The following is a 115343-nucleotide window of genomic DNA, read 5'->3' on the forward strand; positions in this document are numbered from 1 at the left end:
ACCGTTGAATTCCCGGAACCGGTCATTGTAACGGGTGATTTCTATATCGTGTATGTACAGAGCTTAGCTGGAACTAGCGCTCCGGGACTCGCTACCGATGAGGATGGTCCAAATGCAGGTCGAAGCTGGCAGCGAGTAGGTGGGGCGTGGAGCACTTCACCTGCAGAAGAAGGTAACTACATGATTCGTGCAGTTGTGAGATATCCGGTAAATGCACCTGTGCTCACAGCACCTGCGAACACATATACGAATCAATCAACTTTCACCGTGTCGGGAACCTCTCCGGCATCCGGCGCTCAGATTAAGATCTACAACGGCAAAGATCTGGCTGGTACAACAACTGTCGCAAATGGGAAGTTCTCATACGGTGTGAAACTCCGTTCTGGGATTAATGCGATTACGGCCGAGGCTGTGGTGGACGGAAAAACAACCGACCGTTCACTGCCCGTTGTCATCATTTTGGATCAAACCAAACCACAGTTGACCATCACGAGCCCGACGGAAGGAAGCCGGATCAACACGGAAGTTGTTCATGTAACAGGTAATGTCGTGGAACAATTCCTCGATAAGTTGACTGTTAACGGACAAACCGTACAAGTGGGCAAAGACAGAAGCTTCAGTCATCGTGTATTGGTTAACGAAGGCGAGAACACGATAACCATTACAGCAACCGATCTTGCTGGCAACAAAACAACGGTAACCCGCACTGTATACGTGGAAACGGCGTTGCCAGAACTTACGAATATTACGCCAGCTGAAGATGTTCGAATCACATCAGGGGAGAGTGTCACCGTATCGTTTGACAGTAAACCTGGACTGCAAGCATCTTTCCGGATTCAGTTACCGCTGAATCTAAATGCCCCAGGGGCAGGAGAGATTCCATTGGTGGAGACTGAGCCAGGTCGTTACACGGGTACGTACACAACACCTTCAACCCTTGTTCTTGAGGGTGGAGTCATTGTAATTCGTGCTCAGGATGCAGCTGGCAACAAAGTAGAAGCCGAAGCAGCTGGACGATTGTTCGTCAGCGCAGCACAGGAACAATCCAATCCAGAACCAGATTCGAGTCCTGAAGTGGACGAATCCAATGAACCTGCTCCATCGTCTGCTGAGGGTCTTCAACCTTAATTATTTCAAAGTATGTCATGGAAGATAACTGTATTTAGCACATTGAAGCAAGAAGCCGATAAGCCGAGGTATCCTGGCTTGTCGGCTTTTTGTTATATCCTCTTTTCATAGCTGACGCCTAAGATTAGTTCGAGCAAAATGCATATACTGCATGGTTTGCAGCATTAGGATTAACAAATACGATGACAGGAGGAGTGAACTGTGGGAGTTGATGCAGTACAACGATCCCAACCGTTACGAAGTAAATGGCTCAAAACCAAAATGTTGCTGAATAACTCGGCGATCAAACCATTTATCCCTGATACACAACGATATAGCCAATCCAACTTGAAGACCATGCTGGAGAAATATAGGATGGTATATGTCAAACCCGAGATAGGCACCTTTGGAATGGGAGTCATTAAAGCTGAAATGCACAATCAGCACCACTTCGCCTACCAGATTGGTCAAAAGCGTCTGACGTTCAACAGCTTTGAGTCATTCTATCGAAGCCTGACCCATCGAATTAAGCAAAAAAGCTATCTCATTCAACGAGGTATCCATCTGCTGCAACATAATAACAGGCGCTTTGACATTCGGGTAATGGTTCAATTAAATCTCGGGCAGGCGTGGGAAGCGACAGGGGTCATAGGCCGACTGGGTCATCCAAAGAAAATTGTGACCAACTACCATAGCGGTGCGAAGCCAATGAGCATTCATACGTTGTTGAGATCCCATGCCTCTGACAATCGGATTAACGAATTGATCCAGGAGATGAATCACCTGGGCATCCATATCGCTCGGCACATGCGGAAGAAATACACGCGTTTGAGAAGCATTGGGGTGGATATCGGGCTTGATCGAAGTCTGACTCCATGGATTATTGAGGTAAACGCGAAGCCAGATCCCTATATATTCAATCAGTTAAAGGACAAGACAATGTATCGCAAGGTGATTCGATATTATCGTCAGAACGCACTATAATGAATGACGATGTCAAAGCGAATTCAGAAAATCATGTGAAAATAAATATGTGAAAATGAAGCATCCATCGGGATGCTTTTTCTTTTGCTTGCATATGACAGCAGGGAAGTCGTCTCCTTTCTTCACATTAATGATATAACATGATATATTAGGATGTAGAACATGAGAAGTATGGGTATTTATGGAGGTGCTTGTATTGGGGAAAGACTCGGCATCCAAGCCGATGTATGAACAGATCTTTGAATCCTTGCGCGAACGGATACAGCTTCATCAATATCAAGTGGGTGAGCGTGTTCCTTCGGAGAAGGAATTATGTGATGAATTTGGAGTTAGCCGGATTACGACGAAAAAAGCGCTTGAGATGTTGGCGAGTGAACAATTGATTGTACGTCAGCCGGGACGGGGTTCTTTTGTAGCCGACACGGCAGAGGGTATGCAGGAAAGACCTAACAGACCTGCTCCGCATGGTGCGGTTAAAGATCCAGAGAAGAAGCTGCTCATTGGTCTGGTCATTACCAACTTCAGTGATATGTATGGTACAGAACTGTTATATGGCATGGAAGAAGCTTCACGAGAGCATGATTGTTTTCTCGTACTTAGACGATCCTTCGGGATTCCCGAGCAGGAGGAACGCAGCATTCAGGAACTGCTGGAACTGGGTGTGGACGGATTGATCATTTTCCCTGCACAGGGTGAATATTTCAGCGATGAGATTCTTAAACTGGTCGTGAACAAATTCCCGTTTGTTCTGATTGACCGGTATCTGAAAGGCATTCCAGCTTCTTCGGTCAGTACGGATAACGTAGGGGCGGCGAGAGAAGGGATGAATTATCTGTTCCACCTGGGTCATCGACACATTGCTTTTCTTACACAGCCTCCGGCCAACACCACACCGATTGAAGAACGAATTGAAGGGATCATTGAGGCACATCATGATCAAGGTGTGCTGGTGAACAAAGAATTGTGGTTGGAATCTTTTCTTTCGACATTGCCTAGTGTGTTCGATCCTCAGGTCGAGGTCCACGATGTGGAGACACTGGTAGAACATTTGCAGAAATATCCGGAGATTACTGCACTCTTTGCTGCGGAATACCATATTGCTTTGCTAGCGGAACAGGCAGCCGATCGACTTGGTCTGAAGATTCCGGAAGATTTGTCCATCATTTGTTTTGACAGTCCAAACGCTGCCGAAGGAAGCCGTGTAACACATATGCGACAGAGTCAGTTTGATATGGGGAAACAAGCATTCGAGATGGTGCTCCAAAATATGCAGAACAACGAAATGGCAGTGAACAGGGTTGTTTTGCCTGCCCGATTGGTGAAGGGGAAATCAACGAGTATAGTGAAACAAAAGGGTTAATTTTAGCGGCCTATATTCATTGAGTGTAATCAGAGACTTCGTGAAAACGAGGTCTCTTTTTGGTATGGATAAAAAGGGAAACATCACCTTGATTGGTATATTATTTAGATTAAAAAATGATAATAACATGCTAATATACAAATAAATATATTGACATAACATTATATTCGTTTTAGGATGATGAAAGCGGTTAATAAACTGGATTACATAAGGAGGACAACATGCTGACACCCAGAGAAGATCAAGACATTTCCCCCTCGATATACGACATGATTGATCGAGTTAACAAACGTATGCCGGATTATCCGGAACTTAACCAAATGTTTAAAAACTGTTTTACCAATACGATGGCGACTACTATTCAGCGCAAAGAAGATGGAACAACTTTTGTGATTACGGGAGATATCCCTGCCATGTGGTTACGTGATTCTGCTGCACAGGTCAGACCGTATCTGGTTCTCGCTTCAGAGGATGAAGATATCGCCGACATGATCGCTGGACTGGTTGAACGGCAACTGAATTATATTCTCCTAGACCCTTATGCAAACGCTTTTAATGAGACAGAGAGTGGGAAAGGACATCAGGAAGATCTAACGCAGATGAATGATTGGATCTGGGAACGGAAGTATGAGATTGACTCTCTGGCTTATCCAATTCAGCTCAGTTATCTCCTGTGGAAGAACACGGGAAGAACAACTCAATTCAATGATACGTTCCGCAAAGCAACCCAGATTATCATGCAGTTATGGCAAGTGGAGCAGCATCATGAGACGAAATCACCCTATACGTTCCAACGTCTGGATGCGCCCGAAACCGATACGCTCAGCCGAGAGGGGCGAGGTACTGAAACAGCCTATACAGGCATGACCTGGTCGGGATTCCGTCCCAGCGATGATCGCTGTGAATATGGTTATCTGATTCCATCCAATATGTTCGCTGTTGTGGCGCTGAGATATCTACAGGAAATTGCCGAAGTCGTGTTCGAGGATAAAGGGCTGTTAGCAACTGCTCAGCAGTTGGAGGAACAGATCAACCAAGGTATTCAGGATTATGGTACTGTCGAACATCCGGAATATGGCACCATATATGCGTACGAAACCGACGGGAAAGGCAATCACAATCTGATGGATGATGCCAATGTACCAAGCCTGCTGTCTTTACCTTATCTCGGATATGTTGATGAGAACGACGAGGTGTATCAGAATACACGCCGATTCATTCTATCCTCACACAACCCGTATTTCTATGAGGGAACAGCAGCAGCTGGAATCGGTAGTCCACATACACCGGATGGGTACATCTGGCATATCGCTTTATCGATGCAGGGGCTGACTACAACGGATCGCAACGAAAAACTGCGATTGCTCCAGCTTATCCAACAGACGGATGCGGGCACCGGACTTACCCATGAAGGCTTTTCGGCTAACGATCCACATGAGTATACCCGCCCATGGTTTTCATGGTCTAACATGCTCTTTAGTGAACTGATGATGGATTATTGCGGATTCCGCGTAGAGAAATAGGATTACGCACAGAAATAGATAGGAAAGCAAGAGAGAACCTGCGAGTACATCATAACGTTCGGAGTTCGTTGAATTCCGACAAGAGGAGAGCGAACCATGAGAAAAATATCTTTGAAAATGCCGGTAGCAGCAGTTATGACATCCTTGCTCATTCTAACGACAGCCTGTTCAGGCGGAAGTTCAAGTACAGGCACAACCAGTGATGGCAAGAAGGAAGTAACCGTATCGTTCCGTTCTTCAGGATCTGAAGATACACTTACGAAGTTTTTCCAATCCGGATTGGTGGATCAATTCGAGAAAGAAAATCCGGATATCAAAATCAACATTGCTCCTGTATTGGCAAGTGAAGGTGATTATACGTCCAAAATGGTTTTGCAGATGAAATCGCCTGACACGGCGCCTGATGTTATTGCCGAAGATACATCCATTATCAAATCCGATGCTGCTGCGGGATATCTGGAGCCGCTGGATACACAGGTTCAGGGCTGGTCCGATTGGGAAGAACACATCATCGACAACCTGAAGGCAGGGGTTACGGGTGAAGATGGCAAGGTATACGGTGTTCCGGCTACCTCGGATACACGCGGAATCTGGTACAACAAGGAATTGTTTCAACAGGCAGGTCTGGAAGTTCCGTTCAAACCTGCAAGCTGGGCAGAAGTACTCGAAGCAGCACGTACCATCAAGCAAAAACTGCCAGGTGTGACACCGCTTAATATGATCGTGGGCAAAGCAAACGGTGAAGGGGTTACCATGCAGACGCTGGAAATGCTGCTCTATGGTACGGCGGATACGCTGTATGACGATACCAGCAAGAAATGGGTCGTGAACAGCCCGGGCCTTCTGGATTCTTTCAAATTCATAGATCAAGTGTTCAACACGGATAAAACAGGTCCGACTATGCAGGTCGCCTTGAATGGACAAGCTGGCAGTATTGCATTCCAGCAACAGTTCCCGCAAGACAAACTGGCGATGGCTGTAGATGGTAGCTGGGCAGGTTCGACATGGGCCGAGAACGGTGCTGCTCCAATTGCCAACGCCGAAGAGAAAATAGGTTTTGCGCCATTCCCGACACAAAATGGGGAAGCACCTGGAGCAACGACGATGTCTGGAGGATGGGCTTGGTCCGTTCCTGCACAAGCGAAGAACAAGGAAGAAGCTTGGAAATTTATCGAGTTTCTGATGAATAAGGAAAATGCGACTGCACGCGTAATAGCGGAAGGCAGCCTCAGTCCACGTAATGATTCCACAGAAGTTGAAGGGTATACGGATCGTCCATATACCAAAGAAGCACAGGAACTCTTGAATGTGGCTCACTTCCGTCCGGCGAACGATCAGTATGCAACGGTATCCGCACAATTGCAAAGTATCGTAGAGAGTATTGCCTCTGGCAAGCTGACGCCGGAAGACGGAATTACGCAATTGAAGGACAACGTATCCCGCTCCCTTGGCGCGGACAGCATCGAAGAGAAATAAGGATATCGATATATTCGGAGGGGGAGGAACAATCTCCCCTTTTTCCGGTTCGAATGGAGAGTGACTTATGAAAAGGAAAGCACCAGGCTCATTTCTGTTTCTCATGCCTTCCGTACTGTTATTACTCGTGTTTTTCATTGTTCCCATCATTCTGACGATCTGCTTTGCCTTTACGAATATGGCTCTGACCGGGGCGGCAGCCAAGAGTCTGGAGTTCGTCGGATTTCAGAATTTCATTAATATGTTCCATGATCCGGACTTCCGCATTAGTGTCTGGCGTACGCTGGTCTTTCTCATCTTCTCCGCAGTGATTGGTCAGGTATTGCTTGGGTTCATTCTGGCTCTTCTAATGAAGGAAAAAAATGTGACGTTCCGCCGGGTCATTGGCATCATCGTCATTGCTGGCTGGGTGACACCCGAGATTGTGGTGGCATTCTGTATGGTTGCCTTTTTCAGTGACAATGGTTCATTGAATCAGATTCTTGGCTGGTTTGGGGCGAATCCGATCTCCTGGTTGTTCAGTTTCCCAATGGTGAGTGTCATTATCGCGAATATTTGGCACGGCACAGCCTTTTCAATGATGGTCTACCAATCGGCTTTGGATGATATTCCGAAGGAAGTCGAAGAAGCTGCCATTATTGACAGTGCTACAGGGTTCCAGATCGTCAGACACATTACAATTCCAATGGTAAAAGGGTCGATCGTGACCAACATGATGTTGGTTACACTACAGACACTGGGTGTGTTCACGCTGATCTATACGATGACCGGTGGTGGCCCGGGTACTTCGACACAAACCTTGCCAATCTTCATGTACAACCAGGCCTTTGTGAATTATCAGTTTGGATATGGTACAGCCATATCGCTGGTTCTGCTATTCATCGGTATCATCGCCAGCCTGTTCTACATGCGATCCATGAAAGTGAAAGTGTAACCATGAAGGAGGTTCGATCCCTATGGTCAAACATGGGCTTCAACGTAAAATCCAGTACGGGATTCTAGTCTTTCTAGGGCTCTGTTTTTTATTGCCGCTGCTCTGGATCATCTTGGCTTCATTTGATCCGAACGCACAGCAGGGCATCAAAATGCCCAGTACCTGGACCATTCAAAATTTCAAGGATGTACTCGGGGATGCGAGTAATCTTCGTTCATTCGGTGTCGGCCTGATTCTGTCGGGAGGGCAAGCGATATTGGTTGTGTTGGTATCGGTTCTTGCTGCCTATCCATTATCCCGATACGAGATGAGATTTAAAAAGAGCTTCCTGTTATCCATTCTGTTCATGACAGCTCTTCCGATTACGGCCGTGATGGTTCCGGTATTTCAAATGTTTCTGTTCTTCAAAATGCAAAATAGCATCATTGCCACCATGCTGTTCCTGACCGCCTCTTCACTTCCTTACGGTATCTGGATGATGAAAAACTTCATGGATTCGGTGCCCATTGATCTGGAAGAATCGGCATGGATTGACGGAGCATCCGTCTGGAATGGCTTGAGACGAATCGTAGCACCATTGATGTTGCCGGGAATTGCAACAATAGCGATATTTACCTTTTCGGGAAGTTGGGGCAACTTCTTCGTGCCCTACATCCTGCTCCAGACACCGGAGAAACTTCCGGCATCGGTCACGATCTATCAATTCTTCGGCAGCCACGGCATGGTTGAATACGGCAGATTGGCTGCATTTTCACTACTTTATACGATGCCTTCGGTTGTGCTATATATCTTCTCCCAGCGTTACATGTCCAAAGGCTTCAGCATGGGCGGGGCAACCAAAGGTTAATGACAGGAGGTACGCAACATGACAACCAAAAAGACGGCACATCTCATCTCGCATACCCATTGGGACCGGGAATGGTATATGCCTTATGAACATCATCATGTTCTTCTCATTGAGTTGATGGATAAACTGCTGGATACGCTCGATCAGGACCCGGAATATCGTTATTTCCATCTGGATGGGCAGACGATTATTCGTGAGGATTATTTGCAGGTTCGGCCTGAACAACAGGAGAGACTTGACCGCTATATTCGTGAAGGACGCATTCATTTTGGCCCATGGTATGTGTTACAGGATGAGTTTCTGACCAGCAGCGAGGCCAACTTGCGTAATCTGCTCATCGGTCATCGTGATGCTCGTCCATTCGGTGTGATATCCAAGACGGGGTACTTCCCTGACTCATTCGGAAATATGGGACAGGCACCGCAGATTCTGCAACAGGCGGACATTCATAACGCGATCTTCGGGCGCGGGGTAAAGCCTACCGGATTCAATAATGCCGTGGTTGATGCGGATAGTTACGAATCTCCCTATTCCGAGATGATCTGGCGTTCGCCGGATGGCTCGGAAGTGCTCGGTATTTTGTTCGCGAATTGGTACTGCAATGGGATGGAAGTTCCGGTTGATCCAGAGAAAGCTCAAGTATACTGGGATAAAAATCTGGAGGATGCCGAGAAATTCGCCTCGACTCCACATCTGTTGTTCATGAATGGTTGTGATCATCAGCCGATCCAGACGGATCTGCCTGAGGCTTTACGCACGGCGGCTGCGTTGTATCCGGATGTGGAATTTATTCACTCCAATTTTGACGATTACATTGAGGCGGTTACGAAAGATGTCCCTGAAAATCTGGCGACCATTGAAGGTGAACTTCGCAGTCAGCATACGGATGGTTGGGGAACACTGGTGAACACGGCATCCGCACGGGTTTATCTGAAACAGTTGAATCAGCAGGGGCAGACGTTGCTCGAAAAAGTAGCTGAACCACTGGCCGCCATGGCCCATGTAGCCGGGGTTAAAGATTATCCGCATCATCTGTTGACACATGCTTGGAAGATGCTGATGCAGAACCACCCGCATGATAGCATCTGCGGATGCAGTGTGGATGAGGTTCACCGTGAGATGGTGACCCGCTTCGCCAAGAGCAGACAGCTTGCAGAGAAATTGGTTTCCCAGAGCTCGCAAGCGATTGCTGAATCCATTCGTGCGCAACCTGCTGAGGCTTGGGGAGAGGAAGCCGTGCCGTTCACTGTATTCAACACGAGTGGGGGGAATCGAAATGGCATCATGGAGATGGATCTTATTGTGGACAAAGCCTTTTTCCCGGAAGGGCCTAATCCTCAGGCACTTGCACAGAAGGTGGAAAAAGATGCACTGCCAGCATATCAACTGGTCGATTCGGATGGACACACGTACTCGGCTGAAATCAAGGATCTGGGTGCGCATTTCGGTTATGAACTTCCGAAGGATCGCTTCCGACAGCCTTATATGGCTCGTAAAGTTAGAGTGACTTTCCAGGCGGTGGATGTACCTTCGCTGGGTTATAAGACGTATGCTCTTATTCCAGTTCAGAAGCAAACAGAGATTGCTGAAGTGCCCGCTACGAGCGAACTCGTTCAGGTTCAGGGAATGATGATGGAGAACGGTCATTTGCGGGTGACGATTGAAGAGAATGGTACAGCAACGATTGAAGATAAGGTCTCCGGTGCTGTATACAGGGGCTTGAATTCATATGAAAATACCGGTGATATCGGCAATGAATACGTCTATCGTCAGCCTGACGGAGAGATGACGCTGACCACGAATCATCTGAAGGCAGACCTGCGGATCGTGGAGCAATCTCCGTATCGTGCAGTCATGGAGAGTGTATTACACTGGGACATTCCTGCTGGAGCAGATGAACTGTTCGAGCTGGAGAAGCGCCAAATGGTTCCTTTTACAGAACGGAAGGCACAGCGGGTGAAGAACACGGTTCCGCTGGTAATTACGACAACGTATACGCTGGAAGCAGGCAGTAATATGGTCAAAGTAAAATCTGAATTTAACAATCAGGCCAAGGATCATCGGCTGCGTGCACTCTTTCCATCCGGACTGATGACAGAGGAACATTATGCAGATTCCATCTTTGAGGTTGCCAAACGTTCGAACACACCGGCCAAGGAATGGCTGAATCCGAGTAATGCGCAGCATCAGCAAGCGTTTGTACATGTGACGGATGGTGTTCATGGCTTGATGATTGCAAACAAAGGGCTGAATGAATACGAGATTTTACAACATGAAGAGGGCAGTGCGATTGCGGTTACGCTACTGCGTGCCTCTTCGGAGCTGGGAGACTGGGGCGTGTTCGAGACACCGGAAGCCCAATGTCTGGGACAACAGAGTGTGGAATATGCGATTATTCCATTTGCAGGGGATGCTGCACAGTCAGGCGCATGTGCTTCCGCATATATGTATCCCATTCCGTGGACGACTGTGCAGCTAGGGTCATTAGCACGCACTTTTGAGTGGGAAGGTCATGCTGGAGCTGATGGGCAGAAGGGGGAGTTGCCTCTGTCGAAGCAATGGTTAGCGTGGAATACACAAAGTTCGTCACTAGCCTTCTCCACATTGAAGATCGCGGAGGAAACGGGAGACGTGATCGCTCGCTGGTATAATCTGAACTCCGAATCCGTTGAATTGAACGTTCAGCCTGGATTCGAGTGCGCCTCTGTCTATGAGAGCGATGTGCTGGAACGGGTCAAGCACACGTTGGATGGAGACAGCCAGACGGTATCCGGATACAAGATCGTTACGCAAGGGTATACGTTACGTTGAGTTAATGTTTGAACATTATTATCTTAGGAACCTCCTGTTCGCGGTAGCGTGGACAGGAGGTTTTTGGTAGTCAAAATAATCACCCACTAAAAGGTCGTTAATATAGTGGATTTTTTACTCGGTATAAGTTCTTTTTATCCAATAAAATAATTAATTTCTAATATAGAAAAATGTGGTATTATTGTGCTAGTTTGTTGTAATGGAGGTAGATCAAATGAACTATATTTTATTTGTATTATTCGTAGTAGTTATTATTGTACTTAGCCTTTGGATTCTGAGTTTGACACGTAAACAAAAGAGATCAGCGGTACACTTTGAGGAGAATTACGACTTAAAGGCTATTACTATCGCTGATATAGATAGAATGGAGGATGGCTCTGGCTTCGAGATGTACTTATACAGATTGTTAATTGAGTTGGGCTATTCAGGGGTCTATAAAACGTTAGGAAGCCGCGATTTTGGCGCTGACGTAGTTTTCACTGATCGTGAAGGTGTTAGAAATGTCATCCAAGCAAAGCGATACTCAATAAAATATCCCGTTGGCATCAGCGCTGTGCAGGAGGTGTTTTCTTGCATGAGATATTACAAGGCTAAGAAAGCAATCGTAATTACTTCATCTAATTTCACAGAGTCGTGTGAGACATTAGCTGGTATTAACTTTGTTAAGTTGATTGATCGAACTGACTTAATTCATGTGATTGAGTCTTTTAGAGACGGTGATATGATTGAGGCGCGAGACATCATTGAAGGGGAACCGAGGATGATACTTGAATCTTGGTCGGAAGCGAATAGCAACACGCTACATGAGGTTCGAAAAGATTATAAGGCAGAAAAGTATGTAAAAAAAGTGATGAGTAAGTGAACATACATATTATTCAGTAGATTTTGTGATGAATGATCAACAAACGAGTGTTCTATTAAAAATGAATGATACCGTTGATTGTTCATACGTAACCTAAGTGGGAAGAGGGTGTTGAACTTTAGTGAGAAAATTAAGCTGGAGTGCTTTGTTTTTAGTGCTTTTTTTGTACTTTATTTCGATGTATTCACTATATTCTCATATGAATAATAAATGGCTAGTTAGTCCTCCCAACTATGTAATTCTAATTCTTTCTATTTTAGGACTGACTCTAGCTATACTTGGTTTCAAAGATAAATCGAACAAGTCTACGAAGATAAGAAGCTGTGTCTCGACGGTTCTCTCCGTAGTATTGATCTTCATCCTTTTGGGTGCTTTATCATTTACATCGATATTTTCAGGATCAAAACAATTACTTACAACTACACGTTCACCAGATAAGAACTTTACAATAAGTTTCTATAAAACTGATGCTGGTGCCATGGGATCTTTTGGAGTTGTAGGGGAATTGAAAGGACCTCTTTGGTTTAAAAGAGTATTTTATTATGAGGGAAAGACAGATCAGGTAGACCTCGAATGGATCAATAACCAAACAATTTCAATTAATGATCAAAAAGTTGATTTATTAAACGGGGAAACCGTACATCGTAGCCCTTAAATTTATAAGATGTTTTCTTAAATGAAAGTTAAAGTGGAATTCCTTTAAGGGAGTTTCGCTTTTTTACGTTTAGAGAAAAAGATGGTTAGAGAGAAGTGCTCATCATCAGTAATCCTTTAAGGTATTTTTGTAGATGAATAAGAAATTTCACTATGTCGTGATTTTATACATTTATTGTCGTGAGTTTCTATTAAAAATACATTAACTCTGTGATAACTTATAGATAAATGTCAGAATATTATATAAGATGAATGTAACATTTACATGTAAACGAAGAGTGCAGAACCAATCTGTAGAAGCGGAGCGTTCACCTAAAAGCTTTCTGAAAGAAAGCTCCACCGGAAGCATACGCTATCCCCGGATTTTCTCCATTAGGAAAAGATTCAAAAAATACGGGGATAACAGTGATCTGAAGATGGTACTGCAATCGGAGTGGCTCAGTGTAAATTTTACAGGTTCAGCTTATATCCTTTGGAGGTAAAACAACAGTGACCATTCGAATTGGGAAAATTAGCTTGTGGCATGTTCACGCATGGGATTACATCAAGCAGGCACAGGAACATGAGGATACAGTCATCGCCGCTGTGTGGGATGAAGATGCCAAGCGGGGACAGGAAGCGGCTGAACGTTTAAACGTACCATTCTATGCTTCACTCGAAGATATGCTGGCTAAGGATGACATCGATGCCGTTATTGTAGATGCGCCAACCCGCATCCATGAAGAAGTGATCACCGCTGCTGCAAAAGCAGGGAAACACATCTTTACGGAGAAAGTTATTGCAGCGACACAAGCGGAATCCAACAGAATCCTTGGTGAGGTAAAGGCAAACAAAGTCAAGATGACAGTCTCCTTACCACGTCTGAATGCAGGGTATACGCTCACGATTCAGGATGTACTTAACCAGGGATTGCTTGGCAAAGTGACTTATGTTAGAGCACGTTTATCGCATGATGGAGCGATTTCGAACTGGTTACCTGAACACTTCTATGATCTGAAGGATTGTCAGGGCGGTGCACTGATTGATCTGGGCTGCCATCCTATGTATCTGGCCAAATTGTTTCTGGGTCAGGAAGTAACAGCGGTTAATGCGAACTTCGGATACATTACAGGCAAAGAAGTGGAAGATAATGCAGTTGCAACCTTGTTTACGGATTCCGGAGCAGTTGGTGTTGTTGAAGCTGGTTTTGTGAATAGCCATTCTCCGTTTACGATTGAGGTCCATGGTACGGAAGGCACCCTTCTCTACGGGACACCTGATGATAAGCTGTTGATTCGTACAAAAGCAGCACAGGGTCAGTATGAAGAATGGACTGAACTTCCTTTGGCAGACAAAAGGGAAAGCGCATTCAATCAATGGGTTGCACATATACAAAATGATACGGATGCAACGGAAAACGTGCAGATCGCTATGGAGCTGACCCGATTGATGGAAGCTGCCAATCTCTCTAACAAGGAAGGGCGCAGAATCACTCTGAGTGAGTTGAAGGGTTAGGTTTTATGAAGGAGGTATGCAAACTTGAGCCTGTATCCTTATGAGAAAATGCTTGAACGGCAGGATCTCCTAGAGAGACTGGATATTGCAATGGTGTGGGGACATTATGAGATTCGCGTAATGCGATTTCATCTGACTTCTTTTCCAGCGGGCCGAGTTGTGGATTTCCATAATCATGCGGAGTTTGAATTTCATTTTATCCCGAGAGGCAAAGGTAAGGTTATTCTCGATGAACAGACACATGCACTCTCGGAAGGTATGCTGTATTTGACCGGTCCGGGTGTCGTTCATTATCAGGAGGCGGACGCCAAAGAGGATATGGATGAACTCTGTCTTCATGTGGATATCGTTCACAAGCCAAGAGAGCATGTCGATCCTTGGGAAGCCGCTGAATCTGAGGAGACGATTGAAAAGCTGAGAACGCTTCCGCATACTCCGGTGAATGATTATCATCGCGCGATGCAGTGTTTTTTGGAAGCCTATGAGGCATGTGATCAGAAATTATTAGGTTATTATACATCAATCAAGCAGCTGGTCATTAGCATATTACTCAAAACCGTGCGAGCATACGACACCGGTGGGAATCGACCGGAAGCCCCTGTTCGGGATATGTCGGCGTATCGTTATGAGTATGCAGTGCAGTATATGGAGGCGAATCATCCTACAGTAGTCACGCTGGAGCATGTAGCTGAGAAACTTCATATCAGCAGCAGACAATTGCAGAGAATCTTCTATCAAGTACAGCCTGAGATGCCGTTCAGCCGCGTGTTGGAGGATATTCGTCTGCGCGCCGTGTGCCGTAATCTGGAGGAAAGTAACATATCCATCGAACAGATCGCTCTCGCTTCAGGCTTCAATAATGCCAACTATTTGCATGCTGTATTTCGTAAACGTCTGGGGATGACCCCGTCGGCTTTTCGTAAAATGAAACAACCAATACTTAAGTGAGGGTGAATATATATGAGTAAAGTATATCGTATCGGAATTATTGGCTGTGGTGGAATCGCGAATGGTAAACATCTGCCAAGTCTGAGTAAACTGGATAATGTTGAACTGGTGGCTTTCTGCGATATTGTTCAGGAACGTGCAGATGAAGCCAAGCAAAAATATGGCTCTACAGATGCTGAGGTCTACACAGATTATCAGGAACTGCTCAAGGATGAGTCTCTGGATATTGTGCATGTGCTTACCCCGAATATTTCCCATGCCGAGATTTCCATTGCTGCCCTGGAAGCAGGCAAACATGTCATGTGTGAGAAGCCAATGGCGAAGACGTCTGCTGAAGCACAACTCATGTTGGAAGCGGCAGAACGTACCGGTAAGAAACTGACGATTGGATACAACAACCGTTTCAGAGAAGACAGTCAATATTTGAAGAAGGTGTGCGAAGCGGGTGATCTGGGGAATATCTATTTTGCCAAAGCACATGCCATTAGACGGAGAGCAGTACCAACCTGGGGTGTTTTCCTGGATGAGGAGAAACAAGGTGGCGGTCCGCTGATTGATATTGGTACGCACGCACTTGATCTGACGCTCTGGATGATGGATAACTATCAACCAAAGGTTGTACTCGGCACGACCTACCATGAACTCTCGCAACGTGAAAATGCGGCCAACGCCTGGGGCCCATGGGACCCGAAACAATTCTCCGTAGAAGACTCGGCCTTTGGCATGATTGTAATGGAGAATGGTGCAACGATCATGCTGGAATCCAGCTGGGCGCTTAACTCACTGGACGTGGATGAAGCCAAATGCAGCTTGAGCGGAAGCGAAGCCGGTGCGGATATGAAGAACGGACTGCGCATCAATGGCGAGAAATTCAGCCGTCTATACACCAACGAGATTGAACTGAGTGCAGGCGGGGTAGCATTCTATGATGGCAAGAGTGAGAGCGCACCGGATGTGGAGATGAGAAAGTGGATCGAAGCGATTGAGAACGATCAGGAGCCAGTCGTTACACCAAAACAAGCGCTCGTTGTATCTCAGATCCTAGAAGCACTCTATGAATCTGCTCGTACAGGCAAGGCTGTATACTTGAATAACGCTAACGAAGCATAGAACAGAACGAAATACAGAAAGAACAGATTACAGAACCCTTTGTCCCGTTATTGTGGACAGAGGGTTTTTGGGTGTTGTGGTTACTAGCTATTGGTCCATACCAGACACTATTTCGGCACATATGCTGAGAGAAAACGGAGTTGAAAAGAGGGTATGTCTTGACTAAACATAAAACGAGTCATGGTGTTTCCATTGTTGTATGTACCAATCGGCCGCAATTTTTTGAGAACATCCTACAGAATTACAGTCGGCAGCATTATCAAAGCAAAGAGCTGATCATTGTTCTGAATCATGACCATATGAATCTGTCATTATATCAGAAACGCGTTCGAAATCTTGCCAATGTTCATGTATACCAAGTTCCGGAGAGCATATCGCTAGGACAATGCTTAAACGCCGGAATAACAAGGACTCGCTTTTCGTTGATCGCCAAATTTGATGATGATGACTACTATTCACCGCATTATTTGGCGGAACAGGTGAGAGAACTCAGACGGACCCAAAGTGATATTGTGGGCAAACATTCCTGTCTGGTCTACCTGGGTGCTTCTAAGACACTATTGGTCAGATCACCTACTGAGAAAAATAAACCGGTTGAATTTGTACAGGGCGGCACGATTTTATTCAAAAGGGAGGTCTTGAAAAAAGTCCGCTTCACGGACCGTTCAATAGGGGAAGATGTAACCTTCCTGAGACAATGCAGGAAAAGAGGATTCAAAGCGTACGCGACCTCACCTTTCAATTATGTGTATCACCGGAGAAAAAACAAAAAAAGCCATACGTGGAGAGCTGATGATAACTTCTACTTGGAGGGAAGCACCAAACTTGCAGTTACGGACGATTTCAGACCTTTTGCTAACAAGAAGTTATAGAGGGCAGAAAGGACTAGATAGATTTAACTAAACGTTTACACAAAACGGAGAGGACAGAAATAACCTGAAGAAGCGGAGCGTTCGCCTACAAGCTTTCTGGAAGAAAGCTACATCGGAAGCATATGCTATCTCTGGATTTCCCCCTTTCAAAAGGGCTTCAAAGAAATCCGGGGATAACAGCGATCGGAAGGTTGTTCTGTCATCGTAGTGAAAGGTGTAAATCAACTAAGGGGAAGATGCTTCTGCCCAATGCGGATGCGTCTTTTTTGTGCCCAAAATGGTTCAATTGGGAGGTGGTGAGAAAAAAATATGAATTAACTTGAAAAAAAGTATTGCATATAAGTTTAGTCGGAATTATATTAATGGTATAAGGTCTAGACCATATACAGATCGGAGTGTTTAGATGTCCAGTACGTTTTCATTTCGTTTTGAGAAAGTATCCACCAAAAAGGTTAGTGAATTCATAAGAGAGCAACTGGAAGAAGCAATTATCTTGAAAGAATTGATGAGTGAAGAGCAGCTTCCAGCCGAACGTGATCTGGCAGAGATTTTTAATGTAAGTCGCATTACCGTTCGTGAGGCACTCTCTTCACTGGAAGAGAAAGGTTTGATTGAAAAAAGGGTAGGGGCCAAAGGCGGAACATTTGTATTGCCTCTGACAGCCAATTCGCATAAACGGACCAGAGAAGAGATTAAACGGGATTGGGCACAGATGCTCAAGGTGTTTGAATATCGAACCATCATCGAACCGGAGGGAGCTTTTCTCGCTGCTGAGCGGATCACCGCAGGCGAACTGGAGCTTCTGGAGAGCTATATGGAGCAAAGTATAGAGCCAGACTGTACAAGGGAATGGTTCAGAGCGCTGGATGTGAAATTTCATCTGACCATCGCCAAAGCTTCCGGGAATCCCTATTGCGAGAAGGCAGTCAGACAGATTCGGACCAAAATTAATCCGGCGCTCGATTTGATGCCTTATGATGACCGGATACGTACGGTCAACCATGGTGTACATATGGAGATTCTTGAAGCACTGAAGGCACATGACCAATTCAAGTCCCGAGAGATGATGAAAAAACATATCGAATTCTCGGCGGATGCAATCTATGCCCGTTTGGTTTCTGAATCGGATGAAAATGAAGGGAATGACAGCGAATGAATCGTTCAGAACTAATACAGCTGGCTCAGCCACTACAAGCCCAGTTAACTGCTTGGCGCAGAGATTTACATCGCCATCCGGAAATCGGTTACGAGGAGCATCGTACTTCCGCTATCGTAGCTGAACATCTGGAGAGCCTAGGCCTGGAAGTTACACGTAATGTGGGACAGACCGGGGTTACAGGCCTGCTTCGCGGAGAGACCGACGGACCAACCTTTGCCTTGCGAGCAGACATGGATGCTCTGCCAATCCAAGATCAGAAAGCAGTGGAGTACCGCTCGCAAGTGGAAGGCAAAGCGCATCTATGTGGACATGACGCTCACACCTCCATCCTGATGGGAGCAGCTCAACTACTTACTGGACTTGGGAGACCGAAATCAGGCAACATCAAATTCATTTTCCAGCCAGCGGAAGAAGGACTTGCAGGAGCAAGAGCCATGATCCAAGACGGTGTTCTGGAGAACCCGAAGGTTGATGCCATTGCAGGGTTACACATGACCCCAGGACAGGACACGGGAACCTTGGGCGTAAGTCAGGGCGTTGCATTTGCATCAGCTGATCCATTGGTTATCAAGGTGTTTGGCAAGGGTGGACATGCAGCTCGTCCGCATGAGGGCATTGACGCGATTGCGGTATCTGCACAGGTTATCACCGCCTTGCAAAATATCGTTAGTCGGATGGTAGATCCGCTTGAACCCGCTGTAATCACCATTGGCAAAATCACCGGAGGTTATATGGGAACAGCCATCGCCCCGGAAGTGGAGATGATTGGTACGGTTCGTACACTCTCACCTGCCATTCGTGAACAGATGCCAGCTTTGATCGAGCAGGTTGTTAAAGGGGTCTGTGATTCTTTCGGAGCAGGATGCGAAGTTGTCTATGGAGATGGATACCCTGTTGTCGTGAATGATCTTGGCATGGTTGATCTGCTGACAGAGACCTGTGATCAGGTTAATGCGCAGAAGGGATGGAACTATATCAAACCCTCTACAGGGGGCGAGGATTTCGCTTTTTATTGTGAGCAGATTCCGGGTGTGTTTTTCAGACTAGGATCTGGTAATGATGAGGAACGTACTCGTTATCCACTCCACCATCCCATGTTTGATCTCGATGAGACAGCGATGCCATATGGTGTGGGCATGTTGTCAGCAGTAGCTCTTGAATTTTTGGCAAGGAATACAACTTCTGAGGGGGAGCAATGACAATGAAAAAAAGACAATGGACAGGCTTGTGGATTACGTTACTGGCAATCGTAATGGTACTCAGCGCTTGTGGAGGTAAAACGACAAGCACGAATGATAATACCGCAACAGGAGGAACGGACAGTGGAAGTCCAAGTACAACACTGACCATTGCTGCGGCAACAGATATTGAGAGTTTCGATCCGCACAACAACAACAACACTTCCAGTGAAGCGGTTCTAGTGAACGTTTTTGATTATCTGATCAAAAATGACAGTGAACAGAAAAAAGTGGCGGGACTCGCGACATCATGGGATCAGGTTGATGATACAACATGGAGATTCAAGCTGCGTGAAGGCGTAACCTTCCACAATGGCGATCCTTTCACTTCAGCAGATGTAAAATACACGCTGGAGCGCGTAGCCAAGGATGAGACACTGAAACAAAACAGTTATTTCAAAAATATCGTAGAAGTTAAAGCGGTGGATGACTATACCGTAGACATCATCACGGATGGTCCAGATCCGCTCTTGCTGAATCGTTTGTCCAAAATGGGAGCTGGTATTCTGCCGGCAAAATATATTGCGGATAAAGGATTTGATGCTTTCCTGAAACAGCCGGTAGGCACAGGTCCTTACAAGTTCAGTAAATGGACCAAAGACGATCGTGTCGAATTGGTGAAAAACGAGAACTACTTCGACGGTGAACCCAAATGGAATGAAGTGGTATTCCGCGTTATTCCTGAAGCCTCCACACGTGTATCCGAATTGCTCGCTGGTGGTGTAGATGTCGCGTCTTCCATTCCGTCCACTGACATTGCCCGGATCGAAGGTGAAGAAGACAAGAAGATTGTCAAAGCACCAATCCAGCGTGTGCTTCAGTTGATCTTCCGTCAGACGGAAGGCAGCATCACGGCTGATCCAAAAGTGCGTGAAGCGATTGACCTGGCGATTGACAAACAAGGAATCGTGGACAGCATTGCCGGCGGGGCAGGTATTGTAACTCGCACATCCGTAACGCCGGGCAACTTCGGTGCTGATCCTTCATTGTACAAAACGTCACTCTATGACCTGGAAAAAGCAAAACAATTGCTGCAAGAAGCTGGCTATGCAGAAGGTGAAGCTGAGATGACCATCTCCGTTTCTGCACAATACAAAGAACAAGCTGAAGTTGTTGCAGCGATGCTGGAACAAGCCGGATTCAAAATCAATCTGGATGTCCTGGAAGCAAGTGCATTCAGTGAACGTTACAGCTCCAAATCATTCAAAGAAATCTTCATGATCGGTATTGGTAACTCCTTGTTCGATGCTTCGAATAACTACAATCGTTATATGTTGGAAGAAGCCAAAGGCGAGTCGGATTACAACAATCCTGAAGTAGAAAAACTGCTTCAATCTGCATTGGTGAATATGGACCCAGCGGCTCGTGAGAAAGAGTATCAGCAAGTACAGCAGATCTTCTCTGAAGAACGCCCAGCCGTATATCTGTACCAAATGGAAGGTGTGTACGGAACAAACGCCAAAGTGAACTTCGCGCCGCGCAGTGACGAGATGTTCTATGCTGACGAGATTACACCTGTTGCACAGTAACATCGAGCATTATACCGGTCATTGAAAAGATAAGGCCGTGAACGGCAGGGACTGGATAACCATGTTCCTGCCGTTCTTTTTCTTAACAAGGGAGGTGAACAAGGAATGGGCAAATACGTACTTAAGTCATTACTGCAGATCATTCCGGTGCTATTCATTGTTTCATTAATTGTGTTCATTTTGGTTCGAGTCACCGGTGATCCGGTTGCGCTAATGTTGCCTGAAACGGCTACCGCTGAAGATCGTGCTGTCTTGACGCAGGCACTTGGTTTGGACCAGCCTTTATATACGCAGTACGTGAAGTTTCTGGGAAGTGCGATCCAGGGAGACTTTGGTCAGTCTTTTCGCTACAATCAGCCTGCATTAGAGCTAGTGCTGGAGAGATTGCCTGCCAGCTTTGAACTGGCAGTAGCCGCCATGTTTTTTGCTGTACTTATGGCTGTGCCACTTGGTGTCATTTCAGCTGTCAAACGCAATACGTTTACCGATCTCATCATTTCTGGAATATCCGTCATTGGTAAGGCCATGCCAAACTTCTGGATGGGGATCATGCTCATCCTCTTGTTCTCCGTCATGTTGGGTGTATTGCCGGTATCCGGTCGCGGAGGATTGTCACATCTGATCTTGCCGGCATTCACACTTGGCGTTGGACTGGCCGCGCAGATGACCCGGCTGATTCGCTCCAGCATGTTAGAGATTCTGAATCAGGACTATATTCGAACAGCCCGGAGCAAAGGACTGGGTCGGATGGTTGTCATTGTGAAACATGCGTTTCGGAATGGTTTGATTCCTGTAGTGACGATCATGAGTTTGCAGTTTACAAGTCTGATCGGGGGAACCTTGATTACGGAAACGGTATTCTCCTGGCCTGGACTGGGTCAATTGCTGGTCGTTGCAGTCAACACACATGATATGGCGATTGTACAGGCCGCGGTGTTTGTCATTGCTTTTATCGTTGTGGTAATCAACATCTTGACGGATGTGGCCTACAGGCTGCTTGATCCGCGCATCAAATACGACTAGAAGGAGGTGCAATCATATGACAGGCAGCAATGAAATGCCAATTCCGGGTACAGAACAGGGACAGGACAATGGGCGTGCACCAACGGGATTTCGTTATATCTGGCAACAACTGATCATTAGCAAGACCGGAATGTTTGGTGCTGTGCTTGTATTGTTGGTGGTGTTAATCGCCATAGGTGCACCTCTATTGACGAGTCATGATCCAGCGGCAGTGAATCCGCTCAATCGCCTTAAACCGCCTGCATGGCTTGAGGGTGGAACGGCCGAATACTGGCTGGGGACCGACAATCTGGGCAGAGACATGTGGAGCCGAATTGTATATGGTGCTCGGGTTTCCTTAATCGTGGGGATGGGTGCCGTGATTGTATCAGGCATCATTGGCGCCATTTTGGGGTTGGTATCCGGATTCTACGGGAAATGGCTGGATGCCATCATCATGCGTGTAGGCGATGCCTTCATGGCGATCCCAACCATTCTATTTATGCTCGTTGTGATGGCGATTGTTGGTCCGGGTATTACAACGCTAATCTTTGTCATCGGGGTGACGAATTGGGTTCCATTCACCCGTGTGGTCAGAAGTGAGGTACTTAGTATCAAGGAGCGGGATTTTGTTCATGCGGCCAGATCGATCGGTGCGAAGAACGGAAGACTGATTGTGAAACATATTCTGCCGAATATCCTCTCGTCCTTTATCGTGATCTGTGGGATGAATGTGGGCACGACGATTATTATGGAAGCTTCACTCAGTTTCCTGGGTCTGGGCATCAAACCACCTGATGTATCCTGGGGAGGTATGCTCAGTGATGGCAGACAATATGTTGCAACAAGCTGGTGGGTCGCTACATTCCCGGGACTAGCCATTACTTTTACCGTACTCGGTGTTATTTTCCTTGGAGATTGGCTGCGTGATGTGCTTGATCCACGTACGGAGACAACCCAAAAATAAACGGAGAAGGGAGCCATCATTATGAATCAAAGACCAATTATGCCGGAGGATCTGCTTCACTATCGTTGGATAAGTCAGCCTGTTGTCAGCCCGAACGGACAAGTGGCTTATGTGGAACAAACCATTGATCAGGATAAAAACGAATATAACACGCAAATAAGAGGGATTTCGCTCGATGGTGATGAAGATATTGCACTTTCAGATGGTACGAAGGATTCTTCGCCTGCATGGTCGCCGGATGGCACACAACTCACATTCATTCGCTCTGTGGATGGAGGTAAAGGACTATGGGTGCTCGATTCGGATAAAAAAGAGTCTGTCATGCTGATCTCTCCCGCACGTAAGATATTGAATTATATCTGGTCGCCGAACGGGCATTACATTGCGTTTACCAGCAAAGTGCAACCGGAGGATCAACAGAAGACAGCTGATCCCCAACAGCAGTCCGCACCTGCGCTACGAGGTAAGGTTTTTGAGCGTACAACGCCGAAGGCAGAAGGGGCTGGATGGTGGGATGGTCAATACAGCCATTTGTTTGTATATGAGATCGCCAGCGGGGAGATCACGCAGGTAACTTCCGGGCTGTGGAATATCAGTGCTCCGGCATGGTCGCCAGATAGCCAGTATCTTTCCTTCATATCCAAGCAAGTGGAGGATGAGGAACTTGATGCGGATCTGTTGTACTTTACAGATGTATACAGCATTCAATTGGGAGAGAATAAGCTCTTCAAAGTGACGGATTCCAGTCTGGCAATTAGCCAGTTTTCCTATTCACCGGACGGGCAGCAGCTGATCTTGATCGCCAGTGATCGTGAGTATGGGAGCGGGAGCCACAACAACTTATACGCTGTCCCTGTTCAACGGGGGGAACCCAGGATAATTGCACCACAGTTAGATATGCAGATTGGTAACGCAGCACTGGGAGATATGAAGTCAGCAGGTGCATCACCTTCTCCTGTCTCGGATATCCATCATCCGGAACGTGGTGTATATGTACTCGGAACGCATTACGGGAATGTGGACGTGTATCGCATTCAAGAAGATGGAGTTTGTCAATCGGTGACGGGCACTCGTGAAAAGGATGTGTATCAGTATACCTTAACGCCAGATGGTACGTCGCTCGTTATCGCTGCGTTGACTGATGAACATCCTGGAGAGTTATATCGCGTGAATATGGATAGTGGTGAGATGTTCAGGCTCACCCGGCGAAATGATGAATTCATGGCGGGTTTAGTTGTAAATGCGCCTGTGCGTGTAGAGTTTAAGTCTTCCGATGGATGGCCGATTCAAGGTTGGTTAGCTACTCCGGCAATACGTGGCAACCATGGGAAGCTACCACTCATACTTCAAATTCATGGTGGACCTCATGCGATGTATACGGGAACATACAGTCATGAGATGCAGACACTTGTTGCGCAAGGTTACGCTGTGCTGTGGATCAATCCTCGCGGAAGTATGGGATACGGTCAGGAGTTTGCCAGAGCTTGCCGTGGTGACTTCGCAGGAGGCGATTACCGGGATCTGATGGAAGCTATTGATTATGCATTGGCTACGTATGATTTCCTTGATGCATCACGTCTGGGTGTCGCAGGTGGCAGTTATGGCGGTGTAATGACGAACTGGATCGTAGCACATACGGACCGTTTCAAGGCTGCTGTAACCCAGCGATGTATCTCTAACTGGTTATCCATGTACGGAACGAGCGATATTGGTATTTCCTATGTGGAGGGAGTCATTGGAGGTAATCCGGCGGAAAACGCTGAATTCCTATGGTCTCGCTCACCTCTTGCCCATGCACACCATATTGAGACGCCGCTTCTGATCATGCACGGGGAACAGGACTATCGGACACCGATTGCGCAAGCGGAAGAATTATATACGACGTTAAAACGATATGGCAAAAAGACCAAGCTGATCCGTTATCCGGGCTCCAATCACAGTTTGCTCAAAAGCGGTAAACCATCACTGCGGATCGATAGCTTCGAACAGGTGAATGCCTGGTTCAATCAGTATCTCGGGAATGAGGAGGGCGAGAAATGAGTCGAACTCAGTTGTCCATTCCTGTAGGGCTTCTTGTAGAGAATGTACTGACAAGTGGTGCAACCAAGGAGAACATGATTGAATGGTTGCAACGTCGTGACTTTTCCCGGTTGCTGCCTCTGGTTAAAGAACCCGCGATGGATTTTGATGAAAGACTACAGACAGCAGCTGATATCGGAGACGACTGGGAGATGGCGATACGTCAAGGTTATGAGTTCAAGTTTTTGCATATTAACGCATTGAAGAGATTGCTCGATTTCCGGTTTGACCGTAAGGTGGATCGGGATTATGTTCAAGACGATCTGTCATTGAAGCATGTTCATCTGACTGAACATGAGATTGAATTACTGCAATCGTTAATTGGCAGGCAATGGATCGTGCACGTAGAAGAAACCGAGGCAGCAGAGGAAGGGAGAACAGACACCGGGTCATCCTCCCGCATTCCTGTCCTTATTCAATTGAAATTCCCATAGTATGACCAACAGAAGCCGCCGTGATCGCGGCTTTTTTGGTATGTACAGTTAGAAATGTGGACGACTGAATTCAAAAAGTTGAAATCGAACTCTGTATGATTTATATTTATATTAAATGATATTATTATCTATCAAAAATGATGGATGTGAAAAGGAGGACATGGGATGTCCATTCAAAATGTTCTGGGGAAAATTCAAATATCGGATGATGTGATCTCCAAAATTGTCGGCAAGATTGCAAATACGACCAGTGAGATTTCCTCCATGTCGACAGGATTTGTAGAAGGGATCACCAAAAAGTGGAGTGGGAAAAGTCTGCAAAATGGCATAGCAATCCGCAATATAGAATCCAGACTGGAGATTAACTTAAAGGTTGTGGTTCGTTATGGAACAAAAGTACATGAAGTCTGCAGGGAATTGCAAAACAATGTGAGAGTGCATGTAGAACAACTGACTGGTCTGACCATTGAAACCGTGAACGTCATCGTTGAGGGCATATCCTTCAATCAACCTGATGTGAGGATGTAGTCCAATTTCAACTACCTGGAGGAGTGACAACGATGAATAAGATTTCTATAATAAAAGCCAGTCCACAGTCCTTGGTCGGCGGGCAACTGAATCAGATGGCACTTGAATATATGGCCTATTCGCTTGCGGGTACCAAAGATACAAGCATTATAGAAAAAACCTTCAACAAGTTATGGCGTTCGAAACGAAACCGATTCAGTCACGAATACGCTTATGAAGCCAAAATGCAGAACAAAACGCTGGGCATGATCATGTGTTATCCGACCACTCTAATGAACAAACTCGCTTTGCCAACGTTCACCAAATTGTTTGAACTTCGGAACTGGAGCCTGATTAAGTATAATCTTCAGCATTGGAAAGAGTTCTATTCCATGGTGACATTAAAAGAGGCGAAGAACGACGAATACCACATCGGGACATTGGCTACCTTGCCTGAGAGCAGAGGACTTGGTGTAGGGACACAGCTCATTCAATTTGCAGAGGAGCAAGCTGTAATACAAGGTTTCTCCAAGTCTTCACTTACAGTCAAAAGAGAAAATCTACTAGCTATTAAACTGTATGAACGTCTGGGATACCAGAGAGTGGGGGAAATCAACAAACCTTCGCTTTCCCTGTACCGAATGTCCAAAATACTGGTATAGTGTTTCTCTAATACGAATAGATAAAGAAATGGCAGATTCATATACTTAAGCACACATTGGAATATTCGATGGTGTGGGATGGAGGGACGCTTATTGCGTTCCTTTTGTAGTTTTAAGATTGTTTTAACAAAAAAAGATACTTGACTTTCAGTGGTGTTTAAGCAGGTACTTGACAGGGGTGTGGTATAGTATAAAAAGTTCTTTTAATGAAGAAAGACGGAGAAATATATAATGCGGGGTGTAACCAGTGTATCAATATAAGGACCAGGAATATGAGGCAGTACATTTTGAGGGGCGTGATCTGCGCTATGGAGAACTTATAAGTTGTGTTTTTAAACAATGTACATTTATGAACGCTTCTATGGAAGAAATCGAAACAAGTAATTGCCGTTTCATTGAGTGTGACTTCAAAGGGGCTTCCATGAATGGATCAATTCATACAGAATCGGCTTTTGAAAATTGCTTATTTGGTGGTGCGAATCTATTTGCTTCCAAATTCAGTTCTTGCAAGATGACAGGATCGGACTTTTCGGGTGCGCAAATGGATGGCATTACACTAAGTCACGGCGATTGGTCTTATACGAATCTGAGACATACCCGATTAGGCAAACAGGACTTGCGAGGAATTCGTTTCTTTGAAGCTGACTTTACGGACACGGATTTCACCAAAGCGGATTTGAGAGACTGTGATCTTACCAGAGCCGTATTAAGCAGAGCCAAGCTGCAAGGGGCCGATCTAAGAGGGGCTAATCTGGAAGGTATCGATCTGAAATCACTGGATATCAAAGGGGTACGATTGGATCGTGAACAAGCCGTTCTGTTGGTGCGCTCGCATGGTGCGAAAGTAGATTGAGTTGAACATACGCAGCATGAAGCCGCCGTTAAGGCGGCTTTTTGACTATAAAGCTTTCACATTTAAGAAAATAGGAGGGAATAATAGATATAAACAAGAAGTAGTTAACATAAGTTTCAACTAAATGAAGTTTATCATGACCGTCACATTAATTATTATTGTTGCTGTTATTGTCTTTGGACTTATAACGAAAGTAAAAGACAGAATCACTTGGTTTAGGAGGAATTTTTTTTTGAAATTAATTAAAACATATGATGTGGAACTAAGTGAAGAATGGTCAACTCTTCTTCAGGAATTACTTGTTGCCAGCTTTCCAGAAGTTTATCCGAAAGACAGATTGTTCTTTAAGCAGATACCACAGAGTAGGGTATTGGCATTTACCCCAGATAACCAACTCGTTGGGCAAGTGGGACTGGATTACAGGATGATGAATTTAAATGGAACACCGATCAGAGTGATGGGGATCATCGATTTGTGTGTTTCTCCAGCTGCTCGCTCTCAAGGAATCGCTTCATTGTTAATTTCCGAAGTGGAGAGGATGGCTAAAGAGCGTGTTGATTTTGTCCTTTTATTTGCGGATCATGAGGAATTGTATCGCAAAAATGGATTCAAAACGGTAAGCAACACATGTAAGTGGTTGAAAATTAATCATGAAACCTTAACCACAGTTGGAGTAGGGACTCAAAAGGTGGAGGGGTTAATGATTAAAGAGGTTGGAAGCCGGCTATGGGAAGAAGGAGAACTAGATTTCTTAGGATACTTATATTAATCAAGTTGGTTGTGCGATGAGGCTCTATCTGCTTTCTCGCCTTGACCCGTGTTGTTGTTCCATGTTAAGTTTTCTGTATTAAATTTTAAGCTTCGAAAGGGTGATAAAGGGATGACAGAATTAGAGGTTGTAGATGTTTATGTGGACCTGTCAACGAACTTGAACAATGGCATGGTTCACAATATAGCTAATCAGAATCCGACACTTTATCCTCCTATGCATAGATCTACTTGGCGCTGAAGGTTATATCGCCAGGTTTCTTTATCGTATAAGCGAATCTAAATTCTGATTATGTTCAAATATTAAAGTGAGGGAATCCATGCCAGGTTCAATGGTGAAATCCCGTCAGTTTACTTTTATATTTCACATAAAAAGGATGATCAGCATGTCTTTAATTAACGTTACCAACCTGACCTTTGCCTATGATGGCAGTTACGATAATATATTTGAAAATGTTAGTTTTCAGTTAGACTCCGATTGGAAATTGGGTTTTACCGGCAGGAACGGCAGAGGCAAAACGACATTCCTCAATCTGTTGCTCGGTAAATATGAATACAGCGGACATATCTCTGCGAATGTTAGCTTTGAATACTTTCCTTTCCAGTTAGAGAATAAGGAAGCCATGACAATCGATGTCATCGGCGAGATTCATCCTGAATATCTGCACTGGCAAGTTGTGCGCGAGTTTAACCTGTTGAAGGTGTCGGAAGATGTATTGTATCGGCCTTTCGACACGTTATCCAATGGAGAACAAACAAAGGTGATGCTGTCTGCCTTGTTTCTGAAGGACAATCGGTTTCTGCTCATTGATGAACCAACCAATCATCTTGATCTTCATGCGAGACAAATCGTAGGTGATTATCTCCGCAGCAAGAGTGGATTTATTTTGGTGTCTCATGATCGATCCTTCCTGGATCAAAGTGTAGACCATATCCTTTCCATCAATAAGAGCAACATCGAGATTCAGAAAGGCAATTTCTCCGCTTGGTGGGAAAATAAAAGAAGGCAAGATCAGTTTGAACTTGCGAGTAATGAGAAATTAATAAAAGATATCAAGCGTTTATCCGATTCTGCCAAACGGACTGGTGGATGGTCTCATGAAGTCGAGAAGACCAAAAATGGTACAAGAAACTCCGGTTCCAAAGTGGATAAAGGATATATTGGGCACAAGGCTGCCAAAATGATGAAACGTTCCAAAAATATCGAACAAAGGCAGCAGTCTGCGATTCAAGATAAGTCTAAACTTCTCAAAAATATCGAGAGTGCAGAACGTCTGCAGATCCATCAGCTGGATTTTCACAAGAATGAACTTGTCGAATTGGAACATGTGTCGATATCGTACGGGGCCAATACGGTGTGCAAGGATGTCAGTATGACGGTTGAAAAAGGAGATCGTATTGCCCTTTACGGTAAAAATGGATCTGGCAAATCAAGCATTCTTAAACTGATCTGTGGTGAAGATATTGCTTACACAGGACTTTTGCAAAAGGATCATCAGCTTAAAATCTCGTATGTGTCGCAGGACACGTCTGATCTCGGAGGGCAATTATCTGAGTACGCGGCGATACAGGGGATAGATGAGAGCCTGTTTAAATCGATACTTCGAAAGTTGGATTTTTCCAGACTGCAATTGGATAAAGATATCTCAACGTTTAGTGCAGGTCAAAAAAAGAAAGTGCTCATTGCCAAAAGTCTTAGTGAGAGGGCTCATCTGCACATTTGGGATGAACCACTCAATTATGTAGATGTCATTTCACGTATGCAGATCGAAGACCTGCTGCTGGAATATACACCGACCCTCCTTTTTGTAGAGCATGATCGTGAATTTTGTACCAATATTGCAACAAAAATTATTGAACTATGAGCAACAGCAACAGACTGCGTTAAAAGGTAACGATGCTAAGAGCCGCCGAATGGCGGCTTTTAAGCTTTATATGTACAGCAAGAGTATAGCAGGTAGCGTGTAACGTTCAGACTTCGATATGGTGAGAATGTATGCTATAATTTTATAGTCTAATCCAATCATATGATGGATAAATAGATCAATTGTTGAACTATACTCGCTAAGAGGTGTAATACCAATGAAAAAGGAAATGACCACAATCAAACAAACCAGGCTCAATTCCATTTTGGACGAGGCCACCAAATTATTGATTGAAAAACCGAATGCTTCCATGAATGAAATTGCCGAATCTGCAAAAATCGGGATCGCTACATTACATCGATATGTGGAAAGTCGCGAACAACTCATGGTTCATCTGGGATTACGGGCAATCGAGGTGGTCAGTGAGACCATGCAACAAATTCAACTGGATGAAGAGCACTGTGAAAAGTACATACCTGAGCTGATCGAGGCGCTGATTCCATTAGGCGACAAAATATATTTCCTGGCTCATGACACCACCATTAACTATAATCCAGAGATTGAGGGAGCAGATCTGAAGCTGAGAGAACCGGTACTGCATGCGGTCGGTCTGTTACAGCAGAAAGGTTATTTCCGCTCCGATCTTGATAAAACCTGGATTGTCGATGTGCTGTACTCCATCATGTTCCTGACATGGCAGCAGGTTGTAAGTGGTCATATCGCGAGAAAAGCAGCTCCAGCGCTTGTAGTAGACACGTTTTATAATGGGTTTAAGCAGCACTAGGTCAGCGCCAATAGAAGGAAAAACATTAGAATTTAATAGTGAAAACACGCTCAAACAGTCAATCGTATCGTTAGATATGCAGACTCCTTGAGGGTGTTTTTTTGCGTTTGCAACAGCTTTCCCCAGTGTACAGACATTATGGACTTGATTTTTACTAATATTCAAATATTAACAGGGTTCAGAATTTAAGATTTCAAGTTTACAAAAAATGATATAAATTTCTAGTAGATTCAAATCATTACCAAATAAAGACAAAATATTCAGGCGAGGGGGACGGACAGAACGACCTGCAATTATCCAGTTCAGAATCAGCTCAAGTACTCATTCCATCAACCCAAATCAGGAGGGATTCCATGCTTTACACCATTATTGTGCCAGTCAACCAGGACTATAACATTTTGAACCTGTTCACAGATTCACTGCTCCGGACGGTAAGCCCATCCACTCAGATTATTTTTATCAACGACGGTTCCGGCTCAGCAGTCTTTCAACATCTGGATAAACTGAAGCAAGAAGTAAAAGAAGGTGTGACCATCGAGATTCTTCAGCATGATTTTCCACTCGGTTGCGCCGTGTCGATTAATAGCGCACTGAGTCTTGCCAAGGGAGAGTACATTTTCTTCCTGGATTCTGACACGATTCTAGAGCCGAACTGGCAACCGATGATGAAAGAGACACTGGACAGCGATATTACGATCGGCATGATTGGAGGCGTTCTGTTGTATCCGCAAACCGGAGGTGTACAGCACTGCGGGATTGCTTTTGCAGACACCATCGGTCGTCACCTGTTCCTGAACGCATCCCCTGATGATATCCCAAAAGAAACCTTCTCTGTTCAACTGGTGGTGTTTGCCATGTTCGGCATGAAGCGGGAGGTCTACGAGACCATCGGCAACCTCGATGAGAAATTCTTTAACGGGTACGAGGACTTTGATTATCAGATGCGGGCACGAGCTGCCGGATACGATACAGTCATTAATCCGAATATTCAAGCCTATCACTGGGAACGCAGCAGCGGCATTCACCGGAACTTCAACCGCAAGAACAATCTGGCACGCTTCTGGAAAAAGTGGGGCGGTCAAATCGAGGCGGATGTGTGGCCTTTCGTTTTCAGTCATCTGAAAGCGCAGCTAGAGAGTCAAGTTGAATACCAGCATCTGCCGATTGTTGGCATTGACCTTGCCGAGGTTCGCAGTGATGCGGATACATTCTGGACCAAGTTGGAGGAAGCTGACTTTGCCAATGTAACCGAGGTACGTGACTATTCCAATCGCTTCAATTCCAACGGGGCCATCTGGCTGCCACAGGTACTGGGTAAGGAACTGATTCATAGTGAGAATCGGTTACTGTTCTTGGTGGACAATTTCGCCCGTTTATTAGAGAACCGCTACTGGATAGAGATGAGACATGCTCATCGAGCCAAGGATCTGATCATTGATCTGTATGGCAATGTAATTACGATGGATCGCATCTACGATGGATGCTGGCCTGGAACCAAAGTACGGTAATTCACGCACAACGAAAATAAACAGGGAGGTACTTAAGGTGAAAGAAAAAGAGAGCACGCTCGATCGTGCCGTAAGATTTACCCGTAATCTGGAGTGGTTGGAGCAAGTCGAAAAGGTAATTCCGAGCGGATGCAGCACTTTAGCCAAAGCACCTGAACGTTTATTTCCGGGGCATACACCCATATGCTGTGCAGAGGCCTACAAATCCCGATTTACAGATATCGACGGTAATGAATGGCTGGATTGCGAAATGGCCATGGGTACGGCGTCTTGGGGCCATGCGAGGCATGAAGTCCAACTAACCGTCATTCACCAGCTGAAAAAAGGGACAAGCTTTTCGGTACCGGCCGACATCGAGCTTGAATGCGCCGAGTTAATTTTGGAGCGGTTCGAGGGTCGTTATCCGTCTCTGCGCTTCACCAAGAGTGGTGCGGATGCAGTGAGTGGGGCCGTACGACTTGCTCGTGCCGCAAGTGGCAAGAGCAAGGTTATTGCGACGGCTTATCATGGGTGGCATGATTGGTCCGCATACGGTTATTATGGTGGCCAGACGAAAGAACGGGGAATTCCAGTAGATATCGAGCGTTCAACGATCTGGGTCAACAAACCTACTGCAGAGCGAATTGAGGCCCAGATTACCTCATCTCCCGAGGATATCGCATGTATTGTTTTATGTCCCAACGAGTGGAAAAAGGACGCACTGGAGGAAGTCGTCAACCTATGTCGGTCTCTGGACATCATTATCATATTTGATGAGGTCACTTCCGGTATTCGAATGGGCAAACAGGCTACAGCAGGAGAATATGACATCTGGCCTGATCTGCTCTGTATCTCCAAAGGTATGGCAAACGGTTTACCGCTCGCAGCGGTTTTGGGGCCTGAGCACTTGATGTCTCTGTCGGGACAAGTCCGATTCAGCAATGCCCATTCCAGCGAAACAACAGCGCTCGCGGCAGCCATTGCCTGTGAACGATTAATGAAAAATGCGAAAGTATGGCCGACCTGGCGTGATCCGGCAACCCGGATTATGGATCGTCTGGCATCTGAACTTGTGTTACTTGGATTAACGGATCAATTGGAAGTGAAGGGGACGTATGCGAGCTTCTGCATTCAATCCTTGGCCGAGGATAACTTTCAAACGGACCCTTTCCGCGAGTTCATGGTGAAGAGAATGGCTCACTTCGGCATTTTCACCAAAGGTTACTTTATTTTCTCGGATGCCCATACACGGGAAGAATTGCTGTGGGTTGAGGAAGCACTGTTACAGACCCTGTCAGACTGGAAAGAGATTCAGAAGCAGGAACATCTCCATTCGATGCAATTATCGAAAACGTTTGAAGTCTAATCCATAATTTAGAAATTACAATCAACTAGGAGGAATATTCAATGAAAGCACTCGTATATCAGGATCTCAAACAGGTGACATATCAGGAGATTGAGGAGCCAACCATTCAAAAGCCAAACCAGGTGAAAATCAAAATCTATGGTTCAGGTATCTGTGGTACAGATCTGAACATTGTCAAAGGCAAAGTACCTGCCAATAAAGGCACGATTATCGGTCATGAGGGTGTGGGCACCGTTGTTGAGGTGGGTGAAGAAGTTCGCGGTTTCAAGATTGGCGATCGGGTATTGGTTGATCCCACGCAATCTTGCGGAACCTGCTCCTATTGCCGTGAAGGTCTGTTCATCTACTGCGAGAATTTTGATGACTATCAAGTAGGGATGACGACACATGGAACCTTTGCTGAATATTTTGTTGGGGACGAAAAGTATATCTATGCCATCCCGGATTCCATGAGCTGGGAAACGGCCATGATGATCGAACCACTGGGATGTGTGCTTCAGACGTTCATGAAAGCAGGGACTAAGCCAAGCGACGCTGTGCTGGTCCTCGGTTCGGGTGCAATCGGTTCCCTGTGTCAGCTTGTGAGTAAACGATTGGCAAGGCTTACTGTAGGCACGGAAGTTGATCCATATCGCAAAGAGTTCGCTTCAGGGATCGCAGATCATGTGTTCTATCCTCAGGATCTGACACTGGATCAAGTATACGAGATCAATAATAACAAGAAGTTTGATATTGTGGTGGACGCGGTTGGTAACCAGCTTCATGTGGGATTTGAGATGATTGCCAAAGGTGGAAAGATTATTCCGATGGGATATGACGACAGCTATGAGGTGACTTTCAAATCAACAGCCGTGATTAATGATGGCATCAGTATCATCGGTGCAGTTGCTAACCACTCGATGATCAGCACGGCACTGAAATTTGCCCAAAGCATCCCGGAGCTGGAACAAATGGTGACAGCCAAAGAACTGCTGAGTGATTATGAACGAGCCTTTAATGGAACGATTGGTTATGACATGCATACTGGAGAGAAATTGCCGATGAACTCGGTCAAAACAGCTCTTATCCTATAAGAGGTACTATAGGCATGTAGACATTAGCGGGTTTGCCGCTGCGAGAAGTTGGAATTCGCAGCGGTGAAAACCGCAGAAGGAAGGGATATCGATTGAAATTGCTTCAAGATTTGCCGAAGAATCCACGCTACTCCATTTTACTCGAACCGGTATGGGCCATTCCGGGCACGATCGTTCTCTTCTACGCTCCTTTATATATGAAGGAAGCCGGACTTTCGGATATCGAAATCGGTTTAATCAATTCGGTGAATCTTTATTTTGCTTTTATCTTTCAATTGTTTGCGGGTTCCATTACCAATAAGCTGGGGCGTAAACGAACAACGCTGATCTTCGACCTGCTTGCCTGGAGTGTTCCCATGTTCATCTGGGCTTTCTCCCAGAACTTCTGGCTGTTTCTGATCGCCTACTTGCTTAACGCAACATCGAAGTTTGTAACGGTTGCCTTTAACTGTCTGATCATAGAGGATGTTGAGGAACACAAACGATCCAAGGTATTTGCTATTCTCAACATGATTATTACAGGAGCCGGGGTACTTACGCCAATTGCAGGAGTTGTTATAGCTGATTTTGGAATTGTACCTACACTGGCCAGCATTTACTTTGTCGGGGGCATCCTCATGACGGCCATGTTCTTCATTCGTAATCGATACACGGATGAGACCGAGGTTGGTAAGGAACTTATGGGATTGCATAGTAAAACCCGCGTGCTTCAGAGCTTGGGAGCAAGTCTGCGCCTGTTCGGCAAATCGTTCTATAAACGAAGACTGTTCCCGATCATTCTGATTACGGTGTTGTCGAATCTGATTTTGCAGCTGAATTTCTTTCAGGTCATTTTCTTCAAGGAACAGTTGAAATTCGATGACCGTGTCATTTCGTTTATCCCAGTGGTGACTGCGGTAACCGTCATGCTGCTCTATCTGGTCATTATTCCGCGACTGAAACGGCGTTCGGAAGAGAAGTATGTTGGTTTTTCCATTGTGCTTAGTACGGCGGGGGCCATTCTCTTTCTGTTGATTCCGGTGGGGAATATAGGCATGTTGTTTCTCACGCTAATCGTGCTCGCTGCGGGTAACTTCATTTTGCAGACGTATCGAGATTCCCTGCTGATGAACCGATTGGGGACGCATGAAAAAGCCGACATGTTCTCGGCTGTGCAGACGGTTATGACGTTAACAGCGATTCCATCGGGTTACCTGACGGGCTTGCTCTACCATCACAATCCAACGCTGTTGTTCAGTGTCATTCTTGGTCTATACATCGTACTCATGATCATCATGTTCTTCCTGCCTGATCCACAAAAGCACTCCCAAGTGCTGAAACCTTACAAAAATATGTAGAAGAAGGGGTTTTCTGTATGTAAATCGAATATGTAGTACAGAAAAAACTAAAAATTAACTTCACTTGGGAGGATACGGAATGACGAACATAATGACAACAGAAGCGCGGAATCAGTGGAGCTGGATGAACGAGCCCGAGAGCTGGTCCTACACGGATCAGGGAGGTGTGGTGGTGGAAGCGAAAGCGGATACTGACTTTTTCCAGGACCCTGCGGGCAAGCATATTCGTGCAACTGCACCCTTCCTGTCCATGCCTGTACCTAGCGACTTCGAAATCACAACCCAGTTAACCGTAGATATGAAAAATCAATACGATTCCGGATGCCTGATGGTCATGGCGGATGATCTCAATTGGTGTAAAATTTGTTTTGAGTATGATGGAAAAGCACCTACCATCGTGTCGGTGGTCACACGTGATGGTTCATCCGATGATTGTAATTCGGTTGAAGTCTCTGTATCTAATCCCTATCTGCGTATACGCAAAGTAGAGGACTGCATATCATTCTTTTATTCTCCTGATGGGGAAGAGTGGAAACTAATTCGATATTTCGGCATGCCGACACAAGGGGAACTTCGAGCTGGATTAGTTGCACAATCGCCGACTGGAACGGGCTGTACATGTCACTTTTTGTCTGTCAATGTTACTCGTCCGGACTTGACTGCACGCTTCTAATCCGCTCCCCCGGCCGATCATTGGAGGGAGAACAGGTTCATGGTAAAAGCTTTCATATTTGATTTTGATGGACTCATTGTGGATACAGAGACGCCGTGGTATTATGCGTTTCGCGATATCTATGAAGAGCACGGTGTTGAACTTGGTCTGGACCTATGGTCGAAAAATGTGGGAACATCCTTTGAGGAATTTCATCCTTTTTTGTATCTGGAGCAGGCGCTTCAAAGAAAAATTGATCATGAGCATATCAAACTGCTCTCAGAACAGAAATACGAAGCTTATTTGGGACAGGCGGCTATTCTTCCAGGGGTGAATGAGTTGCTTCAGTCTGCGAGGGAAAAGGGGATTCAGCTTGCTGTTGCTTCCAGCTCCACACGGGACTGGGTTCATGGTTACTTGAAGAAATTAGGCATTTTTGATTATTTCAAAGTCATTCATACATCAGAAGATGTGAAGCGAGTCAAACCTGATCCTGAACTGTACCTTCTTGCTCTCCAGAGTCTGGGAATCGAGGCTTCGGAAGCGATTGTGTTCGAAGACTCTCCTAACGGACTCAAGGCAGCCAACGCCGCAGGTATTCGTTGCATCATCGTGCCTAACGAGGTAACGCGTAGTCTGGAATTCGCCATGCATGAACTGCGGTTATCCTCGCTGGCCGAGATTGATATGGAGATTCTTTAATCCAGATATTGCTTGCGTAGCTCGATCGGGGAGATCCCTTCGTATTTTTTGAACACCGATCCAAAGTAACTGGCACTGTTAAATCCAACGGCATGCGCTATTTCATGAGCCGTAGTTGCATCATTTTCAATAAGCATTTCCTTGGCTTTCAACAACCGATATCGCATCAAATACTCCAATGGAGTCATTTGGAATTCTTTTTTAAATATCCGATTCAGGTGTTGTTCGGTCACGTCCATCTGCTCAGCCAACATGGGGAGAGAGAGATCCTGATGATAATTTTGTTTGATAAAAGTAATGAGTTCATCCAACCGTAATCGGGCATTGGAACGTTCGTAAGCACTATAGCGTTCACCTTCAATGGTTAATCTGACCAAAAGCATGTACAGTAATGCGGATACGTGCCAGATCTGATCCTTGTGCCGGGACTGCAGCGCCAACGTAATTTCATGCAACAGGATATGAAGCATTCCATCCGGCTTGAAGGCGCGCAGCTCCCCGATCTGCAAGGTATGCAAGAATCGTGGTAATAAATAGCCATTGAAAGACAGACAATCAAATCGTAATGAATCACTCAGATTGTGGTAACGGTATGTTACCTCCGGAAACAAAATGAGAGCTGTCCCTTTTTTGATCGAAAATTCATGATTCTTAGCTGCGATTCGCCCTGTTCCTCCGATGCACTGTACAATGCTGTAATCCCGTGAATGGTCGCTCCAATTCATCAATTCATCAACGGTCAACTGGTTTTGCCCTGTAATCATGAGCGGCATATCGGTATCCAGTGGATTCCCCATGCTAGGTTTCGGCATCGTCGTGTTATTCCTCTTTTCGTTAAAGGATCATGTGCGTAAGTGGCGTGGTTACAGAGTTAAAAGAAACCTAGAATGAATTATATTACATAAATGGAATAATTTTAATTGAATGGCAAGTGATAATAAAACGTTTTCAAAAAAACGATGCAACTGTTTTATCTGGATGGACTAGCATGAACCGCAGTCAGATCAGTCTCCATTTATGGACCTGAAAGTACGCTTGCCTTGCCAACAGAATGCGAAACAGTATACGCTATAACGGATGAGTGATTAAGGAAAGGGATGCAAACATGAAGAAAGTCATCGTAGTTGGATCGGGTATTCTGGGGGCATCAACAGCCTATCAATTAGCCAAACGGGGCGCAGAAGTAATCATCATAGATCGAAAAGATATAGGACAGGCAACCGATGCAGCAGCCGGTATCATCTGTCCATGGTTGTCACAGCGACGCAACCAGGACTGGTATCAGCTCGCCAAGGCTGGTGCGCGATTCTATCCTGGTATCATAGCGGAGCTTGAGGAAGAAGGAGAAACGGAAACCGGATATGCTCAAATGGGCGCGCTCAGCATTCATACGGATGAGGATAAAATCAACAAAATGGAAGAACGGGCACAGCTTCGAAAAGCAGATGCACCGGAGATTGGTGAGATTACACCTCTTGATGCCAAAGGAACCCGTGATCGTTTTCCATTGCTAGATGAACGTTATCAATCGGTACATATTAGCGGTGCTGCACGTATAGATGGACGGGCGCTGCGGGATGCCTTAATCCGGTCTGCACAGCGTAATGGAGCGAAAGTGGTCCATGGAGACGCCACGCTTCAATTCGAAGCAGATCGGGTCATTGGTGTGAGTGTTAATGATCAGCATTTGCTGGCAGATGAAGTCGTTGTATGTGCAGGTGCGTGGGCCAATACACTGCTGAAGCCTCTCGGAATACACTTTAAAGTGCACTATCAAAAGGCACAGATTATGCATTTGCATGTCACGGAGGAGGCGGATACAGGCCGCTGGCCTGTGATTATGCCCCCGTCAGATCAATATCTGTTGGCCTTTGATCAACAGAAGATTGTGATTGGGGCCACTCATGAAAATGATGTGGAAGGTTATGATACAAGAGTAACTGCAGGAGGTATGCAGGAGGTTTTGAATAAAGGCCTGGAACTGGCACCGGGTCTCACAAACAGCACGTTCCAGGAAGTGCGAGTTGGATTCCGTCCGTTCACACCTGGATTTCTGCCCGTAATGGGAGCTGTGCCGGGGTGGCTGGGGCTGATTACGGCGAATGGCCTGGGTGCTTCTGGCTTGACCATGGGGCCATTTATCGGGAGTCAATTGGCCAAATTGGCTCTTGGCATGGAACTGGATATCGATATTGAGCCGTACAATGTTGGCAAAGCAATGGATGAGATGGAAAGAGGTGAGTCATGACCTATTCACAACGTTTATCCGATGGAGCGAACTCGTCCGACATTATATATCTGGAGCATCAGATTGGTACGACAAAAGAAGAACTGCGAATCGCTATGGAGAAACAAGAAACATACGAGCGGGAAATGTCGGAGTTGAAGTCATCACCAATCGGTAATGCATCGAAAGTCGGTTCAGAAGAGCAATTCTTAAAGGAGAAGGCTAGTCAGACGCAGAACTTGATTGAAATCTTGTCTACACAGCTGAATCAGCTAGAGGAAGCATTGGCGAAACTGGGCGATTAATCGGCTCATATCTCGTGTTTTCTGAAACTCTGACAATAAAATATACGATATGTATACAATAAAACCCCTTATTTAAGGGGTTTTTGTGATTTAGTTCAAATGTTTTATACCAATAAATGAACGGGTGGTATAAAATAGAAGTGGGTGCAGAACTGTCAATTCAGGTACCCATGTAACCAATCAATGAAACTATTCTGAGAGGTGGCTTTCGAATGTATAAAGAAGTGATACGTGTTGAGGACATCACAGGGTTCCAGACCAGATCTGAAGAGTTTTTTCCACTTCACTGGTTTCAAAAAATGTTGTCCGATCATCCTGTGTACTATCACGAAGATTCAGATACCTGGAATGTGTTCAGATACGATGATGTGAAGCAGGTCCTAAGCAATCATGAGTATTTCTCAGCTGAAGGAACTCGAACGACCATTGCGGTCGGAGCGAAGAACAACGAAGGCACACCTCCGGACAAATTAAACATTTCAAGTATCGATCCTCCCCGTCATCAAAAAAGTCGTTCGTTGTTATCCGCTGCTTTTACACCGCGTAGTCTGAAAAACTGGGAGCCACGAATTCGCAACATTGCACAGCAGCTCGTAGCTGATATTAAACCGAATACGACCATTGATATGGTTCAGGCGCTGGCCGCTCCCCTGCCTTCGATGGTTATGGCCGATCTGCTTGGTATCCCTCTTACAGACAGCCATCGCTTTAAGAACTGGGTAGATATTCTGTTTCAACCCACCAATCCGAAGACTGCTGAGGAGAGCGAACAGAAAAAACAGACGGCAGCTCAAGAGTATTATCAATTTCTCTATCCTATAGTGGTTCATAAACGGACCCATCCTGGTGAGGATATCATTACGGATCTGTTGAGTGTTGAAGTTGACGGGGAGAAGTTCACGGAAGATGAGGTTGTTCGCACGACCATGCTTTTACTTGGAGCTGGAATTGAGACAACGAGCCATATGGTTTCCAATACGTTCTATTCCTTCCTGTACGATGATCCGAGTCTGTATGAACAACTTAGACAGAATCCTGAATTGGTGCCGCTAGCAGTGGAAGAAATGCTTCGTTATCGGTTTCATAATGCTAAGCGGCATCGAACAGTGAAGCAGGATAATCAACTGCTTGGAGTGGACTTGAAAAAAGGGGATGTTGTCATTTCCTGGATGAGTGCAGCCAATATGGATGAGCAGATGTTTGAAAACCCGTTTGAGTTAAACATTCATCGTCATAATAATAAAAGACATCTTACCTTTGGTAATGGTCCACACTTTTGTCTGGGTGCTCCGCTGGCGCGAATGGAATTAAGTATTGCCTTGACTGCATTTGTAGAGAAGATTACTCGGATTGAACCCGTGGAGTCTTTTGATCTTGAGAATAATCTGGCCGCTTCAGCTCCGGGACAGTCACTGACCCATCTGCCAGTGAAGATTGTCGGCTAAGGGAATGAGTTTCATCATTGGACAACCTAAAAAGCGGCAGATCAGACGTGAACGTCTTGGTCTGCCGCTTTGTTATGAAAGTATGAGTCTGGATAACTTAATTTGAATTCATCGAAACCTTTTGTCTGACAACCTGTTTGACTTCTTCCTCTTTGGCTTGTTTGGTGCGTTTAATAAAGAAGGAAAGAACCAATCCCACGACAGCGATACCGATGATAACAACATACGCATCATTGATACCTTGAATCATGGACTCGGTAGCCAACTGTTGTTGACTGAGGCCATTGGCTGCACCAGTTGCCATCATATCCTCTATATGTGCTGTTGTACGTGAGGTCATGACACTCACGAGCAATGAAGTACCTACAGCGCCAGCAACTTGTCTGACGGTGTTGGAGATGGCTGTACCGTGTGCACCCAGTCTTGGTGGCAGTTGGTTAAGCCCCGCAGTTTGAATCGGCATCATGAGCAAAGCCATACCAATTCGGCGGCCGGTCGACATTAATACCAGGTAACCATAACTGGTTGAATCCGATAAATCGATGAAACCAATGGTGGTCACAATGGTGATAACCATCCCGATAACAGCGAGCCATTTTGCTCCAAATCGATCAAACAATTTTCCGGCTACAGGCATCAGGAAGCCCATAACAAGGGCACCCGGAAGGAGTAATAATCCGGACTCCAGTGCAGTGTAACCACGTGCATTCTGGAGGTACAAGGGAAGCAACATCATGTCAGCATACATGATCATGGTAATTGCGATACTAATCACCGTGGTCAGGGAGAACATGTTGTACTTGAAAGCCCGCAGATCAAGCAATGGGTCTTCCGAAACGAGCTGACGCCAAGTGAACAGCGCAAGTGCAACAAGACCAGCAGCAATACAGATAAGTACTTCTGCACTTGACCATCCCAGACTTCCTGCTCTGCTGAATCCATACAGCAATGCGCCGAATCCGATGGTGGACAACACCACGCTGATCGTATCGAACTTGGTGTTGACCCGTTCGGATACATTCTTCAGGTATACAAAGGCAAAGGCAATGACAATAAGTGTTAATGGAATCATGCCATAAAACATCGTTTGCCAAGAGTAGTTCTCCAGAATATAACCGGCAAGGGTAGGCCCGATGGCAGGAGCGAAAATGATCGCAAAACCAACCATACCCATAGCTGACCCTCGTTTCTCAGGGGCAAACAAGGTCAAAATAACGTGCATCAAGAGTGGCATGATAATCCCAGCACCTGCTGCCTGAATCATGCGACCTGTCAGCAATGTGCCGAAGTTGGTTGCAAGAGCGGATACGATGGTACCGATTAGGAAAATAAACATCGAAGCTTGGAATAATTGCTTGGTTGAAAAGCGTTGCATGAAGTAGGCTGTAATGGGGATCAGCACCCCGTTTACCAGCATGTAACCTGTCGTTAACCATTGTGCTGTTGCGGCGGAGATGTTAAAATCACCCATCAGTTCCGGTGTAGCGACACTCATGATCGTTTGATTCAACGTTGCAAGAAAGGCTCCCAGAATCATGATAAACAGAATAGGGCCTTTCTTTACGGAAGATTCATCTTGTAACTTAACCTGACTCAATCCTTTTCATCCTTTCAATCCAAACGTGACTAAATTTACAACGTGTTGTATAGTTTACATTGTATTTATTGAATTATATACATATTCGGACAGATTACAATTTACGTTATGAGGTGTTTTCGTCGTTTATTTTACAAATGTTATGATATTGTTGTGTAAATCGAAAATAAACGACTGATTGTTTAAAATTGTAATGTTCCAAATTTGAAGGAGGGATACACGTGAAAGATGAGAAGAAATCGCCTGTGGACCCAAGAATATTGCGAACACGTCAGTTAATTCGAGGTGCGTTTGTGGAGTTGCTGCAGGAAATGGATATTGAGAAATTGTCAGTGAACAAAATTGCCGAACGAGCGACGATCAATCGGGTAACCTTCTATCTGCACTATCGGGATATTACGGATATGATGGAGAAGATGGCTGATGAGATGATTGAGCATATTGAACGGATCGTGGAAGAATATGCCCCTCATTTTGAGAAGCAAAGAACAGAAGAGGCCTGGCCAGTTCTGGTCAAGTTACTGGAGCATTTTGCAGAGAACGCCTCATTCTATCAGGTGGTACTTGCCACGAAGCGCACACCCATTTTCACAGAACGACTCCTGAAGCTGTTAAGTACCTTGGTCAAAGCTAAGATAGATCAAGCCGAAATGGAAGATGTGCTGGAGGATTCCGGCATTCACAAGGAAATCGCCATCTGGTATGGTTCGTCTGCTTTAATTGGTACCATTGTTGCCTGGCTGCGTAACGACATGCCTTATTCTCCGCATTTTCTGGCGAAACAATTCTCATTGATCCGTTCATACTCTTATAATGACCTGATATAATCAAACTACAATCCACTGAACAATGACAGCAAACGGGGGGATATGACAGGGAAAATGCAGGCCATCGACTCATACATAACAGAGGAGGACTAATGTAATGAAATATAGTGCAGAACGTATATATGTGAGATTTTGGAAGGTAGAGGATACCTCATTGCTTCTGGATCTTCAGGTTCGAAATCGTGAGGCAATTGAGAGAACCTCTGCAAGTCATCGGGATGACTCTTACTACAGCATGGAAAAGCAAAGGGAACTCATTGAGAGCTGGGACAAGAAAAGAGAAGAAGGAATTCGCTATTCCTTCGGTATTTTTCTACATACAACGGATGAACTTGTGGGTGAAATTTCATTGTTCAAGATCATAATGGATTCAACCCCCAAATGGATCGTAGGTTATGTGACGGATGTGCTGCATCAAGGAAAAGGGTATATGAGCGAAGCCCTGCAATGTGTGCTGGAATTTGCCAAACATGAAACTGAAATTACACGCATCGAGGCTGGCGCGGTACCTGATAATACAGGTTCCATCCGTGTACTTCAAAAGGCAGGATTCACAGCGTGCGGGTCACAGTCTGTCCCGATCCAGGGAACGTTAAAGGAGCATACGATGTTTGCTGTGGATATACAATGAGCAGGATGTATCAGAATTAACTATAATTTGAACCATATATTCAAACGTATCGGAGAGGACAGAAAAATCTATGGCTACTATACTCGTTGCGGACGACGATCCGAACATTCGCGAACTCGTCTGTCTCTTTCTCAAAAACGATGGATTCACGACGGTGGAAGCTGCGGACGGTAAGGAAGCTCTCACCGTGTACGGCGAGACGCTAGTGGATCTGGTCGTGCTTGATATTATGATGCCTGTTATGGACGGCTGGGCATTATGCAAGGAACTCCGCAGAGCCAATCCGGATCTCCCGTTACTCATGCTGACGGCGAGAGGAGAGACTTGGGAGAAGGTAAAAGGATTCGAATTGGGTACGGATGATTATTTGACGAAACCGTTTGATCCATTGGAGCTTACCGCACGTGTCCGAGCATTACTGAAAAGATATAAAATTGGCTCCTCACACACAATCCAGTTTGGCAATGTCATTCTGGATCGTCAGACGTATAAGGTGACGAGAGGTACAGAATCGCTTACTTTACCACTGAAGGAATTCGAATTGCTATATAAGCTTGCTGGAACACCAGGCCAGGTCTATACACGTGAGCAGTTGATCGATCAGATATGGGGTATTGATTACGCCGGAGATGATCGAACGATAGACGTACATATTAAGCGCCTGCGTGAACGATTCGCGACGACACCTGATTTTCGGATTGAAACGGTGCGTGGGCTAGGATACAGACTTGAGGTCCATGAATGATCAGATCATTATACATTCGTGTGGTGCTCACCTTTCTGATCTCTGTCATCGCTGGTACAGTTATTTCTTTTTTTATGTCAACCTGGATATTCGAAGATAAATTGAACGAAAATGCCCGAATTAACATACGCAACTTTGGCCAAGACGTAGTGCAGATATATAAGACGATGCCTTTGGATGAAGCAGAATTATTCGTTAGCACTATGAAACAGCTTGATTCATATCATATTCGAATTTATGATGCAACGGGCAAGCTCCAGACTTATGGGAAGCTTAATGGACATAAATCAGCTGCTGTATCGAAAGAGCAACTTAAAAAAGTGTTAGATGGAGGGGTTGTTCAAGACACACCCAAGGGGATCGCTACTGTTCTTTTGGGGTTACCGATCAAGACGGAAATGGGCACAAAAGCGATGTTTTTGGAAACACTCGCACCGCCCTCCGCCTCTTTTGTAGTGCAGTTTGGCTTAATCTTTGCAAGCTGTTCGTTGATTGCAGGAAGTCTGCTGATTCTGATTGCTTCTGTATACCTGGTTAGACCAATCAAAAAATTGACCAAAGCGACCAAACGGATTGCAGCTGGAGATTTCAATGTCAAGCTGAACATCACGCAAAAGACTGAGATAGGTACGTTGGCTCGCAGTTTTGAAGAGATGATGCACGATCTGCAGCAGTTGGAGCAGATGCGCAGGGAATTCGTTACGAATGTTTCGCACGAGGTTCAGTCTCCACTCACCTCGATATCCGGTTACGCTTCGGCACTGAAGCAGGTAAACCTCTCAGAACAAGAGCGGAACCGTTATCTGGATATTATTATTGCTGAAGCCAAGCGAATGTCCAAAATGAGCGACAGCCTGCTCAAGCTGAGTTTGCTTGAATCGCAGTCACAGCAACTTCGGCTCAATACCTTAAGTCTGGATGAACAGATCCGAAGGGTTATCGTGGCACTCCAGCCGCAATGGTCTGCGCGCAATATTCATTTCGAGCTTGATTTGGAGAATGTAAAGGTGACGGCTGATCACGATCAGTTAAATCAGGTATGGACGAATATTCTGGGAAACAGCATCAAGTTCTCCAATGATGGCGGTATGATTAAAGTCAGTATCGAAGAGGATATCAAAAATGTGACTATCCGAATGTCCGACACGGGCATCGGTATTCCCCTTGAAGACCAGAAGCGTATATTCGAGCGCTTTTTCAAGGCGGATCGTTCCCACAGTCGTAAATATGACGGCAGTGGTATGGGACTTGCTATCGTTAAACAGATCGTATCGCTTCATCAGGGTGACATTCGAGTGGAAAGTGAACCTGGTCAAGGGACGTCCTTTGTCATCACGTTGCCCATCCATCCACCAACGGATAGTTAGGCTCGCAGGATAGGCCAAAGAATTAAAATCGGATGATTGAATACCGGATTTTCATACCATGTGTAACATGCAAGTTTTCTTGCATGTTACACATGGTTTTTTTGCTTGTTCATATTCCGTTCATATTCCGGTCACGGAGAGTACATCTTTGTTGGTTAGGCTTGCATTAACGGCCTCTTAGGCCAATACACAGATGAGGACAGGAGCAGATGAATGTGAATCAACAAGCAGACAAAAGCGTGCGGAGTAAGAGCAAAACAAAAAAAGTGTTAAGCATTTTGTTAAAAGTGCTTGCCGCAATCATTTTAGTAATTTTACTTTTTGTAGCTACCGTATATACGGTTAACAAAATCAGTAGTTATTCAGAGCAAAAAAGAATGGAGCCATATGGTCAACATGTTTCCGTGGATGGGAAAAATATGAATGTGTTCATTCAAGGTGAAGGCGAGGAAACGATTGTGCTTTTGCCGGGTTTTGGAACAGGGTCACCTGCACTAGATTTTAAGCCACTTATCTCGGAGTTAACCCCATATTATAGAGTCGTCGTGGTGGAACCTTTTGGTTATGGATTAAGTGATCAGACCGAAAGGGAACGCAGTACAGCAAATATTGTAAGCGAAATACATGAAGCGCTGCAAAATCTTCGTATTGATCGGTATATTCTCATGGGTCATTCCATATCGGGGATCTATAGTCTGGATTATGTGAACAAATATGCTGATGAAGTAAGTGCATACGTTGGGCTGGACACCAGTGTTCCAGCGATTAGTGAACAGAAGGTTGAAGCATCAGAAATCGTACCGATTAAATGGTACCGTAACTTGGGTTTCCCACGTTTGCAATTGAAAATGAGTGATGATCCATATGCTGGGCTTCCGTATGATGAACAAACCAAAGAACAATTGAACATTTTGATACAAAAGAACATGTTTAATTCAACTCAGTTAAACGAAATTGTAAGCATGTATTCCAATTTTAAAGCAGCTGAACAGTTAACGTTCCCAGTTGATCTCCCGGTTCTTTTCTTTGTTCAAAAGAATCATCCTGCAGTGGACAATTGGGTTCCCGAACACGAGAAGTTAATAGAGAACTCTGCGCGTGGTGAAATGGTGCTGCTGGAAGCAAATCATTATCTATACCGTTCCCATGCCAAAGAAATCGCTGCACAGTTCAGGGAGTTTATGGGAGGATCTCAATAACCCCATTATTCATTAGTATAAGCGCCTGCTCCGTCACGTCATAACATTTCTTTACTTGTTCATATTCAGTTCATATTGTCGTCACGGAGAGTACATGTGCATTAGATAAAGTTTCATTAGCGGCAAAGAAGAATACCCAACTACCAGTTCAGGACAGGAGAAGATTAGCGTGACACAACCAGAAGGCAAGAAAGCCAAGAATAGAACCAGGGTCAAGAAGGTACGAAATATTATACTTAAAATACTAGGAGCAATCTTAATTGCCATTGTTCTGTTTCTAGGTATTGTTTATATCACCAATGTAATCAGCAGTAATTCTGAGGCGAAAAAGATTGAGTCTTACGGTCAGCATGTATCTGTAGACGGAAAAAATATGAATGTGCTCATTCAAGGTGAAGGCAAGGAAACGATTGTGCTTCTGCCCGGTTATGGAACAGCAACACCAGTGCTTGATTTCAAGTTGCTTATTGATCAATTATCACCATATTACAAAGTGGTTGCTGTTGAGCCATTCGGTTATGGATTAAGTGATGAAACTGAAAAAGAAAGAACGACAGAGAATATCGTAAGTGAAATTCATGAAGCTCTGCAGCAACTTGATATTCAGCAGTACATGCTCATGGGTCACTCTATAGCGGGCATTTACGGTATTGATTATGTGAACAAATATACGGATGAGGTTACTGCCTTTGTCGGTATTGATAGCAGTGTATCCACCCAACCAAGTATTACAGATGCGAAGTTCCCCTTAAAAACGTTTGCTCTTCTTAGAAATACAGGTCTCTTGAGATTAATGATGAAAGTGGGTGCAGATCCCTATGAGGGACTGGCATTCGATGAACAAACGGTTGAGCAGATGAGAATGATTTCGAATAAAAACATGTACAATCCCACCTCATTAAACGAGATGGACCATATTTATACCAATTTTAAAGGTGCTCAAGGTTTAAGCTTCCCTAAAAATCTTCCACTTCTGCTCTTTGTACAAGCGAATAATGAAGGGGTAGAAGGATGGATCCCCTTGCATGAAGGACAGATCAAAGACTCGGTTCATGGGAAAGTAATTCCAATGGATGGTTCCCATTATTTACATCATACGCAATTCAAAAAAATTGCTGAAAATGTTAGAGCTTTTATGGCTGAAGCGAAATAAATAGGGGTAAACGTACAACCTTTGAATAACAGATCTGTATGAACGAATCTATATGAACGAATATGAAAAACCGTCCTGTGTGGCGGTTTCTACAACATGGTCAATCCGGACGTTGCTGTGATGAGAGAGAGGAAATACAAATGAGATTATTTGAGATACTTTTAGTTCTATCCTGCTTCGCTTTACTCGCAGACTTACTATTTATTAAAAGAAGTGCAAAGAAAACAGGCCTAGGTATAGGTATAGGAAGCAGTGTCATACTCGTAGCTCATTTATTGGTTGAGGGATACAGATGGCAGTTGCTTTTGGTATATATCATGACGGCACTATTCATGTTTATTGTTTTACTCCGGCATTCCGACAAGATGATCCATCTAAAAATAGGAAAGGTATTGAAGTATAGTTTATCTTCCCTAATCGTCATTCTGCTTGTTGCTTCTACCCTCTTGTCGGTATACTTACCTGTCTTTGATTTGCCGAAGCCCGAGGGTCCAGAGAAAGTAGGTACTCAAACCTTCCATTTTACAGATCAGAACAGAGATGAAATCTTGACTGAAGATCAAACCGATAAGAGGGAGTTAATGGTCCAAGTCTGGTACCCTACTGAAAACATTAGTAAAAAGAAACGTGACACGCTGTTTCCAAATAATAAAGAAATGTTCAAAACGTATATTCAGAGCTTCTCTGCTTCTTTGAAACTGCCTGAATTTGTGCTCGACTACTGGAAATATAGTCATAGCAACTCTTATGAAAATGTAGAAATATTACCTTCGGCAAGTCCTTATCCTGTGGTGCTGTTATCTCATGGTATGGGAACCAGTAGAGTTCTACAGGCATCACAGGCGGAGAATCTGGCCAGTCATGGGTTTATCGTAGTGACAATCGATCATACGTACAGCACGTTTGCTACCCTCTTTCCTGATGGTCGTGTAACGGGGTATACAACAAAGATGACAACCATAGATGACCGCAGAGAAGTTGGCGATATATGGACAAAAGACGTGGAGTTTGTAATTGATCAAATTGAAAAGCTGAATTCAGGTGCAATTGAAAGTCAGTTTAAAGGAAAAATCGATGTAGATAACATCGGTGCGATGGGGCATTCTTTTGGGGGTGCAACGGCGTTTAATGCAACGTATTTGGATCATCGAATCAAGGCCGGGGTTAATATGGATGGGTCACTGAATGAAGTAGAAGATAGAGATGATATAAACAAGCCGTTTATGTTTATCAGATCGGGAAATTTTGAAGACTGGTTAGCCAATTTTGAAAAGGACAGAAATTCGGATGACGAAGTAACTAAGTTTCTTTCAGATGAGCTGCACATTATGAAAAATGTTATTGAACATGGGGGAAATGTAATTTATATAGAAGGAACCCAGCACTTCAATTTCACGGATCTTCAATTTTATTCAGAACTGATTAAACTGTCCGGGATCACAGGAGAGATCAATGGTAAAAGAGGTTCAAATATCGTAAATCAATATGTACTCGATTTCTTTAACAAACAATTGAAAGGAACGGGTGGAAACCTGATTCAGGGGCCGAGCGACATCTACCCAGAGGTGAAATTTGTTGATCCGAAAGAACTCTAATTTAAACTCAGGAGATGATGTGAATGGGACGACAAACGGGAAAACGAACTTCAATCACCGCCTTAACTCTGGTGTTAATGATGTTAGCTCCAATGTCAGTCATGGCTGCACCAGCTACGAGTAACAACAGCGATTTAACGTATGAACCAACCAAGAAAATAGTAGCGGAGAAAGCGAAGATCCTAACTGAGACGTACGGTACGACCAGTGTACAATATGCATTAATCGATGCTGGAGAGATTGTGGTGTCCGGTCAAACGGGCAAGAACGATATAGAGGATAAAGTACCGCTTACTTCAGATACAATCTACGGCATCGGCTCAACAAGTAAAATGTTTCTTACAGCTTCTGTTATGAAGCTTGTTGATGATAGCAAGATCGATTTGGATGTGCCAATTGTGAACTATTTACCTGATTTTAAGATGAAAGATAACCGGTACAAATTAATCACACCACGTATGTTGTTGAATCATTCCGCTGGTCTGCTGGGCAGCTCCGGTAGCAATGCCACATTATACGGGGATAATGACACGTATTCACATGACACGTTTCTGGGGCAATTGGCGAACCAACACCTGAAGGCTGATCCTGGCGCGTACTCGGTGTATAGTAACGACAGTTTTACGTTAGCCGAGATTCTAGTTGAAAGAGTGAGCGGCATGGGCTTTACTGCATTTATACACAAATATATTACAGAGCCCCTGGACATGAAACATACCAAAACACCGCAGGATGTCGTTATTCCGGCAGCAATGGCGGGAATCTATTCTCCTTTGGTTGAAGGCCAGCTTCCTCAAGAGAATTATAATATCATTGCTACTGGAGGCATCTATTCCACTGCTGAGGATCTGGTGAAATTTTCACAAATCTTCACGGGAGAAGTCGATGGCATTCTTTCCAATAAGTCGGTAGGAGCCATGGCGCAGGAAGAATACAAAAGAGGTATGTGGCCGGAGGATAGCGACACGTCTATATCTTACGGGTTAGGGTGGGATAGTGTACATTTGTACCCATTCAGTGAATATGGCATCAAAGCTATTACCAAAGGTGGGGATACCATATCGTATCACTCCTCATTAATTGTACTGCCAGAATACAATCTGGCTGCAGCCGTTACCTCATCAGGGGGAACGAGTGCCAGAGATCAGTTTATTGCAAGTGAATTATTACTCAGTGCACTTGAGGAAAAGGGCATTATTACAGAACGAAAGCCGGAAAAATCGTTTGGCGTACCAGTGAAGGCAGATATGCCTAAAGAAATATCCACGTATGCGGGTATATACGGTTCTAATAATTCGGTGAAGAAGATCGAAATGAATCATGCTGGAAAAATGACTGTATCCGCGCTAACAGCTCCAAATAATTCGGCTCAAGAATACACATATACAGCGGATGGTACGTTTGTTAACGATAAAGGCACAGAAAAGCTGAAATTCGTTACAGAGCAGAATGGAAGGACATATCTGTGGTCTCGATCTTATATATCCATGCCGGGACTGGGACAGTTGGCGTTCTCCGAATATACGGCGGAGAAGCTGGAAGCCAATGAATTATCCCAAGATATTACTGCCTCATGGGAGCAGCGTGAAGGTAAGAGATACTACGTGGTGAATCAGAAGTATACATCAACTGTCTATCTCCATTCATCACCAATCCTTTCTTTCCATATGAATGAAGAGACCCCAGGGTATATGACCAATAGTAAGATTATTGGAGCCAACAAAGCAGTCACGGATCTTCAAATCCCTGGTATGGCAGGACGGGATTCAAAGGAAATTTATTTCGCTGAAAAGAATGGAGTAGAGTACATTACAGCTGTAGGTAGCATATACGCGAGTGAGGAAATCGTACAATCACTCTATTCGGGCAAACAATCTGTAACAACGATTCAAGCAGACGGTTACGCCAAATGGTTTTCTATACCATCAACGGTGAATGGAAAAGTCATGACCGTTAAACTGCCTTCAAATGGTGCCTTTGCCGTATATGATCAAAAGGGTATTTGTATTAATCACACCGTGGTCAGCGGTAAGAATGAGGTTGTTTTACCGGAAAACGGTCGCATTGTATTTGCAGGTGACGTTGGTTCCACATTTGAAATTTCATTGAAATAGATGAATTCTAGTAAGGTAGCATGTTTAACGAAACTAAGAAGGCAGCCGATCAAAGTAATCGGCTGCTTTTGTTCAATTGAAGAAGATATATTTATATTCTTTTTTCGGGGAGTGGAAACGATGCCTACGATATTAGTTGCTGACGACGATGCGAACATTCGCAAACTCGTCTGTTTATTTTTGCGCAACGACGGATTTACTACCATCAACGCCGTAGACGGAAAGGAAGCCCTGGCTATCTTTACCTCCACGCCAGTCGATTTGGTTATTCTTGATATTATGATGCCAGTCATGGACGGTTGGGCATTATGCGAGGAACTTCGAAGAGCCAATCCGGATCTTCCGTTACTCATGTTGACGGCAAGAAACGAGACCTGGGAGAAAGTACAAGCATTTCAGCTCGGGACAGATGATTATATGACGAAGCCATTCGATCCGCTTGAGTTGATGGCTCGCGTCAAGGCACTGTTGAAACGATACCGTATAGGTTTAACGCAGACCATCCAATTAGGAAACGTTATTCTGAACCGGCAGACTTATAAGGTCCTGAGGGGTACAGAGTCGTTCACCTTGCCGCTTAAAGAGTTCGAATTATTGTATAAACTTGCTGGATTACCGGGACAAGTCTATACGCGGGAGCAACTAATCGATCAAGTTTGGGGAATTAATTATACTGGCGATGATCGAACGATAGACGTGCATATTAAACGTCTACGCGAACGTTTTACCGATATCTCCGATTTTCGTATCGAAACGGTGCGGGGACTTGGCTACCGGCTAGAGGTGCAGGAGTGACCGGCTCCCTCTATACACGTGTAGTCCTGACCTTTTTGGTCTCCGTGACCGGGGGCACCATCCTTTCTTTTCTTGCTACAACCTGGATATTTCAAGATAAATTAAACGAAAACATACAAGCTTCCTTGCTTGACTTTGGACAGGATATCGTCCGCATCTACGAGACATTGCCTCTACGCGAAGCAGAAATGTTTATAAGTGAAATGAAACAACTCAACTCTTACCACATCCGAATCTATAAAGCAACGGGTCAGTTTCAATCCTATGGAGAACTTAAAGGACAACATCCTTTCCTAGTGACTACAGAACAATTGAAGAAAGTGCTGGATGGAGGAAGAGTCCAAGTTAATGGAATCGATACGATCTTCTTGGGATTGCCGATAAAAACTGAAATGGGAAGCATAGCAATGTTTGTAGAGCCCCTCACTTCCTCTTCCACCTCATTTCTTATCAAATTTGTTGTAACCTTTTTGATTTGTTCGTTGTTAGCAGGAAGCCTATTGATACTAATTGCGGCTATTTTTCTGGTAAGACCGATCAAAAAATTGACAAAAGCGACCCGGCTTATAGCTGCTGGAGATTTCAACGTCAAGCTTAATATTAAACAAAAGGGTGAGATAGGTACTTTGGCTCGCAGCTTTGAAGAAATGATGCACGATCTAAAGCAGCTTGAGCAGATGCGCAGGGAATTTGTAGCAAACGTGTCCCATGAAGTTCAGTCTCCGCTCACTTCCATTTCCGGTTTTGCTATAGCGCTCAAGCAGGTAGACCTCCCGGATGACGAAAAAAGCGATTATCTCGACATTATCATCACTGAAACTGCACGAATGTCCAAAATAAGTGATAGTCTGCTAAAGCTGAGTTTGCTTGAATCTCAATCATTGCAAATGCGGCTGGCCACGCTCAGTCTGGATGAACAGATCAGACGAGTAATTGTCGCTATTCAACCCCAATGGTCGGCCCGTAACATTCAGATCGATCTTGATTTGCAGCCCACCCAAATCACGGCCGATTATGATCAGTTAAATCAGGTGTGGATCAATATCTTCGGCAATGCCATCAAATTTTCCGAAGATGGTGCCCGAATTAACGTCACGATCAAACAGAATATCAAGAACGTGGATATCCGCATATCGGATTCGGGTATTGGTATTCTCCCGGAAGACCAAAAGCGTATATTTGACCGCTTCTTTAAAGCAGATCGTTCCCACAGTCAGAAATATGAAGGAAGCGGTATGGGACTAGCTATTGTAAAGCAGATCATCTCGCTTCATCAAGGGGACATCCGGGTGGAGAGCGAATATGGACGAGGAACGACCTTCATCGTCATCTTGCCAATTACAACACCCACAGAGTGATTGAATTTTATGCCTTCACTAGGCTATGACACCCTGTAAAAACCTCCTTGCGTATAATGATGCAAACTTTTTTTGCCTGTTCATCCTCCGTTCATGTTGTAGTCATTAGGGGGACATCTTGGTTTGTTATATTGTGTTTAGCGCCCACGTTATGGTGGCTTAACACAATGATGAAGACAGGAGTAGATGCAAGAATGAAACCAAGAGAGGTAACAAAACTGGAGATGAGTGTGAGGAGAGCAAGAAAGAGAAATACTATAGCTGCTGTGACTCTCATGCTGACGATACTTGCCCCGCTATCTGCAATGGCCGCACCGGCTGTCATGAATAACAGCATTAACCTTACGTACGAGACAACAAAGAAAACCGTAATCGAAAAAGCTAAACTGCTGACGGAGACGTACGGTACGACGAGTCTGCAATATGCGCTCATTGATGGTGGAGAGATTACGGTGTCCGGTCAAACGGGGAAGAACGATCTAAACGACAAGGTACCTCTTACTACGAACACGATCTATGGCATAGGGTCAACCAGTAAAATGTTTCTTACAGCTTCAGTGATGAAGCTGGTGGATGAAGGCAAGATCGATCTGGATGTGCCTGTTGTGAACTATATGCCTGATTTTACAATGAAAGATAATCGACACAAACAGATTACACCCCGTATGTTGCTGAATCATTCGGCCGGGCTTCCCGGAGCTTCTAACGGTAGTGCTATACTGTATGGGGACAATGATACCATTGCACATGATACCTTTTTGGATCAATTGGCGACCCAGAATCTGATGGCAGAGCCAGGTGCGTATTCGGTGTACTCTAACGATGGATTTACATTAGCTGAAATTCTGGTTGAGAGAGTCACTGGTATGAGCTTTACGGCATTTATACACAAATATATTACAGAGCCTCTGAAAATGAATCATACCAAAACACCACAGGATATAGTTAATCCGGAAGAAATGGCGGGAATCTATTCCCCTTTTTATGAGGCACAACTTCCAAAAGAGAATTATAATATCATTGCTTCAGGAGGCATATATTCCACCGCTAAGGATCTGGTGAAATTTTCGCAAATCTTCACAGGAGAGGTCAAAGGGATTCTTTCCAACAAGTCGGTAGAAGCCATGGAGCAAAAAGAATACAGAAGAGGCATGTGGCCAAAGGATAGTGATTCTTCTATGTCGTACGGATTAGGGTGGGATAGTGTGGACTTGTTCCCATTCAGTGAGTACGGCATCAAGGCTGTTACGAAAGGTGGAGATACGTTATCTTATCATTCTTCACTCGTCGTACTTCCGGAATACAACATGGCTGCAGCCGTGATCTCTTCAGACGGGTCAAGCGTAACCGATCAATTCATTGCGAGTGAGTTATTACTTAGCGCACTTGAAGAAAAGGGCATGATTAAAGAACGGAAACCGGAAAAATCTTTTGGTGTACCTGTGAAGGCTGAGATGCCTAAAGAAATCTCCAAGTTTGCAGGAAGATATGGTGGCAATAATTCAGTGACGAAGATCAAAATAAATACGGCAGGACAAATGACAGTCTCCTCTCTCACGTCTCCAAGTCATCCGGTTCAAGAATACACCTATACATCAGATGGTACTTTTGTGAGTGATGATGGTACAGAAAAGTTGAAATTCGTTGTGGAGAAAAATGGGAATACCTACCTGTGGTCTCGATCTTATATCTCCGTTCCAGGACTCGGACAGGTGGCTCTCTCAGAATATAATGCGGAGAAGCTGGAAGCCAATACATTACCCAAGGAGTTTAACGCTGCATGGGCAAAGCGTGATGGTAAAAAATATTATCTGGTGAATGCGAAATACACATCCATGTTTTATCTTAATGCTACATCGATCGTGCCTATTTATATGAATAAAGAGAATCCAGGGTATATGTCCAATAATAAGATTATTGGAGCAGACGAAGCAGCCAATCAATTGCAGATTCCGGGTAGTGCCGGACGAGAACCAATGGACATTCATTTCTTCAAAAAGAACGATGGAGAGTATCTTACATTTTCAGGTTATGTATTCGTCAGTGAGGAATTGGTAAAACCAATCTATTCCGGTAAACAATCCGCAACAACGATTCAAGCAGATGGATATGCCAAATGGTTTTCGGTACCCGCTACTGCGAAAGGAAAAGTCATGACAGTGAAGTTACCTGCAAATGGAGCCTTCGCTATCTATGATCAGAACGGAGTTTGTATTAATCACAGCGTAGTCAGCGGTAATAATGTTGTTGTTTTACCCGAAAACGGCCGTATTGTATTTGCAGGTGAGGCTGGCGCCAAATTTGAAATTTCACTAAAAAAGTAAATGAACTCAACAGGAGAGAACCATCATGATGAAAAAAATATTAATCATTTTGCTCAAAATATTCGGAGCGATCGTTATCGCTTTTGCATTATTTATTGCGACTGTCTTTATTGTTAATGTATTTAGCAACAAATCGGAGGAAGGGAAAATAAAATCATACGGCCAGTTTGTAGCGGTTGACGGGAAAAACATGAATGTGTTGATTCAAGGAAAAGGCAAAGAAACGGTGGTATTGCTTCCTGGGTATGGAACACCCGCCCCAGCCCTTGATTTCAAACCGCTCATCGATCAGCTATCTCCATTTTACAAAGTCGTTGTCATTGAACCTTTCGGTTATGGATTAAGTGACATTACTGAAAAAGAGCGTACTACGGAAAATATGGTTAGTGAAATTCATGAAGCGTTACAGCAGCTTAATATTCATCGTTATACGCTCATGGCTCACTCCATTTCAGGAATATACGGACTGGATTATGTGAACAAATATGCAAACGAAGTAACTTCCTTTGTCGGCATCGAGAGCAGTGTCCCAACGCAGGGAGGTAACGATGATCCATTCCCAACTGAAACGTACAAACTGCTTAAAAAATCAGGATTCTACCGATTGTTAATGAAATTGGCCCCTGATCAACTGATTGCACCGGATGTTGATGATGAGTCCAGAGAACAAATTCGAATCCTTTCACTCAAAAATACGTTTAATCCGAACAATCTGAATGAAGGCGAAAACTTTGGTCCTAACTTCAAAGCAGCGGAGAACCTGACCTTCCCCAAAGATCTTCCGTTGATTTTCTTCTTACAAGCGAATGATACCGAAACGGAAGGCTGGATACCCTTGCATGAAGAGCAAGTCAAAGATTCAGTGCATGGAAAAGTGATGACTTTCGAGGGAGATCATTATTTGCATCACACCCGCTCCAAAGAAATGGTTCAAGAATATAGGAAGTTTATGAGTGAAATAGAGTAGAGTGTGTCAACAAAAGAAGCCGCGAAATCGCGGCTTTTTTCTATTGAAAGAGGTGATGAACATACATACGTAGTTACTTTATTGGAAAATTAAGGTTGACACTCCTTGTCGCCGCGTATACAATCGTATACATGAATGCGTTGTATACATATGTATACACGTCATGGAGGTGGCAGGATGAGAGATCGACAGATCGAAGAATCGGATGGAAGTGTACGTCAAGATGAACGTCCGAGACGTGATGTGGGTGACAGCGAGCAACGTGGAGAGCATTCCAGACGTGGCAGAGGACATGGTGAACATCAGGGGAAACGGGGCCATGGTGCGCAAACCTTCCGTCGCGGCCGGATTCTTGTATTTCTGGAACAGATGCAGAATCGAAGAACAACGCTCGCCAGACAACTTGGTCAGGAGGAGTATGAACATATTCGCCCAATAATCAGTGGGGAGTTGAAAGCCATTGATCAGGTCATCGACGAGTATGTCCATCTTTTCGAACTGCAAAATGAAGATGTAGGTCCCAATAAGAATCTGGAGAGTGAGAGTGAATAAGTATGATTCGTCGTTTTTTTTCGTATTATCGTCCTTATAAAAAACTGTTTTTGATTGATTTTGGATGTGCTGTACTCGCAGGTCTTCTGGAGTTGGCTTTCCCCCTTGCCGTCAGTAAATTCATTAATGAGTTGTTGCCCGGTCAGGATTGGCCCCTTATTTTGCTTGCCTGTATTGTGCTGTTATCCATCTATGCACTTAATACGGTATTGAACTATGTCGTTACATACTGGGGACATATGCTTGGCATTAACATTGAGACCAACATGCGTGAGAAGATGTTCGCTCACTTGCAGAAGCTGTCTTTCCGGTTCTTCGATAATCGCAAAACAGGTCATTTGATTGGTCATCTTACGAATGATCTGAACGATATCGGCGAGGTTGCTCACCATGGACCCGAAGATGTGTTCATTGCAGTGATGACATTAATCGGATCATTCTGGCTGATGGCTAACATTAATCTTGAGCTTGCGCTCCTAACCTTTATCATTATCCCAATTATGGCTTGGGTCATTATCGTATTCGGTGGCCGTATGACGAAGACGTATCGAAGGCTCTTCGGAGACGTCGGCAATTTCAATGCGCGCATTGAGGACAATGTCGGAGGCATGCGAGTTGTGCAATCGTTCGCCAACGAAGAACACGAAAAAGAGCTTTTTGCTGTAGACAATCAGAATTTCCGTAAAACCAAGCTGCTTGCCTACAAAACGATGGCAAAAAGTATCTCAGTCAGTTATATGATGATGCGACTGGTTACAGTATTTGTCATGATTAGCGGGGCTTGGTTTTATATTGATGGCAGAATTAATATGGGTGATTTTATGGCCTTCCTGCTGCTATCGAATATCTTCTTCCGTCCTATCGAGAAGATTAACGCAGTTATCGAAAGTTATCCAAAGGGCATCGCTGGTTTCAAGCGTTATCTGGAGATCATTGATACAGAACCTGAAATTGCGGATAACAAAAACGCCGTGGAATTCGAAAGTGTGAAGGGTGATATTCGTTTTGAGAACGTCTCGTTTGGATATGAATCCAGTCGCCGTATTTTAAATGATATCAGTCTGACTGTTCGACCAGGGGAAACCGTTGCTTTTGTTGGCCCGTCAGGCGCAGGTAAGACAACCATCTGCAGCCTGCTTCCTCGATTCTATGAGGTAGAAGAGGGACGAATCACTGTAGATGGAGTGGACATTCGGGATGTTAAGCTTCAATCGTTGCGTAAGCATATCGGGATCGTTCAACAGGATGTATTTTTGTTCTCGGGTACCATTAAGGAGAATATTGCTTATGGTGACCTGAGTGCAACGGACGAACAGATCTGGGATGCCGCTCGCCGTGCCTCATTGGAGGAATTGATTCTTACGTTGCCGGACGGTATGGATACGGTCATTGGCGAGCGTGGAGTCAAGCTATCCGGAGGACAGAAGCAACGGTTATCCATTGCTCGTATGTTCTTGAAAAATCCACCCATTCTTATTCTGGATGAGGCAACGTCTGCACTGGATACGGAAACGGAAGCACTTATTCAGCAATCACTCGCTGAATTGTCGGTGGGTAGAACGACACTTGTGATCGCACACCGATTGACAACGATCAAGAACGCGGATCGAATCATTGTAGTGAACACAGATGGTATCGCTGAACAGGGTAACCATGAGGAATTGGTCGCCGCAGGAGGTATATACAGCCGTCTTCATCAGGTGCAATATAGTCACTCTTAATCCATATAAAATGAACAAAAAAATATTTACACTGGGTACTCCGATGACAGAATAACCTTCCGGTCGCTGTTATCCCCAGATTTTTTTATTCCTTCTTTAAAGGGGAAATCCGGGGATAAAGGCGAACGCTCCGCTTCTTCAGGTTCTTTCTGTCCTCTTCGTTTTGTGTAAATGTTCAGTTCAATTTATATAGAAACTTAAGTAGGTGACTAAGTATTTGTATAAAGTATCTAAATCAATTAAACCTTGCCGCGCATATGTGCGGCTTTTTGGTTTGGCTTAAAAATGTGGTAACCAAATATCAAGGGAAAATATAATGTTGACAACGTCCACTAACCTGATTATTATAATGTTGACAATGTCCACTAAAAAGGAGGGTTTGACATCGACTCTCAGTACATAAATCCAGATATTCTGGCTGACATGCGACGTTTTAACCGTTTTTATACCAACATACTTGGTGTACTCGACAAGCATATTCTCGGAACAGGGTATTCCTTTGCTGAAGTACGGGTCATTATCGAGATTGGAATTCGGGGAGAGAGCATTGCGAACAATCTGGTGGATACACTGACCATTGATCGCAGTTATATGAGCCGCATTGTGAACAAGCTGACCAAGGAAGGTCTGCTGGTGAAAGTGAATTCTGAAGCCGATAGCCGGGTCAGTCTGATTCGTCTGACAGCCAAGGGTGAGGAGCTGTATGCCCAATTAAATGATCGATCCGATCAACAGATTCTGAAATTAATGCAAGAACTCAATAAAGAAGAGATTCAAGAGGTATACACCTCCATGATGAACATACAAGAGAAGTTGAACAAGAAGGCAGGAGAGACAACACGATGATACGATTTGAATGTGACTATAACGAAGGTGCGCATGAACGCATTTTACAAAAACTGATGGAAACCAACATGGAACAGACAAGCGGGTATGGCACGGATGAGCATTGCGAACGCGCGAGAATGCTTATTCGTCAGGCTTGTGACAACGAGCAGGCTGATGTTCATTTTTTGGTTGGCGGTACACAGACGAACACAACAGTTATTGCCTCTATTTTGCGTCCATATCAAGGTGTGATTGCAGCGACCTCGGGACACATTGCGGTTCATGAGACTGGGGCTATCGAAGCAACGGGCCATAAGGTACTCACGGTTCCAAGTGAGGATGGAAAGATCACGCCTGAACAGGTTAGAGCAGTCTATGATGCGCACATGAACGAGTCTTCACCGGAACATTGTGTACAGCCAGGTATGGTCTATATATCTCAGCCAACGGAGAACGGAACGATGTACAGCAAAGCAGAATTGCAAGCATTGCACGCAGTCAGCAGAGCATGTGGTCTGCCATTTTTCGTGGATGGAGCACGCCTTGGATATGCACTTGCCTCCCGTAATTGCGATATGACACTTGCTGATCTTGCGCGCTTGTGCGATGTATTTTACATCGGCGGAACCAAGATTGGAGCGTTGATGGGAGAAGCGGTCGTGATCCTGAATGATGCGCTCAAACCAGATTTTCGTTATATGATCAAACAAAAAGGTGGCCTGCTTGCCAAAGGCAGATTGTTGGGGATTCAATTCGAAACTTTGTTCGAAGACGGCTTGTATCTTGAGATTTCCCATCATGCCGTGGATATGGCGTTGAGAATTCATGATTCACTCGAACAGCAGGGAGTACGCTTCTTGTATGACTCACCAACCAACCAGCAGTTTCCGATTCTGCCCAATCTTTTGCTTGAGAAATTACGGAATGATTATACTTTCTCCTTCTGGGAAAAGGTTGACGATACACATAGTGCGGTGCGCTTTTGTACCAGTTGGGCAACCCGGCAGGAGAATGTGGATGCACTGACTCGTGATATTGCTCAATTATTGCATGAAGAGACTCGGATTGAACAACGACTCGAAGTATTGGTATAACTTTGCAAATATTTATGTTACTTAAGGACAACCGCGACAGGTTGTTCTTTTTCGTATGTTTTTCGTGAATTGACAGTTCTCTTATATTAAAGCTATTATAGATATAATATATCCTTAATTGAGGTGGAGATTGTATTCTATGAATAACGGACATTTATCCGGTCAAACGAACGAATCGTGGAGTGGTCATTCTGCTCCTTTTACAGCGTTACAGGAAACACCGATCTTAACCTTGCTCCAGCCGTCCCATGGAGAACGAATCCTTGATGTGGGTTGCGGGAATGGGGATCTGACAGCCAAAATTGCAGCCGCAGGAGCGCTGACAACAGGCATTGATTTTTCGAAGGAGACAATTAGGCAAGCTAAACAGAAATATCCTGATATGAATATTCAAGTCGCTAATGCCTGTCATTATCGGTCTGAAGAGCCGTTTGATGCGGTCTTCTCTCATGCCGTTCTGCATTGGATAAAGGATGCCCCAGCTGTAGTGCAATCCATATACTTAGCGCTTAAGACGGGCGGACGATTTGTGGCAGAGTTTGCCGGAAGTGGCAATACGGCTATTTTAATAGCAGCGGTACGGGAAGAACTGCATGCCCGTGGATACAGATGGGAAGGCCGGAATCCATGGTATCACCCTACCATTGGCGAATATACTAATCTTCTGGAGCAAAACGGATTTCGAGTTAGTCTGGCCCAGCATGTTGACCAATTTACTCCGTTCAAGCCAGGAGCCAGAAAGTGGTTGGACAGCTTTGCAGAGTATTTATTCAGTGGTATCGCACCTGCGGAACAGGATGTTATTATGGAGGCTGTAGAGAAAAAAGTACAGCCACAACTGATGCGGGATGGACAATGGTATTTGGACAGAAGCCGACTGCGAGTGGTAGCTATGAAGGAATCGGGGAATGCGGTATGAAAATGGACAAACCCAAGCTTCAGGAGCAGTTGCTTGAACCGGAAACGATAGGTTTTCTCGAATCCAAAGTGGAGTATAAACACAAACTGATTGAGAACATGACTCTGGATCAACAGGAAGCGAGTAAGGTTTCCTTTGAAAATGTTGTATTTAGACATGTGACGATCTCGGAGTCTGCCTTGGAACAATTCGAATTCACGGATGTCCGGTTCGAACACTGCGACTTCTCCAATGTCAATCTCTCTGGTGCCTTCATGCACCGAATCGAATGGCATAACTGCAAGTTTGTTGGAACGGATTTTTCCAATAGTCGCTTGCAAAATGTCAGTTTTTTTCATGGTCTAGGGGATTACAGCAATTTCCGTTTTGCCCATCTGAAACAGGTCTCCTTCTCGGAATGTACCTTGATTGGTGCGGACTTTGCCTATCTGGCTCTTCAGAAGATGGAGTTCACTCAATGTAATATCGACCAAGCTTCCTTAACGGGGACCAAAATGAAAGATTTGGATCTTCGCGATTGCCAATTTGACTCCTTGGTGTTAACCATGGAAGACCTCAACGGTTGTGTGATTTCACCACATCAAGCCGCCACATTTGTAGGATTAATGGGTTTGATTATCAAATAAATGGCATGATCACATTAACGGGGTTGCCAAGATAGTGGAAGTGTGTATAATTGGAGACACATTAGAATACAAACAGGTTTTCTAGGGTTCCGCGATGGATGTGTCGGTCTGGTCCGAGAGAAAACCCGCAACCTGTTGGTTGTGCCACGGAGGGATAAAAGCCTGGGAGATGAACTGCGATATGCAGTTTGTTTCCCGGGCTTTTTTTGTTTTTCGCTAATGAACCCATACAGGTTGTACAAAAAATGTAGTAGAGAAGGAGTGTTTCAGGTATGAATAAAAATTGGATGTCGGTTGTGATTGCTGCGTTGTTCGAAGTGGGTTGGGTCATTGGATTAAAACATGCCAGCGGGTTGCTGGAATGGAGTCTTACACTGGTTGCGATTATGATCAGCTTCAGCTTAATGATTGCAGCTTCGCGTACCTTGCCCGTGGGAACCGTATACGCAGTATTCGTTGGCCTAGGTACCGCTGGAACGGTGCTTGCAGAGATTCTTTTGTTTAATGCAAATGTGCAAACCGGAAAAATGATACTCATTGGTACACTTTTACTCGGCGTAATTGGTCTTAAAATGCTGAGTAAAGAGAAGAACAAGGAGGTGCAGCTATAATGAACTGGGTGTTTCTTATCTTGGCAGGGGTATTTGAGATGATCGGCGTGCTGATGATAAACAAGTTGCACAAAGACCGTAATTTAATTTCACTCGTTCTATTGGTAGCCGGGTTTGGTTTAAGTTTTATGTTCCTGTCCCTTGCAATGGAAACTCTTCCGATGGGGACAGCATATGCGGTATGGACGGGAATCGGAGCCTCCGGCGGTGCCATTCTGGGCATGGTGTTTTACGGAGAACCCCGAAATGCCCTAAGAATTCTGTTTATCGCTATGGTGCTCGGATCGGCAGTCGGTCTTAAATTGGTTAGTTAAATAAGTGGAATTAAAAAGATAATGTACAGATTGCGTTTTTAATGTTATCCTTATACGTTACGTGTGAAATAAAAGATGCGTCTTATTGATAGATGTGCGTAAATGAAGGAGATAACATGACATTTAAGGACCTAAATATTATTCCCTCTATTATGGAAGGGTTAAGCAAAGCAAACTATACTAATCCTACGCCTATCCAGGAACAGGCCATTCCAGCTGTATTGGCTGGCAGAGACTTGCTGGGATGTGCACAGACCGGAACAGGCAAGACGGCAGCATTTTCGGTGCCGATCATTCAATTATTAAGCGAAAGATCCAAAGGACAAGGATCAAAGTCCGCTCGACATATTCGTTCATTGATTTTGACACCAACTAGAGAGCTGGCAATTCAGATCGCCGATAATATCAAAGTATATAGTCGGTATACGGACATCCGTTGTACGGCTATCGTTGGTGGTGTTTCGCAAAAAGTGCAAGAGCGGGCGCTGAATCAAGGTGCAGATATTATTATCGCAACACCTGGCAGATTGAACGATCTGATTAACCAGAAACGTATTGATCTGAAGATGGTTGAGATTCTCGTTCTGGATGAAGCAGACCGGATGTTGGACATGGGCTTTATTCATGATGTAAAAAGAATTATCGCCAAGATGCCGAACAAGAAGCAAACGCTGTTCTTCTCAGCTACCATGCCTCCTGAAATCACCAAGATGGTTAAAACCCTGCTGGTTGATCCAGTCAAAGTCGAAATCACACCCGTATCTTCAACAGTAGACCGCATTGAGCAGTCTATATATTTGCTGGAGAATGGCAAAAAGCAGCAGATGTTGAATCAGATCCTGGAGGATAAATCCATCGTCACGGCATTGGTGTTCACACGCACGAAGCGCGGCGCTGACCGGGTTACACGTGATTTGGCCAAAGTGAATGTTACGGCACAAGCCATTCATGGCAACAAGTCTCAGAACGAGCGCCAGCGGGCACTGAACAATTTCAAGAGTGGGGCTACGCGAGTACTGGTGGCGACGGATATCGCAGCAAGAGGAATTGATGTGGAGGAACTGTCACATGTCATTAACTTTAACCTGCCTAACATTCCGGAAACGTATGTTCACCGTATTGGACGTACAGGTCGAGCAGGGAAAAGCGGGATGGCCATCTCATTCTGTGAGAAGGATGAACTTCCATTCCTGAAGGATATTGAGAAAGTAATCAAGAAGACGATTCCTGAAGTTAAAGGTCATCCATATCCGATGACAGGTGTTCCTGTGTTTGAGAAAACCAGCAAACCATCGGGCAGTAAACCCGCGTTCAACAAATCAGCTGCGGGCAAACCAGCCAAATCCAAGGCTAACCCGGCACGCAAGCCCAAATCCGAGTGGTTTGCCAAGAGTGGCAAAACAACGAGTAGCCGTTCTAACGACGGTAGATCCAATAGCAATCGATCTAACAGCAGTAGCAGTCGATCGAACAGTAGTAGCAGTAAATCAAATAATGGTTCATTCAGCCGCAGCAGCAAAACAAGGAATGATAGAGCCAATTAAGACCTAAATAAACGCAGATAAAACCTTCTTCATTCATATGGAGGAGGTTTTATTATGTATGTACAGAGAGCTTATTTACATACGAACTTACATTCGATATCATTATATTGTCCACTGGTGAAAGGGAGGTACTGACTTGAAGGATACGATAATTAAATACAGTTTGAACAAGAAAGGTGCGACCAAGGAATATCCATTTGGACCTGATCCAGTCGCGATTAAGGTCGCGGGTAAGATGTTCGCGCTTATTTTTGAAAATAAAGAAAAAAACTGTCGCTTGAACTTAAAATGTGACCCGATTATTGCAGAGAATCTGAGAGAGCAGCATGAAGCGGTTCAACCAGGATATCATATGAACAAAAAACACTGGAATACCATTACGCTGGATGGCTCCTTGTCAGATGAGGATGTCTACGTCATGATCGATCACTCGTATGAAATGGTTATCCAATCCCTTCCGAAAAGGGTTCGGGAATCTTTGGCCGAATCGTGAGGCATTTCGCTCATATCAATGCCGATGGTCTGCTCGCTAAGTAGAATGAATATCTTATGAAAATGAAGACATACTTGAAGCCCATATGGGACCGTTATCTTGGAAATAAGCAAGATCGAACGGCCTTGTTCAACGTTGCATCCCTTGTTATCAATGCCTGGATTGGGATAGGCAAGCTAGTCTTGGGGATATATCTCCTTTCCGGATGGTTCATCACAAATGCAGTGTATTATTTGATTCTGTGTATAGCCAAAGGCCAGGTGCTTCATCAATATAAAGTTGCCAAAGGTATGGTGTCTCCCCAAGAAAGATATTCTTTGGAGCTTGCGGTGTATAAACGCGGAGGTCTTTTTCTATGTTTTCTGGGCGTATCCTATTCGATCGTCTGTCTGCGAATGTATCTGATCGGTGATGCCTTCATATATAGCGGACTTATTGTATATATCGTAGCTATAGTCGCTTTTACCAAACTTGCTTTTGCCGTGTATGGTACCTGGGCTAATCGTCATCTACATAACCCAATTATATCTACATTGAAAATGATTAACTTCACCGATGCCATGGTATCCATCGTCGTGACACAAGCGACACTACTTACCATGCAAGCCTCACCTCTCGCTTTAAAAACCAGCAGCGTGTTTGGCATGGGGTGCAGCGTTTTATTTTGTCTGATGGGGGTCTGGATGATGTTCCACAAGACAAAACAGTCAAGTATGGAGCAGGAGAGCGCATCCAACGAACAGTGAGAAACTAGGGGAGCTTGATATCTCGCATGAACATGCTGTCACAACGGAAGGTGGACTGGCAACGACAGTGGGGGAGGAAAATTACATCACTGTCTTGAATTCATTGGAGAATGAATGATTCAAATTTCCGATTGTCGGATTCATTCTTAATGCAAATAAGGAGTGATATCTATGGATCAACAGCAACAACTGGCCATGGTACAACAAATGCGTCAAAATGTCGTCGGTACAGATGCAGCTCTTCAACCCAGCTCCACGTATACCGTCACCGTAGAAGAAGTTATGATTCCTACGACGAAAGGTGATGCGAGTGTACTTGTGTATACACCGAATCGGGATCATTCCGCACCTCTGCCGGTTTTCTTCAATATGCATGGGGGTGGTTTCATCCTCGGACAAGCAGAGATGGATGATCCATGGTGTCGTCTGATCGCTGATCGTGCTGATTGTGTGGTCGTGAATATCGATTACCGTCTTGCACCAGAGCACAAATTTCCAACCGCAGTCCATGAATGTTATGACGTTGTAAAGTGGGTCCACGACAATCCGGAATCCTTCTCGGTGAACCCATCTCTATTCGCCATTGGTGGGCATAGTGCTGGGGGGAATCTTGCAGCAGCAGTGTGTTTGCTGAATCAGCAACGTGGTAGCGAGCTGCCGATTGTACTTCAGGTTATCGATTATGCCGTGTTGGATATAGCTACAGATCCGGCCGAGAAACCGAGTTATGAAGTAGCCATTCCTGCTGATATCGCCAGAACGTTCAACGCGATGTACCTTGAAACGCCACAAGATGCGCATGATCCGTTAGCGTCGCCTGTGCTTGCGACATCATTGCAGGGTCTCCCGGAAGCGTTAATCATTACGGCGGAGAAAGATTCACTGGCACAAGAAGCAAGAACATACGCAGCAAGGCTGGAAGAAAGCGGTGTGAAGGTGACCCATAAGGAGTATAAGGGAGCTGCTCATGGATTTACACATTTTGGCGATCTTCAGATGGCTGAGGATGCTTGGTATCGGATGAGTGACAAGATCAGAGAAGCATTTTCCAAATAAAGTACATTAGAGCGACGTGTAGAAAGAACTGGTAAGTGGTTAGATATCATTTGAGCAAGTTGTATAAAAGTTATCTTAAAGTCGCCTAATGGCGGCTTTTTTGAGTTCATTGGCGTGATTGCTCAATTGCTTGGTGAAACCAAGCTTCTGATCTTGCAGATGTGTTAATAAACTGGATTAGGAGCCGTCTTGAGATTATAACGATATCGTTAAGGGTAAGAGTGTTAATTAGAGGAAATAATAACCAATACCAGGAGGTTTATTATGAACCAATACAACAGTCCATCCGATATCGCCATTCTTGGCATGGGAACGGCTCTCCCTGCTCACCCCGTAGCGCAGTCAGATATTGCGGAACTAATTGCTTCTTCTCTTCAGGATCGGCCGGATTTGGCCCGGTTTGCCAGGCGAATATTCAAGTCCTGTGGTGTTGAAACTCGATATACCGTAGAACCGAGTTATCTGGGCTCACTGGAAGAATGCCGTTATCTGCCCTCTGGTGAGAGATCTGACATCCCGACAACTGAAGAAAGAATGAATACTTACAAGCGAGAGGCGCTTCCGCTCGGAATCGAGGCGGCAGAGAAAGCCCTCTCGGATTCAGGTGTATCTCCCAAGAGCATCACGCATATCATCACCGTCAGTTGCACCGGTCAATATCTACCAGGTCTTGATGTTATGCTCATCCGTCACTTGGGACTGTCTGACCGTGTTAACCGACTGCCGTTGATCTTTCAGGGCTGTGCCGCAGGGTTGAAAGCCATTCAGATGGCACGAGATGTCGTGCAGGGTGCTCCAGGATCACAGGTACTTGTTGTCTGTGTAGAGTTGTGTACAATTCATTTTCAGCCGGTGCAAGATCGGGAAGCGCTGTTTGCAGCTTCATTCTTCGGAGACGCAGCTTCTTCTTGTATAGTGGGCACACCAGAACCTCAGCACAAGAATGTTCTGAGTCTAGGAACGGGCTATTCTGTGCTTCTTCCGGATTCAACTGAAGATATGACCTGGGAGGTGGGGAACCTGGGGTATGACCTGTATCTATCCCCTCGTATTCCGAAGATGCTTGGTGTTCATTTAGAAGAGGAATTGCGTCTCTTATTGCAAAGTGAGGAGCTTCCTGAGCTGTGGGCCATTCATCCGGGAGGACGCGGGATTGTGGACACTGTGCAGAATGTAATGAAGTTAAGAGATGAACAAACAAAGTACAGCAGGCAGATCCTTAGAACGTATGGTAACCTGTCTTCCAACACGATCCTGTTTGTACTGAATGCGATGCGTGAGGACATGAAGGTACAGGGTCAATCCTCCACAGATGGTGTAGCCATGGCATTTGGACCGGGACTTACTGCGGAGTTGATGAAATTCACTTATGTACCCTCATTCTCTTCAGTGATGGAGGAGCACGATCATGTCCTTCTTTAGAACATTGTCCATGCGGGCCAAGGAAGAGGAACTGATGGATGACTTCTCTATGGGAGGGGAGGAGCTGCGTGAAGCACTCAGACATCTGAGACGTCTTAACAAAATATTCGCAGCACCCGGCCCAACGCTTGCTGGTGTAGAGAAGTTATGGAAATCTGTCGGTAAGCCGAATAAGCTGACCCTACTGGATGTGGGGGCAGGTTCAGGGGATGTGAACCAGAAACTGCTGCAATGGGCAGACCGTCAGGGCATTCAGCTGGAAATTACGCTGGTTGATCTGACGGAAGAGGCGTGTGAGGAAGCAAGACAACTATTCCGTGACGAACCCCGAGTCAGGGTACAACGTGCCGATCTTACACAACTGCCCGATGCTTCAGCAGATATTGTGACAGGTTCCCAGTTTGTGCATCATTTTGACGGAGATCAGTTGGTTGATATGGTTTCTCATATGCTGCGAGCATCGAGATATGGTGTCGTCATTAACGATATTCACCGCCATTCCGTGTCCTATAAAGCCGTCTGGATTACAACACGAATGATCTCGCGCAATCGGTACATTCGTCATGATGGCCCTCTGTCCGTAGCCAAAGGCTTTACAGGCAGGGATTGGAAGGAACTTAAACAACGGCTAAATCATGATACGATGACTTATGAATGGAAGCCTTTGTTCCGTTACTCTGTTGTTATTCCCACAAAGGGCAGGTGATCTGACGTGACGAATTCGATAGATGTGATTGTCATCGGAGCCGGGATTGCCGGTAGTACGTGTGCAATGCAACTGGCAGGAAAAGGTCATCGAACCCTTTTGCTGGATCGCCAAGAGTTCCCTCGACACAAAACCTGTGGTGAGTTCATGTCACCCGAAACCAAGGAAATGCTGGAGGTTCTGGACATTCACCTTCTGGACCAGACGAAGAAACCCAGTACCATGGATCATGCCAAAATCGTTATGCCACAAGGTGGAGTGATCGAAGCACCACTGCCGGGATTTGCATATGGCATAAGTCGATATGAGCTGGACCAGATTTTGCATCAGAAGGCTCTGGCGGCCGGAGCCCAGATTGTTACCAAAGCGACCGTAACGAGTATTGAGCAGCTTGAGGATGCCAGTTATGAGGTTCAGGTGAAACAGGGAGATGAGCGGATGAGCTACAGAGCCAAAGCCGTCATCGGAGCACATGGTACCAAGAAGCCGCGTGGGATGGCTTCCGCACCTGATCTGCGAGACCAAACCGTATATGTTGGGGTTAAATCCCACTTCAGCGGAATTGAGATTCCTGCACGGGTCGAGTTATATTTTTGCGAGGGTGGTTATGTGGGGATTTCTCCAATTGAAAATGGCAATGTGAATGTCGCTGCATTGTTGACACTGGATACCGTCCAGGGAAGTGGCAAGTCTGTAAACGATATTTTACAGGCTGCATCCCTTAAGAACGTGAGTTTGGCAGCCCGTTTAGCCGAAGGAAAACCTGTAGACGGAACGCAAGTGTCGATTGCTCCTCTGCATTTGTCCAATGTTCCTGAACCTTGGTCTCAATATCCGCATATTGGAGATGCCATGCTGATGATCCCGCCTTTATGTGGAGACGGGATGTCCATTGCCCTTCGCTCCTCACTCCTGTGTGCAAGGTGGACCGACAAGTACCTCCAAGGCGACATTGAACATGCCGATTGGCAGAGTAATTACACGCTGGAAGCAAGCCGTGAATTCACCCAATTGCTCAGACGCGCAAGAAGAATTCAAAAGCTGGCTTTTGCGAAAACCAATAAATTCTATCCTGGTCTGGCTCGGATGATCCCCGGTTTAGCTGCTTATGTCGTGAAGGCCACACGGTTATCCGAGATGAACGCAGCGCGCTAATTCATTGAAACTTTGCTCGCGAAAGAGGTTGCTGACGGCGGCCTCTTTTTTGGTGTATACATATAATTTTGTGGAGACAGTTTGGAAATTCGGCAAATGCTCGTATAATAGAATCTAATGTAACGATAGAGAACTAAGTCAGATGAAATGTCGGGAGGCACTATTTAAGATGAACTATTCATTTTCCAATCGTATCGCAGCACTGCAACCATCCATTATTCGCGAGATTCTGAAAGCTTCCTCGGGGCAAAATGTGATTCCATTCTCTGCGGGAAACCCCGCACCGGAAACCTTTCCTATTGAGGCGATTCGCACGTTCACCCAAACCATTCTGGAGCAAGACCCGGTCACGGCTCTGCAATATGGAATTACAGAAGGATATGTTCCCCTCAGGGAAGCATTAACGCAACATTTGAAGACAGGTTTTGATACGGGTAAGCCATCCGATCAATTGTTCATTGTATCTGGAGCGCAGCAGGGGATTGAGCTTGCCTGTAAAGTGTTCTGTAATGAAGGGGACACGATTATCTGTGAGAGTCCGAGCTTTATTGGTTCACTCAACTCCTTCCGGGCATCCGGTGCGAAGCTTGCGGGTGTTCCGATGGAGATGGACGGTATGGATATCGAGAAGCTGGAACAGGCGCTGCAAACGGAGCCCAATGTGAAAATGATCTATGTGATCCCAAGTTTTCAGAATCCTACTGGTGTAACGACAAGTCTAGCTAAACGTAAGGCTATATACGAGCTGGCTAAGAAGTATGGCGTTATGATTTTGGAAGATAATCCGTACGGAGAACTTCGATTCAACGGAGACGATGTGCCAACCATCAAGTCTATGGATGATGAGGGTCTGGTCATCTATGTTGGATCATTCTCCAAAATTTTGTCGGCGGGACTACGTGTCGGTTTTGTACAAGCGCCACATGAAGTGGTGGAGAAGATGGTTGTTGCCAAACAGGGAGAAGACGTACATACCGCCATGCTTCCACAGATTCTGGCATACAAGTTCATGACAGAATATGATTACGCGGGGCACATTAACAGCATTCGTGAGGTATATCGGAGAAAAGCTACATTGATGATGGACAAGCTGCAAGAGCATATGGGTGAGTCCGTTAACTACACTCAACCGGATGGTGGACTGTTCCTCTGGTGTGACCTGCCAGCACATGTGCCGATGCTTGATTATGCCAAGACAGCGGCAGCTCAAGGGGTTGCGGTTGTACCGGGAAATGCATTTCTGGTGAACGAGCAAGACCCTTGTAATGCCATCAGACTTAATTTCTCAACCCCGTCAGACGAACAGATTATCAAGGGTGTAGATATTTTGGGTCAGGTATTGAAGGGCTACAACGCTTAATATTGCATAAAAAGTAAAATACAATAATCCATGAGAAGTCGCCAATGGGCGGCTTCTTTTTGGCCTTTCACAGCCCTTAATTATCAATTAATGCACTTAATTCTGCCTGAAAAACCTTTTGATTCTTCTGATTAAAAGTACTCAGCAGCACGGTAACAATCCCATTACCTTTTCGTCGGGGCGTTAGTCCAATAACTTCTGCAATGACATGAAGTTCATCATCCGGAAAGACCGGCTTCAGAAATTGAATGTTATTCATTCCGGTTCCCGCCACGACATGTTCTCCATAGACCCCGACCTCAATCCATAATTTAAAGGAGATATTCATCGTTTGCATGCCAGAAGCAATGATACTGCCAAAGCGGCCTTGCTTGGCTTTCTCCTCATCCAAATGCATGTACTGTGGATCATAGATCGTGGCAAACTCCATAATATCGTTCTTGGACAATGCCAAGGATGTGGTTTCGTAGCGCTGACCTATTACATATTCACTGAATCTCATGAAGGCACCTCGGTTTCTTTAATATGTTTTTCGTAGTCGATGTCTTGGAAAGAGACATGACTGGACTGACGTGTTAAAATGCTAGTGAACACGCCGGTGTTATGCTGTGTTACCGACATAATGAAATAAACAGATGAAACTGTCTTTGAGGAGTATATATGATGATAACGATTAAAGATGTAGCCAAGATGGCGGGAGTAGCCAGTTCAACCGTATCTTGTGTACTCAACGATAAAGGCAATGTAAGTGAGCCAACAAGACTCCGAGTACTTGAGGCAGCGAGCCAACTTAATTACGTTAGGCATGGTCCTGCATCTGAATTAAAACGAAATAGTACACAAACCATTGGTATTATTGTCCATGACATGTCCAGTCCGTATTTCTCGGATTTGGTGAACGGAATAGAAACTGTCGTCATGAGTCATGGATACGATATGATCGTATGTAGTTCGTTGGGTGGAGAGAAATCAACAGCCCATCGTTACATCCGAGAAAGAAGAATTGATGGAGCTATTGTTATCGCTCAGAATATTCAAGATCAATTGCTGATTGAAGCATCTGAAGCCGGATTTCCAATTGTTGTCATGGATCGGGATCTGGATGCTCAACATATTGTAAAGGTTTTGATGAGTGATACGCAAGGCGGATACCTGGCAACCCGTTATCTGATCGATAAAGGCCACCGGACAATAGCTTATATCAGTGGTCCGTCACAATCGGAATGTAATCTCCATCGTTATCAGGGTTATTTGAAAGCCTTGAAGGAGGCAGGCATTGAAGAGAATCCCGAGTGGAAAATTGGCGGACAATACATGAAGCAAGATGGCTACGTTGCAGCCAAGAAACTGCTTGAAGGAGAGTTGCCCTCCGCGGTTTTCTTTGCAAATGATGAAATGGCGATCGGCGGCATGGAAGCCTTCAGAGAGCATGATATTTCAATTCCCGAGCAGTTATCCGTGATCGGCTTTGACAATATACCTGCATCACAGTACATGAATCCACCACTAACCACCTTTCGTCAGCCAAAGAGGGATGCAGGTCAGCTTGCAGGTCATGTTCTCTTTCAATTGCTGAATGGAGAGGTAGTTGAGACGTTGTATACACTGGACATCCAATGCGTGGAACGCGATTCTGTTCGGCTCCTCAACCTGAGTTGAGGAGTTTTTTTCATTCTATAGAATTTTAAATACTTAAAAAGAAAGGAGAGTAGCCATGAATGCATAATATAAAGACGAGGAGTTTTTTTGCTTTGGAAATAAATGGAGGGTGATACGATGGGCGTACCTACGTTTCTGGAGACAGGTCATATGCAGGAAGGTTTTCCCATTCGGGTAATTCACACAGGAAATCAATTCAATTATGCCGCACACTGGCATGATGAGGTTGAACTGATTCTTGTCAATGGTAAGAGCGCCAGAATTGGCGTGAACGACCACGTTTGTGAGTTGGAAAAAGGGGATGTGCTGCTGATCAAACCAGGGGATGTGCACTGTTTTTTTCCAGGGACTGAACAGCTAACCATTATTTTGTTCCGACTCGAATTGTTAACGGGAAGTTTCACGACCGAAGCTGAAATTCAGGATCTCGGACAACTTTTTAACAAAACAACAGTTATTCCCTCGAACACGGGAAGTCAGAGCAAACTGGCTCATTATATAGATGTCATCATTACCGAGAAGAAAAACCAGAAGCCGGGATATCGATGGTTAATGGTATCCAGATTATATGATCTCATCATACTTTTACTACGTACAATTGTACCGGTTACCACCGATGAATCAACATCTTCAGGATGGCCCTGTACTTCCTCCAAAAAATTTGAATTCCTTGAATCAGTTTGTGAATATCTGGAGGAGCACTATGCTGAACCAATCAAGCTGGAACAGGTGGCGGAACATATTAAGTTCAGCAAGTTCCATGTCTGCAAGCTGTTCAAAGAGATCAAGGGCGTAACACTGATGGAATACTTGAATCATTTTCGAATTATCAAATCAGAGTGGGCCTTATTGTTCCGTCAGGATACCATTCTGGAGATTGCGATCGGGCATGGGTTCAACAATGTAAACTCCTATAACCGTCTTTTTAAAAAATATAATGACTGCACACCCTCCGAATTTCGTAAAAAACATCGTACGAATATCACAAAATATGGAGGGTAATGCACAATATTTGTGGAGAAAGCCCTCTCCAAAATCAATATACTCTAATAAATTGTAAGCGTTTCCTTTTTGAAGGAGGGGGCCTATGAAGAAGTGGTTTAAGCCAACAATTGTATTTGTATGTGCAGCACTGTTGTTAGCTGGTTGTCAGTTCAGTCCATCCAATCAAAGCAAGCAACAGGAGATTACCGTGTGGAGTTTTACGGATGAAGCAGGATATGCCATCGAGAAATTCGAACAGCAATATCCTGACATCAAAGTGAACTTTGTCAACATCCCCGGTAATTTCTATATCACCAAGCTGAAATCTGCGCTACAGACGACCTCGAAGGCTCCGGATGTATTTATGATTGAAAATGCGAATATTCGAGAACTGATTGACGTTCCATATCTGGAGAATCTATCAGCTTCGCCGTATAACGCCAATGAACTTATTCAGGAACAATATGCTTTTGTGCAGGCCAATGAAAAGGACAGTGAAGGAAATGTCAGAGCGATAGGTTACCAGGGAACACCAGGGGGCATCTATTACCGTCGGGATTTGGCAAAGGAATACTTGGGTACCGATGACCCTGAGAAGGTGGGTTCACAGATCGATACATGGGAGAAGATTTTCGAGATTGGAGAGAAGGTGCAGCAACTTAGCGGGAATAAAGTACATGCATTGGCGAATTGGAATGCGATATCGAATTCATATGATGGTATACCTTGGGTGAAGGAAGGCAAACTTGTCATCGACCCAACCTACTTGAAAGTACTCGATCTTGTACGTGAAGCACGTGAGCGGAAAGTACTTGCCGAGTATGATGATGGAAGTGCCGGTTACGCTGCATCCATGCAAAAAGGAGAGGTCATGTTCTATCCCGGGGCAACCTGGGCCCTGCAATTTACGTTCAAGGCAAATGCCCCGGATACCGAAGGCTTGTGGGGATTGGCGCAGGGACCGTCAGCGTTTAGTGCAGGCGGAACTTATATAGGGATGTATAGTAAAAGTGACAAAAAAGATCTCGCCTGGAAGTTTATCGAGTTCTATAACTTTAACCATGATTTTCTGTCGGAGCTCGCGAAAGAGCAGGATTATTTCACGAGCAACATGGTTGTGAATGATGAACTTGCTCCGTCTCTCTCATCGTCCTATTTGGGAGGACAGAAGCATTTCGAATTTTTCTCAGAGGCTGCGAAACGGGTTCCTGTATACGAACGCACCAAATATGATGCGATTATTAACAACGATATCTACAAGAATGTACTCCAGTTGTATCTCAATAAGGACATTCAGACCAAGGAAGAAGTCGTAAAGCGAATCAAACGTGATGTCACCTTGAGATTTCCGGAGCTGGAAGTGGAATAGCTTAGGACGGTCTGATAACCTTCTTCGGAGTTTTCAGACACGCCCTCGAAGTAAGCGATGGTTATACACATCACACATCCGATGATAACTGGGGGGATAGAACATGTTTGCCAAAACGATTCGCAAGGACCATTACGGCTACTATTTCATTGCTCCGTTCTTTATTATTTTCACCATTTTTGGGCTTTATCCCATTTTATATTCGCTCTATATCAGTTTCACCAACTTTGATGGCATCACGACGCCTGACTTTGTAGGAATCGGTAACTACGTGGCTGTACTACAAGATCCGTTGTTCTACAAAACCTTGTTTAATACATTATTCATCTGGGGCGTATCTGTCGTTCCGCAGCTGACGATTTCCCTGGTGTTGGCCTTTATCCTGAATGATAAGCTGCTCAGAGGACGGGATTTTTTCAGAGCCGTATACTTTTTCCCGAATATTGTAACGGCTGCATCACTCGGGTTACTTGTCAGCCTGATCTTTGACTGGCAATCCGGAGGACTTAATCATTTTTTGGTGCAAACTGGCATCATACAAGATCCAATTAACTGGAAAAATGATCCCTGGTTTATGCGTCTGATTGTGTCCTCGATTCTCTTTTTCCAATACTTTGGCTATTCCATGGTCATCTACCTCGCAGGTCTCCAGGGGATAGACCCGTCGTTATTGGAGGCTGCGCAGATGGATGGAGCGAAAAAGAAACATATTTTCATTCATATTATCGTGCCAATGCTCCGTCCAATTATTCTGTTTCAGATGATTACCTCCATTATTGGTGGCATTCAGATTTTTGATCAACCATTTACATTAACCAATGGCAATGGTGGTCCTGACCGTGCAGCCATGACAAGCATTATGTATCTCTATAATGTCGCATTTCAGAGCACTCGTTTTGGGTACGGCGCTGCAATCGCATTTTGTCTGTTTATTATCATCATACTGTTGTCCGTTGCATCCTTCATCATGACCAAGCGGAAGAGCCGTTCATAGGGAGGGGAGTTCTCATGCAAACTGCAAAATCAGTTGAACAACCAAATGCAGCGATTCAGCAATATGCCACCACAAGGCGACTGACGGCAGGCAAGATCATCATCTATCTGTTATTGATTGGTCTTGCCGTGCTGTGCATTATTCCATTTTATCTGATGCTCATCTATTCAACACATAACAATGCAACGATTGCTTCAACATTCACCTTTCTTCCCGGATCGTTTTTGGTGGATAATTATATGAACATGGTATCCAAAATTAACATTTGGCGTGGGTTTGCCAACAGTATTTTCATTGCAGGATCATCAACTGTATTATCTCTGTATATTGGTGCTTTGACCGCATACGGTTTTGCCAAATTCAAATTCAAAGGGCGCAACTGGTTGTTCCTGTTTCTGTTAGCAACCATGATGGTGCCGGGTCAGCTGGCCCTGATTGGGGTATATCGCCTATTCAGTATGTTGGGGCTTCTGGACAGCTATGCCGCGATTATTTTGCCGGCTGCGGCTAACGCGTTTAATGTATTCTTTATCAAACAGTTCATGGAGAGCAGTATCCCGGATGAGATTATTGAATCTGCACGTGTGGACAGTGCCGGTGAGTTCCGGACGTTCAATCAGATTGTATTGCCTATTCTGGGGCCGGCCATCTCCGCCCTTGGCATCTTCACGTTTATTGGGTCGTGGAATAATTTTCTAACACCGCTTGTACTGTTTTTCTCCCTGGATAAATACCCCCTTCCAGTACTAGTTGCGTTAGTGCAGGGTTACTATGGGATGGATTATGGGCTCTTATACTTGGGTGTAGCAATCTCAATCCTGCCTATTATTGTTGTATTCTCTGTGTTTTCCAAACAGATTATCGGAAGTGTTGCTTTGGGTGCTGTAAAAGGATAGTGATAATTAGAAAATAGGGTATAGCAAAGAGAAGATATCCGTATTCATAGGCATGAACAGCATTCTATATCATCAGGGTCGCTCAAGAGGGCGGCTCTTTTGCGATTCAATATTTTGCGTATATATACCAACGTATAAGTAAAGGATACCTTTAACTGAGAATATCTGGACGAGCATGCGCAGAAAGGGGAGGGCGGTATGGACACATCACAGATAACACAACAGAACCTGCCGTTAACCGGACATCTTGCTATTGATCAGGAAATGTTAAGCTCCGTTTTTGCAGGTTGCTCGGATGTTATGTTTCATACATTCCAAACCGCATGCCATACTTCAGCACTATGTGTATATTGTGTGGGTTTATGCGATACAGAGCGGCTGGAGAGACAAGTTCTAACCCCCCTTCAGGAAATGGGGATTGAAGCTGCGCAGGTTCCCCTGGCTTCAGTTAAAAGTGTTGAAACAACTACTCAGGCGGTGCAGGCGATATTAGAGGGGGAAGCTTTGTTACTACTGGAAGGTTCAATGATTGGAACTACATACCCTCTATACAAAGCTGAAAATCGTTCAACCGAGGAACCGTTAGCTGAATCGACCGTGCGCGGTGCACGGGATGGATTCACAGAATCGTTAACGATGAATGTATCTCTTCTGCGCAAACGTCTTAAGACACCTGCATTGAAGCTTCATACACGTAATATGGGAGATCGTACCAACACCAGTATTTCACTTGTATACATGGAGGGAATTATCGACCCCAAGCTGGTAAAGGAAGTGAAGACACGACTTTCGGATTTAAAACTTCGTGACGTACTGGAGAGTCAGTACATTGAAGAAGGCATTGTCGATCAGCGGTACTCCCCATTTCCACAGATGATTGCGACGGAGCGTCCGGATGTTGTCGCTTCCAACTTGCTGGAAGGTCGCTTTGCTATTTTTGTGGACGGAACGCCTTTCACTCTTATTGCGCCAGTGACCATCTTTTCCATGTTACAATCCCCCGAAGATTATTATCAAAATGTGTTTATGAGTGTTTTTGTACGCTGGCTGCGATACATTTTTTTTGTGTTATCCATGCTGCTCCCATCCGCTTATGTAGCAATTACGACGTTTCATCAGGAGATGATTCCGACCGTATTGCTTCTCAGTATTGCGCGGGCGAGAGAAGAGATCCCTTTTCCTGCACTGGTGGAAGCGCTCATTATGGAAATCGCCTTTGAAGCACTGCGGGAGGCGGGCGTCCGATTGCCGAAGCAGGTCGGATCTGCAGTCAGTATCGTGGGAGCTTTAATTATTGGTCAAGCGGCGACGAGTGCCGGAATTGTGTCAGCCCCCATGATTATCATTGTTGCGATAACCGGTATCGCTTCTTTCATGATCCCTCGTTACGCTGCCAGCATCGCGACCCGATTACTGCGTTTTCCTATGATGTTTCTGGCGGGAACGCTGGGACTCACAGGTGTCATGTTGGGAGTCATCCTGGTTGTCATTCATCTGAGCAGTCTTCGTTCATTCGGAACACCTTATCTGTCACCAGTAGCCCCTACGATGAGCAAGGAACTCAAGGATGTATGGTGGCGTCCAGCACCAAGGAACAAACCGGATTAGAACAATTCATACTCAAGCAATCAAGGGAGAGGGATTACACATGTTAACTGACAAAGGAAAAATATCAGAGACTCAATTGGCATTCATGATCTTTCCTGCCATTCTCGCAACAGCCATCTTGTCTGTTCCTGGAATTACTATGCATTATGCAGGTCATGACATGTGGCTCTCTCCAATTATAGGCTCCCTTATTGGTTTTGCAGCGGTAGCGATCTCTATCGGATTGGATCGCCTGTACCCCGGAAAAACGCTCATTCAATCGAGTGTATCGATTGCGGGACGTATCTCTGGAAAATTAATAGGATTGGTGTATATCATTTTTTTGCCCCATTTGACGGGCTTGATTATACGGACGTACGGTGAATTCATCGTTAACAATGCACTTCCGCGGACTCCGCTATTCGTTGTAATGGGGACGATGGTTGCGGTGTGTGCGCTGAATGTCAGACTAGGAATCGAAGTAGTTGGACGCACTTCTCAAATCTTTGTGACCCTGCTTATCGTGTTGCTTAGTCTAATCTTCATTCTATTGATCGGGGAACTGACTCCAGCGGAATTATTCCCTTTCATGGAGAACGGACCGCTACCTAGCATTAAAGGAGCCCTTGCTCCTGCTGCATGGTTTAGTGAATACATCGTAATTGCCTTCTTGCTTCCTTATGTCAATCGTAGAAAACGCACAACACGAGTTATGTTGGGTTCCCTTATACTAACGACAACCGCAATGACGGTAATCAATCTGTTTTGCCTTTTTTTAATTGGAGATCTGACGGATAGCTTTGTATATCCGGTTATGATTGCCGCAAGATACATAACCATTGCAGACTTTCTGCAACATATTGAATCCCTGATTATTGCGGTTTGGATTTTTGGAATCTTCGTCAAGATTTCTGTTTTTCTTTATATTTTTGCGACATCCACAGCAGAATGGTTCGGTTTGAAGGATTACAAACCCGTCGTTGTGCCGCTTTCGTTTCTATGCATGGTTTATGCCTACTGGGTTGTGTCCGGCGGATCAGGTACATCCAGTCTGATTGGCCCTTCAGCTAATTTGTATACGATCAGCATTTTATTAATCCTTCCGGCTATGATCTACGGTGTCGCATGGCTGAAGAAAGGGTGGGCACATTTTCGAAAGAATCAAGCGAACACCTGATTGATGGGGGAGGAGCACTTGCGAATATATAGAGTACTACTAATGCCAATATTGTGTTGTGTACTTTTAAGTGGATGCTGGGATCGCATTGAGATTAACGATTTGGCTATTGTGCTGGCTACAGGTATAGATTACGAAGATGGCAAAGTGCAACTGACTTCACAGATTTTCATTCCGCGAAAGGCCAGTGCAGGAGATAGCAGTGGGAGCGGAGGCAGTCCAAGCGGGGTTACGATGATTCGAACAGCGGAAGGACTTACAATTGCTGAGGCATTGAATCGGTTACAACGTAAGGTTCCCCGGAATATGTTCTGGGGCCACTGCGAAGTCATCATCATTAGTGAGCAAGCCGGTAAACGCGGTATCCGCGAGTACATCGATTTCTTCCTGCGTTATCCCCAGTTTAGGGAGCATGCATATGTCTTTTCCAGCGAAAGGGCGGCAAAAGATATCCTTGCCTTGCTTGATCCTCTGGAGCGAAGTTCTGCAGAATCGCTGCGTGAGATGGCCAATCTGAAACTGGGTACACGGATTACCGCTCTTGAACTAGGTAAATCGATCGAAGGTCCAGGCAGCTCGGTCATCTTGTCTCGCATGTTAATCTTACCCCCGGAGCCCGATCAGGATAAACTGACAACCACCCCATATGTAAAAGGTTTGAGCTTGTATAAGGAGGATCGCTACGTCAAGACGGTCAAAGAACCACTAAGCGTAGGTGTACTATTACTTGCAAAAGAACTGAACAACATTATCATGCCTGTTGAATTTAAGCCGTTAAAAGGTTCTTTTTCGATCCAACCCATTGAAATCCAAACGGTCTTGAAACCTCGGATTGTAAATCAACAGTGGAGTATGAAGGTCGACATCCAAACCCGGGGAGAAGTGGTGTTAAATACGACGGAGGCCGATCTGACTGATCCCGCTGTGTTATCTAAATTGGAACAGGAATGGTCAGCTAAGCTTACAACACTGGCTCATGATGCTTTAGAGATGGCCCAGAAGGAGTTGCGTACCGATTTCTTCAAATTTGCTGTTGAATTCCGCAGATATTATCCGAACCAATGGAAGAAGCAGGAGAAGAACTGGGAAACCATCTATCCTGAATTGGACGTGGAAGTCAAAGTGGATGCACATGTAGTACGTACCGGGAAATCTACAGGCCCGCAGGGGATTCCTGATGAGGACGAAAATTGAACAGAGATCGCTCCTGTTATAGAGAATGAGGTGATTGTATGAAAATAGGCTCAATCCTTGGAATTTTGATGCTGGCGGCTGCGATAATGTATGGAGAGTGGAAGAGTAGCAAAGAGAAGCGAGCCAGAATAGTGAGTGCGGGGATTACTGCAGTGGCGACCATTATTGGGATCATCCTTCTCTTTCAGCCCCGTTTTCCTGGTCCTACTCAGGTTATGAAGCTTGTATTCGGAAGCGTGGATAAATTAATGAAGTGAAAATATGGAAACAGAAGGACCACGTCTTTACGTACCATAGATGAGGTCCTTCTGTTGTTTGAAGTGAGCTGCATCAGCTCAAAGATGTCTATTCTTTGATTACTGAAGCGTTCACGGCATCTTCCATTTTTGTATTGTAGGAACGGAACAGACCCAGACGCCAGAACGCGGCTCCTTTGAGGTCATAACGTTTGGCAAGACCGAGCTTGTCATCTACCGAGGAGGGCGTTTCACTGCTTAAACTGATCCCGAGCAGAAGTTTACTCTTCGGAACACCGGCCTCTATAGCTAATTGAATCGCCTGATTTACAAGACTATTTGGCTCAGGTACCTGAGATTTGGTGCCAACCGGATTATACTGATAGGCCATAATAATAAGATCATCTGCAATAGAGGCAAGTGTCTTGTAATCATAACCCTTATAAGCACTATTTAGAGGTGGGACCGCTAGTGATAAGGATGTATCCTGGGACAAGGAACTCTTTAATTGCTTCACGTAAGCATTGAGCAGCTTCTGTTGTTCTACTGCATCCAGTTTAAAACCGAGTCCTTCAAAATCCAGAACAACTCCGCCAAAACCATGCTCTGTGACAGCAGCACTTATGCCTTCAATTGATTTTTGCCGCAACTCAGCGTTACTCAATACTTTGGTCAGTTCGCCGTTTCCATCCAAGGCATATACCATAAGCTGCGGTTGGATCTGCTGATCTGCCGCGTCAGCAACGATGGACTGCGGCGTAATATCACCCGAAGCAGCAGGAAGACGGTACTCATCCCCCTGAAGTGTAAACTGACCTTCGCGATCAATGCGGCTCCAACCAAATGCTACAGAATTCATGGAAGGAATAAGATCCTTTTCTTGAAAGGATTGTAATGCATAGAAGGCCCTCAGGTGCATCTCGCGTTGTGGAGATACGAGGGAGACCGTCTTGGTTGCCTGATTCCAGCTTACTTGTACACCGAATTGGTTACTGAATGAACTTAGTGGAATGAGCACGCGTCCCTCCCGCTGAACGGGTGCTGCAGGAAGAGTAACCTTCTTCCCGTTTACGGTCGCTGTAGTACTACCCACTTGAAGCAGTACTTCTGTTGCTTGTCCTTTCACAATTTGCGTCGCTTTTACAGTTTGTGATTTGCTATTCCAGGTAATATCGATACCAAGGGCTTCTCCAACCGTTCTAAACGGAACGTACGTGACACCTTTCTCAATACGAGGAGCTGCATCAAATTTCAGGGGGACATCATCCAATTGAACCGAGATGGCTGGGGCAGCATAGGCTCCACCGATATTTGGGGTACTCCCGATGATAGAGAGAGCAATCACCGTAACCGCAGCAATTTTTCCTGCACGTTTAATAAGCATCGTTTGTTTCCTCCTACTTCTTACATAATAATAGAATCATATTTGATAACAAAATCTAGTAATCTAGCATATGTAGCATAACAAAATTTTCATATCGTTCCAATATAAGAGTCCGAAAACTGCAGAAGAAAGAACAAAAAACCAGTTTTCAATTGAAAGAGAGGGGCCTAAATAACCCCATACCTCTAATGGGAAAAAGCTTAGAGGCATGGGGTTATACGTGTTTTTAATCTGAAACAACAAATCCTTCGAAATTCTCAGGTCCGACCCGTGTTGTACCGAGCAGGTTTGTACTGATAAACGCGGTGTAGGTTAATTGGGGCATGAGCGGGGGGTTATAGTCAGTGGTAGCGAAGACAATCACCTCTGGGTTAAGCAGACCATCTAGACCATAGGTGTGGTTTCCCGAGTACACGATTGGATCGGTTGCGATTGTACCTCGTACAACAGTAATCCTCACTACAAAAAGTGCACGCGGCAATTGCACCGTGATGGTTCCTTTTAATGAAACTCTTAGATTGGTTCCGGCTCCAGCAGTTATGAGACCAATCTGGCCAAATAATTCTGGTGTAAGGATCACTGGAATCGGTATGGAAATGGAATTAAACAAGGCGGCATTCTGTGATGTCCGTGCATCTAGAAATTGCGTCAATGAATATACCTCCTATCTGTTCCAGATAGAATAATATATTCCTCATCGGGATATTCGCATGGACGGTGGGGCAATGCTGGAAATATTAAAGACAAACTGACTGCCCAAATCACTGGAATCTTTAAGCCATACCACGCCACCCATAAATTCAGCAAGCTGTTTACAGATGGACAGGCCCAATCCCGTTCCGCCATACTTCCCTGAATTACCATGAATCTGAGAGTAGGATTTGAACAACAGATCCTGACAATCCTGTGGGATGCCGATGCCCGTATCCTGTATTTCGTAGGTTGCATGCAGAAGCCCTTTTTTATCAGCAGATACTTGAGCAGAGATACATACTTCACCTTTCTCCGTGAATTTAAGCGCATTCCCAACGAGATTAATTAGAATCTGACGAACTTTGTGTTGATCGCCCATTAGCATCACATGATCATTGATGTTGTATTCTGCGTACAAACGAATTCCTTTTTTCTGTGCTTCAGAAGAGAATAATTGTAATACATGATCTACTGTTTCAGTGACACTATAGGGATTGATCTCCAAAGAGATCGCACCAGCCTCAGCTTTCGAATAATCGAGAATCTGATCCATCATCGATAGAAGACTTGTGCCACTAGACTCAATGACATTAACATATAACGACTGGTCGTCATTTAGCCGGGTAGATTGTAACAGATTGGCCATCGCAAGAACACCATTCATTGGTGTACGGATTTCGTGGCTGAGCACTGCCAACAAATTGTTCTTTTCTTCAAGTACTTTTGCAGCGGTTTCTTCCGCTTGTTTTAACTGCTGTAGCGTCGTTTCCATCTCAAGAAGACTTGTGAAGAATGAAGACAAGGAGAGAAGCAGATCCACGTCTCTTTGCTGATAGGAATAGAAATCCTGATCAAATGAGCAGAGGGAGCCGTAAATCTCTCCGTTCTCATTATGTATAGGTACCCCTACAAATGAACAACCGCCTACGAATTCTGTAGCATCCATATGTTTGGTTAAAGGATGAGTAAGATTATTATTTATCACCAACGGGCCTTGGATATGTTCTGTCACAAGCGCACAGTATGACTCGGCGTTTTCAACGACTAGTCCCTCACCCAGAATTAGTTTGTCACGATTATATACGTTCAGAACTTTGGTGGACAGGTGATCCAACTGGGCAATACAAAACGTATTTGCTGGAATTAACCTGCTTGCCGTGTCCATAACATTAGCAGCCGAATCATATAATTTATGTGAGACTATAGATAGTACATCAATGAATTCTGTTTTTAACATATTGATATGACTCCTCCTGATTGTAGAAATTCGTTGTGCACTGTATTCAGTATATATGAATTCGAAGAATTGAGCATGTATGGTTTTGACAGTGGAAGATGGAAATGAGAAAATATAGTGCTGTAGAACATGAAAAATATATAAATTGGTGGAGGCATCTCAATGAATCAGCGTTTTCGAATTACCCGGTCCATACAAGATAACAATGCGGAACAATCCATCTCCCTGGAAGAGTGCAAACTTTACTTTGAATCGAAGCCCGAATTTACCTATTCACCGGTTCTTCATATTGTCGGAGCAGAGAGCACCATGTCCATCGATGGGGATTTTTTTATGTGGGATCTTGAGGGAACACAGATTGCTTTTCGTTTGTACATGGGCGATATCTATGTGGCTATTTCTAACGAGGCAATTGTCCCCAAAATGATGGAGATTGCAACGGATCTGCGTGCAGATATTGTTGAAGGATAAATAAAAGGCTGAGAATTAGATCTGGATAAAATGGAATCAAATCGTTGTAGTGCGTTTGGATAATCCTGTAAAAATGAGACTAAAGGTTCATTTATATTCCATATGTTAGCTTGTAATATATGGAATATAAATCATTTTACAGGAGAGTGAATGAAGTGAAAAAGACTAAATTAATACTTGTTGTATTCATGAGCATGATTCTCGCCATATCGGTACCTGGGATGGGCTCAAGTTCAAAGGCTTCTGCAGCTACTGCACGTACACCCATTGTATTGGTACACGGACTGACCGGTTCAGATAGCAATTTTACAGCGATTGAGAGTTATTTGCGTAGCCAAGGGTGGACGAGAGATGAACTATTCGCGATTGACCTCCCTAGCAAACAAGGAAACCAATTATTGAACTCCGCAGCCATCAGTCGTTTTGTAGATGATGTACTGCAACAAACAGGTCACACAAAAGTTAACATTGTAGCGCATAGCATGGGCGGAGCAAATAGTCTGTATTACATAATTAATCGTGACGGCGCTTCCAAAGTGGACAAATTAATTACCCTGGGAGGGGCTAATCGATTGACCACTACTACAGCTCCGAGTGGAATAAAGGTGACTTCGATCTATTCCACCAGTGATACGATCGTGTCCCCGGCACTGTCCCGGTTGAACGGGGCGAACAACATTTCTGTTTCCCTTGTATCCCATATCGGTCTGTTGTTCAATTCACGGGTAAACGCCCTGATCAAAACCGCGTTGAACGAGTAGCTAAATTGGTAATAGTGGCATGCTTTCATAATATACTGAATGATTGATTTGAACACGACTGACCATTCATGGTTAGTCGTGTTTTTCGTATTATCCGAAATAGCTCGCTGAGGTAAGATTCAAAAATAGCTACATCCGTTCTATAATTAGAAATCAGAATGAAAAATGGAACAAGCTAAAGGAGTCTGGATTCATGCAATCTCAACCGAATGATCGAATTAAAGTTCACCCAGGCTTTTGGGCCGGATTATATCAATTGGGAATTGGTGCAGAAGACATCGCTCGGACAGCACAACTATCTCTCGAAACAATAAATAAACCTGTAGTGACCCAATCTCAGTACTTTGCAATCTGGCAGGCTTACTCTGATCTCATAGGGGACACCGCCGAGGGCATCATCAAACTTGCAACCGGATATGAGATATCCAAGTATCCTCCGCCTGTGCTGGCGATGTACCATGCTCGTGATTATCGTGATGCGTTGAATCGAATGGTCCGTTACAAGCAAATGTGTCCTCCCGAGAGTTTGCAGATTACCGAAGCAGGGGAGGAATGTATCATTGAACTCGAATGGTTACATAAGGAGCTAACAGGTCCGCCATTATTGGTCGGTATTACGCTGGCATTTCTGCTTGAACTTGGACGTAGGGGTACAGGCCAGCCTTTGATGGCCAAAAGGGTCGAGTTCTCCCAACCGATGGGCAACGTATATACGCTTGAAGCTTACTTTGGCTGCCGAGTTGAGACGAACTCCAACTATAATCGGCTGACGCTGGAGCGAAGAGATCTGAGTCTTGCATTTCTCTCGTATAACGAGGAGTTACTGGAGATTCTGACCCCGGCTCTGGATCGGTCGCTGAACGAACAGAAGAACAGTCATTCCATTACTGAAGTGGTCAAATGGATCTTGAAACGCAACCTCACAGGAAAGCGCCCTGACATCCAGGCGGTCGCCAAAGAACTTCGTATGAGTGATCGTACCTTGCAACGGCGACTGACGGAAGAAAATACAAACTTCAAGCAATTATTAACCGAAGCCAGACGTGAGCAGGCCAGGGAGTACCTGGCAGATCCTTCGCTCGATATCAAAGAGGTCGCATTCCTGGTTGGATATGAAGACCAGAATTCGTTCTATCGTGCGTTTCGGAGCTGGGAAGGAGATACGCCATCGAATTGGCGTGTCAGGCATTAACTCTGGCGCAAGATGCTAGTTACTGAGCCCTTCAGACTGCGTAATATTATAACTATCCAGTGCATGAAGCTGTTGATAATGTTCAAAAATAGCTGCCGGATAGTTGTAATCATGAAGGAGAAATGCAGGATGGATATGGGACTAAAAGAGAAAACAGCCTTAGTTACAGGATCAACAAAAGGAATTGGTAAGGCGATTGCCATGGAACTTGCCCAAGAAGGTGTTCATGTGCTGATTAATGGACGCAATGATGAAGAGGTGGAACATACCGTTCGTGAAATCAAGACCACTTTTCCAGACACCTCTCCGCAGAAGGCCACGGCTGATCTTGTAGATCAAGCGCAACGCCAATTTTTATTTGAGAAATTTCCCGAAGTTGATATATTAATCAATAGCATGGGCATATATGAGATCATGAAATATGAAGAATTGAATGATGAAGTGTGGGAGAGATATTTCCGTATTAATGTGTTGGCTGCCAATGGCTTGTCTCAATTTTATTTACCTAAAATGATGAAGAACAATGACGGGCGCATTATTTTCATCGCAAGTGAAGAAGCCCTAATGCCCTCAGGCCAGATGCCCCAGTATTGCATGACCAAGTCAATGCTACTGTCATTATCCAAAAGTTTGTCCAAACTGACAGCAGGCACCGACGTTACGATTAATACGATCCTGCCAGGCCCAACACTGTCCGAAAACGTACGGGAAATCATTGAGGGCATATACCCAGATGAGACGTTGACTTTCGAGGAAAAAGAGAAAGACTTTATGATAAAAAATCTGCCTCAGTCTGAATTACAGCGCTTCATCAAACCAAGTGAAATAGGCAGACTCGCCGCTTTTGTATGCAGCCCGTATGCATCAGCTTTTCGAGGCTCTCCCATCCGTATGGACGGGGGCATGGTACCCACCATATTCTAAAATTGTTCAGGATACAGCATAAGTAACGATAAGAAGTCGCCAGTTTTGGCGACTTTTTTAATGCCCATGTTAAAGATCGTTGTTGATATTTGCTTACACAAATGTTCTATAATGGAGTCATCAATCTACGAGGAAAGGTTGGAGCGTAAATGATTATAAGAAAAGCAATATTAAATGATGCGTCAGGTATCGCGAAAGTTCATGTTGATAGTTGGAGAACGACTTATAAAGGCATTATCTCAGATGAATTTCTAAAGAATTTATCTTATGAACAACGAACAGAACTATGGACGAAAAATATTGCAAAAGAAGATAATTATGTTGTTGTTGCAGAAAATACAGAAGGTCAAATCATAGGTTTCGCAGATGCTTTTAAAAGAGAAACCAATAAAGTGACGAATTCGGGTGACTTAACCTCGATTTATCTATTTGAGGAATATCAAGGAAAGGGCATAGGAAGGAAGATATTCAAAGCACTGTTTAAACATTTCAAGGAATTGGGCTATAACAGGATATTTGTTGACGTTCTTGAGGGAAATAAAACTCGCTATTTTTATGAACATTTTGGTGCTGAATTAGTCAAAACAAGTCAAATTGGGATCGATGGAAAAATGTTAAACGAGCTGACCTATGAATGGAATAGTGTTGACGATGTTCTAGGAAATTTATAACCACACATCAATATGATAAAAGATACTATTTAGCTTTGAAGACGTTTGTTTTGAAAAGAGGTACGGTATTTTATACATAAGACCTATGCGAGGAGGGGTATCAAGTTTATAATACAGGTATGATTTACCGAAAACGGTTTCTATGACTTGGAAGCGATTACTTCTATTAAACAGATGAATTCAGAGGAGACAAAATTATGATAGCTGCATTAAATCTGGAAGGTGTCTGGAAACTTCAGCTCGATGAGCATAAAGTGGAGAATGGTCTGAATTTCTCAGACGTTATTACTTTACCTAATACAACTTCTCATGCGGGCAAAGGCAAGAAAAATGAACAGGTGTTAATCGGTGCGCTGACGGATGAGTATTTGTTTGAAGGATATGCCTGGTTTTCACGTGAGATTGATATTCCCGAACATTTGGCGAATAAACGTTGTTTCTTGCACCTGGAACGAACACGAGTAACCACAGTTTGGATTGATGGGGTAGAATGGGGCACGCAAAACAGTCTAAATACACCTCATCGTTACGAGTTGGAGGCAGGGTTAACGGCTGGGACACATACGATCACGATTCGAGTGGACAATACCAATTATCCAACCAAAGGCGGGCATCTTACATCTGAAGACACGCAGACCAATTGGAACGGGATTACCGGGAAGATGGAATTTCAATTTTTTGAGCGTGTATTTCTGGATAATGTGCAGGTCTACCCTGATCTTGCGAATCGGTCTTTTGAGATTAAAGGAGCACTTGTCGGTGAGCTGAGAGGAGTACATATCGTCATATCCGCTGTTGCTGTCAGTGCAGATCCGGTTCATACGACGAAGGAACAGATTTTCATTCCGGATTCGCAGGAGATTGGGCTGACATATAAGATTGGCGAAGATGCCATGTTATGGAGTGATGATGAGCCTAATCTGTATCAGCTTCACATTCAACTGCAAGACGAGAACGGGGAAATACTGGACTCCACCGAAGTATGGACAGGATTACGGGAATTCCGGGCAGCTGGGGACAAATTCACGATTAATGGTCGCAAAACATTTCTTCGGGGCAAACATGACGGACTGATCTTTCCGCTCACGGGATATGCGCCAACCGATGTGGATGAATGGGTTCGCATTCTCGCGATCTCCAAGTCTTACGGCATTAATCACTACCGTTTCCATACCTGTTGTCCTCCAGAGGCTGCTTTCATTGCGGCTGATCTGCTCGGCATCTATATGGAACCTGAGCTTCCGTTCTGGGGAACCATTACGGACGAATCCTCGGATGCACACAATCAAGCAGAGCAGGATTACTTGATCAGCGAGGGGTTTGCGATGCTGCAAGCTTTTGGTAATCATCCTTCGTTTGTCATGATGTCCTTGGGAAATGAACTTTGGGGCAGCAAGGACAGATTGAATTCAATTCTGAAAGCATACAAAGCATATGATCATCGTCACCTATACACCGAAGGCTCCAACAACTTTCAGTTTGTACCGGACATTCTGGAGGAAAGTGAATTCTTTTGTGGGGTTCGATTCTCGAAAGAGCGTCTGTTCAGAGGTTCGTATGCCATGTGTGATGCGCCGCTAGGACATGTACAGACCGACTTGCCCAACACATTGAAGGATTACGATTCGAACATTGTACCTGAGCAAGGTAGTGATGCTGGCCCTGCTGCTCAAACGGGGGACAAAGAGATTCAGATTCAATATGGCACAGGTTCCAAAACGGTGCAGGCTGAAGCCGGAAGTGATCAACTCATCTCACATGTACCGATCATCTCGCATGAAATTGGACAGTATGCCACGTTTCCGAATTTTGAGGAGATCAGCAAGTATACAGGCTCTCTTAAAGCCAAAAACTTCGAAGTGTTCAGAGAGCGTCTGGAAGCCAAAGGATTGGGACATCTGGCAGAAGCCTACTTCAGGGCCTCTGGCAAGCTTGCAGTCGCCTGTTACAAAGAAGAATTGGAAGCGGCTTTTCGTTCGCAGCAACTAGCAGGTTTCCAACTGCTGGATCTCCAGGATTTCAGTGGTCAGGGAACAGCGCTGGTAGGTGTACTGGACGCATTCATGGATTCCAAAGGCATGATTACACCTGAAGAGTGGAGAACGTTCTGTTCCGATGCGGTGCTGCTCGCGAGATTTCCCAAATATAATTATCGAGCTGGTGAATTATTCGAAGCGCGTATTGAACTAAGTTACTTCCGGAGACAAGTGTTGGATGGACTTCAACTGAAGTGGGAGCTACTAAGCGAGCAGCAACAAGACGGCATCCTTGTAGAAGGGAGAGCTGACCTACCAGCGTTCAATGGAGAACATTATGTGAGTATCACGGATCTTAGCATTCGTATTCCTGAAGTCTCCAATATGACCAAAGTGGAGCTTAGAATGTCCATTCCGGGCACGGATATCCGTAAGTCTTATGACTTGTGGATCTACCCCGGGCAAGTCGAAGTGGGTCTGAGCGGTCTTAACCTCTTTACCGAACTTTCGGAACAAGCGCTGGGTCTGCTTGAAAAGGGGGAGGATATTCTACTATTCCCGAATCCTGATCAGATTCAACACGCGATCCAAGGTTTCTACAGCACCGACTTTTGGTCTTACCCTATGTTCCGATCGATATCGGAGAATATGAAAAGAGAAGTTCCTGTGGGCACAATGGGCTTGTTAATTCAACAGGATCATCCGGTCTTCGAACATTTTGTCACAGAGGAGCACTCAACCTATCCGTGGTGGAGCATCGTTTCTGAATCGTCATCCATCATTCTGGATGAGTTGAATAAGGAGCTGCGGCCAATCGTGCAGACCATTGATAATTTTGAACGAAACCACAAGCTCGGCCTGTTGATGGAGTTTCGGGTCGGGAAGGGTAGAGTGCTGATGGGAGCGCTGAATCTGGAGCGTCTGATGACTACATTGGAGGGCAGACAGTTGTTATACAGCTTCCAGCGCTATGTACTAAGTCCGGCCTACCAGCCAGCTGCCCGCCTGGAAGTCGAGGAACTTCGCAAGTTGTTTAACTAAGATATAGGGAGAAGAAGTGTCAGGTTTCCCTTAATTATGCCAATGAGCCCCTTCCGCGAATGGAAGGGGCTATAAGACACGCAGATTGAATCGGTTCATTCTCCCATTAAACGTTAGATGAACCTGCACTTTTTAGGATTACATTCCAATCTTCTTCTTCAAAAAGTATGTTGTCTTTCTCCTCTGTTACTCCGATCCGGACCTCAAGGATCACCATCCTGGTTTCAGCCAGAATAGAAAAGAGACTCTCCTTGGTAATCGCGAACTGATTGCCCATGCTCACTTGCATGACCTTTCTGTTGACAAGCACTTGCCCACTGCCTGCAAGCACGGTCCATGCTCTCCACCCAGTTCTATGCCAGTTCAACCCGATATGTTTGCCCGGTAGAACCGTTATGTTTAATGTGGTTACTGTTGCACTCTCATCTTCTAACGAACTTTCAATGACACGATAACTGCCCCAGGTTGCTTCGCCATACATCGGTTTTAGTGGCAAGCTACCCAATTGCGCTTTAATTTCATTTGAATTATTTTTGTTGGCAATGAGAATGCCATCCGGACTTGCGGCAGCGATAATACCTGGCACACCAATGACTTGGATGGGGTAGGGAAGCTCGTTAATAATATAGGAATCGGAGGAAGAACCCGAGATTCCACCGTGTCCGATTACATGGGTATCTAACTGGGCGCACAGCGTATCCCAGCTTCCGATATCCTGCCACACTCCCTTATAAGGCAGGACTACGGCCCGCTGTGCCTTTTCTGCAACATGCTTGTCAAAACTGCGTTCAGGCAACGCTTCATACAGGGACGACAATTGATCATAATGAACCGGAAGCCCCATTTTTTTAATATGGGATATCATAAACGCGACGGTGAATGCGTACACACCGCAGTTCCATAGTGCCCCACGTTGTAGCAGAGTTTCAGCAATGGTGGTTTCGGGTTTTTCTATAAATTGTGTTATGGGCGCATAAGCATTACGTTCTTCCCCACCCGGCAGGATGTATCCATACTGTTCTGAAGCATGTGTAGGCCTTGTCCCAATTAAAGCGATATCGGCTTGAGAATGTTTCAATATATCCGGCAGTAATTGGAAGTTGCTGAAAAAATCTTCACCTGCGAACACATCAGCTGGAGCGATACAGATTACATCGTCATCTTTGGCCATTCGGAAGGATTGCAGATATAACGTCGCTAAGGCAGCCGCAGTAAAAGTGCCTCTTTTATAAGGTTCCCCAATGACTGGTATTTTGCCTTGAGTATGTCGTGCCGTAATATTAGCCTGATCCTGATGTGAAATAATGAGTGTTGAATCTGTTAGGGATGAACTGCCAAGCTGACGGCATACTCTGCTGATCATGGATTCCCTACCTCCAGCGTGTGATGGAAGTATATCTATGAACAGCTTGGAGCGAAGCTCATTGGATAAAGGCCAGAGCCTTTTGCCAGAGCCGCCGCACAGCAATACGATATGCATGGGCTTCCTCCTTACGCTCAGGGAGCTTTACTATAGATTTTCCGTTTATGAAAGGAAAGAGAACGGTATTTAAGAGCCAGATTACGGATTTGTTGCTCTTTTAACGAAGAAGCGTTCACATTCAGACTTTTATTCATGGAACTTCTAAGGGCCATGCTGCCAGGGTTTTTCGTATACATAAAATTGGCATACGTTTCATACTCGGAGAAACCAAACTGCTTTTTCTTATTGATATTGGAGATGATCGCTTTGTACCATGGCAGCTTATGAACATCTTCAATTTTCTGTTTTAAGGCAGCGAGTTTCGATTTGTCGAACAGCATATAATGGGTGACAAAAGAGCGGGGACGCGGAGCTTTCATGCCTAACAACTTGCGGTAGGTATTGAAATATTCCGGCTGGCTCCAGTCACGGCAGTAAAAGACGGTTTTGCCTTCTACAAGAAATGTATGAGGCTTAATCAGTACGGTATCCGCATCCATGACTAAAAAGTGCTTTGCCTTCACAATGGAATCTCCGTTCATTTTGAGCAGCTGCTGATATAACCAGCCTGACCGATTCCATCGGGAGGACTGGTAGTGTATCTCGTCTTTGGTTAGAGGCAGGACGGATCGCTCATTAACAAAAATGCAGTTTTTAAGGGAACAAAGTTTTCTGATTTTGGAGCTGACCGGAGAAACAATATATATGCTTCCGATGGGATGCTTCACGTAACGGCGAATGTTATCAATGACGTGGGGAAGAGTAGCCAGATCTTTCTCGATCGCTGGTATAAGAACATCAATCTTGGGCGCAGCATTTAACTGCATTCCACGCTGAACGGACATCTTCTCAACTCCTTGCACATATCGTTATGACTTCTTCCATGGTATGTGTGCAAAAGTGGTTTGGTCAGGGCATGTGCTAATATACATTTTTTACGAATAGGGGCTCTTGTAGAGGGTTCCTATATCGGTATGACATATAATGCATGCAGGATCTTGATCAAACAGCAGGCTTTGATGCGGCTGCTGAAGGAAGAATGTACGACATGGGAGTTGATAAATTGCAGCCATTAAGAAGCAAGTGGTTAAAAACAAAATTGATTATTAATAATGAATCTATTAAACCGTTTATCCCAGACACACAGAAATATAACAAAACGAATCTGAAATCCATGATCAGCAAGTATGGAATGGTCTATGTTAAACCTGAGAGAGGTACTTTCGGGATGGGTGTCATTAAGGCTGAAATGGAAGATCATCAACATTTTGTCTATCAGCATGATCAAAAACGTCTGACTTTTAACAGCTTTGAATCGTTCTATACCAGTCTGACACGTTTGGTGAATAAAAGAAGCTATCTGATTCAGAGAGGAATCCATCTTCTTAAGCACAATAACAGACGTTTTGACATCCGAGTCATGATACAGCTAAGCCCGACCAAGCAATGGGAAGCTACCGGAATCATCGGCCGACTGGGTCATCCAAAGAAAATCGTAACCAATTATCATAGTGGTGGTACACCGATGGATATTCACAAGCTGCTACAATCACATGCATCCACTAAACGCAGGAATGAACTGGTTAAGGAGATGAATGAGCTTAGCCTGCGCATAGCTCGTCATATGAAAAAAAAGTACCCGTATCTAATGCAAATTGGTGTAGATATCGGCCTTGATCATAGTCTGAAACCCTGGATTATTGAGGTAAATGTCAAACCCGACCCATATATATTCAATCAATTAAAAGACAAGACAATGTATCGCAAGGTAATACGATTTTACCGCCATGCTGTGCCCAAAAAAACAGAATAACCGACCGGACTTTTCATAGAAATGGCTGGAGAAGGTTTCAAGTTCAAGAGTCGCCAATGTGGCGACTTTTTTTGTTGATCTGCGTTTTAGGGTCGGAATAATGCATCTCATCCTAATTCGACACTGAAACCTATGCTAAAATAGTATATTCGAGAGTGAAATTCAGAGTCGATGTTGATGAAAGGCGGATGTCCCTCCATGTTTAATATTGCAATCTGTGATGACGAGCAGCAGCAGCGAGATCGTGTGAAATCAATGCTGGTCTCCTTATCTCTAAAAACCAATTTTGATTTTCAAATTAGCCTATTCACATCTGGAGAACAACTGCTCTCACACTACAGAGAGGTTGGGGATACATTTCATATTCTCATCTTGGATGTGGAGATGGGCGGAATGAACGGAATCCAGACCGCTAAAGAGATCAGGAATATGAAGTTTCTGGATGTACAGATTATGTTCTTGACCAGTTACCCGGAATACATGGTGGAGAGCTTCGATGTCATCACTTTTCAATATCTGATCAAGCCAATACAGCCGCAAGTTTTCGAGGAGAAGATGATTAAGCTGTGTCAATATTTTCAGGCATTGGAGAAAAAGTATGTGCTGATCAAGTCAGACTATGATGAATTGCTGCTGAAATATGATGACATCCTCTGGATGGAGGTCGTCAAAAGCTTAACGATCAAGAACAAGTTGAATGTGGTGACACGAGAAAATGTGCATGAGACCAAAGGTGTTTTATCCAGCTATGCTTCCGGTTTGAAAGACCATGGTTTTTTACAGATTCATCGCTCGATTATCATTAATTTGATGCACGTGCAGAAGTTTTCCGGTACTCAAGTCGTTATGTTAAATGGGACGGAGCTGCCCATAGGCAGATCCAAGATTAAGGAAGTCAAGGATGCCTATACCAAATACATGATTATGAGGGTTCAGTAAATGGACATGTATATGATGTTTTCTATCATCTTCGTGACCTTACTTATGGCTTTCCAGGCAAATTTTTATTTTGACTCTGTGTTGGGGAAGTCCAAGCGGAAGCCGCGTAGAGCAGTCTATTTCTTGGTATTTGTGCTGTTGGATTACTTTTATTTGGCAACTTCCTTCTCGGACCTCGTTTCGACGGGGGTAGCTCTGCTATTAATTTTCAGTCTGGCACAATCCTATGAAGTGGAGTTTAAAATCAAGCTTGTGTTTACCATCCTGTATGGGGTTCTGATTACAATGGCGAATACGATAGCTGTATATATTCTAGGCGTTTTGGAGTCCACTGGAGATTTCATATCATGGGAACAGTTCAATGGTGAAAATCACTGGATTCTCTCCAAGGTAATGCTGCTGGGTTGCAGTATCATGTTCATTGTTATTCAAATTGTGCGTCTAGTCGCCAAACGCAGAGGTTTTGCTGTGCATTATCGTTATTATTTGCTGTTTCTTATTGTGCCCATCATTACGATCTATCAGATCAATGTGGCTTCCATCTATAGTGAAAAAAATTTGTTTTACGTCTTTTCAGTACTGGGCTCTCTTTTTCTCAACGTGTTCATTGTTTATGTATTCGATAATATGGTGGAAAAGGTACAGCTCACACATGAAAATACCCAGTTACAGCGTCAGATGGATTACCAGGATGCCAATTATGAGAAGACCGTTCATAGTTTTAAAAATATTAAAAGCATCATCCATGATATCAATCAGCAATTTCTGTATATAGATGAATGTATCAAACGTAACGAACTGGCGGCGGCAGGTGAACATATCCAGTCTACATTGAATACCATTGAAGGTGCGTATCAGCGGGTGAATTCCGGCAATCTGGTCATTGATGCTCTTGTTACAAATACCCTGGCTATGGGGCAGGCAAACGGAATCAAAATCGACACCAAAATCCAACTCCACTCGCAACATATCCAAATCGATCGTTATGATCTGTGTGTGGTGCTTGGTAACATGCTCGATAACGCAATTGAAGCCTCCAAGAAGGTTAGACAGGCGGAGGATCGATATGTTCTCATTGCCATTCACTCCACATCTTCTGCACTCGTCATTCAGATTATGAATCATGTAGAGAAACCGATCGTTGAGTTGAAAAGTGAAAAGCCAAATCCCGAGTACCATGGCATCGGTCTAACCAATATATCGAGAATATGCGAGAAATATGGCGGACATATGAGTATTGAACATCCGTATCGGAAGTTTAACAACATGGTCGTGCTTCCGTTTCACACCGACAATCCCTGAACATACCGTTCGGGGATTGTTTTTTTCCATTCAGGGTCCAATTGCGTTCGATCTGTCATTTCCCGGATATGATGAATTCATTCATAAGAACATTTGAGGGAGGACATTGGGATGAAAAAGTTAATTAGTCTTTTATGTACAGCCGTGATTGTAATTACACCGATGACAGATGTCAGCGCAAAGGAGAATACCAGTACAACGATTGAGACACGGGCGGAGCAGATCGCCACGGAGATGGTGCAAAACTACGGTGTCACCAGTGTGCAGTATGCGATCAGGGACGAAGGGAAACTCATTTTATCAGATAGTGTTGGATTGCACGACAAGGCATCACAAAAGCCAATAGACAAGGAAAGCATGTACGGCATAGGCTCGGTTAGCAAAATGGTTGTTACGGCAGCCGCCATGAAGTTGGCCGATTCCGGCAAAATAGATCTGGATGAGCCGCTTACTTCGTATATCAAAGACTTTAAGATGGCAGATCCGCGATATACTCAAATCACACCGCGCATGTTGATGAATCATTCATCCGGTCTTTACGGTACACATTATGGAAACAGCATGTTGTTTGACGATAATGACACCCGCAATCATGACGAGCTATTACTCAAACTCCAGTCCGAAAAACTGAAATCCAAGCCGGGAGCCTATTCCGTCTACTGCAATGATGGCTTCCAGTTGCTGGAGCTTATGGTGGAACGGGTGAGTGGGTTATCCTACAGCGAATATATCGACCAGTACATCAGTGAGCCATTGAAGTTGGAATCAACGAAGACGCCAATGGATGACTTTGATAGAAATCAGTTATCCGAAACCTATTGGCCAACACTTGCAATGAAGATGCCGACCGAAAATGCAAACATTATCGGTACAGGCGGAGTGTACTCCACCGCAGAGGAGTTGAGTCAATTCGGAGAGGTTTTGATGGGGAATAGACCGGATATTCTGTCCGAATCTGCTGTGAAGGCCATGCAAGCTCATGAATATCGTAAGGGCATCTGGGTATCAGATGAGCAAAATACGATCAATTATGGCTTGGGGTGGGATGCGGTGGATCTTGCACCGTTCAGCGATTATGGGGTTACCGCACTTGCCAAAGGCGGAGATACCATGATGTATCATGCCGTGTTAATCACGATACCTGAACATGATATTTCAATGGCGGTCTTATCTTCCGGTGGATCTTCCGTTTACAATCAGATGTTTGCCAGCAAAGTGCTACTGGAAGTTCTGGCGGATCAAGGTATTATTGACAAGGTGAAGCCCGATCAGACCTTCTCGTCACCCGATAAAGTGAAGACGCCCACAGAATTAAGCACATACTCCGGTCTCTACGGTACGGTAGGAGAGACGTTGGATATAAAGATCGAGGATGACGAGTTCAAATTGCCTGCATTGCTGGGTGGAATTATTCCAGAGCAGAACTATGTGTACACAGGTGATGAACATTTTACAAGTACAGATGGCAGCGTGAAAGCCAGTTTTGTGAAGGAACGTAATGACAAGGTGTATGTTAAAGTTCAGGCCGTGATAACGTTACCTGGGATAGGCCAAACCGTAATGAACACGTATGATTATCAAAAACTGGATCAACATGCGCTGGACGCAACAACAAAAGAGAAATGGACAGCTCGTGACGGCTCGAAATATTACGCACTGGATGAAAAAATAACATCGATCTTTTATCTGCTTCCATCGATGCTGATCAAAAATCTGTCTGTTGATGCCCAAAATGGTTACGCCAATGGCACGGAAATCTTGGATGCGAATAATGCGAAGAACATCGCCCAGATTCCTGTGATGAACGGAAGAGATGCTTTCGATCTACAATTTTACACGAAAAATGGTGCCGAGATTTTGATCCAGGATGGGCAGGAATACATTGCAGAGGATGCAATTACGCCAATCTTTGGTGGAAAAAAAGGAATTACGACTATCCCGGCTAATGGTCAAGCAAGGTGGTATGCCATCGATTCCCGATCGGCGAACAAATCCATCACGGTGAATTCTCCGAACAGCGGAGGTTACGCAGTGTATGATGATCAAGGAGTAGTGGTTGATTTCTCTGTAGCAACCAATCAGGAATCAACGAAGCTCCCGAAAAGTGGTTTTATCGTTTTTGGTGGCAACGCCGGTGATGTATTCCAGATTGAATTAAAGTAAAGCAGGGACCTCATTACAAAATCACGTTCCCAACGTTGTCACATAACTAATGTCGTATTCAGGAAGTCGCCAACTGGCGGCTTTTTGATTTTTAGAATAATTTAACAATCGAGTAACTTTTCGGACTCAATGCTCGTTATATTTTATGTAGTTATATATTAGGCTAATTTTTCACAGGAGGAATCACTTTCTATGATCAATCGACATAAACGTCACACACTGAAGCATTACAAAAGAAGAGCAGGCAGACCCATCATTGCTGGCCTTACTGCTGGAATGCTGATGGTTCATGGAGTCCTGGGCGTACTGCCATCTCAGGCACATGCTGAAGCATCGGATGTATCCATCCGTAACTGGTATTCGTATCAGCGAATCACTGTACCTGAACTGAAACCTACTTGGACAGCAAATGTAGATAACTATTTGAATATGAATGAGACGTACATCGGAGCAAGTGCCATTGCAGAAGAGGGCAAAGTATTCACGTTTGCTGGATCGAAGTTGGTGGCACTTGATGCGACAACAGGTAAAAGGCTGTGGACTTACGGCAAAGATCTGACACCTTATATCACCTATCAAAGCGGCGTCCTATACGGACTGACCAGTGATCATAAGCCTTATGCATTGAATGCAAAAACAGGCAAAGCAAAATGGCAATCTGTCACATCCACCTGGATTGATACGGTTCAACGTACAGAAGTGTTGGTGCCAACAATGGATACGCTCTACGTGATTAAAGGAAGTACAACGTTTGCACTGGATATCAAGTCAGGCAAATTGCGTTGGTCGGCAGATGAACCATTAGGGGAAGGTCATGGTACTGAGTATCTGGAAGAAGCTAATGGTGTGGTGCTGAGAACTTTTTTTGTTCAAGGAGCACTTACATCCACTCAGCTTAATGCGTACGACAAGAAAACAGGCAAGAAGCTATGGGGTCATTTTGGTCAGGGGGAGGCTCTTCAGATCAAAGACGGTCTTGTATATTCAGCGGATTACTATTCTCCAATGTTGGGAGATGATGACGAATCTTCGCCTGAACGCAAATGGAAAGTTAATGCGTACAACCTGAAGACGGGTGTGTTAAAAGGAAGTCAGGAATACACCTGGAAAATCCCTGGTGATCCACCGTATGAAAATGGGTATGGCGGAATTTTTACGAGTAAAGATAAACTATACATTTTGCAAGGGGATAAAATTGCCGAGTATTCATTGACTTCAACCAAGTCTGAACCCACGCCACTTCGAACTTTTCGTAGCCCTTATGGAGAAAATATGGTGTGGGTTGGCATTACACAGGAACGGTTGATCTTCAGAAACGCCAACACGGGAGAACTCACAGGCATTAAGCTGGCTAATGGTCAGGAGGTACAGTGGCATGGTGATGCCCCCGTTTCTCAGATCGATGTTTACGGTAAAGGAATGTATCGAGCGCAACGTAACGGCACCTTACTTGCACTTAACATGATGACGGGGCAGCCTGCTTTTCGAGTATCCACTGGTGGTGACCTGCACAACACGACGTTGAAGACAAACGGAATGATTATTATCCAGGCTGAAGGCAAACTTCTTGGCGTTAAGGTTCCAGCATCGCTGAAATAATTGTTTCAGAATGAAAATTATAGGGAGAAGACCGGATCATGGCATAGCTTGCGCCTCTAATCCGGTCTTTTTTATTTTTGCGCGTAAAATACCGCAAAGTCCAAGGATTTGTACATGCAATCAACCACAGGAAACCCCGCTTCTTCCAACCACATAAACTGATCCTCCAGCGTGGCATTGATATCCACCTTGCGTCTTTCAATCGAAGCCGAGATGGCTTCCTCAGACAAGCCACTTTGATGAATTGCTTCTAACCAGCGCTGGCGGTAATAGGTGTCCGTATCGGGAGTTCTTCCTTGAACCTGATCTGCGTTGATGAAGCGACCACCTGGTTCTAACAGCTTATGTACAGTTTCAAACACCTTTTTCTTGTCAGCGTGGGTCAGATGGTGAATAGACAGGGAGGAAATAATCATATCGTAGGAACTGGTGAAGTTGTAACTTGAGTAATCTCCAACCAGGTACTCTAATTGTGTAGCATCAGCAAACCTTCGATGTGCCCCTTCGAGCATCTGATCACTAATGTCGATCAGGGTTAATCGTGCGTTGGGGTACTTTTGCAGGACCAATCCGGAGAGAAGCCCCGTTCCTGCACCGAGATCAAGAATACGTGGCGAATCGAGCGAACATTCCATTAGCTTCAGAGCCATTCCATAGAAATCATCAAAACAAGGGATAAGCTGTTTTCGTTGCACATCATAATCTTGGGCTACCTTATCGAACAGCTGCTTTACTGAGAGTTCCATATGCTCATCACTCCTTGAGGTTTTCTCCATAGTTTACAAACTGGAAGGAAACAAGGGAAATACCAATTATGGATAAGTTCATAGGCTGGAACTATGGGTTCCGATTCAAAAGGTCGCCAACCGGCGGCTTTTTTCAAATTAAACGGAGACGTTAAGACGAATGATTCGCTGTATTAGACCTAGAGTGTACTCTAAGGTGTAGACTTGCATTAGATAGAAACTATTTCAAAGGAGACGGATGAGATGACAGAAGAAGATATCTTTAAAACCTTACAACATAAAATTGGCTCAGGGTTCGATCATCGGAGTACAACAGAGGACGTATTAAGTAATATTGATCTGACAGGACAACTTGCTATTGTAACAGGTGGTTATTCAGGATTGGGGCTCGAGACGACACGCGCACTTGTCCAAGCAGGAGCTCACGTCGTTGTGACGGCACGCCGGCCAGCTGTTGCCCAAGAAGCTCTATCCGGACTGTCCGGTGTGGAAATTGACGAACTGGATCTCGCGGATCTCTCAAGTGTTCGTGCCTTTGCCGAGCGGTTTGTGGGGAGTGATCGCAACATCGACATGTTAATTCTTAATGCGGGCATTATGGCTTGTCCGGAGACGCGTGTTGGTCCTGGATGGGAAGCTCAATTTGCAACCAATCACCTAGGCCACTTTGCATTGACTAATCTGTTATGGCCAGCACTTGCAAATCAGGGTGGGGCACGTGTTGTTTCCTTGGCATCAGCGGGACATCATTTCTCACCGATTCGTTGGGATGACATCCAGTTTGAGCATGATTATGAGAAATTCCCTGCCTATGGGCAGTCCAAAACAGCAACCATTTTATTCAGCGTTGAGCTGGACAGACGTGGTGCTGAACAGGGAGTGCGTGCGTTCTCGGTTCATCCAGGTGGAATTATGACGCCGTTGCAGCGTCATATGCCTAAAGATGAGATGATCGCATTGGGCTGGATTGATGAATCTGGACAAGTGGCCAATCCTGCATTCAAAACACTTGAACAGGGGGCGGCAACGCAAGTCTGGGCAGCAACTTCTCCTCAGCTTGAGGGCAAAGGCGGTGTCTACTGCGAGGATTGTGACATCAGTGAAATGGCTCCTGAAGATGGAGGTTTCTATGGGGTGAAAGAATATGCGATAGATCCTGAGCAAGCTCTTCGTCTATGGAAACTGTCCGTAGAGCTGACGGATACGGATATCCCAACCACGTAAAACCTTGATTTACACAATAATTAAATTGAGATTCACACTAAACGCTACTGAAGTTTTCAGTAGCGTTTTTTTATTTTGCTCATACTATTTGAGAAAGTAACATCCCTCATGGTTAGGTGAATATCATATATCAGAACAGAGGGAAGAAAGGATACATTATACGGCTCAGTGAAGTGAAATAAATGTGATGGATTGTAATGTGAGTGCTTTTCCATTTAAAATAGAGGAATCATGTTCTTTTTGAGAACGCAGGGAGAGAAAATCATGAATATTTTTGAGCAACACATACCTTTAGAAAAAGTAAAATTCAATGAACCGCTAAAAAATCACACGTTTATTAAAATTGGTGGTAAAGCAGATATCCTCATCCATCCAACAACGATAGACGAAATCACTAAAATCGTAGAGATTGCCAACATACATCAATTGCCGCTGACGGTTATTGGCAAAGGCTCCAACGTCATCATCAAAGATGGAGGTATCCGTGGTGTAACCATTTCCCTTAGTCATTTTGATCAAATTAAAGTGAGTGGAGACAGTATGATTGCGCAAAGTGGCGTTGATATCATTGATGTATCCAGGCTTGCTTTGGAGCATAGCTTAACCGGTTTGGAATTTGCTTGCGGTATTCCCGGAAGCACGGGGGGCGCACTCTACATGAATGCGGGTGCCTATGGGGGTCAGATCGAAGATGTTGTTGAACGAGCGACTGTGATCACCAAAGACGGTACAGTATTGGAGATCCCTCGAGAAGAGATGAAGTTTGGTTATCGAAATAGTCTCTTCAAGATGGATCACTATATCATACTGGAGGCCGAATTCGGGCTAAAAAAAGGAAACAAGGAAGATATTGCAAGCAAAATGAAGGAATTAACGTTCCTGAGAGAATCCAAGCAGCCGCTTGAGTTCCCCTCTTGTGGAAGTGTATTTAAACGACCCGAAGGACATTTTGCCGGTAAACTGATTCAGGATTGTAACTTGCAAGGCACTCGTATCGGAGGTGCAGAGATCTCCATGAAACATGCGGGTTTTATCGTAAATGTGGATCACGCTACTGCCCAGGATTACATGGATCTGATTCAATTTATTCAGAAGAAAGTATATGATACGTTCCAGGTTGAATTGGAAACCGAAGTGATCTTCCTGGGAGAATAGCTTCGATGAATACTTGAAAGGTCGCCGTTGGCGACCTTTTTTGATTGGACAAATTGGATTGTACAAGAATCCATATACTAATTATGGTAATATTAGAGTGATTGTTTTTAATATTTCATCGTTATTATAAGGAGTGCACTCGGAGATGTCCAAACGTAACAGGAGAATCCTGCTAATCATCACAATGGTAATTGTACTCTCGCCCTTGTCAGTCCTGACATATATGTATATGAATGAACGTGCAGGGGGGCTAGCCGATCAACGCATATCTAAAGTTTGGGGATTAAGTGAACCTATACAGATTCCTATAGCGAACAGCCCTGAGAGGGCAGTTCAGGAATTTAGAGGTGAGTTTTATACCTCCCAATTTATTCATCAGGAGGCTGTAGACGGAGGCATGATTTTGTTCACACAAAAAAAGGGTCGGGAAAACAACAGTAATCTTCAGATGGAGTATACTCGCAAGAACATGTTCGGATGGAAATGGGTATGGGGTGGAGGTTATTCCATAAGTAAGGGTCTACACACCAAGTTTGCTTTGAATTATATGAATATACCGAAGTTGGATAAAGTCTCGGCCCCGTTTCCCATGTTGTTTGGTGACATCGTAGACCCAACCATCAGACGTGTAACTGTTGAAATCAAGCAAAATGGAAAACCAGTAGAGATAGAAACCAAATTAGTTGAGGTGGGCCTAGAGCACCTGATCTGGTATGCCTTCTTGCCACTCGCAGCAGATATCCCATATACAATTCAAGCTTATAATGTTGAGGGCGAACTTATAGCAAGCAAGCGAATTGAAGATGCGAATGACAGCGGCTCATTGAATGTTGAACGATGATGCATATGGGTGTGATGATGGATATTACGCAGGATCATCTGTTGTTCGATTGGCTTTCACATATTTGAGCTGCGCAACGATGATGACGCTGATGATCACCAGCAGGAACCACGAACTGATCTTGCTAAAGCTAACCAGTTGCCAAGCATCATGTTGATCAGGATATTTCCAGCCATTGAAGAATGTAGCGATATTCTCAGCAGTCCAGATGAAGAAACCAACAATGACAAAAGCAATGGATAACGGCATTCGATAGGTCGTTGCCCGTACCCGGTAGATAATCCACGTTTTCCAGAAGACAATAAATACAAGCACCGTTAGCCACCAGCGAAAATCGGGAATAAAATGATGGGTGAAAAAGTTGATATATATGGCTGCACCGAGCAGACCGGAAGGTAATATACCAGGCCATCCAGTCATGTCCATTCGCAGTCTTCGCCACACCTGACACATAAAGCTGGCTACACTTGCATACATGAATCCACTATATAGAGGGACACCAAGGATTTTGGTGTACGCCGGCTCAGGGTATGACCATGAGCCCATCCATACTTTATAGATCTCCAGCGCCAGGCCAATCATGTGAAATACACAGATGACCTTGATTTCATCCCGGGTTTCCAAGCCGCTTCGATACATCAGGTACTGCACAACAAGCAATACCAGCAGGATCGCATCATATCGATAAAGAAAAGGAACTGGGATGACGCTGGATAGGGCCAATGTGCCAAAGATCGCTACAGGAAATATGCAGCTCATCGCCTGATGATAGCCGAAATGCAGTAGCTGTACTATAGGTTTCATTTCAAATTCAACTCCTTTCCAAACACGTTGGAGCCAGATTTATTTAAGATTTAGGGTGTTTATCATAGGCGTTTTTTTGCCTACATTTCATCATATAGATATTTCTGTGAATAAAAAGAGAAAAAAACGCACAAATCTGTTCTTGTTTTTCAGCATTGTATCCCTCAACCGTGATGACTCGGTCCTTCCATGTATATTCTCTCGTGGTTATGTTAAAATGGAATTCGAACAATTATCAATAGACAAGGAGGCCGCCATGCAACCGATCAAACCTCAAGATATTCAGCTCCGAATCAGTGAACTTGCTGATCAGGACTTATACGTACATCTGGAACTCACGTCAGGTGCATATGCACATCATTATGATAGCTCGAAGCATCCGGCATCGGCATTCATTACCAATGCGGCCATACGATATACGCAGGGCTCCATTTCGGGTACGGGTCCATACCGGGTAGGTCTAAAAACCACTCAGGGATGGATATATGCCGAGGGTCTTACACATATTGACGAACAGGAAAACGAAAGACTTATTCTGGCTGGTCACGACACTCAAGGCAAGCTGGTTGTCGCGTTACAACTGAGTCGGGAGATGTTCTGATGAAAGTGGAGGATGGAAAAACCATGAATACGACACACAATGAGCATGAGCGAATCTTGGTGGTGTATCCACATCCGGATGATGAAGCTTTCTCTGTATCGGGAACATTAGCCAAATACATAGATGGCGGTGCCCATGTAACCTACGCTTGTCTGACACTTGGCGAGATGGGGCGCAACATGGGCATTCCTCCCTTTGCCAACAGAGTCACATTGCCTGCGATTCGCAAGCAAGAACTGATTGAAGCTTCCGCAGCGATCGGAATCCAGGACTTAAGAATGCTCGGTTTTCACGATAAAATGATTGAGTTTGAAGACCCGCAGCTGCTCGACGATTGTATTATGGCACTGCTTGAGGAACTGAAACCGTCGCTCGTCATCACCTTCTATCCGGGCTTCAGTGTTCATCCCGATCATGATGCTACGGGAGAAGCCGTCATTCGCACGATTACTCGTCTTCCTGTAGCTGAGCGGCCAGTGGTTCACTGTGTTGCGTTTTCGAATAATCATGAACAGTTCATTGGCACAGCAGATGTATTCGTTGATGTGACTGGATTTTTAAGTCAAAAAATGGCATCAATTCGTGCCCATCGTTCCCAATTCCAGGCAGCAGAGCTTGTCGGAAATCGTGAGCTCGATGATGAAGAAATCAAGAAACGCTTTGGTAGAGAAAAATTTTGGACCTATCCATTTGAATAATCGGATCACTTAGAAGTCGCCATTATGGCGGCTTTTTTTGTTACATCACAATATCGACACAAAAATGTGCTGTCTATAGCCTAATTGAGCTATATGGAAAAAAATTCGTTTTAAGTACACTGTGATCAGGATTGTGATAACGCTTCATTATTGGGTTGTTCAATGGATGAGGAATAAGGATGAATGATTCTGAGTGAAATGGAGGGATGGTGTGTACAGCCAAAGTATGTTTGAGATTGACGTAAGATCTGTTAAACACAACGCCACAGTATTACACCTCAGCAACAAGGAGCCAGATTTGCGCGGGATGAATCATGAATAATTTTGGGGAAAGGTTGCGTGTGTTTGGCTGTTGCAAGAAAAGCAGGGGCCTGGTCCTGCCTTTTCTAATTAGCATGTTGATTGCCCTATTGTATTTCCCGCAGGGAAAGGCCATGGCCGCCTCTGTAGAACGTGATCTCATTCCCCTTCAGCCAATGATTGACCGTTCTGCATCCGGAGATGTCATTGTACTTGAGTCAGGCCGATATGCAGGCCCCATAACGATTGATAAGAACATCACCATTCAGGGCGATCCTACGGTCATTGTTGTTAACGCGGAAGCCACATCTACAATAATGATTCGTTCGGATGGGGTGAAGTTGAGAGGTTTTACCATTGAACATGGTGCGAATGCACAGACTGCAGCCATTCAGGTTGAAGGGAACAACAGTGAGATCACGGATCTGCATATTCAGACCCAGGGTTTTGGGATAATCATCCGGAATTCAAGTCAGGCGGCGATTCAGCGGAACAAGATCACGTGGGTGGGGTCTGGTTCTGCAACCAGTAGCCAGAAGGGCAATGGCATTGATCTGTACAACGCCCATGACAGCTACATTGAAGGCAATGAGATCACAGGCATGCGGGATGGCATCTATCTGGAGAACAGTCGCATATCTACCGTTCGAAATAACAGGCTGTTACATACAAGGTATGGCATCCACTGTATGTACATTGACGGCTCTTCTGTCATGGACAATACCGGAGAAGAGAACATGACAGGTGCCATGATCATGGGCGTCAAGAATACGGTTATATCGGGCAATTCTTTTCGCAAACAAAGTACCCATGTTCATTCCCAAGGCATTCTGTTGTATGACGTACATCAATCCTCTGTACTCAACAATGTGGTGGAGGGCAACCGTGTCGGTATGAATATAGCAGAATCCTCGGGCAATGAGATCCGTGGCAATGCGGTACTTCGGAATTTTGTGGGCATTCAGCTGGTTCTGGCAGAAGATAACGAATTTACACATAACCAATGGGTCTCCAATGTTATTGAGGCTTCGGCTTTGGATAGCACGAACAATGTCATGATGGAGAATTACTGGGACTCCTTTCAGGGGCTCGATCTAAATCAGGACGGAATCAGTGAGATTTCCTATGCCATTAATCCTTTTTATGAGCAACTGGTCAGTCGAAATTCTGCGTATCAGCTCTTTTTTCAATCACCGGGCATGGTCTTTCTGAGTGATTTGTTTACAGAAGGCAGAGAACAATGGACTACTGACAAGTGGCCACGATTGAGCATGGATAAGGGATCTGATCTGCACATAACAGTGGAAACAGCAACAGGTACCCATATGGTTTGGATCATTGGGCTAGCTTTGCTGGGTATAGCGACTTTTATCATTATCTATATGGGGGTATCACGAAAATGAACAAAAGCTTGAACGGAAGATGGTCAATGCTTATGGTACTTATGTTTGGCATCGTATTATTAACAGCTTGCGGAACAAAATACGCGGCATTGCCGATCAATGAAGAGGTGGATATCTGCGCGATATGTAAAATGCAGGTGAAGGACGATGCATATGCAACGCAGCTCACTACGAAAGACGGCCAAAATTACAAGTTTGATGATATCGGTTGCATGAACCAGTGGAAAACAGAGAATGGCACAGATAACATCGGCATGGACTATGTGCGTGACTATAATGACAAGGAATGGATTGAATACAGCAAAGCCACATATGTATATGATGCTTCATTGCGCACGCCTATGGCCTATGGAATTCTAACTTTCAAGGACAAGCCATCGGCTGAAGCGTTCGTTGCAGAGCAAGGTGTGGGGACTATTATGACTGCTGAGGATCTTGCATCGCATGACTGGAAACAAAATACAGAGAATATGGACATGATGGGTGAACATGGGCACGGAGAAGAGGGTATGAGTGACGAAGGAATGAGTGATGAGACACACCAGGAAGATGAGACGAAAGAAGAGTCAGGTCACTAGGTATGACCATAGAAAATGGTGATCAATGATGGCAGATATGATACAGATTGCAAGACGGGAAGTGAAGATGGGATTTCGCAATCCCTGGGCGTATTCGTTTCTGATTCTTTTTTGCACATTTAGCTTAAGCTTGTTACTCCTTAATTCGCAGAATCTGGTTCAAGGATATTCGGGCACAACAGGTTCGATGCTGAATCTGATTCTATACCTTTTGCCATTAATGACGCTGTTCCTCGGTTCCTTCTCACTAACATCCGAAAAGGAAGATGGCAGTTGGCAACTGCTGGCGACATATCCTATTGGTACGATGCCCTTTATTGTGGGCAAGTATGTCGGGTTGTCGATTGTATTGATTACCATTGTTGCGTTTGGATACGGCCTGATGGGAGTGATTAGCGGAGTAGTCGGGAATCCACTGGATGTCATGACATATCTTCTCTTTCTGGCATTCTCGTGTGGACTGGTGTTGTTATTTCTGACACTGGCTCTATTCATCGGTTCGTTGTCGCGCAATCGGTGGCAGGCATTAACCATCTCGGTGACCGTATGGTTTTTCACAGTCATTGGATGGCCAACGTTACTGCTCTCAGTATTGGGATTGATGCCTTATCTGTGGGTCAAACCGATGCTGGTTATGCTAACGTTCATTAATCCGGCTGAGCTGGTGCGATTGTTCGTAGTCATCAAACTGGGAGGCGGATCCATTCTGGGGCCTGAATATTATCAATGGGTGGAGTGGGTGCAGCAACCCAGTGGCAGTTGGATTTTCATCGGGATATGTCTGTTCTGGATCACCTGCTCTGTCCTGACCATATACGCGATCTGGGAGAGGGGGCGTTCTCATGGATAAGGTGGGACTCGAAGTGATGGGATTGGGAAAATCCATTAAAAAGAAACGTATTGTTGAGGATATCTCCTTTCGCATGAGTTCCGGTCAAGTGCTTGCCCTCTGTGGAGGCAATGGCGCAGGAAAGAGCACGGTGCTGCGTATGATCGCTGGAATTCTTCGGCCTACCACGGGTGACGTTGTAGTCAACAATATTCGTTGGTTGAAGGAGCGCAAACATTATTCACAGCAGATTGGATATATGCCGGATGATTATCAATTTAATCAGGGATTAAGTGCGGAGGAAATGCTTCTGTTCTGGGCTTCTCTGCGGAAAGTTCCCAAGGGGAGAGTACAGGAAGTACTGACTATGGTAGGTTTGGAGAATCAAAAGAAAAACCGGGTTACGACTTTCTCCAAAGGGATGCGCCAACGTGTGTTATTTGCTCAAGCTGTACTGTCCAAACCTCCATTGCTCATCATGGATGAGCCAACAAATGGATTGGACCCGTTCTGGATGCAGGAATTAGCTCAGCTCCTCAAGGGTATCAAGCAGGATGGCCACATGGTCGTGTTCTCAACCCATCAGCTGGAGATTGCAGATGATATTGCGGATCAGGTGATATTCATGAACCAGGGACGTAGTGTGGGAGAGGGCTCCACCCGTGACTTTCGTGATCAATTCGGTTCGCTCCATGCAGCATTTCATCAAGTCTTGGTTTAAAGTGAAGGTGAGTTCAGTGCAGAAGAAGAATCTTAAGAGCAGACGTACTCTTACAATTTTGATTGGATTGATCGCTTTGTTAGCAGGTGCATGGGCTATTTTTGAAAATGTATCGACACCTGAGTCAGGGCGAGCCAATATGATTCAAGTAGGTGCAAGGGCCCCTGAGTTCACAGCGGTTAATTCAGCAGGCGAGCAAGTGAAGCTGTCGGATTATCGGGGCAAAGCCGTCATGATTAACTTTTGGGCTTCATGGTGCACGCCCTGTGTAAGGGAGATGCCGCTCGTACATCAGATTGCTCAGGACTATCAGAATGATGTGGCAACCCTGTTTGTTAACGTGGGGGAATCAAAGGGTACGATTCGTGAGTTTATGGATAAGCAAGCGTTTGATTTTCCGGTCATCATTGATGTGACGGGTAACATATCAGGGATGTATCGTATTACGGGTTTGCCCGCTACGATGGTTATTGATAAGGAAGGGAAGTTCCGTCACATATTGCTGGGCGAACTTACTGAAGACATCCCTTTACAGCAATGGCTGGAAGAGAGTATTTAGTTGTAAGAGTTGGATGGTGAGAAAAGCGGCAGGAACCCCCAAGATCGCCCAAGATCCCTCATAATACAAGTGAAATGAAGGTACGTTAAAAGTAACTACAAAAATTTAAGCACATAAAAAGCCGGACACCCCTTTAACGAAGGGGTGTCCGACTTTACTTTTTTAAATATGCTGCTTCGCAGCAGAGATTACAATACAGCAGCGGAAGCGTAATTGGTACGGGCGATTCTGGTTGCATCCACCATGTTACGGAGGGAAGCCACCGTTTCTTCCTGTCCACGGGTTTTTAATCCGCAGTCCGGGTTGATCCAGAACAGCTTCGGATCAAGAACACGCAGGGCGCGTTCAATCATGCTGCTCATTTCATCCACACTTGGAACCCGTGGACTATGGATATCATATACGCCAAGACCAATACCCAGCTCATACGTATTTTCTTCAAAACTATGAATCAGTTCGCCGTGACTACGGGATGTCTCAATAGAAATGACATCTGCATCCATGGCTTCGATGGAATCAATCATGTCATGGAATTCGCAATAGCACATATGCGTATGAATTTGGGTCGTTTCGTGCACCGTACACGTGGAAATGCGGAACGCTTTGACCGCCCAGGCCAGGTAATCAGCTTGTTCATTTTCCTTCAACGGAAGCCCTTCGCGAACAGCCGGCTCGTCAACCTGAATCATGCCAATGCCTGCCTGTTCAAGTGCCTCAACTTCCTGTCTCAGCGCATACGCCAATTGATAGGCAATCTGCTCCCGAGCAATGTCTTCGCGTACGAACGACCAGTTCATGATGGTAATCGGGCCAGTCAGCATGCCTTTAACAGGACGATTTGTCTGCGATTGAGCATATTTCGTTTCTTCCACCGTCATTTCACCTGTAAAGGCAACATCCCCGAAGATAATAGGTGGCTTCACGCAACGTGAACCATACGACTGTACCCAGCCAAACTGTGTAAAGGCAAAACCGGCAAGTTTCTCGCCAAAGAACTCAACCATATCGGTACGCTCAAACTCACCATGCACCAACACGTCAATCCCGATCTCTTCCTGAAGCTTAATCCAAATATCAATCTGCTCCCGGATGAAGGCAGCATATTGCTCGTTGTTCAACTCACCTTTGCGCCACAACTGACGTGCTTTTCTGACTTCAGCAGATTGTGGGAAACTGCCAATCGTTGTTGTCGGGAAGAGTGGCAATTGCCATTTGGTCTGTTGGGCTTCATGACGCTCGGCAAAAGGACGAGAGCGCTCTGGCTGTTGAACACTGATGGAAGCAACGGCTTTCTGTACAGCTGTGCGGTTCCGATCTTCGGATTGCTGAAGTGCCTGAAGGGGAAGCTCTGCTTCGTCTATTTTGGCCGTAATCTCTGCACTTGGTGAAGATAGGGCTGTAGTCAAAAGAACGATCTCATCCAGCTTTTCATCTGCAAACGCAAGAGCATTTTTCAATTCGGATGTAAGTTTGGCCTCACGTGCAGTGGTAACGGGCACATGCAGCAGGCTGCAGGATGATTGCACGATGATACGTTCAGACGTTACGACTTCAGCCAGTTCATTCAGCAACTTCAGTTTGCCTTGAAGGGAAGCTTTCCAGATCCCACGTCCATCAATAATACCTGCTCCGAGCACTTTGTCAGCCGGGAAACCGGATGTGCGAATGGATTGTATGTTACCAGAGAGTCCGTGTACAAAATCTAGTCCTACCCCTTGCACTGGCAATGACACAATGTCACTGTAGTTTTCGACAGATTCAAAGTACGTTTGCAGCATGATATTCAGGCCCGGCACGGCTGCCGCAAATGTCTCATATATTTTATTCAGACGCTGTACGTCTTCATTATCTAATTTGGTGACCAGAATAGGTTCGTCGATCTGCACCCACTGAACACCTTCACTCGCAAGTTCCTGGA

General features: G+C 44.8%; 105 protein-coding genes and 1 riboswitch (2 of these 106 cut by a window edge). Of the genes, 94 read left to right on the forward strand and 11 right to left on the reverse strand.

Translation table 11 applies throughout. The features are described from left to right. The 33 genes from NLBNIHML_RS00865 to NLBNIHML_RS01025 form a co-directional block, all read left to right on the forward strand. Positions 1-1128, forward strand: the 3' end of a protein-coding gene (locus NLBNIHML_RS00865; RefSeq protein ID WP_494353528.1) for a S8 family serine peptidase. Its footprint begins 4125 nt before the window's first position; only the last 1128 of its 5253 coding nucleotides appear in the window; the start codon falls outside the window, past its left edge; the stop codon is at positions 1126-1128. A 201-nt stretch (positions 1129-1329) separates the two neighbouring features. Further along, positions 1330-2091: a YheC/YheD family protein gene (locus tag NLBNIHML_RS00870; RefSeq protein ID WP_494353529.1), complete on the forward strand. Its 762-nt coding sequence runs from the start codon at positions 1330-1332 to the stop codon at positions 2089-2091. 187 nt (positions 2092-2278) lie between these two features. Then, the gene (locus tag NLBNIHML_RS00875) at positions 2279-3451 is read left to right on the forward strand and encodes a GntR family transcriptional regulator (protein ID WP_494354650.1); all 1173 of its coding nucleotides are present in this window, start codon (positions 2279-2281) and stop codon (positions 3449-3451) included. Positions 3452-3672: 221 nt separating this feature from the next. Then, positions 3673-4974 (forward strand): glycoside hydrolase family 125 protein, encoded by a 1302-nt coding sequence (locus NLBNIHML_RS00880; protein ID WP_494353530.1) that lies wholly within the window; start codon positions 3673-3675, stop codon positions 4972-4974. A gap of 96 nt (positions 4975-5070) precedes the next feature. After that, positions 5071-6450, forward strand: a complete 1380-nt coding sequence (locus NLBNIHML_RS00885) for an extracellular solute-binding protein (protein WP_494353531.1) — start codon at positions 5071-5073, stop codon at positions 6448-6450. A 67-nt stretch (positions 6451-6517) separates the two neighbouring features. After that, positions 6518-7384, forward strand: coding sequence for a carbohydrate ABC transporter permease (locus NLBNIHML_RS00890; protein WP_091016580.1), 867 nt, complete (start codon positions 6518-6520; stop codon positions 7382-7384). A gap of 22 nt (positions 7385-7406) precedes the next feature. Then, positions 7407-8231: a carbohydrate ABC transporter permease gene (locus NLBNIHML_RS00895; RefSeq protein WP_339302599.1), complete on the forward strand. Its 825-nt coding sequence runs from the start codon at positions 7407-7409 to the stop codon at positions 8229-8231. An 18-nt stretch (positions 8232-8249) separates the two neighbouring features. Then, positions 8250-11042, forward strand: a complete 2793-nt coding sequence (locus tag NLBNIHML_RS00900) for an alpha-mannosidase (RefSeq protein WP_494353532.1) — start codon at positions 8250-8252, stop codon at positions 11040-11042. Positions 11043-11256: 214 nt separating this feature from the next. Beyond that, positions 11257-11904, forward strand: coding sequence for a restriction endonuclease (locus tag NLBNIHML_RS00905; RefSeq protein ID WP_494353533.1), 648 nt, complete (start codon positions 11257-11259; stop codon positions 11902-11904). A 121-nt stretch (positions 11905-12025) separates the two neighbouring features. Further along, positions 12026-12559 carry a DUF5412 family protein gene (locus NLBNIHML_RS00910; RefSeq protein ID WP_494353534.1) on the forward strand — a complete coding sequence of 178 codons (534 nt, stop codon included), beginning with the start codon at positions 12026-12028 and terminating at the stop codon, positions 12557-12559. Positions 12560-13047: 488 nt separating this feature from the next. After that, positions 13048-14052 (forward strand): Gfo/Idh/MocA family protein, encoded by a 1005-nt coding sequence (locus NLBNIHML_RS00915; RefSeq protein ID WP_472478386.1) that lies wholly within the window; start codon positions 13048-13050, stop codon positions 14050-14052. Positions 14053-14076: 24 nt separating this feature from the next. Beyond that, entirely contained in the window at positions 14077-15000 is a 924-nt protein-coding gene (locus NLBNIHML_RS00920; RefSeq protein ID WP_342572935.1) for an AraC family transcriptional regulator, read from the forward strand. A gap of 12 nt (positions 15001-15012) precedes the next feature. Further along, positions 15013-16110, forward strand: coding sequence for a Gfo/Idh/MocA family protein (locus NLBNIHML_RS00925; protein ID WP_339242404.1), 1098 nt, complete (start codon positions 15013-15015; stop codon positions 16108-16110). A gap of 158 nt (positions 16111-16268) precedes the next feature. After that, positions 16269-16982 carry a glycosyltransferase family 2 protein gene (locus NLBNIHML_RS00930; protein WP_494353535.1) on the forward strand — a complete coding sequence of 238 codons (714 nt, stop codon included), beginning with the start codon at positions 16269-16271 and terminating at the stop codon, positions 16980-16982. A 403-nt stretch (positions 16983-17385) separates the two neighbouring features. Next, on the forward strand, positions 17386-18138 hold the full coding sequence (locus NLBNIHML_RS00935; protein WP_339242408.1) for a FadR/GntR family transcriptional regulator: 753 nt from the start codon (positions 17386-17388) through the stop codon (positions 18136-18138). Continuing rightward, entirely contained in the window at positions 18135-19340 is a 1206-nt protein-coding gene (locus NLBNIHML_RS00940; protein WP_339260979.1) for a M20 metallopeptidase family protein, read from the forward strand. The genes NLBNIHML_RS00935 and NLBNIHML_RS00940 overlap by 4 nt, the downstream gene beginning before the upstream one ends. 2 nt (positions 19341-19342) lie before the next feature. Continuing rightward, positions 19343-20908: an ABC transporter substrate-binding protein gene (locus NLBNIHML_RS00945; protein ID WP_494353536.1), complete on the forward strand. Its 1566-nt coding sequence runs from the start codon at positions 19343-19345 to the stop codon at positions 20906-20908. A 105-nt stretch (positions 20909-21013) separates the two neighbouring features. Next, positions 21014-21931: an ABC transporter permease gene (locus tag NLBNIHML_RS00950; RefSeq protein WP_017688654.1), complete on the forward strand. Its 918-nt coding sequence runs from the start codon at positions 21014-21016 to the stop codon at positions 21929-21931. Positions 21932-21947: 16 nt separating this feature from the next. Then, positions 21948-22877, forward strand: coding sequence for an ABC transporter permease (locus NLBNIHML_RS00955; RefSeq protein ID WP_339242414.1), 930 nt, complete (start codon positions 21948-21950; stop codon positions 22875-22877). 21 nt (positions 22878-22898) lie between these two features. Continuing rightward, a complete protein-coding gene (locus NLBNIHML_RS00960; protein WP_494353537.1) occupies positions 22899-24917 on the forward strand; it encodes a S9 family peptidase in 2019 nt (672 codons plus the stop codon). Further along, positions 24914-25390, forward strand: a complete 477-nt coding sequence (locus tag NLBNIHML_RS00965) for a hypothetical protein (protein WP_339260987.1) — start codon at positions 24914-24916, stop codon at positions 25388-25390. Before NLBNIHML_RS00960 ends, NLBNIHML_RS00965 begins: the two co-directional genes overlap by 4 nt. Before the next feature lie 165 nt (positions 25391-25555). Beyond that, complete coding sequence (locus NLBNIHML_RS00970) at positions 25556-25918, forward strand: Asp23/Gls24 family envelope stress response protein (protein ID WP_339242420.1); 363 nt, start codon at positions 25556-25558, stop codon at positions 25916-25918. 32 nt (positions 25919-25950) lie between these two features. Continuing rightward, positions 25951-26559, forward strand: a complete 609-nt coding sequence (locus NLBNIHML_RS00975) for a GNAT family N-acetyltransferase (protein WP_339242422.1) — start codon at positions 25951-25953, stop codon at positions 26557-26559. Between the two features lie 247 nt (positions 26560-26806). After that, complete coding sequence (locus NLBNIHML_RS00980) at positions 26807-27412, forward strand: pentapeptide repeat-containing protein (RefSeq protein ID WP_494353538.1); 606 nt, start codon at positions 26807-26809, stop codon at positions 27410-27412. 232 nt (positions 27413-27644) lie between these two features. Further along, entirely contained in the window at positions 27645-28181 is a 537-nt protein-coding gene (locus NLBNIHML_RS00985; RefSeq protein ID WP_494353539.1) for a GNAT family N-acetyltransferase, read from the forward strand. A gap of 385 nt (positions 28182-28566) precedes the next feature. Further along, positions 28567-30045 (forward strand): Lsa family ABC-F type ribosomal protection protein, encoded by a 1479-nt coding sequence (locus tag NLBNIHML_RS00990; RefSeq protein WP_494353540.1) that lies wholly within the window; start codon positions 28567-28569, stop codon positions 30043-30045. 217 nt (positions 30046-30262) lie between these two features. Then, positions 30263-30829: a TetR/AcrR family transcriptional regulator gene (locus tag NLBNIHML_RS00995; RefSeq protein ID WP_494353541.1), complete on the forward strand. Its 567-nt coding sequence runs from the start codon at positions 30263-30265 to the stop codon at positions 30827-30829. Positions 30830-31182: 353 nt separating this feature from the next. Next, positions 31183-32337, forward strand: coding sequence for a glycosyltransferase family 2 protein (locus NLBNIHML_RS01000; protein ID WP_494353542.1), 1155 nt, complete (start codon positions 31183-31185; stop codon positions 32335-32337). Positions 32338-32374: 37 nt separating this feature from the next. Then, positions 32375-33682 (forward strand): aminotransferase class III-fold pyridoxal phosphate-dependent enzyme, encoded by a 1308-nt coding sequence (locus tag NLBNIHML_RS01005; protein WP_494353543.1) that lies wholly within the window; start codon positions 32375-32377, stop codon positions 33680-33682. Positions 33683-33723: 41 nt separating this feature from the next. Then, positions 33724-34755 (forward strand): zinc-dependent alcohol dehydrogenase, encoded by a 1032-nt coding sequence (locus NLBNIHML_RS01010; protein ID WP_339242435.1) that lies wholly within the window; start codon positions 33724-33726, stop codon positions 34753-34755. 92 nt (positions 34756-34847) lie between these two features. Further along, positions 34848-36092, forward strand: a complete 1245-nt coding sequence (locus NLBNIHML_RS01015) for an MFS transporter (protein ID WP_339242437.1) — start codon at positions 34848-34850, stop codon at positions 36090-36092. 79 nt (positions 36093-36171) lie between these two features. Beyond that, entirely contained in the window at positions 36172-36765 is a 594-nt protein-coding gene (locus tag NLBNIHML_RS01020; protein ID WP_339242439.1) for a DUF1349 domain-containing protein, read from the forward strand. A 39-nt stretch (positions 36766-36804) separates the two neighbouring features. Further along, complete coding sequence (locus NLBNIHML_RS01025; protein WP_494353544.1) at positions 36805-37446, forward strand: HAD family hydrolase; 642 nt, start codon at positions 36805-36807, stop codon at positions 37444-37446. On the opposite strand, the gene NLBNIHML_RS01030 is transcribed toward NLBNIHML_RS01025, so the two are convergent. Then, entirely contained in the window at positions 37443-38258 is an 816-nt protein-coding gene (locus tag NLBNIHML_RS01030; protein WP_339242443.1) for an AraC family transcriptional regulator, read from the reverse strand. The two genes, NLBNIHML_RS01025 and NLBNIHML_RS01030, sit on opposite strands and share 4 nt — an antisense overlap. A 293-nt stretch (positions 38259-38551) precedes the next feature. Between NLBNIHML_RS01030 and NLBNIHML_RS01035 the strand changes: the two genes are divergently transcribed. The 3 genes from NLBNIHML_RS01035 (at position 38552) to NLBNIHML_RS01045 (ending at position 41423) form a co-directional block, all read left to right on the forward strand. Further along, positions 38552-39694, forward strand: coding sequence for an NAD(P)/FAD-dependent oxidoreductase (locus NLBNIHML_RS01035; RefSeq protein WP_494353545.1), 1143 nt, complete (start codon positions 38552-38554; stop codon positions 39692-39694). Beyond that, positions 39691-39978: a hypothetical protein gene (locus tag NLBNIHML_RS01040; RefSeq protein ID WP_494353546.1), complete on the forward strand. Its 288-nt coding sequence runs from the start codon at positions 39691-39693 to the stop codon at positions 39976-39978. The genes NLBNIHML_RS01035 and NLBNIHML_RS01040 overlap by 4 nt, the downstream gene beginning before the upstream one ends. A gap of 212 nt (positions 39979-40190) precedes the next feature. Beyond that, complete coding sequence (locus NLBNIHML_RS01045) at positions 40191-41423, forward strand: cytochrome P450 (RefSeq protein ID WP_494353547.1); 1233 nt, start codon at positions 40191-40193, stop codon at positions 41421-41423. A 97-nt stretch (positions 41424-41520) separates the two neighbouring features. Here NLBNIHML_RS01045 and NLBNIHML_RS01050 read toward each other — a convergent pair whose 3' ends face one another. Beyond that, positions 41521-42960: a DHA2 family efflux MFS transporter permease subunit gene (locus tag NLBNIHML_RS01050; protein ID WP_339261412.1), complete on the reverse strand. Its 1440-nt coding sequence runs from the start codon at positions 42958-42960 to the stop codon at positions 41521-41523. A 281-nt stretch (positions 42961-43241) separates the two neighbouring features. On the opposite strand from NLBNIHML_RS01050, the gene NLBNIHML_RS01055 reads away from it, so the two are divergent. From NLBNIHML_RS01055 to NLBNIHML_RS01190, 28 genes are all read left to right on the forward strand, one after another. After that, positions 43242-43847: a TetR/AcrR family transcriptional regulator gene (locus NLBNIHML_RS01055; protein WP_494353548.1), complete on the forward strand. Its 606-nt coding sequence runs from the start codon at positions 43242-43244 to the stop codon at positions 43845-43847. Between the two features lie 97 nt (positions 43848-43944). Next, positions 43945-44478, forward strand: a complete 534-nt coding sequence (locus NLBNIHML_RS01060) for a GNAT family N-acetyltransferase (RefSeq protein ID WP_339242452.1) — start codon at positions 43945-43947, stop codon at positions 44476-44478. A gap of 70 nt (positions 44479-44548) precedes the next feature. Further along, positions 44549-45223: a response regulator transcription factor gene (locus tag NLBNIHML_RS01065; RefSeq protein ID WP_494353549.1), complete on the forward strand. Its 675-nt coding sequence runs from the start codon at positions 44549-44551 to the stop codon at positions 45221-45223. Further along, entirely contained in the window at positions 45220-46590 is a 1371-nt protein-coding gene (locus tag NLBNIHML_RS01070) for a sensor histidine kinase (RefSeq protein ID WP_339242455.1), read from the forward strand. The genes NLBNIHML_RS01065 and NLBNIHML_RS01070 overlap by 4 nt, the downstream gene beginning before the upstream one ends. Before the next feature lie 209 nt (positions 46591-46799). Continuing rightward, positions 46800-47789 (forward strand): alpha/beta fold hydrolase, encoded by a 990-nt coding sequence (locus NLBNIHML_RS01075; RefSeq protein WP_494353550.1) that lies wholly within the window; start codon positions 46800-46802, stop codon positions 47787-47789. 169 nt (positions 47790-47958) lie between these two features. Continuing rightward, positions 47959-48942, forward strand: a complete 984-nt coding sequence (locus NLBNIHML_RS01080; protein ID WP_342572966.1) for an alpha/beta hydrolase — start codon at positions 47959-47961, stop codon at positions 48940-48942. 140 nt (positions 48943-49082) lie between these two features. After that, entirely contained in the window at positions 49083-50537 is a 1455-nt protein-coding gene (locus NLBNIHML_RS01085; protein WP_494353551.1) for an alpha/beta hydrolase family protein, read from the forward strand. Between the two features lie 23 nt (positions 50538-50560). After that, the gene (locus NLBNIHML_RS01090; protein WP_494353552.1) at positions 50561-52651 is read left to right on the forward strand and encodes a serine hydrolase domain-containing protein; all 2091 of its coding nucleotides are present in this window, start codon (positions 50561-50563) and stop codon (positions 52649-52651) included. A gap of 120 nt (positions 52652-52771) precedes the next feature. After that, entirely contained in the window at positions 52772-53446 is a 675-nt protein-coding gene (locus tag NLBNIHML_RS01095) for a response regulator transcription factor (protein ID WP_494353553.1), read from the forward strand. Then, positions 53443-54804: a sensor histidine kinase gene (locus tag NLBNIHML_RS01100; RefSeq protein WP_339242464.1), complete on the forward strand. Its 1362-nt coding sequence runs from the start codon at positions 53443-53445 to the stop codon at positions 54802-54804. Before NLBNIHML_RS01095 ends, NLBNIHML_RS01100 begins: the two co-directional genes overlap by 4 nt. A gap of 194 nt (positions 54805-54998) precedes the next feature. Further along, positions 54999-57128, forward strand: a complete 2130-nt coding sequence (locus NLBNIHML_RS01105) for a serine hydrolase domain-containing protein (protein ID WP_494353554.1) — start codon at positions 54999-55001, stop codon at positions 57126-57128. A 25-nt stretch (positions 57129-57153) separates the two neighbouring features. Next, complete coding sequence (locus NLBNIHML_RS01110; protein WP_494353555.1) at positions 57154-58095, forward strand: alpha/beta hydrolase; 942 nt, start codon at positions 57154-57156, stop codon at positions 58093-58095. A gap of 177 nt (positions 58096-58272) precedes the next feature. Then, positions 58273-58647, forward strand: coding sequence for a hypothetical protein (locus tag NLBNIHML_RS01115; RefSeq protein WP_494353556.1), 375 nt, complete (start codon positions 58273-58275; stop codon positions 58645-58647). A gap of 2 nt (positions 58648-58649) precedes the next feature. Further along, positions 58650-60368, forward strand: coding sequence for an ABC transporter ATP-binding protein (locus tag NLBNIHML_RS01120; RefSeq protein ID WP_091016502.1), 1719 nt, complete (start codon positions 58650-58652; stop codon positions 60366-60368). Positions 60369-60791: 423 nt separating this feature from the next. Further along, entirely contained in the window at positions 60792-61214 is a 423-nt protein-coding gene (locus NLBNIHML_RS01125; protein WP_494353557.1) for a MarR family winged helix-turn-helix transcriptional regulator, read from the forward strand. After that, the gene (locus NLBNIHML_RS01130) at positions 61211-62290 is read left to right on the forward strand and encodes a threonine aldolase family protein (RefSeq protein ID WP_339242473.1); all 1080 of its coding nucleotides are present in this window, start codon (positions 61211-61213) and stop codon (positions 62288-62290) included. Before NLBNIHML_RS01125 ends, NLBNIHML_RS01130 begins: the two co-directional genes overlap by 4 nt. Before the next feature lie 139 nt (positions 62291-62429). Beyond that, the gene (locus NLBNIHML_RS01135; protein WP_494353558.1) at positions 62430-63209 is read left to right on the forward strand and encodes a class I SAM-dependent methyltransferase; all 780 of its coding nucleotides are present in this window, start codon (positions 62430-62432) and stop codon (positions 63207-63209) included. Then, the gene (locus tag NLBNIHML_RS01140) at positions 63206-63835 is read left to right on the forward strand and encodes a pentapeptide repeat-containing protein (RefSeq protein WP_494353559.1); all 630 of its coding nucleotides are present in this window, start codon (positions 63206-63208) and stop codon (positions 63833-63835) included. The genes NLBNIHML_RS01135 and NLBNIHML_RS01140 overlap by 4 nt, the downstream gene beginning before the upstream one ends. A gap of 70 nt (positions 63836-63905) precedes the next feature. Next, a riboswitch (guanidine-I (ykkC/yxkD leader) is annotated at positions 63906-64006 on the forward strand. Between the two features lie 101 nt (positions 64007-64107). Beyond that, positions 64108-64446 (forward strand): DMT family transporter, encoded by a 339-nt coding sequence (locus NLBNIHML_RS01145; RefSeq protein ID WP_339242481.1) that lies wholly within the window; start codon positions 64108-64110, stop codon positions 64444-64446. Continuing rightward, positions 64446-64760, forward strand: coding sequence for a DMT family transporter (locus NLBNIHML_RS01150; RefSeq protein WP_339242483.1), 315 nt, complete (start codon positions 64446-64448; stop codon positions 64758-64760). Before NLBNIHML_RS01145 ends, NLBNIHML_RS01150 begins: the two co-directional genes overlap by 1 nt. 116 nt (positions 64761-64876) lie before the next feature. Beyond that, on the forward strand, positions 64877-66304 hold the full coding sequence (locus NLBNIHML_RS01155; RefSeq protein ID WP_339302557.1) for a DEAD/DEAH box helicase: 1428 nt from the start codon (positions 64877-64879) through the stop codon (positions 66302-66304). A gap of 136 nt (positions 66305-66440) precedes the next feature. Further along, positions 66441-66797, forward strand: coding sequence for an MmcQ/YjbR family DNA-binding protein (locus NLBNIHML_RS01160; RefSeq protein ID WP_494353560.1), 357 nt, complete (start codon positions 66441-66443; stop codon positions 66795-66797). A 56-nt stretch (positions 66798-66853) separates the two neighbouring features. Then, positions 66854-67543, forward strand: a complete 690-nt coding sequence (locus NLBNIHML_RS01165) for a hypothetical protein (protein ID WP_339261034.1) — start codon at positions 66854-66856, stop codon at positions 67541-67543. Between the two features lie 171 nt (positions 67544-67714). Then, the gene (locus NLBNIHML_RS01170) at positions 67715-68599 is read left to right on the forward strand and encodes an alpha/beta hydrolase (protein WP_494353561.1); all 885 of its coding nucleotides are present in this window, start codon (positions 67715-67717) and stop codon (positions 68597-68599) included. Between the two features lie 264 nt (positions 68600-68863). Further along, positions 68864-70021, forward strand: coding sequence for a type III polyketide synthase (locus tag NLBNIHML_RS01175; protein ID WP_494353562.1), 1158 nt, complete (start codon positions 68864-68866; stop codon positions 70019-70021). Next, positions 70008-70727 (forward strand): SAM-dependent methyltransferase, encoded by a 720-nt coding sequence (locus NLBNIHML_RS01180; RefSeq protein WP_494353563.1) that lies wholly within the window; start codon positions 70008-70010, stop codon positions 70725-70727. The genes NLBNIHML_RS01175 and NLBNIHML_RS01180 overlap by 14 nt, the downstream gene beginning before the upstream one ends. A 6-nt stretch (positions 70728-70733) precedes the next feature. Further along, complete coding sequence (locus tag NLBNIHML_RS01185; RefSeq protein WP_494353564.1) at positions 70734-71882, forward strand: NAD(P)/FAD-dependent oxidoreductase; 1149 nt, start codon at positions 70734-70736, stop codon at positions 71880-71882. 169 nt (positions 71883-72051) lie between these two features. After that, the gene (locus NLBNIHML_RS01190) at positions 72052-73242 is read left to right on the forward strand and encodes an aminotransferase-like domain-containing protein (protein ID WP_339242501.1); all 1191 of its coding nucleotides are present in this window, start codon (positions 72052-72054) and stop codon (positions 73240-73242) included. Between the two features lie 76 nt (positions 73243-73318). Here the strand turns inward: NLBNIHML_RS01190 and NLBNIHML_RS01195 are convergent, their stop codons facing one another. Beyond that, positions 73319-73744, reverse strand: coding sequence for a MaoC family dehydratase (locus tag NLBNIHML_RS01195; RefSeq protein WP_339242503.1), 426 nt, complete (start codon positions 73742-73744; stop codon positions 73319-73321). A 158-nt stretch (positions 73745-73902) separates the two neighbouring features. Between NLBNIHML_RS01195 and NLBNIHML_RS01200 the strand changes: the two genes are divergently transcribed. The 9 genes from NLBNIHML_RS01200 (at position 73903) to NLBNIHML_RS01240 (ending at position 83359) form a co-directional block, all read left to right on the forward strand. Then, positions 73903-74901 (forward strand): LacI family DNA-binding transcriptional regulator, encoded by a 999-nt coding sequence (locus NLBNIHML_RS01200; RefSeq protein WP_339261043.1) that lies wholly within the window; start codon positions 73903-73905, stop codon positions 74899-74901. 117 nt (positions 74902-75018) lie between these two features. Beyond that, complete coding sequence (locus tag NLBNIHML_RS01205; protein ID WP_339242507.1) at positions 75019-75903, forward strand: AraC family transcriptional regulator; 885 nt, start codon at positions 75019-75021, stop codon at positions 75901-75903. 85 nt (positions 75904-75988) lie between these two features. Then, the gene (locus NLBNIHML_RS01210; protein ID WP_339242508.1) at positions 75989-77254 is read left to right on the forward strand and encodes an ABC transporter substrate-binding protein; all 1266 of its coding nucleotides are present in this window, start codon (positions 75989-75991) and stop codon (positions 77252-77254) included. A 103-nt stretch (positions 77255-77357) separates the two neighbouring features. Next, the gene (locus NLBNIHML_RS01215; RefSeq protein ID WP_339242510.1) at positions 77358-78248 is read left to right on the forward strand and encodes a carbohydrate ABC transporter permease; all 891 of its coding nucleotides are present in this window, start codon (positions 77358-77360) and stop codon (positions 78246-78248) included. Between the two features lie 14 nt (positions 78249-78262). Beyond that, positions 78263-79144, forward strand: coding sequence for a carbohydrate ABC transporter permease (locus NLBNIHML_RS01220; RefSeq protein WP_091016464.1), 882 nt, complete (start codon positions 78263-78265; stop codon positions 79142-79144). 198 nt (positions 79145-79342) lie between these two features. After that, positions 79343-80752, forward strand: a complete 1410-nt coding sequence (locus tag NLBNIHML_RS01225) for a spore germination protein (protein WP_339242512.1) — start codon at positions 79343-79345, stop codon at positions 80750-80752. A 40-nt stretch (positions 80753-80792) separates the two neighbouring features. Then, a complete protein-coding gene (locus NLBNIHML_RS01230) occupies positions 80793-81908 on the forward strand; it encodes a GerAB/ArcD/ProY family transporter (RefSeq protein WP_339261045.1) in 1116 nt (371 codons plus the stop codon). 18 nt (positions 81909-81926) lie between these two features. Beyond that, the gene (locus tag NLBNIHML_RS01235; RefSeq protein WP_339242515.1) at positions 81927-83102 is read left to right on the forward strand and encodes a Ger(x)C family spore germination protein; all 1176 of its coding nucleotides are present in this window, start codon (positions 81927-81929) and stop codon (positions 83100-83102) included. Positions 83103-83140: 38 nt separating this feature from the next. Continuing rightward, the gene (locus tag NLBNIHML_RS01240; RefSeq protein WP_339261047.1) at positions 83141-83359 is read left to right on the forward strand and encodes a hypothetical protein; all 219 of its coding nucleotides are present in this window, start codon (positions 83141-83143) and stop codon (positions 83357-83359) included. An 88-nt stretch (positions 83360-83447) separates the two neighbouring features. Here the strand turns inward: NLBNIHML_RS01240 and NLBNIHML_RS01245 are convergent, their stop codons facing one another. The 3 genes from NLBNIHML_RS01245 to NLBNIHML_RS01255 form a co-directional block, all read right to left on the reverse strand. Next, positions 83448-84722, reverse strand: coding sequence for a stalk domain-containing protein (locus tag NLBNIHML_RS01245; protein WP_339261049.1), 1275 nt, complete (start codon positions 84720-84722; stop codon positions 83448-83450). 226 nt (positions 84723-84948) lie between these two features. Continuing rightward, the gene (locus tag NLBNIHML_RS01250) at positions 84949-85374 is read right to left on the reverse strand and encodes a hypothetical protein (RefSeq protein WP_339242519.1); all 426 of its coding nucleotides are present in this window, start codon (positions 85372-85374) and stop codon (positions 84949-84951) included. A gap of 42 nt (positions 85375-85416) precedes the next feature. Next, the gene (locus NLBNIHML_RS01255; protein WP_339242521.1) at positions 85417-86652 is read right to left on the reverse strand and encodes a GAF domain-containing sensor histidine kinase; all 1236 of its coding nucleotides are present in this window, start codon (positions 86650-86652) and stop codon (positions 85417-85419) included. 162 nt (positions 86653-86814) lie between these two features. Here NLBNIHML_RS01255 and NLBNIHML_RS01260 point away from each other — a divergent pair, with 162 nt between their 5' ends. The 6 genes from NLBNIHML_RS01260 to NLBNIHML_RS01285 all read left to right on the forward strand — a co-directional run bounded on the left by NLBNIHML_RS01260 (position 86815) and on the right by NLBNIHML_RS01285 (position 93688). Next, positions 86815-87123 (forward strand): hypothetical protein, encoded by a 309-nt coding sequence (locus tag NLBNIHML_RS01260; protein WP_339242523.1) that lies wholly within the window; start codon positions 86815-86817, stop codon positions 87121-87123. Between the two features lie 188 nt (positions 87124-87311). Beyond that, the gene (locus NLBNIHML_RS01265) at positions 87312-87884 is read left to right on the forward strand and encodes an alpha/beta fold hydrolase (RefSeq protein WP_339243063.1); all 573 of its coding nucleotides are present in this window, start codon (positions 87312-87314) and stop codon (positions 87882-87884) included. Positions 87885-88077: 193 nt separating this feature from the next. Further along, complete coding sequence (locus NLBNIHML_RS01270; protein ID WP_494353565.1) at positions 88078-89076, forward strand: helix-turn-helix transcriptional regulator; 999 nt, start codon at positions 88078-88080, stop codon at positions 89074-89076. Positions 89077-89205: 129 nt separating this feature from the next. Then, positions 89206-90000 (forward strand): SDR family NAD(P)-dependent oxidoreductase, encoded by a 795-nt coding sequence (locus NLBNIHML_RS01275; protein ID WP_339242525.1) that lies wholly within the window; start codon positions 89206-89208, stop codon positions 89998-90000. Positions 90001-90149: 149 nt separating this feature from the next. Then, on the forward strand, positions 90150-90671 hold the full coding sequence (locus tag NLBNIHML_RS01280) for a GNAT family N-acetyltransferase (RefSeq protein WP_339261057.1): 522 nt from the start codon (positions 90150-90152) through the stop codon (positions 90669-90671). A gap of 197 nt (positions 90672-90868) precedes the next feature. Further along, positions 90869-93688, forward strand: coding sequence for a DUF8487 domain-containing protein (locus NLBNIHML_RS01285; protein WP_342573009.1), 2820 nt, complete (start codon positions 90869-90871; stop codon positions 93686-93688). A gap of 106 nt (positions 93689-93794) precedes the next feature. Here the strand turns inward: NLBNIHML_RS01285 and NLBNIHML_RS01290 are convergent, their stop codons facing one another. Together NLBNIHML_RS01290 and NLBNIHML_RS01295 are read right to left on the reverse strand one after the other, a co-directional pair. Then, positions 93795-95168, reverse strand: a complete 1374-nt coding sequence (locus NLBNIHML_RS01290) for a sugar phosphate nucleotidyltransferase (RefSeq protein ID WP_342573011.1) — start codon at positions 95166-95168, stop codon at positions 93795-93797. Positions 95169-95185: 17 nt separating this feature from the next. Continuing rightward, on the reverse strand, positions 95186-95995 hold the full coding sequence (locus tag NLBNIHML_RS01295; RefSeq protein WP_342573013.1) for a DUF6492 family protein: 810 nt from the start codon (positions 95993-95995) through the stop codon (positions 95186-95188). 203 nt (positions 95996-96198) lie between these two features. On the opposite strand from NLBNIHML_RS01295, the gene NLBNIHML_RS01300 reads away from it, so the two are divergent. From NLBNIHML_RS01300 to NLBNIHML_RS01320, 5 genes are all read left to right on the forward strand, one after another. Further along, a complete protein-coding gene (locus tag NLBNIHML_RS01300; RefSeq protein ID WP_342573015.1) occupies positions 96199-96963 on the forward strand; it encodes a YheC/YheD family protein in 765 nt (254 codons plus the stop codon). Between the two features lie 198 nt (positions 96964-97161). After that, positions 97162-97902, forward strand: coding sequence for a LytR/AlgR family response regulator transcription factor (locus NLBNIHML_RS01305; RefSeq protein ID WP_339242535.1), 741 nt, complete (start codon positions 97162-97164; stop codon positions 97900-97902). Continuing rightward, the gene (locus NLBNIHML_RS01310) at positions 97903-99204 is read left to right on the forward strand and encodes an ATP-binding protein (protein WP_342573018.1); all 1302 of its coding nucleotides are present in this window, start codon (positions 97903-97905) and stop codon (positions 99202-99204) included. A 111-nt stretch (positions 99205-99315) separates the two neighbouring features. Then, the gene (locus tag NLBNIHML_RS01315) at positions 99316-101367 is read left to right on the forward strand and encodes a serine hydrolase domain-containing protein (RefSeq protein ID WP_494353566.1); all 2052 of its coding nucleotides are present in this window, start codon (positions 99316-99318) and stop codon (positions 101365-101367) included. Positions 101368-101559: 192 nt separating this feature from the next. Continuing rightward, the gene (locus NLBNIHML_RS01320) at positions 101560-102966 is read left to right on the forward strand and encodes an outer membrane protein assembly factor BamB family protein (protein WP_494353567.1); all 1407 of its coding nucleotides are present in this window, start codon (positions 101560-101562) and stop codon (positions 102964-102966) included. Between the two features lie 71 nt (positions 102967-103037). Here NLBNIHML_RS01320 and NLBNIHML_RS01325 read toward each other — a convergent pair whose 3' ends face one another. Then, on the reverse strand, positions 103038-103712 hold the full coding sequence (locus NLBNIHML_RS01325) for a class I SAM-dependent methyltransferase (RefSeq protein WP_494353568.1): 675 nt from the start codon (positions 103710-103712) through the stop codon (positions 103038-103040). Between the two features lie 243 nt (positions 103713-103955). Between NLBNIHML_RS01325 and NLBNIHML_RS01330 the strand changes: the two genes are divergently transcribed. From NLBNIHML_RS01330 to NLBNIHML_RS01340, 3 genes are all read left to right on the forward strand, one after another. Further along, entirely contained in the window at positions 103956-104936 is a 981-nt protein-coding gene (locus NLBNIHML_RS01330) for an SDR family NAD(P)-dependent oxidoreductase (RefSeq protein WP_494353569.1), read from the forward strand. Positions 104937-105200: 264 nt separating this feature from the next. Continuing rightward, entirely contained in the window at positions 105201-106091 is an 891-nt protein-coding gene (murB, locus tag NLBNIHML_RS01335) for a UDP-N-acetylmuramate dehydrogenase (RefSeq protein WP_339242548.1), read from the forward strand. Between the two features lie 145 nt (positions 106092-106236). Continuing rightward, the gene (locus NLBNIHML_RS01340; RefSeq protein WP_494353570.1) at positions 106237-106932 is read left to right on the forward strand and encodes a hypothetical protein; all 696 of its coding nucleotides are present in this window, start codon (positions 106237-106239) and stop codon (positions 106930-106932) included. A gap of 24 nt (positions 106933-106956) precedes the next feature. On the opposite strand, the gene NLBNIHML_RS01345 is transcribed toward NLBNIHML_RS01340, so the two are convergent. Next, on the reverse strand, positions 106957-107736 hold the full coding sequence (locus NLBNIHML_RS01345; protein WP_472478304.1) for a DUF817 domain-containing protein: 780 nt from the start codon (positions 107734-107736) through the stop codon (positions 106957-106959). 256 nt (positions 107737-107992) lie between these two features. Between NLBNIHML_RS01345 and NLBNIHML_RS01350 the strand changes: the two genes are divergently transcribed. The 7 genes from NLBNIHML_RS01350 (at position 107993) to NLBNIHML_RS01380 (ending at position 113425) form a co-directional block, all read left to right on the forward strand. Further along, positions 107993-108337 carry a YojF family protein gene (locus NLBNIHML_RS01350; RefSeq protein WP_339302526.1) on the forward strand — a complete coding sequence of 115 codons (345 nt, stop codon included), beginning with the start codon at positions 107993-107995 and terminating at the stop codon, positions 108335-108337. Continuing rightward, positions 108337-109035, forward strand: a complete 699-nt coding sequence (gene bshB2, locus NLBNIHML_RS01355; protein WP_339242556.1) for a bacillithiol biosynthesis deacetylase BshB2 — start codon at positions 108337-108339, stop codon at positions 109033-109035. The genes NLBNIHML_RS01350 and bshB2 overlap by 1 nt, the downstream gene beginning before the upstream one ends. Positions 109036-109349: 314 nt before the next feature. Continuing rightward, on the forward strand, positions 109350-110738 hold the full coding sequence (locus tag NLBNIHML_RS01360) for a right-handed parallel beta-helix repeat-containing protein (RefSeq protein ID WP_494353571.1): 1389 nt from the start codon (positions 109350-109352) through the stop codon (positions 110736-110738). Next, positions 110735-111316 (forward strand): nitrous oxide reductase accessory protein NosL, encoded by a 582-nt coding sequence (locus NLBNIHML_RS01365; protein ID WP_339242559.1) that lies wholly within the window; start codon positions 110735-110737, stop codon positions 111314-111316. Before NLBNIHML_RS01360 ends, NLBNIHML_RS01365 begins: the two co-directional genes overlap by 4 nt. Positions 111317-111344: 28 nt before the next feature. Then, positions 111345-112166 (forward strand): ABC transporter permease, encoded by an 822-nt coding sequence (locus NLBNIHML_RS01370; protein WP_494354651.1) that lies wholly within the window; start codon positions 111345-111347, stop codon positions 112164-112166. Next, on the forward strand, positions 112159-112866 hold the full coding sequence (locus tag NLBNIHML_RS01375) for an ABC transporter ATP-binding protein (protein WP_494353572.1): 708 nt from the start codon (positions 112159-112161) through the stop codon (positions 112864-112866). The genes NLBNIHML_RS01370 and NLBNIHML_RS01375 overlap by 8 nt, the downstream gene beginning before the upstream one ends. Positions 112867-112882: 16 nt before the next feature. Then, a complete protein-coding gene (locus NLBNIHML_RS01380; RefSeq protein WP_342573030.1) occupies positions 112883-113425 on the forward strand; it encodes a TlpA family protein disulfide reductase in 543 nt (180 codons plus the stop codon). A gap of 188 nt (positions 113426-113613) precedes the next feature. On the opposite strand, the gene metE is transcribed toward NLBNIHML_RS01380, so the two are convergent. After that, on the reverse strand, positions 113614-115343 hold the 3' portion of the coding sequence (gene metE / locus NLBNIHML_RS01385; protein WP_494353573.1) for a 5-methyltetrahydropteroyltriglutamate--homocysteine S-methyltransferase. Its footprint extends 565 nt past the window's final position; only the last 1730 of its 2295 coding nucleotides appear in the window; its start codon lies off the right edge, out of view — the gene reads right to left on this strand; it ends in the stop codon at positions 113614-113616.

This window comes from Paenibacillus sp. JNU01 (genome assembly GCF_059130585.1).

Excerpts from the sequence above, each read along its gene's own strand:
- NLBNIHML_RS00975 (WP_339242422.1), top strand. The coding sequence starts at position 25,951 with ATGAATAAGATTTCTATAATAAAAGCCAGTCCACAGTCCTTGGTCGGC.
- NLBNIHML_RS01240 (WP_339261047.1), top strand. The coding sequence starts at position 83,141 with ATGAAAATAGGCTCAATCCTTGGAATTTTGATGCTGGCGGCTGCGATA.
- NLBNIHML_RS01360 (WP_494353571.1), top strand. The coding sequence starts at position 109,350 with ATGAATAATTTTGGGGAAAGGTTGCGTGTGTTTGGCTGTTGCAAGAAA.
- NLBNIHML_RS00940 (WP_339260979.1), top strand. The coding sequence starts at position 18,135 with ATGAATCGTTCAGAACTAATACAGCTGGCTCAGCCACTACAAGCCCAG.
- NLBNIHML_RS01155 (WP_339302557.1), top strand. The coding sequence starts at position 64,877 with ATGACATTTAAGGACCTAAATATTATTCCCTCTATTATGGAAGGGTTA.
- NLBNIHML_RS01270 (WP_494353565.1), top strand. The coding sequence starts at position 88,078 with ATGCAATCTCAACCGAATGATCGAATTAAAGTTCACCCAGGCTTTTGG.
- NLBNIHML_RS01145 (WP_339242481.1), top strand. The coding sequence starts at position 64,108 with ATGAATAAAAATTGGATGTCGGTTGTGATTGCTGCGTTGTTCGAAGTG.
- NLBNIHML_RS01280 (WP_339261057.1), top strand. The coding sequence starts at position 90,150 with ATGATTATAAGAAAAGCAATATTAAATGATGCGTCAGGTATCGCGAAA.
- NLBNIHML_RS01040 (WP_494353546.1), top strand. The coding sequence starts at position 39,691 with ATGACCTATTCACAACGTTTATCCGATGGAGCGAACTCGTCCGACATT.
- NLBNIHML_RS00900 (WP_494353532.1), top strand. The coding sequence starts at position 8,250 with ATGACAACCAAAAAGACGGCACATCTCATCTCGCATACCCATTGGGAC.
- NLBNIHML_RS01325 (WP_494353568.1), bottom strand. The coding sequence starts at position 103,712 with ATGGAACTCTCAGTAAAGCAGCTGTTCGATAAGGTAGCCCAAGATTAT.
- NLBNIHML_RS01340 (WP_494353570.1), top strand. The coding sequence starts at position 106,237 with ATGTCCAAACGTAACAGGAGAATCCTGCTAATCATCACAATGGTAATT.
- NLBNIHML_RS01305 (WP_339242535.1), top strand. The coding sequence starts at position 97,162 with ATGTTTAATATTGCAATCTGTGATGACGAGCAGCAGCAGCGAGATCGT.
- NLBNIHML_RS01365 (WP_339242559.1), top strand. The coding sequence starts at position 110,735 with ATGAACAAAAGCTTGAACGGAAGATGGTCAATGCTTATGGTACTTATG.
- NLBNIHML_RS01130 (WP_339242473.1), top strand. The coding sequence starts at position 61,211 with ATGATACGATTTGAATGTGACTATAACGAAGGTGCGCATGAACGCATT.
- NLBNIHML_RS00960 (WP_494353537.1), top strand. The coding sequence starts at position 22,899 with ATGAATCAAAGACCAATTATGCCGGAGGATCTGCTTCACTATCGTTGG.
- NLBNIHML_RS00950 (WP_017688654.1), top strand. The coding sequence starts at position 21,014 with ATGGGCAAATACGTACTTAAGTCATTACTGCAGATCATTCCGGTGCTA.
- NLBNIHML_RS01295 (WP_342573013.1), bottom strand. The coding sequence starts at position 95,995 with ATGTCCGTTCAGCGTGGAATGCAGTTAAATGCTGCGCCCAAGATTGAT.
- NLBNIHML_RS00885 (WP_494353531.1), top strand. The coding sequence starts at position 5,071 with ATGAGAAAAATATCTTTGAAAATGCCGGTAGCAGCAGTTATGACATCC.
- NLBNIHML_RS01175 (WP_494353562.1), top strand. The coding sequence starts at position 68,864 with ATGAACCAATACAACAGTCCATCCGATATCGCCATTCTTGGCATGGGA.
- NLBNIHML_RS01320 (WP_494353567.1), top strand. The coding sequence starts at position 101,560 with ATGATCAATCGACATAAACGTCACACACTGAAGCATTACAAAAGAAGA.
- NLBNIHML_RS01090 (WP_494353552.1), top strand. The coding sequence starts at position 50,561 with ATGGGACGACAAACGGGAAAACGAACTTCAATCACCGCCTTAACTCTG.
- NLBNIHML_RS01190 (WP_339242501.1), top strand. The coding sequence starts at position 72,052 with ATGAACTATTCATTTTCCAATCGTATCGCAGCACTGCAACCATCCATT.
- NLBNIHML_RS01050 (WP_339261412.1), bottom strand. The coding sequence starts at position 42,960 with ATGATTCTGGGAGCCTTTCTTGCAACGTTGAATCAAACGATCATGAGT.
- NLBNIHML_RS01220 (WP_091016464.1), top strand. The coding sequence starts at position 78,263 with ATGCAAACTGCAAAATCAGTTGAACAACCAAATGCAGCGATTCAGCAA.
- NLBNIHML_RS01115 (WP_494353556.1), top strand. The coding sequence starts at position 58,273 with ATGAGAGATCGACAGATCGAAGAATCGGATGGAAGTGTACGTCAAGAT.
- NLBNIHML_RS01140 (WP_494353559.1), top strand. The coding sequence starts at position 63,206 with ATGAAAATGGACAAACCCAAGCTTCAGGAGCAGTTGCTTGAACCGGAA.
- NLBNIHML_RS01255 (WP_339242521.1), bottom strand. The coding sequence starts at position 86,652 with ATGTTAAAAACAGAATTCATTGATGTACTATCTATAGTCTCACATAAA.
- NLBNIHML_RS01105 (WP_494353554.1), top strand. The coding sequence starts at position 54,999 with ATGAAACCAAGAGAGGTAACAAAACTGGAGATGAGTGTGAGGAGAGCA.
- NLBNIHML_RS01315 (WP_494353566.1), top strand. The coding sequence starts at position 99,316 with ATGAAAAAGTTAATTAGTCTTTTATGTACAGCCGTGATTGTAATTACA.
- NLBNIHML_RS01020 (WP_339242439.1), top strand. The coding sequence starts at position 36,172 with ATGACGAACATAATGACAACAGAAGCGCGGAATCAGTGGAGCTGGATG.
- NLBNIHML_RS01230 (WP_339261045.1), top strand. The coding sequence starts at position 80,793 with ATGTTAACTGACAAAGGAAAAATATCAGAGACTCAATTGGCATTCATG.
- NLBNIHML_RS01170 (WP_494353561.1), top strand. The coding sequence starts at position 67,715 with ATGGATCAACAGCAACAACTGGCCATGGTACAACAAATGCGTCAAAAT.
- NLBNIHML_RS00895 (WP_339302599.1), top strand. The coding sequence starts at position 7,407 with ATGGTCAAACATGGGCTTCAACGTAAAATCCAGTACGGGATTCTAGTC.
- NLBNIHML_RS01075 (WP_494353550.1), top strand. The coding sequence starts at position 46,800 with ATGAATGTGAATCAACAAGCAGACAAAAGCGTGCGGAGTAAGAGCAAA.
- bshB2 (WP_339242556.1), top strand. The coding sequence starts at position 108,337 with ATGAAAGTGGAGGATGGAAAAACCATGAATACGACACACAATGAGCAT.
- NLBNIHML_RS01010 (WP_339242435.1), top strand. The coding sequence starts at position 33,724 with ATGAAAGCACTCGTATATCAGGATCTCAAACAGGTGACATATCAGGAG.
- NLBNIHML_RS01265 (WP_339243063.1), top strand. The coding sequence starts at position 87,312 with ATGAGCATGATTCTCGCCATATCGGTACCTGGGATGGGCTCAAGTTCA.
- NLBNIHML_RS01375 (WP_494353572.1), top strand. The coding sequence starts at position 112,159 with ATGGATAAGGTGGGACTCGAAGTGATGGGATTGGGAAAATCCATTAAA.
- NLBNIHML_RS01110 (WP_494353555.1), top strand. The coding sequence starts at position 57,154 with ATGATGAAAAAAATATTAATCATTTTGCTCAAAATATTCGGAGCGATC.
- NLBNIHML_RS01070 (WP_339242455.1), top strand. The coding sequence starts at position 45,220 with ATGATCAGATCATTATACATTCGTGTGGTGCTCACCTTTCTGATCTCT.
- NLBNIHML_RS01025 (WP_494353544.1), top strand. The coding sequence starts at position 36,805 with ATGGTAAAAGCTTTCATATTTGATTTTGATGGACTCATTGTGGATACA.
- NLBNIHML_RS00925 (WP_339242404.1), top strand. The coding sequence starts at position 15,013 with ATGAGTAAAGTATATCGTATCGGAATTATTGGCTGTGGTGGAATCGCG.
- NLBNIHML_RS00890 (WP_091016580.1), top strand. The coding sequence starts at position 6,518 with ATGAAAAGGAAAGCACCAGGCTCATTTCTGTTTCTCATGCCTTCCGTA.
- NLBNIHML_RS01195 (WP_339242503.1), bottom strand. The coding sequence starts at position 73,744 with ATGAGATTCAGTGAATATGTAATAGGTCAGCGCTACGAAACCACATCC.
- NLBNIHML_RS00935 (WP_339242408.1), top strand. The coding sequence starts at position 17,386 with ATGTCCAGTACGTTTTCATTTCGTTTTGAGAAAGTATCCACCAAAAAG.
- NLBNIHML_RS01030 (WP_339242443.1), bottom strand. The coding sequence starts at position 38,258 with ATGCCGAAACCTAGCATGGGGAATCCACTGGATACCGATATGCCGCTC.
- NLBNIHML_RS01225 (WP_339242512.1), top strand. The coding sequence starts at position 79,343 with ATGGACACATCACAGATAACACAACAGAACCTGCCGTTAACCGGACAT.
- murB (WP_339242548.1), top strand. The coding sequence starts at position 105,201 with ATGAATATTTTTGAGCAACACATACCTTTAGAAAAAGTAAAATTCAAT.
- NLBNIHML_RS01275 (WP_339242525.1), top strand. The coding sequence starts at position 89,206 with ATGGATATGGGACTAAAAGAGAAAACAGCCTTAGTTACAGGATCAACA.
- NLBNIHML_RS00965 (WP_339260987.1), top strand. The coding sequence starts at position 24,914 with ATGAGTCGAACTCAGTTGTCCATTCCTGTAGGGCTTCTTGTAGAGAAT.
- NLBNIHML_RS01120 (WP_091016502.1), top strand. The coding sequence starts at position 58,650 with ATGATTCGTCGTTTTTTTTCGTATTATCGTCCTTATAAAAAACTGTTT.
- NLBNIHML_RS01350 (WP_339302526.1), top strand. The coding sequence starts at position 107,993 with ATGCAACCGATCAAACCTCAAGATATTCAGCTCCGAATCAGTGAACTT.
- NLBNIHML_RS01150 (WP_339242483.1), top strand. The coding sequence starts at position 64,446 with ATGAACTGGGTGTTTCTTATCTTGGCAGGGGTATTTGAGATGATCGGC.
- NLBNIHML_RS01095 (WP_494353553.1), top strand. The coding sequence starts at position 52,772 with ATGCCTACGATATTAGTTGCTGACGACGATGCGAACATTCGCAAACTC.
- NLBNIHML_RS01000 (WP_494353542.1), top strand. The coding sequence starts at position 31,183 with ATGCTTTACACCATTATTGTGCCAGTCAACCAGGACTATAACATTTTG.
- NLBNIHML_RS01135 (WP_494353558.1), top strand. The coding sequence starts at position 62,430 with ATGAATAACGGACATTTATCCGGTCAAACGAACGAATCGTGGAGTGGT.
- NLBNIHML_RS01215 (WP_339242510.1), top strand. The coding sequence starts at position 77,358 with ATGTTTGCCAAAACGATTCGCAAGGACCATTACGGCTACTATTTCATT.
- NLBNIHML_RS01125 (WP_494353557.1), top strand. The coding sequence starts at position 60,792 with ATGCGACGTTTTAACCGTTTTTATACCAACATACTTGGTGTACTCGAC.
- NLBNIHML_RS01285 (WP_342573009.1), top strand. The coding sequence starts at position 90,869 with ATGATAGCTGCATTAAATCTGGAAGGTGTCTGGAAACTTCAGCTCGAT.
- NLBNIHML_RS00990 (WP_494353540.1), top strand. The coding sequence starts at position 28,567 with ATGTCTTTAATTAACGTTACCAACCTGACCTTTGCCTATGATGGCAGT.
- NLBNIHML_RS01290 (WP_342573011.1), bottom strand. The coding sequence starts at position 95,168 with ATGCATATCGTATTGCTGTGCGGCGGCTCTGGCAAAAGGCTCTGGCCT.
- NLBNIHML_RS01165 (WP_339261034.1), top strand. The coding sequence starts at position 66,854 with ATGAAAATGAAGACATACTTGAAGCCCATATGGGACCGTTATCTTGGA.
- NLBNIHML_RS01060 (WP_339242452.1), top strand. The coding sequence starts at position 43,945 with ATGAAATATAGTGCAGAACGTATATATGTGAGATTTTGGAAGGTAGAG.
- NLBNIHML_RS01045 (WP_494353547.1), top strand. The coding sequence starts at position 40,191 with ATGTATAAAGAAGTGATACGTGTTGAGGACATCACAGGGTTCCAGACC.
- NLBNIHML_RS00955 (WP_339242414.1), top strand. The coding sequence starts at position 21,948 with ATGACAGGCAGCAATGAAATGCCAATTCCGGGTACAGAACAGGGACAG.
- NLBNIHML_RS01310 (WP_342573018.1), top strand. The coding sequence starts at position 97,903 with ATGGACATGTATATGATGTTTTCTATCATCTTCGTGACCTTACTTATG.
- NLBNIHML_RS01245 (WP_339261049.1), bottom strand. The coding sequence starts at position 84,722 with ATGCTTATTAAACGTGCAGGAAAAATTGCTGCGGTTACGGTGATTGCT.
- NLBNIHML_RS01300 (WP_342573015.1), top strand. The coding sequence starts at position 96,199 with ATGGGAGTTGATAAATTGCAGCCATTAAGAAGCAAGTGGTTAAAAACA.
- NLBNIHML_RS01180 (WP_494353563.1), top strand. The coding sequence starts at position 70,008 with ATGTCCTTCTTTAGAACATTGTCCATGCGGGCCAAGGAAGAGGAACTG.
- NLBNIHML_RS00905 (WP_494353533.1), top strand. The coding sequence starts at position 11,257 with ATGAACTATATTTTATTTGTATTATTCGTAGTAGTTATTATTGTACTT.
- NLBNIHML_RS01205 (WP_339242507.1), top strand. The coding sequence starts at position 75,019 with ATGGGCGTACCTACGTTTCTGGAGACAGGTCATATGCAGGAAGGTTTT.
- NLBNIHML_RS01035 (WP_494353545.1), top strand. The coding sequence starts at position 38,552 with ATGAAGAAAGTCATCGTAGTTGGATCGGGTATTCTGGGGGCATCAACA.
- NLBNIHML_RS01065 (WP_494353549.1), top strand. The coding sequence starts at position 44,549 with ATGGCTACTATACTCGTTGCGGACGACGATCCGAACATTCGCGAACTC.
- NLBNIHML_RS01210 (WP_339242508.1), top strand. The coding sequence starts at position 75,989 with ATGAAGAAGTGGTTTAAGCCAACAATTGTATTTGTATGTGCAGCACTG.
- NLBNIHML_RS01200 (WP_339261043.1), top strand. The coding sequence starts at position 73,903 with ATGATGATAACGATTAAAGATGTAGCCAAGATGGCGGGAGTAGCCAGT.
- NLBNIHML_RS00945 (WP_494353536.1), top strand. The coding sequence starts at position 19,343 with ATGAAAAAAAGACAATGGACAGGCTTGTGGATTACGTTACTGGCAATC.
- NLBNIHML_RS01370 (WP_494354651.1), top strand. The coding sequence starts at position 111,345 with ATGGCAGATATGATACAGATTGCAAGACGGGAAGTGAAGATGGGATTT.
- NLBNIHML_RS01345 (WP_472478304.1), bottom strand. The coding sequence starts at position 107,736 with ATGAAACCTATAGTACAGCTACTGCATTTCGGCTATCATCAGGCGATG.
- NLBNIHML_RS01330 (WP_494353569.1), top strand. The coding sequence starts at position 103,956 with ATGACAGAAGAAGATATCTTTAAAACCTTACAACATAAAATTGGCTCA.
- NLBNIHML_RS01260 (WP_339242523.1), top strand. The coding sequence starts at position 86,815 with ATGAATCAGCGTTTTCGAATTACCCGGTCCATACAAGATAACAATGCG.
- NLBNIHML_RS00995 (WP_494353541.1), top strand. The coding sequence starts at position 30,263 with ATGAAAAAGGAAATGACCACAATCAAACAAACCAGGCTCAATTCCATT.
- NLBNIHML_RS00970 (WP_339242420.1), top strand. The coding sequence starts at position 25,556 with ATGTCCATTCAAAATGTTCTGGGGAAAATTCAAATATCGGATGATGTG.
- NLBNIHML_RS01085 (WP_494353551.1), top strand. The coding sequence starts at position 49,083 with ATGAGATTATTTGAGATACTTTTAGTTCTATCCTGCTTCGCTTTACTC.
- NLBNIHML_RS00880 (WP_494353530.1), top strand. The coding sequence starts at position 3,673 with ATGCTGACACCCAGAGAAGATCAAGACATTTCCCCCTCGATATACGAC.